This window comes from Arthrobacter sp. Z1-9 (assembly GCF_054792695.1).
In genome coordinates, this window is sequence record NZ_CP096456.1 from 2,849,013 (window position 1) to 2,964,355 (window position 115,343).

At 63.3% G+C, this 115,343-nt stretch carries 105 protein-coding genes, 1 tRNA gene and 2 pseudogenes (2 of these 108 cut by a window edge); 46 read left to right on the forward strand and 62 right to left on the reverse strand.

Features of this window, described 5'->3' with window-relative positions:
* A protein-coding gene (locus M1D93_RS13145; RefSeq protein WP_461171959.1) for an MFS transporter crosses the window boundary here: on the forward strand, positions 1-192 show its end. Its footprint begins 1,056 nt before the window's first position; only the last 192 of its 1,248 coding nucleotides appear in the window; its start codon lies beyond the left edge, outside the window; its stop codon occupies positions 190-192.
* Positions 193-244: 52 nt separating this feature from the next.
* Positions 245-748 (forward strand): Lrp/AsnC family transcriptional regulator, encoded by a 504-nt coding sequence (locus M1D93_RS13150; RefSeq protein ID WP_307094416.1) that lies wholly within the window; start codon positions 245-247, stop codon positions 746-748.
* Positions 749-763: 15 nt separating this feature from the next.
* On the opposite strand, the gene M1D93_RS13155 is transcribed toward M1D93_RS13150, so the two are convergent.
* The gene (locus M1D93_RS13155) at positions 764-2,005 is read right to left on the reverse strand and encodes an MFS transporter (protein WP_461171960.1); all 1,242 of its coding nucleotides are present in this window, start codon (positions 2,003-2,005) and stop codon (positions 764-766) included.
* Positions 2,006-2,173: 168 nt separating this feature from the next.
* On the opposite strand from M1D93_RS13155, the gene M1D93_RS13160 reads away from it, so the two are divergent.
* The 3 genes from M1D93_RS13160 to M1D93_RS13170 all read left to right on the forward strand — a co-directional run bounded on the left by M1D93_RS13160 (position 2,174) and on the right by M1D93_RS13170 (position 4,298).
* Positions 2,174-2,707 (forward strand): Lrp/AsnC family transcriptional regulator, encoded by a 534-nt coding sequence (locus M1D93_RS13160; RefSeq protein WP_461171961.1) that lies wholly within the window; start codon positions 2,174-2,176, stop codon positions 2,705-2,707.
* Positions 2,708-2,782: 75 nt separating this feature from the next.
* A complete protein-coding gene (gene corA, locus M1D93_RS13165) occupies positions 2,783-3,778 on the forward strand; it encodes a magnesium/cobalt transporter CorA (RefSeq protein WP_461171962.1) in 996 nt (331 codons plus the stop codon).
* Positions 3,779-4,067: 289 nt separating this feature from the next.
* Positions 4,068-4,298, forward strand: a complete 231-nt coding sequence (locus M1D93_RS13170) for a helix-turn-helix domain-containing protein (protein WP_461171963.1) — start codon at positions 4,068-4,070, stop codon at positions 4,296-4,298.
* A 165-nt stretch (positions 4,299-4,463) separates the two neighbouring features.
* Here the strand turns inward: M1D93_RS13170 and M1D93_RS13175 are convergent, their stop codons facing one another.
* A complete protein-coding gene (locus tag M1D93_RS13175) occupies positions 4,464-4,730 on the reverse strand; it encodes a hypothetical protein (protein WP_461171964.1) in 267 nt (88 codons plus the stop codon).
* A 399-nt stretch (positions 4,731-5,129) separates the two neighbouring features.
* Here M1D93_RS13175 and M1D93_RS13180 point away from each other — a divergent pair, with 399 nt between their 5' ends.
* Both M1D93_RS13180 and M1D93_RS13185 read left to right on the forward strand, forming a co-directional pair.
* Positions 5,130-5,660 (forward strand): hypothetical protein, encoded by a 531-nt coding sequence (locus M1D93_RS13180; RefSeq protein ID WP_461171965.1) that lies wholly within the window; start codon positions 5,130-5,132, stop codon positions 5,658-5,660.
* A 134-nt stretch (positions 5,661-5,794) separates the two neighbouring features.
* Positions 5,795-6,055 carry a hypothetical protein gene (locus M1D93_RS13185; RefSeq protein WP_461171966.1) on the forward strand — a complete coding sequence of 87 codons (261 nt, stop codon included), beginning with the start codon at positions 5,795-5,797 and terminating at the stop codon, positions 6,053-6,055.
* Between the two features lie 20 nt (positions 6,056-6,075).
* Here M1D93_RS13185 and M1D93_RS13190 read toward each other — a convergent pair whose 3' ends face one another.
* Positions 6,076-6,390: a hypothetical protein gene (locus M1D93_RS13190; RefSeq protein ID WP_461171967.1), complete on the reverse strand. Its 315-nt coding sequence runs from the start codon at positions 6,388-6,390 to the stop codon at positions 6,076-6,078.
* 598 nt (positions 6,391-6,988) lie between these two features.
* On the opposite strand from M1D93_RS13190, the gene M1D93_RS13195 reads away from it, so the two are divergent.
* Together M1D93_RS13195 and M1D93_RS13200 are read left to right on the forward strand one after the other, a co-directional pair.
* Positions 6,989-7,624: a hypothetical protein gene (locus tag M1D93_RS13195; RefSeq protein WP_461171968.1), complete on the forward strand. Its 636-nt coding sequence runs from the start codon at positions 6,989-6,991 to the stop codon at positions 7,622-7,624.
* 668 nt (positions 7,625-8,292) lie between these two features.
* The gene (locus M1D93_RS13200; RefSeq protein ID WP_461171969.1) at positions 8,293-8,721 is read left to right on the forward strand and encodes a hypothetical protein; all 429 of its coding nucleotides are present in this window, start codon (positions 8,293-8,295) and stop codon (positions 8,719-8,721) included.
* A 130-nt stretch (positions 8,722-8,851) separates the two neighbouring features.
* Here M1D93_RS13200 and M1D93_RS13205 read toward each other — a convergent pair whose 3' ends face one another.
* Together M1D93_RS13205 and M1D93_RS13210 are read right to left on the reverse strand one after the other, a co-directional pair.
* Entirely contained in the window at positions 8,852-9,322 is a 471-nt protein-coding gene (locus M1D93_RS13205; RefSeq protein ID WP_461171970.1) for a hypothetical protein, read from the reverse strand.
* 176 nt (positions 9,323-9,498) lie between these two features.
* Positions 9,499-10,593, reverse strand: a complete 1,095-nt coding sequence (locus M1D93_RS13210; protein ID WP_461171971.1) for an HNH endonuclease — start codon at positions 10,591-10,593, stop codon at positions 9,499-9,501.
* A gap of 427 nt (positions 10,594-11,020) precedes the next feature.
* Between M1D93_RS13210 and M1D93_RS13215 the strand changes: the two genes are divergently transcribed.
* Positions 11,021-11,581, forward strand: a complete 561-nt coding sequence (locus M1D93_RS13215; RefSeq protein ID WP_461171972.1) for a hypothetical protein — start codon at positions 11,021-11,023, stop codon at positions 11,579-11,581.
* Between the two features lie 29 nt (positions 11,582-11,610).
* Here M1D93_RS13215 and M1D93_RS13220 read toward each other — a convergent pair whose 3' ends face one another.
* Positions 11,611-13,617 (reverse strand): hypothetical protein, encoded by a 2,007-nt coding sequence (locus M1D93_RS13220; protein ID WP_461171973.1) that lies wholly within the window; start codon positions 13,615-13,617, stop codon positions 11,611-11,613.
* A gap of 657 nt (positions 13,618-14,274) precedes the next feature.
* On the opposite strand from M1D93_RS13220, the gene M1D93_RS13225 reads away from it, so the two are divergent.
* Together M1D93_RS13225 and M1D93_RS13230 are read left to right on the forward strand one after the other, a co-directional pair.
* Positions 14,275-15,675 (forward strand): hypothetical protein, encoded by a 1,401-nt coding sequence (locus M1D93_RS13225; protein ID WP_461171974.1) that lies wholly within the window; start codon positions 14,275-14,277, stop codon positions 15,673-15,675.
* 110 nt (positions 15,676-15,785) lie between these two features.
* Complete coding sequence (locus M1D93_RS13230; protein ID WP_461171975.1) at positions 15,786-16,382, forward strand: DUF7255 family protein; 597 nt, start codon at positions 15,786-15,788, stop codon at positions 16,380-16,382.
* 46 nt (positions 16,383-16,428) lie between these two features.
* Here M1D93_RS13230 and M1D93_RS13235 read toward each other — a convergent pair whose 3' ends face one another.
* The 11 genes from M1D93_RS13235 to M1D93_RS13285 all read right to left on the reverse strand — a co-directional run bounded on the left by M1D93_RS13235 (position 16,429) and on the right by M1D93_RS13285 (position 19,350).
* Complete coding sequence (locus tag M1D93_RS13235; RefSeq protein WP_461171976.1) at positions 16,429-17,508, reverse strand: tetratricopeptide repeat protein; 1,080 nt, start codon at positions 17,506-17,508, stop codon at positions 16,429-16,431.
* A 203-nt stretch (positions 17,509-17,711) separates the two neighbouring features.
* Positions 17,712-17,840, reverse strand: a complete 129-nt coding sequence (locus tag M1D93_RS13240; RefSeq protein ID WP_461171977.1) for a hypothetical protein — start codon at positions 17,838-17,840, stop codon at positions 17,712-17,714.
* Positions 17,841-18,013: 173 nt separating this feature from the next.
* On the reverse strand, positions 18,014-18,136 hold the full coding sequence (locus M1D93_RS13245) for a hypothetical protein (protein WP_461171978.1): 123 nt from the start codon (positions 18,134-18,136) through the stop codon (positions 18,014-18,016).
* Positions 18,137-18,166: 30 nt separating this feature from the next.
* Entirely contained in the window at positions 18,167-18,289 is a 123-nt protein-coding gene (locus tag M1D93_RS13250) for a hypothetical protein (protein WP_461171979.1), read from the reverse strand.
* A 31-nt stretch (positions 18,290-18,320) separates the two neighbouring features.
* Positions 18,321-18,443, reverse strand: a complete 123-nt coding sequence (locus tag M1D93_RS13255; protein ID WP_461171980.1) for a hypothetical protein — start codon at positions 18,441-18,443, stop codon at positions 18,321-18,323.
* A 27-nt stretch (positions 18,444-18,470) separates the two neighbouring features.
* The gene (locus tag M1D93_RS13260; protein ID WP_461171981.1) at positions 18,471-18,593 is read right to left on the reverse strand and encodes a hypothetical protein; all 123 of its coding nucleotides are present in this window, start codon (positions 18,591-18,593) and stop codon (positions 18,471-18,473) included.
* Positions 18,594-18,621: 28 nt separating this feature from the next.
* Positions 18,622-18,744 carry a hypothetical protein gene (locus M1D93_RS13265; protein WP_461171982.1) on the reverse strand — a complete coding sequence of 41 codons (123 nt, stop codon included), beginning with the start codon at positions 18,742-18,744 and terminating at the stop codon, positions 18,622-18,624.
* A 28-nt stretch (positions 18,745-18,772) separates the two neighbouring features.
* Positions 18,773-18,895, reverse strand: coding sequence for a hypothetical protein (locus tag M1D93_RS13270; RefSeq protein ID WP_461171983.1), 123 nt, complete (start codon positions 18,893-18,895; stop codon positions 18,773-18,775).
* Positions 18,896-18,926: 31 nt separating this feature from the next.
* Positions 18,927-19,049: a hypothetical protein gene (locus M1D93_RS13275; protein ID WP_461171984.1), complete on the reverse strand. Its 123-nt coding sequence runs from the start codon at positions 19,047-19,049 to the stop codon at positions 18,927-18,929.
* A gap of 24 nt (positions 19,050-19,073) precedes the next feature.
* Positions 19,074-19,196, reverse strand: coding sequence for a hypothetical protein (locus tag M1D93_RS13280; protein WP_461171985.1), 123 nt, complete (start codon positions 19,194-19,196; stop codon positions 19,074-19,076).
* Positions 19,197-19,227: 31 nt separating this feature from the next.
* Positions 19,228-19,350: a hypothetical protein gene (locus M1D93_RS13285; RefSeq protein WP_461171986.1), complete on the reverse strand. Its 123-nt coding sequence runs from the start codon at positions 19,348-19,350 to the stop codon at positions 19,228-19,230.
* Positions 19,351-19,738: 388 nt separating this feature from the next.
* On the opposite strand from M1D93_RS13285, the gene M1D93_RS13290 reads away from it, so the two are divergent.
* The 3 genes from M1D93_RS13290 (at position 19,739) to M1D93_RS13300 (ending at position 24,780) form a co-directional block, all read left to right on the forward strand.
* The gene (locus tag M1D93_RS13290) at positions 19,739-22,699 is read left to right on the forward strand and encodes a BTAD domain-containing putative transcriptional regulator (protein WP_461171987.1); all 2,961 of its coding nucleotides are present in this window, start codon (positions 19,739-19,741) and stop codon (positions 22,697-22,699) included.
* Positions 22,700-22,810: 111 nt separating this feature from the next.
* Positions 22,811-23,476, forward strand: a complete 666-nt coding sequence (locus M1D93_RS13295) for an 8-oxoguanine DNA glycosylase OGG fold protein (RefSeq protein WP_461171988.1) — start codon at positions 22,811-22,813, stop codon at positions 23,474-23,476.
* A 200-nt stretch (positions 23,477-23,676) separates the two neighbouring features.
* Positions 23,677-24,780 (forward strand): hypothetical protein, encoded by a 1,104-nt coding sequence (locus M1D93_RS13300; RefSeq protein WP_461171989.1) that lies wholly within the window; start codon positions 23,677-23,679, stop codon positions 24,778-24,780.
* A gap of 808 nt (positions 24,781-25,588) precedes the next feature.
* On the opposite strand, the gene M1D93_RS13305 is transcribed toward M1D93_RS13300, so the two are convergent.
* Positions 25,589-26,206 (reverse strand): mobile mystery protein B, encoded by a 618-nt coding sequence (locus M1D93_RS13305; protein ID WP_461175017.1) that lies wholly within the window; start codon positions 26,204-26,206, stop codon positions 25,589-25,591.
* Positions 26,203-26,544, reverse strand: a complete 342-nt coding sequence (locus M1D93_RS13310) for a hypothetical protein (protein WP_461171990.1) — start codon at positions 26,542-26,544, stop codon at positions 26,203-26,205. Before M1D93_RS13310 ends, M1D93_RS13305 begins: the two co-directional genes overlap by 4 nt.
* A gap of 874 nt (positions 26,545-27,418) precedes the next feature.
* On the opposite strand from M1D93_RS13310, the gene M1D93_RS13315 reads away from it, so the two are divergent.
* On the forward strand, positions 27,419-28,345 hold the full coding sequence (locus tag M1D93_RS13315) for a hypothetical protein (RefSeq protein WP_461171991.1): 927 nt from the start codon (positions 27,419-27,421) through the stop codon (positions 28,343-28,345).
* 20 nt (positions 28,346-28,365) lie between these two features.
* Here M1D93_RS13315 and iscB read toward each other — a convergent pair whose 3' ends face one another.
* Positions 28,366-30,102, reverse strand: a complete 1,737-nt coding sequence (gene iscB, locus M1D93_RS13320; RefSeq protein ID WP_461171992.1) for an RNA-guided endonuclease IscB — start codon at positions 30,100-30,102, stop codon at positions 28,366-28,368.
* Between the two features lie 2,104 nt (positions 30,103-32,206).
* On the opposite strand from iscB, the gene M1D93_RS13325 reads away from it, so the two are divergent.
* A complete protein-coding gene (locus M1D93_RS13325; RefSeq protein ID WP_461171993.1) occupies positions 32,207-34,540 on the forward strand; it encodes a hypothetical protein in 2,334 nt (777 codons plus the stop codon).
* A gap of 331 nt (positions 34,541-34,871) precedes the next feature.
* On the opposite strand, the gene M1D93_RS13330 is transcribed toward M1D93_RS13325, so the two are convergent.
* Positions 34,872-35,492: a hypothetical protein gene (locus tag M1D93_RS13330; RefSeq protein ID WP_461171994.1), complete on the reverse strand. Its 621-nt coding sequence runs from the start codon at positions 35,490-35,492 to the stop codon at positions 34,872-34,874.
* 51 nt (positions 35,493-35,543) lie between these two features.
* On the opposite strand from M1D93_RS13330, the gene M1D93_RS13335 reads away from it, so the two are divergent.
* Both M1D93_RS13335 and M1D93_RS13340 read left to right on the forward strand, forming a co-directional pair.
* Positions 35,544-36,008, forward strand: coding sequence for a winged helix-turn-helix domain-containing protein (locus M1D93_RS13335; protein WP_461171995.1), 465 nt, complete (start codon positions 35,544-35,546; stop codon positions 36,006-36,008).
* 376 nt (positions 36,009-36,384) lie between these two features.
* Positions 36,385-37,628: pseudogene (locus M1D93_RS13340) on the forward strand (IS110 family RNA-guided transposase).
* 547 nt (positions 37,629-38,175) lie between these two features.
* Here the strand turns inward: M1D93_RS13340 and M1D93_RS13345 are convergent.
* From M1D93_RS13345 to galU, 8 genes and pseudogenes are all read right to left on the reverse strand, one after another.
* Positions 38,176-38,406, reverse strand: coding sequence for a hypothetical protein (locus M1D93_RS13345; RefSeq protein ID WP_461171996.1), 231 nt, complete (start codon positions 38,404-38,406; stop codon positions 38,176-38,178).
* A gap of 37 nt (positions 38,407-38,443) precedes the next feature.
* Positions 38,444-39,490, reverse strand: a complete 1,047-nt coding sequence (locus M1D93_RS13350) for an AAA family ATPase (protein WP_461171997.1) — start codon at positions 39,488-39,490, stop codon at positions 38,444-38,446.
* Positions 39,491-39,988: 498 nt separating this feature from the next.
* Entirely contained in the window at positions 39,989-40,120 is a 132-nt protein-coding gene (locus M1D93_RS13355) for a hypothetical protein (protein WP_461175106.1), read from the reverse strand.
* Between the two features lie 78 nt (positions 40,121-40,198).
* Positions 40,199-40,759: pseudogene (locus M1D93_RS13360) on the reverse strand (metallophosphoesterase family protein); the annotation flags it as partial.
* Positions 40,760-41,556: 797 nt separating this feature from the next.
* A tRNA-Ala gene (locus tag M1D93_RS13365) sits at positions 41,557-41,629 on the reverse strand.
* Positions 41,630-41,747: 118 nt separating this feature from the next.
* Positions 41,748-42,668: a hypothetical protein gene (locus tag M1D93_RS13370; RefSeq protein ID WP_461171998.1), complete on the reverse strand. Its 921-nt coding sequence runs from the start codon at positions 42,666-42,668 to the stop codon at positions 41,748-41,750.
* Between the two features lie 81 nt (positions 42,669-42,749).
* Complete coding sequence (locus M1D93_RS13375; RefSeq protein ID WP_461171999.1) at positions 42,750-43,370, reverse strand: GNAT family N-acetyltransferase; 621 nt, start codon at positions 43,368-43,370, stop codon at positions 42,750-42,752.
* Positions 43,371-43,374: 4 nt separating this feature from the next.
* Positions 43,375-44,280 (reverse strand): UTP--glucose-1-phosphate uridylyltransferase GalU, encoded by a 906-nt coding sequence (gene galU, locus M1D93_RS13380; RefSeq protein ID WP_461172000.1) that lies wholly within the window; start codon positions 44,278-44,280, stop codon positions 43,375-43,377.
* Between the two features lie 110 nt (positions 44,281-44,390).
* Between galU and M1D93_RS13385 the strand changes: the two genes are divergently transcribed.
* From M1D93_RS13385 to cpaB (M1D93_RS13395), 3 genes are all read left to right on the forward strand, one after another.
* Entirely contained in the window at positions 44,391-45,020 is a 630-nt protein-coding gene (locus M1D93_RS13385) for a 5-formyltetrahydrofolate cyclo-ligase (RefSeq protein ID WP_461172001.1), read from the forward strand.
* A 117-nt stretch (positions 45,021-45,137) separates the two neighbouring features.
* Positions 45,138-45,410 carry an FmdB family zinc ribbon protein gene (locus M1D93_RS13390; RefSeq protein ID WP_461172002.1) on the forward strand — a complete coding sequence of 91 codons (273 nt, stop codon included), beginning with the start codon at positions 45,138-45,140 and terminating at the stop codon, positions 45,408-45,410.
* Between the two features lie 91 nt (positions 45,411-45,501).
* Complete coding sequence (gene cpaB / locus M1D93_RS13395; protein WP_461172003.1) at positions 45,502-46,227, forward strand: Flp pilus assembly protein CpaB; 726 nt, start codon at positions 45,502-45,504, stop codon at positions 46,225-46,227.
* Between the two features lie 76 nt (positions 46,228-46,303).
* Here the strand turns inward: cpaB (M1D93_RS13395) and M1D93_RS13400 are convergent, their stop codons facing one another.
* From M1D93_RS13400 to M1D93_RS13430, 7 genes are all read right to left on the reverse strand, one after another.
* Positions 46,304-50,455 (reverse strand): AAA family ATPase, encoded by a 4,152-nt coding sequence (locus tag M1D93_RS13400; RefSeq protein WP_461172004.1) that lies wholly within the window; start codon positions 50,453-50,455, stop codon positions 46,304-46,306.
* A gap of 131 nt (positions 50,456-50,586) precedes the next feature.
* On the reverse strand, positions 50,587-52,176 hold the full coding sequence (guaA, locus tag M1D93_RS13405) for a glutamine-hydrolyzing GMP synthase (RefSeq protein WP_461172005.1): 1,590 nt from the start codon (positions 52,174-52,176) through the stop codon (positions 50,587-50,589).
* 87 nt (positions 52,177-52,263) lie between these two features.
* The gene (locus tag M1D93_RS13410) at positions 52,264-52,791 is read right to left on the reverse strand and encodes a DUF3817 domain-containing protein (RefSeq protein WP_461172006.1); all 528 of its coding nucleotides are present in this window, start codon (positions 52,789-52,791) and stop codon (positions 52,264-52,266) included.
* Positions 52,788-53,645: an SURF1 family protein gene (locus tag M1D93_RS13415; RefSeq protein WP_461172007.1), complete on the reverse strand. Its 858-nt coding sequence runs from the start codon at positions 53,643-53,645 to the stop codon at positions 52,788-52,790. The genes M1D93_RS13410 and M1D93_RS13415 overlap by 4 nt, the downstream gene beginning before the upstream one ends.
* Before the next feature lie 105 nt (positions 53,646-53,750).
* Positions 53,751-54,239 (reverse strand): PTS sugar transporter subunit IIA, encoded by a 489-nt coding sequence (locus M1D93_RS13420; protein ID WP_461172008.1) that lies wholly within the window; start codon positions 54,237-54,239, stop codon positions 53,751-53,753.
* 41 nt (positions 54,240-54,280) lie between these two features.
* Positions 54,281-56,020, reverse strand: a complete 1,740-nt coding sequence (locus M1D93_RS13425; protein ID WP_461172009.1) for a glycerol-3-phosphate dehydrogenase/oxidase — start codon at positions 56,018-56,020, stop codon at positions 54,281-54,283.
* A gap of 102 nt (positions 56,021-56,122) precedes the next feature.
* A complete protein-coding gene (locus M1D93_RS13430; RefSeq protein ID WP_461172010.1) occupies positions 56,123-57,259 on the reverse strand; it encodes a GuaB3 family IMP dehydrogenase-related protein in 1,137 nt (378 codons plus the stop codon).
* 50 nt (positions 57,260-57,309) lie between these two features.
* Here M1D93_RS13430 and M1D93_RS13435 point away from each other — a divergent pair, with 50 nt between their 5' ends.
* Positions 57,310-57,915, forward strand: a complete 606-nt coding sequence (locus M1D93_RS13435; RefSeq protein WP_461172011.1) for a hypothetical protein — start codon at positions 57,310-57,312, stop codon at positions 57,913-57,915.
* Here the strand turns inward: M1D93_RS13435 and M1D93_RS13440 are convergent.
* The 4 genes from M1D93_RS13440 to M1D93_RS13455 all read right to left on the reverse strand — a co-directional run bounded on the left by M1D93_RS13440 (position 57,912) and on the right by M1D93_RS13455 (position 65,408).
* The gene (locus tag M1D93_RS13440) at positions 57,912-59,636 is read right to left on the reverse strand and encodes an ABC transporter ATP-binding protein (protein ID WP_461172012.1); all 1,725 of its coding nucleotides are present in this window, start codon (positions 59,634-59,636) and stop codon (positions 57,912-57,914) included. The genes M1D93_RS13435 and M1D93_RS13440 overlap by 4 nt on opposite strands.
* A 119-nt stretch (positions 59,637-59,755) precedes the next feature.
* Positions 59,756-61,267: an IMP dehydrogenase gene (gene guaB, locus M1D93_RS13445; protein WP_461172013.1), complete on the reverse strand. Its 1,512-nt coding sequence runs from the start codon at positions 61,265-61,267 to the stop codon at positions 59,756-59,758.
* A 354-nt stretch (positions 61,268-61,621) separates the two neighbouring features.
* Positions 61,622-63,700, reverse strand: coding sequence for an acyltransferase family protein (locus M1D93_RS13450; protein ID WP_461172014.1), 2,079 nt, complete (start codon positions 63,698-63,700; stop codon positions 61,622-61,624).
* 184 nt (positions 63,701-63,884) lie between these two features.
* A complete protein-coding gene (locus tag M1D93_RS13455) occupies positions 63,885-65,408 on the reverse strand; it encodes an ATP-dependent DNA ligase (RefSeq protein WP_461175018.1) in 1,524 nt (507 codons plus the stop codon).
* A 76-nt stretch (positions 65,409-65,484) separates the two neighbouring features.
* On the opposite strand from M1D93_RS13455, the gene M1D93_RS13460 reads away from it, so the two are divergent.
* Positions 65,485-66,081, forward strand: coding sequence for a dihydrofolate reductase family protein (locus M1D93_RS13460; protein ID WP_461172015.1), 597 nt, complete (start codon positions 65,485-65,487; stop codon positions 66,079-66,081).
* Between the two features lie 542 nt (positions 66,082-66,623).
* On the opposite strand, the gene groL is transcribed toward M1D93_RS13460, so the two are convergent.
* Both groL and groES read right to left on the reverse strand, forming a co-directional pair.
* Positions 66,624-68,234, reverse strand: a complete 1,611-nt coding sequence (groL, locus tag M1D93_RS13465) for a chaperonin GroEL (protein ID WP_461172016.1) — start codon at positions 68,232-68,234, stop codon at positions 66,624-66,626.
* Between the two features lie 77 nt (positions 68,235-68,311).
* Positions 68,312-68,608, reverse strand: coding sequence for a co-chaperone GroES (gene groES / locus M1D93_RS13470; RefSeq protein WP_050054380.1), 297 nt, complete (start codon positions 68,606-68,608; stop codon positions 68,312-68,314).
* A 224-nt stretch (positions 68,609-68,832) separates the two neighbouring features.
* On the opposite strand from groES, the gene M1D93_RS13475 reads away from it, so the two are divergent.
* Positions 68,833-69,768, forward strand: a complete 936-nt coding sequence (locus tag M1D93_RS13475) for a DMT family transporter (protein ID WP_461172017.1) — start codon at positions 68,833-68,835, stop codon at positions 69,766-69,768.
* Here the strand turns inward: M1D93_RS13475 and M1D93_RS13480 are convergent.
* Positions 69,693-70,070: a hypothetical protein gene (locus tag M1D93_RS13480; RefSeq protein WP_461172018.1), complete on the reverse strand. Its 378-nt coding sequence runs from the start codon at positions 70,068-70,070 to the stop codon at positions 69,693-69,695. The two genes, M1D93_RS13475 and M1D93_RS13480, sit on opposite strands and share 76 nt — an antisense overlap.
* Positions 70,071-70,123: 53 nt before the next feature.
* On the opposite strand from M1D93_RS13480, the gene M1D93_RS13485 reads away from it, so the two are divergent.
* Positions 70,124-71,356 (forward strand): THUMP-like domain-containing protein, encoded by a 1,233-nt coding sequence (locus tag M1D93_RS13485; RefSeq protein ID WP_461172019.1) that lies wholly within the window; start codon positions 70,124-70,126, stop codon positions 71,354-71,356.
* Between the two features lie 6 nt (positions 71,357-71,362).
* Here the strand turns inward: M1D93_RS13485 and M1D93_RS13490 are convergent, their stop codons facing one another.
* Complete coding sequence (locus M1D93_RS13490) at positions 71,363-72,160, reverse strand: shikimate 5-dehydrogenase (RefSeq protein ID WP_461175019.1); 798 nt, start codon at positions 72,158-72,160, stop codon at positions 71,363-71,365.
* Between the two features lie 110 nt (positions 72,161-72,270).
* Positions 72,271-73,716: a glycoside hydrolase family 3 N-terminal domain-containing protein gene (locus M1D93_RS13495; RefSeq protein ID WP_461175020.1), complete on the reverse strand. Its 1,446-nt coding sequence runs from the start codon at positions 73,714-73,716 to the stop codon at positions 72,271-72,273.
* A 385-nt stretch (positions 73,717-74,101) separates the two neighbouring features.
* Here M1D93_RS13495 and M1D93_RS13500 point away from each other — a divergent pair, with 385 nt between their 5' ends.
* Positions 74,102-75,253, forward strand: a complete 1,152-nt coding sequence (locus M1D93_RS13500) for a glutamate--cysteine ligase (protein WP_461172020.1) — start codon at positions 74,102-74,104, stop codon at positions 75,251-75,253.
* A gap of 77 nt (positions 75,254-75,330) precedes the next feature.
* Here M1D93_RS13500 and tsaD read toward each other — a convergent pair whose 3' ends face one another.
* Genes tsaD through M1D93_RS13530 form a run of 6 tightly spaced genes read right to left on the reverse strand, consistent with a single transcriptional unit; the run spans position 75,331 to position 80,583 of the window.
* A complete protein-coding gene (tsaD, locus tag M1D93_RS13505; protein WP_461172021.1) occupies positions 75,331-76,419 on the reverse strand; it encodes a tRNA (adenosine(37)-N6)-threonylcarbamoyltransferase complex transferase subunit TsaD in 1,089 nt (362 codons plus the stop codon).
* Entirely contained in the window at positions 76,416-76,889 is a 474-nt protein-coding gene (gene rimI / locus M1D93_RS13510) for a ribosomal protein S18-alanine N-acetyltransferase (RefSeq protein ID WP_461175021.1), read from the reverse strand. The genes tsaD and rimI overlap by 4 nt, the downstream gene beginning before the upstream one ends.
* 44 nt (positions 76,890-76,933) lie before the next feature.
* A complete protein-coding gene (gene tsaB / locus M1D93_RS13515) occupies positions 76,934-77,605 on the reverse strand; it encodes a tRNA (adenosine(37)-N6)-threonylcarbamoyltransferase complex dimerization subunit type 1 TsaB (RefSeq protein WP_461172022.1) in 672 nt (223 codons plus the stop codon).
* On the reverse strand, positions 77,605-78,237 hold the full coding sequence (gene tsaE, locus M1D93_RS13520) for a tRNA (adenosine(37)-N6)-threonylcarbamoyltransferase complex ATPase subunit type 1 TsaE (protein WP_461172023.1): 633 nt from the start codon (positions 78,235-78,237) through the stop codon (positions 77,605-77,607). The genes tsaB and tsaE overlap by 1 nt, the downstream gene beginning before the upstream one ends.
* Positions 78,234-79,454 (reverse strand): alanine racemase, encoded by a 1,221-nt coding sequence (gene alr, locus M1D93_RS13525; protein WP_461172024.1) that lies wholly within the window; start codon positions 79,452-79,454, stop codon positions 78,234-78,236. The genes tsaE and alr overlap by 4 nt, the downstream gene beginning before the upstream one ends.
* A 37-nt stretch (positions 79,455-79,491) precedes the next feature.
* The gene (locus M1D93_RS13530) at positions 79,492-80,583 is read right to left on the reverse strand and encodes a carbohydrate kinase family protein (protein WP_461172025.1); all 1,092 of its coding nucleotides are present in this window, start codon (positions 80,581-80,583) and stop codon (positions 79,492-79,494) included.
* A gap of 347 nt (positions 80,584-80,930) precedes the next feature.
* On the opposite strand from M1D93_RS13530, the gene M1D93_RS13535 reads away from it, so the two are divergent.
* The 5 genes from M1D93_RS13535 (at position 80,931) to M1D93_RS13555 (ending at position 86,828) form a co-directional block, all read left to right on the forward strand.
* Positions 80,931-81,176, forward strand: a complete 246-nt coding sequence (locus M1D93_RS13535; protein WP_461172026.1) for a hypothetical protein — start codon at positions 80,931-80,933, stop codon at positions 81,174-81,176.
* Between the two features lie 134 nt (positions 81,177-81,310).
* A complete protein-coding gene (locus M1D93_RS13540; RefSeq protein WP_461172027.1) occupies positions 81,311-82,732 on the forward strand; it encodes a family 4 glycosyl hydrolase in 1,422 nt (473 codons plus the stop codon).
* Between the two features lie 77 nt (positions 82,733-82,809).
* Positions 82,810-84,072: a D-inositol-3-phosphate glycosyltransferase gene (gene mshA / locus M1D93_RS13545; protein ID WP_461172028.1), complete on the forward strand. Its 1,263-nt coding sequence runs from the start codon at positions 82,810-82,812 to the stop codon at positions 84,070-84,072.
* A 27-nt stretch (positions 84,073-84,099) separates the two neighbouring features.
* Complete coding sequence (locus tag M1D93_RS13550) at positions 84,100-85,776, forward strand: formate--tetrahydrofolate ligase (RefSeq protein ID WP_461172029.1); 1,677 nt, start codon at positions 84,100-84,102, stop codon at positions 85,774-85,776.
* Positions 85,777-85,910: 134 nt separating this feature from the next.
* On the forward strand, positions 85,911-86,828 hold the full coding sequence (locus tag M1D93_RS13555; protein ID WP_461172030.1) for a DUF559 domain-containing protein: 918 nt from the start codon (positions 85,911-85,913) through the stop codon (positions 86,826-86,828).
* Between the two features lie 83 nt (positions 86,829-86,911).
* Here the strand turns inward: M1D93_RS13555 and M1D93_RS13560 are convergent, their stop codons facing one another.
* From M1D93_RS13560 to glmS, 8 genes are all read right to left on the reverse strand, one after another.
* Positions 86,912-87,997, reverse strand: coding sequence for an inositol-3-phosphate synthase (locus M1D93_RS13560; protein ID WP_461172031.1), 1,086 nt, complete (start codon positions 87,995-87,997; stop codon positions 86,912-86,914).
* 154 nt (positions 87,998-88,151) lie between these two features.
* Entirely contained in the window at positions 88,152-89,192 is a 1,041-nt protein-coding gene (gene mgrA / locus M1D93_RS13565) for an L-glyceraldehyde 3-phosphate reductase (RefSeq protein ID WP_461172032.1), read from the reverse strand.
* 100 nt (positions 89,193-89,292) lie between these two features.
* Positions 89,293-91,062: a malto-oligosyltrehalose trehalohydrolase gene (gene treZ / locus M1D93_RS13570; protein WP_461172033.1), complete on the reverse strand. Its 1,770-nt coding sequence runs from the start codon at positions 91,060-91,062 to the stop codon at positions 89,293-89,295.
* Positions 91,059-93,386: a malto-oligosyltrehalose synthase gene (treY, locus tag M1D93_RS13575; protein WP_461172034.1), complete on the reverse strand. Its 2,328-nt coding sequence runs from the start codon at positions 93,384-93,386 to the stop codon at positions 91,059-91,061. The genes treZ and treY overlap by 4 nt, the downstream gene beginning before the upstream one ends.
* Complete coding sequence (gene glgX, locus M1D93_RS13580; protein ID WP_461172035.1) at positions 93,383-95,638, reverse strand: glycogen debranching protein GlgX; 2,256 nt, start codon at positions 95,636-95,638, stop codon at positions 93,383-93,385. Before glgX ends, treY begins: the two co-directional genes overlap by 4 nt.
* Positions 95,639-95,704: 66 nt before the next feature.
* Positions 95,705-97,300: an NAD(P)H-hydrate epimerase gene (locus M1D93_RS13585; protein WP_461172036.1), complete on the reverse strand. Its 1,596-nt coding sequence runs from the start codon at positions 97,298-97,300 to the stop codon at positions 95,705-95,707.
* Between the two features lie 34 nt (positions 97,301-97,334).
* Positions 97,335-97,682, reverse strand: coding sequence for a holo-ACP synthase (locus M1D93_RS13590; RefSeq protein WP_461172037.1), 348 nt, complete (start codon positions 97,680-97,682; stop codon positions 97,335-97,337).
* A 207-nt stretch (positions 97,683-97,889) separates the two neighbouring features.
* The gene (glmS, locus tag M1D93_RS13595) at positions 97,890-99,776 is read right to left on the reverse strand and encodes a glutamine--fructose-6-phosphate transaminase (isomerizing) (protein WP_461172038.1); all 1,887 of its coding nucleotides are present in this window, start codon (positions 99,774-99,776) and stop codon (positions 97,890-97,892) included.
* Positions 99,777-99,910: 134 nt separating this feature from the next.
* Here glmS and coaA point away from each other — a divergent pair, with 134 nt between their 5' ends.
* From coaA to mscL, 6 genes are all read left to right on the forward strand, one after another.
* Positions 99,911-100,876 (forward strand): type I pantothenate kinase, encoded by a 966-nt coding sequence (gene coaA, locus M1D93_RS13600; RefSeq protein WP_461172039.1) that lies wholly within the window; start codon positions 99,911-99,913, stop codon positions 100,874-100,876.
* 5 nt (positions 100,877-100,881) lie between these two features.
* Positions 100,882-101,763, forward strand: coding sequence for a M15 family metallopeptidase (locus M1D93_RS13605; RefSeq protein ID WP_461172040.1), 882 nt, complete (start codon positions 100,882-100,884; stop codon positions 101,761-101,763).
* A 115-nt stretch (positions 101,764-101,878) separates the two neighbouring features.
* On the forward strand, positions 101,879-102,958 hold the full coding sequence (locus tag M1D93_RS13610; protein WP_461172041.1) for a hypothetical protein: 1,080 nt from the start codon (positions 101,879-101,881) through the stop codon (positions 102,956-102,958).
* A gap of 85 nt (positions 102,959-103,043) precedes the next feature.
* A complete protein-coding gene (locus M1D93_RS13615; protein WP_461172042.1) occupies positions 103,044-104,558 on the forward strand; it encodes a phenylacetate--CoA ligase family protein in 1,515 nt (504 codons plus the stop codon).
* A gap of 69 nt (positions 104,559-104,627) precedes the next feature.
* Positions 104,628-106,400 carry a hypothetical protein gene (locus tag M1D93_RS13620; protein WP_461172043.1) on the forward strand — a complete coding sequence of 591 codons (1,773 nt, stop codon included), beginning with the start codon at positions 104,628-104,630 and terminating at the stop codon, positions 106,398-106,400.
* Between the two features lie 55 nt (positions 106,401-106,455).
* A complete protein-coding gene (gene mscL / locus M1D93_RS13625; protein WP_461175022.1) occupies positions 106,456-106,860 on the forward strand; it encodes a large conductance mechanosensitive channel protein MscL in 405 nt (134 codons plus the stop codon).
* Positions 106,861-106,924: 64 nt separating this feature from the next.
* On the opposite strand, the gene glmM is transcribed toward mscL, so the two are convergent.
* The gene (gene glmM / locus M1D93_RS13630) at positions 106,925-108,286 is read right to left on the reverse strand and encodes a phosphoglucosamine mutase (RefSeq protein ID WP_461172044.1); all 1,362 of its coding nucleotides are present in this window, start codon (positions 108,284-108,286) and stop codon (positions 106,925-106,927) included.
* Positions 108,287-108,416: 130 nt separating this feature from the next.
* Here glmM and M1D93_RS13635 point away from each other — a divergent pair, with 130 nt between their 5' ends.
* Positions 108,417-108,944 (forward strand): hypothetical protein, encoded by a 528-nt coding sequence (locus tag M1D93_RS13635; protein WP_461172045.1) that lies wholly within the window; start codon positions 108,417-108,419, stop codon positions 108,942-108,944.
* A 684-nt stretch (positions 108,945-109,628) separates the two neighbouring features.
* On the forward strand, positions 109,629-110,066 hold the full coding sequence (locus tag M1D93_RS13640) for a hypothetical protein (protein ID WP_461172046.1): 438 nt from the start codon (positions 109,629-109,631) through the stop codon (positions 110,064-110,066).
* Between the two features lie 106 nt (positions 110,067-110,172).
* Here M1D93_RS13640 and rpsI read toward each other — a convergent pair whose 3' ends face one another.
* Together rpsI and rplM are read right to left on the reverse strand one after the other, a co-directional pair.
* Positions 110,173-110,679 carry a 30S ribosomal protein S9 gene (gene rpsI / locus M1D93_RS13645; protein ID WP_050684362.1) on the reverse strand — a complete coding sequence of 169 codons (507 nt, stop codon included), beginning with the start codon at positions 110,677-110,679 and terminating at the stop codon, positions 110,173-110,175.
* 38 nt (positions 110,680-110,717) lie between these two features.
* A complete protein-coding gene (rplM, locus tag M1D93_RS13650) occupies positions 110,718-111,161 on the reverse strand; it encodes a 50S ribosomal protein L13 (RefSeq protein ID WP_015937805.1) in 444 nt (147 codons plus the stop codon).
* Positions 111,162-111,458: 297 nt separating this feature from the next.
* Between rplM and M1D93_RS13655 the strand changes: the two genes are divergently transcribed.
* The 6 genes from M1D93_RS13655 to M1D93_RS13680 all read left to right on the forward strand — a co-directional run.
* Positions 111,459-112,124 (forward strand): prepilin peptidase, encoded by a 666-nt coding sequence (locus M1D93_RS13655; protein WP_461172047.1) that lies wholly within the window; start codon positions 111,459-111,461, stop codon positions 112,122-112,124.
* A 229-nt stretch (positions 112,125-112,353) separates the two neighbouring features.
* The gene (locus M1D93_RS13660; RefSeq protein WP_461172048.1) at positions 112,354-112,584 is read left to right on the forward strand and encodes a Flp family type IVb pilin; all 231 of its coding nucleotides are present in this window, start codon (positions 112,354-112,356) and stop codon (positions 112,582-112,584) included.
* 117 nt (positions 112,585-112,701) lie between these two features.
* Entirely contained in the window at positions 112,702-113,088 is a 387-nt protein-coding gene (locus M1D93_RS13665; protein ID WP_461172049.1) for a TadE family protein, read from the forward strand.
* Positions 113,076-114,110, forward strand: a complete 1,035-nt coding sequence (locus M1D93_RS13670) for a pilus assembly protein TadG-related protein (RefSeq protein WP_461172050.1) — start codon at positions 113,076-113,078, stop codon at positions 114,108-114,110. Before M1D93_RS13665 ends, M1D93_RS13670 begins: the two co-directional genes overlap by 13 nt.
* Before the next feature lie 39 nt (positions 114,111-114,149).
* A complete protein-coding gene (cpaB, locus tag M1D93_RS13675; RefSeq protein ID WP_461172051.1) occupies positions 114,150-114,926 on the forward strand; it encodes a Flp pilus assembly protein CpaB in 777 nt (258 codons plus the stop codon).
* On the forward strand, positions 114,923-115,343 hold the 5' portion of the coding sequence (locus M1D93_RS13680) for an AAA family ATPase (RefSeq protein ID WP_461172052.1). Its footprint extends 767 nt past the window's final position; the window shows 421 of its 1,188 coding nt (coding positions 1-421); it begins with the start codon at positions 114,923-114,925; the stop codon falls past the right edge of the window. Before cpaB (M1D93_RS13675) ends, M1D93_RS13680 begins: the two co-directional genes overlap by 4 nt.

Below are 115,343 nucleotides of genomic sequence, written 5' to 3' on the forward strand. Positions count from 1 at the left end.
CGCGCCCAGGCAGCCTCGCTCTACAACCTTGCCTACTATCTGGGATCGAGTCTGATCGGCTGGGCCGGCGGCCTGCTCTTCCAGTCCTACGGCTGGAACACCCTGGCCGCCGCCGTCATGATCCTCGCCTGCCTCACTATGGTGACCGTCGCCGTCGTCCATCCAAAGGCAGCCGGCAGGACCGCCACCTGAACACGGCACCCGGGCGTCTAGGATAAACGCAGGAACTTTGTAAGGAGCCGCCGTGAGCACGAATGCCAGGAACGTCAGGCCGGGAGTGCATCTGGAGCCCCTTGATGCCATCGACGAACGGCTTCTTGCCGCCCTGGTGGAGGACGCAAGGATCTCGAACAAGCAGCTTGCCGAACTGGTGGGCATAGCCCCCTCCACGGCCTTGATGCGGACCCGTGCGCTGACGGAGCGGGGGATCGTGCAGGGTTTCGAGGCGAAGCTCAACCTGTCGTCCATCGGAAGGTCGGTGCAGGCCTTGGTCGCTGTGCGGCTACGGGCGCACGACCGGGACCAGATCGACCGCTTTACGGCCCGCGTCCCCCATCTCCCGGCAGTGCTGTCCACCTTCCATACCTCAGGCTCGGTGGATTACCTGCTGCACATCGCTGTTGCCACCACGGAGGACCTGCGGGACTGGGTGCTGGACAACCTGGCCACCGATCCTGTGGTGGGCCACACGGAAACCACGTTGGTGTTTGAGCACATCCAGGGCAACCACGGGCCGCTCCCGGAGTAGCCGCCCCTGTGGTGGCTAGCCCCGTGTACGCACTGCCTGGCGGAGCGTGACGACGGCCAGAACGAGAGCTGCCGAGCCGCACAGCACCACGAATCCGGCCACGGAAGGCGCCAGGCCGAACATCCCCGCGGCCCAGCCGAGCCCCAGGACCGGGACCGCGCTGCCCAGGTAGGTGATGACGTACACCGTGCTGATGGTCTGGGCCTGGCGGTCGGGCTCCACCCGGGCAGCAACATTATTAAAGGCAGTGCGGAAGGCGAAGCCTTGCCCCACCCCGGCGGCAACGCTTGCCACCACCAGCAGCACCGGACTGTTCCATGCCCCTGCCCCGCCGAGCAGGAGCACCGCCGTTCCCAGGACCGCCAGCCCGCCCGGGACAACGAAGCGGCCCCGAAGGGTCACCAGCTGGGTCAGTGCCGATGCCGCGAGGGTCAGGCCGGCCAGCACGCCGATCAGGGGGCGGCTGTCCACGGCCAAGATCCGGGCGAAGTAGCCGGGCGCCAACGAGAGGCAGAAACCGAAGACAGCAAAGCTCAGGAAGCCGACGCCGGATGCCAGCCAGAACGCGCCCCTCGCCTCCTGTGTGACGGAAGGACGGCGGGGTGCGAGCAGGTGCAGCGGCTTGGGTCCTGCCGACGGTTGGATGGCGGGGCGTGCCCGCAGGAGGTACAGCGGAACCAGCAGCGCGGCGAGAACGGCAGCATGGATGTAGTACGGCGCCGACGTGGCCCCGGGAAGCAGTGACAGCAGCCCGCCGATCACGGGGCCGGCGGCTACTCCCCCGGCCGAAGCAAGCAGCGTGAACCGGGAGGCCCACTCGGGACGTGAGGGCAGCAGTTCACGCAGGGCGGCGGCGCTGGCGCCTGTTGCAAGGGCAACCGCGACTCCCTGCAGCGCCCGCCCGGCGCACAAGGCAGGAAGCGTGTGTGCCTCCGCAAAAAGCCAGCCCCCGGCCAGGCCGGCAACAACGGCGAGGATGAGGGCTGCCCTGCGCCCGATATGGTCAGACCAGTGCCCGGCCAGCATCAGCGTGGCCACAAGCGCCAGTACGTAGCTCGTGAACGCGGTCGTGACGTCCAGCGGGGACAGCCCCAGTTCCGCCTGCAGGAGGGGATACAGGGGCGTGGCAAGGTTGGCACCGACCAACAGCGTGAAAATGACGGCGCCCGCCAGCACCAGCCGGGCAGTGACCGACGCATCCCACCCAGCTGTTGTGGATGGAGCCGGACGCATGCGGAGTTCGCTGAAGACCGTCATTGTGCCGCCTCTGCTGCTGCCGCGGCAGGTTTTCCTTGTGGGAGCCCGGCGCGGATGGACTTGTGATAGCTCTAGGGTGCAGCATTTCTGCTCTTTCGAGCGGAAAGTGCTGCCACAATTGAGCATGATCATCAAAAGTTTGATGCCGATGTGACGGAGAGTGATCATTTGAACAACTTGGACCCTACGGACCTGAAGATCCTCCTGGAGCTCATCCGGGAGCCCAGGATCCAGATCGGTGAGCTCAGCGATTCACTGGGGGTGGCCCGCAACACTGCTCAGTCGCGGGTCCGGCGGCTGCTCCGGGCCGGGGTCCTGCGGTCCGGGGGCCGCGAGGTGGACCTGGAGGCAGTGGGCTACGACGTGGTGGCGTTCGTGACCATTGAGGTGTCGCACCGCGAGCTGGACGGGGTGGTGGGCGGACTGAGGTTGATTCCGCAGGTTCTGGAGGTACACGAGATCTCCGGACGCGGCGACGTCTGGTGCCGGGTGGTGGCCACCGACACCCACAACCTCCAGGCAGCCTTGCGGCAGGTCCTAAGGATCAAAGGGGTTATCCGGACCGAAACCGTGCTGGCGCTGCACACCCACATCCCCTACCGGACGGAACCACTCATCGGCGGCCTCGCCAAGGCTGCCGGGGCGGGACAACACAGCCCGGCGAAAACCTCCGGCGCGGCCGGGGCGGAAACGGACAGCTAGGATTTTCAGAATGGATTGGCTCTCTTACGTTTCGCAGATCAACATGCCGACCCCCTCATCGAAGGACAGCCGGCCATGACCATCATTGATAATGCCGTGTACGTCGACGGTGTGCGCCACGCAGAACCCGAAAACCTGGAACAGACGTTCGAGACCCTTGCGCACCACGGTGGAATGGCCTGGATCGGCCTCTACCGGCCCACCGCCGAGGAAATGTCGGCGGTGGCCACCGAGTTCGGACTGCACGCGCTCGCGGTGGAAGACGCCATCTCTGCCCACCAGCGTCCCAAACTCGAACGCTACGAGGACAACCTTTTCACCGTCCTGCGGCCTGCGCGGTACCTGGATGCCACTGAAACGGTGGAGTTCGGCGAGCTCCACATCTTTACGGGCAAAAACTTCGTGGTCACTGTCCGGCACGCCGAGACGGCCGGGGTGGCACGGGTGCGGCAGCGCCTCGAAAGCAGGCCGGACCTGTTGAGGCACGGGCCCGAGGCCGTCCTTTACGCCCTGCTGGACCGGGTGGTGGATGACTACGGACCCGTGGTGGCCGGGCTGGAAAACGACATCGACGAGATTGAAGACCAGCTGTTCAGCGGCGACACAACCGTGTCACGCCGCATTTATGAGCTCGCCCGTGAGGTCATCCAGTTCCAGCGGGCCATCCACCCCCTGCCGGACATGATGCACCAGCTCAAGCGGGGGTTTGAAAAGTACGATGTGGAAAGCGACCTTCGGCACAGCCTGCGCGACGTGGAGGACCACGTGGAGCGGGTGATCTCGCGCGCTGACTCGTTCCGCGATCTGCTGCAGAACGCCCTGACCCTGGACGGCACCCTCACCGCCAACCGGCAGAACGAAGCCAGCGCGGAACAGAACGAGCAGGTGAAGAAGATATCCTCGTGGGCCGCCATCTTCTTCGCACCGTCATTCGTGGCCGGCGTCTATGGCATGAACTTTGACCACATGCCCGAACTCCACTGGCAACTGGGGTATCCCATGGCAATTGGGCTGATGGCGGCTACGGCAGCCGTTATGTACATCATCTTCAAAAAGAAGGGCTGGCTCTAGGCCGGCCGCCGTGGCACGACGGCGGCAGTACTCCGGCAGGAAAAGATCTGTGGAGCTAAGGGGATTCGAACCCCTGACCTCTTCGATGCGAACTCTGAATATCAAAAGTTCACGCGCGCTCACAGTTCTATCTCCGGCCCCGAGAACACAGGGATCTGGTTCTCATAGAATCACGCTGGCTCACTCGGCATTCACTCTGGTTCACGGCCAAAGTGTCATTCAAAGTGTTATTTACCTGGCGCTAACCGGGGAGTCCCGCCGTCGCGGCACTGTCCGCACAGAAGACTGCATGAACACAAACATCGAAACGACAATCGGGACACCAGGAGTCCCGTCGAGGCTCCTGACACGCAGCGAAGCCGCCACCTACCTGCGTCGGTCCACCGGCACTCTCGCCAACTGGGCTGCAAAGCGGAAGGGCCCCGTCTACTACCGCCAAGAGGATGGTGCCGTTGTCTATGCCATCGAAGACTTAGCGGAGTGGTTGGCAGCACAGCGCGTGCTACCGAAGGTGGCGTGATGGCAAACATCGCGACTCCACCCGGATCCTGGGGCAGGATACCGACCGCGAAGAAAGGGCCTGATGGACGGTGGACGGCAAACGGTCGCTACAAGACGCTGGCCGGCGTATCGCTCCAGCGCTTTCGTAGCGGTTCGACTGCAGGCCTTCCCTCAGCCCGGCACTCTATGACCGCCCTACAGTGGCCAGCGTCCCCAGGATGAAGTCACGCATCTCCGGGTCGGCGTCGTAGGCATTCACGCCGATCAGGCCGCCGTCGGTACCTGCAAAGATCGACTCCATGCCCATCGACAGGATCTCCGTGTGCCCGTGCGCGTAGTGCTTCCCAATGTATGTGGCGGCGAAGTAGTCGTGGCGGGCCATCTCGCTTGTCCCGGCATACATCTGGACCAGGTCCTCTCGCCTGGTGGCGCCAGTCTCAGGGTCAACCACTGAAGTCCGCCGTGTGAGGAAATCTTGTTCCAGGGCTGTAACCCCGGGCACGAACGACTCGCAGCGATGGCTGAATTCATGTGCGGCCGTTTCGAAGGTGGAACTGCGGCCCGACATGAGCGGCTTGGCATCCGAGACCAGGATCTGGGAAACAGTCTCCCCGACATCCGGGGCAGTAGATTTTTTCTCTGCCGGCCGCCGCCAGTAGGCCGTCCCATCAGCAGGGTGAACCCCACTTCTCCCAGCCGGTGCCGTGCGGGTCGCCGTTCTTCTTGGCGCAGAATGCATCTCCGGGTTTGATCACCTCGAACTGAGGCCGCTCATATACGGGGCTCGGTCTGCCAACATCAATCGCCCGCTCAAGTCTTCGTGGTTCTATTCCCTTGAGGAGAGCCACGGGTGTACTTTGTTGCCCTGCGCCTACTTCTCAGCGATCAGGCTGCGACAGACCCCGTTAGTGCACTGTACTTGGTGCATATCCTCAAACTGCAGATTCCCCATGACATAGAGGTCATCATGCGTCTAATAATTCGGATCCTAACCCCCTTGGTTCTCCTGCTGTCGATGCTTTCTTTCGCAGGTGGAGCGACCGCTGCCCCCGCCATAGTCACCCCCCACACTGAGACTTTCGCCGCTGTAGTCAACGAATGCAACGGCGGGTTTGATCATGTCGGGCTGTCGGGGACGATGACATTCGTAGAAAATCAGCTACCAAACGGGTCGTCAGTTGTCCACGTCACCATTAAGGCCCAAGGCGTCAGCAGCGACGGCAATGAGTACCAGCTAATTTGGACAGGCAAGGCTAAGCAAGACACCTCGTTCGAGGATCGCGTCATGCTGGTCAGCAAGGGGTCCCTGCCCAATCAAACGGTCATAGTCCGCTACGACCCGGATACGGGATTCTCCTCGGAAGCAGTGTGCACGGGCTGATCAACAGACCTGGTAAGCGACAAGCAGCGCTTACCACAACAGCCGCCGCCTCAAAGAAGACCAGTGCCCCACCCAGGAATAAAGGCGCCTTCAAGCATTCCAGGGCGATAGTGACCGGCTGATAGGTTTCGGGGATGCGCGTCTACCTAGAACACTCGGGCAGTCACTTCCTCGTCGACAACATCGTGGAGATCTTCCTCAGCCGGTATGAGGAGGAGTGGTCCGTCAACCTGAAGGCCTCGAATGACACGAGGGCCTCTTTGGTGCATGGGGTGGATGGAGCTACAGCAAAGCACGCAAGGGACGAGCTGCTGCGCCTCACTAGCGACGAAGGCGTGGGAGTAGCGGTCATTTCCTGGGATGGCACCCAGTTCACACGACGCCCACTCCTCTGAACGGGAACCCAGGTCCGCGACTACCGTGGCCTCGTTATAGGGAAGGTCTGCTCGAACTCCTCACCGTTCCACAAAACAACGGAGGAGGCAGTGGCGGACCCCATGCATTTGAGCAGGCTCGCTTGGGCGTACTCCGCGTCGCTTCGCTGCATCGTGGGCGTGAGCGTGTAGATGTATGTGGCCTCGCGCCTGACCGCCTCGACTTTCACACACCAGCTCTCGCCGCCGCCGTCGTCTGTGTCCAGACTCACCGCGACCACCTGGTTGAGCGGAACGTAGACCGGGGTGCCTGAGAAATTCCTACCGTGGGGCACGAGGAGAAAGGCGATGGACATGCGGCAAACATAGCAGTGCCCAGCCCTGGGGCTAAACCGCGGCGGACCCTCGTAGGCGACACCGGTGCGTCCTTGGCCGCGGCAGGTGCTGGATCCCTGCACGCTGCCATTAGCTACCTGAAGACACCATCTTCGCGTCGATTAGACCCGAGCCGGATGAAGTACTGGAACCATCGGGGATCAGCCTCATCGAGATCATGACAGGTCTTGTAGTAGCTGCGGTCATTGCTTTGGCAGTAGTGCCCTTTCCTGGCATCCGCCGCCCGCAGGATTCCCGCGACCCCGCCTGCTGAACGCAATTCACGCCCTGCTGGACATCGGGGACGCCTACTCCATCGGCCGGGCCGAGCACGTGGAAGCCCCTACGCCCTGCCGGGGAATTCAGCGAGGGAGCGCAGAAGTACGCCGTGAAGTACGACGAGCTGGTCAAAGAAGTTCGCCTGCACACCTCACCCTAGCCGCGTAGATCAAGAAGGAGGGCCGGGAAGACCGAGCCCCCAAGAACCGCCCGCCCGCATCCCGCCGGCGGGCGTTCTGTTTTTCACGGCGCAGCCGAGCCTCCCCATCCAGGCACCGTCTCAGTGGTTTATTGGGAGGCGTGATTGCCGACCTCCTTCTTTCCTTGTCCGTAGCCCCTGCCGATTACCAGGCCGAACGGGCCGCTGACGCCGCGTGGGAAACCGCACGGTGGACCTGGTGGTTGGTGGCTGGCACCTTCCTTCTCTTCGGCGGTGCAGTCGCTGCGGCGATCTACGCATCCCGTAGCTGGAAGGCAGCCAAGGAACAGCTCTCCATCATGAGGGAAGACCGCGAAATTGACGAGGCGACAAAGGTTTCGGGCTGGCTACATCAGGAACGGGAAGGAGGCCTGCTCGAGGTCCGGCTCCGCAACGCCAACCATGCCCCTATCTACGACGTGCAGTACAAGGTTTTCGGGACGACCCCTGGAACCGAGGGTCCGGTGGTAAAGGAATTCCGCAGCCTCCTAATGGCAGTGCTGCCACCATCCCCGGAGGTTGGTTTCCAACCGGCTCACCAAATTGCGAGTGACGGGTTCATGAAAGGTGAGGAAAACAGCTTCTTCGTTTCATCAAAATCCTGGAAGCCATGGAACGGGCAGGAGGCAGAACCAGGGGTCTTCCTGGAGCTGGCCTTCGTTGATTCCAAGGGGATTCAGTGGCAGCGCAATGCCCTTGGCGCGCTTTCGAAGGTTTCCAGCCACCAGAAGCCGTAGAACACCCAGGACTGAAGCCGCCAGCGATTTCATATTTGTAGCGGAATCGCCAGCAATGCGTCATGCCGGGGTGGTGCGGAGCGGCCTAGCGCCGAAGAGTTTGAGTGTCCCCCACCCGAAGCCATCGCAGCAGGTGGTCTCGCCGCGCGTACCAAGGAGCGGGCCGGACTGCGATCGTGAAGGCGGCTTGCAGGACCATGGAAACGGCGGACAATCTTTCGTAGACCGCCGGGCAGCACAGGGCCGCTCAATGGATCCAGGAGGCCACGATGACCAGCAGCACGCCAGCCCCAGACCGGAGTGTTCCAGACCGCCGGCGCGGGCGCAGGAAAGCGCCGCAGCCCGGCGTGTTCGGGTTGCCGCGGCCAAGCTGCGGGTAGTGCTCGATGACCGCCTGGGACGCACCACTCCGCTGACTTGAAGAAGCTCGCCCAGGAAGACTTCTAAGCCCCCCCACGGTTCCAACGTCCCCCTCCGCGGAGTTCGCTGCCCCAGGCCGGCAACGTGCCGCGCAGTTACACACCGACTATGGGGTCAGAGGGCCGCGGCCACCCATGTTCATCCGCCGTGGGGGCTTTGCGGCCTCCCCACAGGTAATCAGTCTTCACAAAAACGACCGGGCTGGTTCCAATGTCCCCCACAGCGCGGCCAATGGAAGGATGTAGCTCATGACGATCGGACACAAACTTCTCGCAGCAGCTGTTGCAGCCTCCTCCCTCACCCTGTTGACCGCTTGCGGAGCGGGCTCGCCTGCAACTTTTGAGGCGAAAGGGAAGATCGAAACCATGACTCTGAGGAACATCCAGTGCAACTCCCAGAACGTCAACGCATTGAAGGCCGGGAAGGAAGTGAAGATCCAGGCAAAGGGGAACACGGTTGCCATTGGCCAGGTCGCGGGGACGCCAAGTTTTGAAGACCGCAGCCCCAATAACGGGTATGTCTGCATCTACGACTTCACCGTGAGCGACGTTCCGGCAGGTGAAAAGTTCTACACCGTCGTCATTGAAGACCAAGGCGATAAGGAAGTAACCGAAGCCCAGCTCCAGGACGGATCACTCGTGCTGGTAACCCATGAATTGGACAACATGCCCAAGTAACTGTTCCGCCACGGGGTGCACGACTTGACGTACTTACAGGACGGTTTGAGTGTCCCTACGCGGCTCGCTGGTACTGCAGCCCCGCAGTGTCAGCGATACCAGCGATTACTTGACGTACGGGGGTAACCGGTCACTTGTCCGCGGCCCCACGCAGAAGTCGAGCGACCTCGGGGGTCATGGAGTAACGCACACCGTCCCAATCCCAGATGTAGTGCCAGGTTTTGCCCCTGGGGGTGATGTACATAGGAAGGCCCGCGCGGCGCACTGCCTTCCCCACGCCGCCGAGGGTGCCTGCGACGCCGGCCGCGCCTTTCGGGTCCGATGTAGCTTCTGCGATTTCGCGTGGAAGGAAGTGCATGGTCTGGTCATCGGTCGCCCGGATCATATGAAGGAGGACTTCCTGCCCCCGCAGTGAGATCTTGTCCCAGAGTGTCGCTGCGATAGCGGGAGCTTCGTCGGTTTCAATCCATGCAGGGACGGTCCCGGAGGGCAGCTGGGTGGGCGCGTCCGGGTCTGGGACGTCGGCTAGGAACTCAACAAAGCGGCTCAGGAACTCCTGGTAGCGGTGTTCGGGGACGTGGACAGTGATGGGGATCAGCATGAGAACTCCAAGAGAGGTTACAAGAGGGGTTGACGAAATCCAGTCTGTCTCGAACAAGCGCAGGTGTCAAGAGAGGTTACAACCTCCCTTGTGAGAGGCGCTGTCTTCAGCCAGGTTCGCAACCAGCAGCAAGCGGAACCTGACCCAGAAACGGAGTTCTAATGTCCCTCTCTAACTTAGAAGAGGGTGAGCTGGCCTTCGGTGACATCCCGCCAATGGGCCGGCCGGTCGCGAGCCACCCAAGCGCATTCGATTGAGCAGAACTTTCGGGCTTTCGATCCTTTCTGCCCTGGCAGGGTGAAGGTCTTTGCGCAGAGCGGGTTCAGGCAGATCTTGTCGACCGTTGAACCGGTGCGCGCTGCATGCGAACATTCACGCGAGCAGTGCTTGCGGTTCCTGGCGTCGCAGGCTCTGATCAGCTCTGCCCGCCGGCACTGCGGGCAAGTCCACTGGACGCGCGGCTGGCGCTCAGTAACCTCGTCACGGGCACTGCCTTCACGAGGAGAGGGGTGCCGGAAGTTGGCACGAAGCGCCTCTGGGGGCAACGGCCAAGCACCTCGCTTCGTCGTGTTGCACCTCTTGCAGATGGGTCGAAGGTTGGACAGGCAGTGGGACCCGCCCTTTGAAATCGGCTTGACGTGGTCCTCTTCGGTCGCATCAGTGATCCCGCACATCCAGCAGTGCCCGCCCCAGAGCGCGAAGCGTGCCGCTTTTTGGGCCGGCGTGAAGCCGACCATGATCCCGCCGGGCGCCGCCTGGTACTGGTATCGGCGCCGCTGGTAGGCGCCTTTGTTTTCCTCGTAGTAGGCCCGGCTGCAGCCTTTGCAGTCGTTGGACAGCCCATTGCGGTTCTTGCGTTCCTTGGTGAATCGGTTCGCCGGAAGGATGTGCTTGCACTTGCGACAGACCGCCAGGAGTTCGCCCGTGTTTCTGGCAAGTTCCTCCAATTGCGTGGTCAGTGCACACCGGTCCGAGCAATGAGTGTCCCCCGCCGCCCTGCGCTCCTCCGGCCGGATCTTTGAGCAGACCGCACAGCCCCACTCTGCGAACATGCACTTGCGGCTGCAGAAGTGGCGGTCCGCTGCTTCGCTAGCTTTCATGCTGAAGACCTTGCTGCAATGTATGCAGGTGACGTCTCGGCGGCCGAACGCAGACCGGCATGCCACGGAGCAGAACCGGGCCCGCTTCTGCCGTTCGACGCTCTGAAGCCCCTTCATGGTGAACTGCTCGTTGCAGTGCTCACATGCCTTGTAAAAGAATACATGCGTCATGCGCTACCCACCCCCTGGATAAAGAAAGTTACCACCTGCTTGGGAATGTGGTGTCCCCTTCGGGCCGCCTGGACCTGGGCGCTTCCGACCAGGAGATCAGCCAAGGTCCGAGCCTTGGGCTTCTCGTAGCAGTTGGTGTCCCCTTTCAGGATCTACTTCCGTCAAGCGGAGCTTCACAAGTGCACGCTGACAATCGTCGTGTTTCATACTTGAGTCAGTGGGTCGCAGGTGATCCTCGGAAAGTGGGGGTAAGAATATGCGACGGGCCACACGAGCCGGATTGGCGGCGCTAACAGCATCAGTTGTCTTGGCGATTACCGGCTGTTCTTCGCCTGAGGATGTCACTGCGGCGTCCGTCCCGCAAAAGGCGAATGTAGCCTCCGTTGCGACCTCTCCCCCGCGTTCCACAATCCCGCCTCCACCGGTTTTGCCTAAGCGGCCGGCCGGGAAGTCCCTCGAAACGGTCGTCGAAGAAATTGTTCTGAAATGGTCCGCTGACAAGGGCGCCGTGCTCGGATCCTTGGAGTGGGAATCGCTCCGAACCCAAATTTGTAGCTCACTGGCAGCAGGCGAGTCCTCCTTCTACCTCTCAGACGCTGCTGCCGCCCTTCCCAGCGAAGAACAGTGGCAATTCGTCGACATCTACCTTGAAGGGGCCACCGAGGCAACCTGCCCTGGCGCAAAGAAGCCGAAGGCGCCTGCAGGACTTTACTACCAGTCAGACATGCACTTCGCGGTGACTGCAGGGCTGATGATCGCCCTCGATGAGAACGACGACGAATACCACGACCTGCTAATGCAGTATATCGACGACGTCTCAGCGTACGGACGCCGCTACCATGTGGATGTTTCATACCTGCTGGCGGCAGTTCCGCTGAGCTCTGGAAGCTCCGGCGGTTCCGGGTACAACGTGACGTGCGCTGACGGCTGGGTCTCGTCCAGTGGCGGCAAGCAGGGTGCCTGCTCGCACCACGGTGGCATCCGGTAGAACCAGGCGTGCCAAATCTTGAAGCCAAACTAGAGGTTGGCTGCCTTTACCCGCCAAAAATCCGCTACAGAAGTCTCGCCGAGCAGTGGGGTAATGTTCGAGCCTAGTTCGTATTCAAGAATCATGGGCACAGGTTCCGCCGTGATGAAGGACTGCAATCCCACCCGCAGAGATTCGCGGCCGAGAAAATTAGCAATCGATGCCACCGAGTCGACGATAGGCAATTCGACAGGGTTGCCATGCACAAGGGCGTTGCGCGTTCTCGATCGTCTCAGCCGAAGAATATCCAACTCCAGTTTATAGTCCTGGATGAGGCCCCTATAGACGTCCGGATCGCTGACGCTCCGAATCATTCGTCCGATCCACATCCTTTCAGACTCTACGCGGCAGCTATCTAATAGGGCTTCCTCGTTGTCTGCTACAACAACCAACCATGGCTTTTCGGGGCCAGTTGAGTAGATTGCCCCCTGGAGATCTTCAATCCGTTGCCAATTAGGGCCGCCACCGAGAAGACACATGGAAACGGCGAGTTCCACGTCAGATTCCCACCGCGCTGCTGGCCAGTGTTTCAGCAAGAGCCCAAACAGGTCATTGGCAGGGATTGCGGCATATGCAGCGACGTACTGCACCACACGATCCTGGAGAGGGACGGCTGCGCGCATGTCCGCTTCCTCAGGTGCCTGCAGCATCCTTTCTCTGCTGTAGGGCGCTTCTGCCGTAGTTTGTGTTTCGACTGCAGCAGCAAGGTACTGTGGCAGTTCTTCTCGGGCCAGAGCGCTTCCTAGCATGGGCGCGAAGTTCCTAATTGATTCCTCCGTCATGTTGCGCCCATAACTATCCTCCGCCGGAGCGCTAAGCATATTCCGCCGCGACCGCAGGATAACAGCGCCGTCGATCAAAATTGCGGTCTGAGAGAGGACCGGTCGTACACCCCCCGACCAATGGATGCTGATGGTAAGGAGCGCGTTGACGATGCTTTCGGCTCTACTCGCAGCGCCGGCCGCTGTCGTCGTCCCAAGATCTACACGGGCCAAAATATCCGCGGCAGATCTTTCCGAAGTTGTCTTGGCAACCCTGAACATGCCGAGTTTGACGATCTTGGACAGTTCTTCCTTGTGCTCGAAGTCCTGGCCGGTGGCATTGGCATTGGGGACAAACCAGTTTGCCTGCATAAAGGTCACAGCCCCTGCTTGGACGGAATGGTCAACGCGCCCCCCGGAATAGCCCAGCCACACCACAACATTTCCTTCGATTGCTGGAGCAAGAAGAATGGCGTGGGCAGCAGCTAACCGCTCCTCCAGCGGTACGAGTTGTTTCTCGGTGTTATGACGCGAGGGCCGCTGACCATAGGACAATACCTGGGCTACCTGCCCGAAAACCTCTTTGGCATCAAGTCGGTGACCCATCAATTGTTCGAAAAGCAGGTTCGAAATTGCCTGGTGTTGCCGGTCTTCTCGACTCACGTTCTGGGCAGCGTCGACCAAGTCCTCCCAGCATGCGCTTAAGGCGGTATCCACTGCCATCTCAGTCAGGAGAGCCTGACCTGTCGTTGTCACGTCTGTCCAAGCGGCATCGGTCCGCCTGCCGGGAGGCTCAGTCAGGACAGAGGGTCTGCTGCCGTCCAGCGCTGTCAGTGCTGCTTGAAAGCTAGCGATATGCGCCCTTAGGTGGCTTTGGATCTTTGGTCCTAATACCTCTAGAGATTGCTCAAGGTCCGCCTTAAGCGACTGGCGATTTTGGCGGTTTTTCCAAGCGTCTTGACCACTTGCCAGTGCCACCCACTTCAAGATTTCCTCAACGATTACCGTCAATGGAAGGCAGGCCGAGGGGCTGTGCGGCCCGGAAAGCGACGAAACCAAGGACTTGATCCACCGAGGTTCGTCAGCAGGCCAGTCGTCTCGAACGTTGAAGTCGATCATCATGCCGTCATAGTAGCTACGACGCGTCAAGCCTTCGATGCTTGCATAAGACCACACAGATGAAACAGTAAGCGCATGGGAATCGCAGACCGCCCAGAAGCTATGGCGCTTGCTCATCAAGGACTTACTGGCGCAACTTGGAGGACGCTGGACGCGTCTCGGAGGAAGCACCTGCTCTCCACTGCCGTTGCCGCCACGGAAGCCCTCCACTGGGCCTGTGCGCTAGATGAGCAGTTGTCGGGCGAGGACACGGAGTACTTGTCCCGCCGAAACAAGGACCAAGAGGGGCGAGTCCTGCAAGGGCTACGCCATGTAAGAGATCGGGCGATGCATCAGGTAATCATCGGTACCTCCCAAGACACCCGTTCCTTTTTCAAGCCCCGGAAGGGGGTAATTCACATCGCGTCCTCATACCCCATCTGGGTCCCCACGGGTGCTCTCCCTCGCCCCGACAAACGTCACCATCATCCCGGCCGAGAGGCGTCCTATGAAGAGTGCGTTGCTGAGCGAGGAGCCTGGAAACCGCTGTTTGAAGCAGTGAGCTTCATCACCCGGGAACTAGAGGGAAAGGTGGAGCTCATCGATACGGGCGAGCCACACTGGTTCGAAGAACTGAGTAGCGAAGAGCATCTAAGGATCGGCAACGGTCCCATGCTTATGAGGTAGCCCCCATCCTCTGGGGGCGCGCTCCACTGAGGTGTTGATCAGGCGCAAGCACCCCATTGACCCCTAAGCATGCCCGTGACGCTAAACATCCATCGGAGAGGCTGCAGTATGCCTGTTTTCTTTGAAACTGGAAGAATCAAAAGGATGTGGCCTGACTACTGGTATCGCTCCGTCTCGCTTCGAGAAAATGCGGCTTTCAAACCTGAAATCGTGTGGCCCGCTCTCCGCGTGGTTATCGATCCGCAACTCGCGGAAGAGGAACCCGCAGTAAATTACCTTGCCTTCCTTCGCACCAGAGAGGCGGGCATAAGCGTCCTGACTCGATGTGATGAAAATCCGCCCTCCCGAGTCGGTGATTACTTTGTAGTCATTCCCGAAGCAACGAGCGGTTCAGATGATGCGGTTCTATTGGAAGAGGAAGAAGGTGGGCGTAGTGTTCGCGTGATGTTCAGCGCCATGAGTAATCCGACTGCAGCATATAACTGGGCATTGGCGTCTGGTTTTGACGCAAAAGAGGCACGCGAGCGGCAGCTCAACGTAGAGGCAGCCATTGCCCTCGAAGCTGACCTGTACGTGACCGACAACCAGTTTGCGCTTGCCCAGCAACTCAATGGCAACGTCTTCGCATGCACGCCTCAAGAAGCGATGTCAATCGTGGGACTACATCAGCGGCTGAATGATCGACTGCATATAAACGTAGATCCGGTTCCACAAACCCTGGACCTGTCTTCTGCGGAGTACGTGGAGTCTTGGGGGCTGCTGCCCAACGCACTGCAACTATTTGCATTCGAAGGCGCCTCGACGGCTCGCTGGAAGGACCTCATCAAAGTCTCCCAAGTGCGACTGGAGCGGTGCCTACGGAATCGTGACCAGATCCTGGCACGAAGCATTCACCCCGGCCGAAGTTTTCCTTTTGATAGGAACGACGCACTGGTTGAACGAGTTGCCCTGAATTTGCTATCCATGTTTGACAGCCTTGCTCGTGCCATCAAAGAGGCGCTAGCACTCGACGTGCAAGATGAAAGATGCGGCTTCACGAATAAGGCCTATAGGCAGCATCTCCCAGAGAACGTCAAGCGTCTGCTGGGGGCGCAGAAGAACGTGGCCCTCATTCGAACAATCGCCGAACTGAGAAACACAATCCACCACGAGGCGTTGTCCCGGGCGGCGGAAAGTGACGGCCGCGGAGCCGTTAAGGAAGAGTACGTCATTCTTCCTACCTCCAAGGCTGAAGACTTCCGTGCAAATGCAAGCACCTTAGGAACCACGCAGCGGTGGATAGTAAAGGATTCTGACGAGTACGGCATCGTCTTGCGAGCCGTACCTCTGATCGAAGACTTGATGGAGCAGTCCACTACTCTTTTCGAGACTATTGTGTTCCAAATACAATGGCCGGGAGCTCAACGCGACGAGCTTAAGGTGAAGATAGATGATCCTGGAGAATGGTGGATGCACTTCCGCCCCACGGTCGATCTTGTGTCAGAACTCTACGGGCTGCGACCTCAATGACTGCGGGCGAAACCGGCTACTCCAACTTCGGTTTTACGGCAGGAATCGCCAAATTAGCCGCGTCACGCGCGTGACTGTCTCGGGCGTACTTCTCGCGGAAGGAGATTTGTATGGGCTGTGAGTGCGAGGTTGGGATCGCGGTAGAAGCTGCCAAGGACGGTCTATACCTCTCACCAGGCAAAAGCTTCTCCTGGATAGGAACTAAAGGACCCTTTGGTCTTACAGTCGAGGTCTCAAGTGTCTATGAGCCAGTGTTCGCCATCGCGGTCAGACTGGACGCAAATCTTGAAGCGATGCGTTCTGCACGGCGGGTGGTTAGGCCCCGAGCTGATCTTATGCACAAAGAGTCCGGGCTGGTGATCGAAGTCGATGAGGTACAGCACTTCACGTCGCACCGCCTGGCGACCTTCGATTACTACCCTGTGGGCACAGCGCTGGGCTTTGACGTGGATGAATACAAGAGGACCTGTCAGCAGTACAGCCCCTACGCGGATACAGCTTGGGCTGGCAAAGACACTGTGACGTTTGGCCCAAGAAGCAGAGGGAGGCAACGCGCCTTCTACGACGCTTTGAAAGACCTATCGATCCCAGCGTCCGGTTTGCCGCCCGTAGTCCGGATCCCAGTACCAGATCGAGATGTAGAGAAAGCTTGGAAGAACGCGAGGGAGCGCGTGTTCGAAGTGATAGAATCTTCCATCGTTTGCTGATGCTGTGCTAGTTGGCCTTTAGCGAGGTTTTGTTCGCCGGCCGTGACTATCCTTCCGACCGCTGTCGATTTGCGGCGCACGTTGTTGTGCTGGGATGCTCTGGCCCGAGTCGACGAGTAAAGATAGCGAGTGCTTCGTCGTAGTGTGCCCGTGCGGCAGCTTTATTCCCTTCGTCCGCTTCCAGTGAGGCCAAGTTGTTGAGCAGAGCGGCAATCTCCGGATGCTCCCGTCCCAGCACTCGTTCTTTGATCTGCAAGGCTGCCTCGAAGTTGGTATGGGCAGCCGCTAGTTCCCCAATCTGCTGTTTCACAGAGCCGAGATTGTTCAGCTGAACGGCCACCTCATAGTGGTCCGGCCCGTACAGCGCCGTCCACGTCTCCAAAGCCTCCATTAGGGCTTCCTCCGCCTCAGAAAGACGGCCCTGCCCAGCTAGAACGGCACCGAGCACAGACATGTCGGCGGCGACACCGATGGGTTCCGGTGGATCCGCACGCTTACGCATCTCAAGCGCAGTTCTAATATCGGGTTCGGCCTCTACGTACAGACCTTGCACGTGAAAAAGGCCGGCGTAGTTGTGGTGCAGCCCGGCCAGCAGGGGGCTGTCCGTGCCCACCGCTGCGCTTATCAGCTCATAGGCGGAGTCGTAGTGGTTCTTGGCCTCGGCATAGAGGCCGGTGTCCTTCGCTAGGATTCCCTGCGCGTTTAGCAGCGCAGCTTTGCGCAGCGGTTCAAGGTCATCCCAGTTGGGAAGTTGCCGAGCTAGCGCAAAGGTTTCGATTGCTTCCCTGTGGTTGGCGGCGAGACGAAACGTGTCTCCGAGCCTGGTGAGGACCTCCGCCAGCCATTTGTCTCTGGTCAGAGAAACCGGTAAGCCACGCAATATGGAAGCGGCTTCCTTTAGGTGATTCTCGGCGTCGGCGTGATTCCGCCCTTCGGCGGAGATGGCCCCAAGTGTAAGAAGAATATCTGCGCGGAGGGTAACAGCGGACAGGCTGCAACCTTGGGGCAGGGCTTTGAGAGCCTGCCGGGCCCTGTCCTCCGCCGTGCCCCGATTGCCTTGAACCAGCGCAGCCAAGGCGAGGCGATTATGCCTTACTGCTTTAGCTCTAGCGACAATATTGAGCATTAGCGCTGCCTGTCACCGGAACAGCTTGAAGCCCCGCAGCTCGTGTGCTGAGGCGATTGAAGGGATCAATCTAGGCTCCCGGTCTTCTGTTGGATGACTCGGCAAGTTCTATTGTCGTGCCTGCCACCGAGCTAACGGCATTTAGCCAAACGCCTCAGCAGGCGCTTGGCTGTATGCATAGTACGTGACTGCCATCCAGGGAACTAGAGCTGGGGTTCGGTGTGATTGAGCCGAGTACCGGCAATGGCAGGCGCCGCCGTGATGGCAGCTGCCACCACGAGGCCGAGGCTGGCTACGGCTGCGAAGTACAAACGTTTAATTGTTGCTTTCATGGCAATGATCTCCTTGGATGGGCTGCGGTTGGCGGGTGATAAGTGCTTCCGTGTGATTGAACATAAGGCCAGCAAAAGAAGGGCCGGCCGTGGCTGCCGTGATACCAAGCGCTGCTGTGATGCTCCAGAACCAACGCTTCGTGGTTTTCATGGTGGTAATCCGTTACGACCGATTAGCGCCCGGCGAGGCGTTCGGTGTGGTTGGTTTGGAGGCCAGCCAGGGCGGGTCCGGCGGTTGCTGCTGCGATGCCGAGAGTCGTGGCGAGGGTCCAGAACAGGCGCTTGGTGGTCTTCATGGTGATGGTCTCCTTGGCCTAGTGGCGGGTTTAGCGGGTGGTGAGCGCTTCGGTGTGGTTAACCATGACGCCGGCAAAAGAGGGGCCGGCTGAAGCTGCTGCGATGCCGAGTGTTGTGGCGAGGGTCCAGAACAGGCGCTTGGTGGTCTTCATGACAATTAACTACTTGGGTTAGTGGACGGGTTTAGCGGGTGGTTAGCGCTTCGGTGTGGTTAATCATCACGCCGGCAAAAGAGGGGCCGGCTGAAGCTGCTGCGATGCCGAGTGTTGTGGCGAGGGCCCAGAACAGGCGCTTGGTGGTCTTCATGGCGATGGTTTCCTTGGGCGGGTTGGGTTAGCGGGTGACAATTGCTTCAGTGTGGTTGAACATCACTCCCGCGAAGGAGGGGCCTGCAGTAGCTGCGGTGATGCCCAGTGTTGCGGCGAAGGTCCAGAAAAGCCGCTTGGTGGTCTTCATGACGATGCTCTCCTCGGTTGCGGCCGTGTTAGCGAGTGGTGAGTAGTTCGGTGTGGTTGAAAGCTGCGCCGGCAAAAGAGGGGCCGGCGGTAGCTGCTGCGATGCCGACCGCTGTGGCGATCGACCAGAACAGGCGCTTGGTGGTCTTCATGGTGACGCTCTCCTCGATTGCGGTCGTGCTAGCGGGTGGTGAGCGGTTCGGTGTGGTTTGCACTAATGCCGGCGAGGGCGGGGCCGGCGGTTGCTGCTGCGATGCCGAGTGTTGTGGCGAGGGTCCAGAACAGGCGCTTGGTGGTCTTCATGGCGATGGTTTCCTTGGGTATCGGCTGGGGTTTAGCGGGTGGTGAGCGCTTCGGTGTGGTTTGTGCCAAGACCGGCGAGGGCGGGGGCGGCGGTTGCTGCTGCGATGCCGACTGCTGTGGCGAGGGTCCAGAACAAGCGCTTGGTGGTTTTCATGACGATGTTCCTAAGTGAGTGGCCTTATGACCGGTTCAAAGGTTCGGTGTGATTAACAGCGACACCGGCGAGGGCTGGGCCGGCGGTAGCTGCTGCGATGCCGAGTGTTGTGGCGAGGGTCCAGAACAGGCGCTTGGTGGTCTTCATGGTGATGGTCTCCTTGGTAATTTACGGGCTTTTAGTGGGCGGTGAGCGGTTCGGTGTGGTTGACCCATACGCCGGCGAATGAGGGGCCGGCGGTAGATGCTGCGATGCCGAGTGTTGTGGCAAGGGTCCAGAACAGGCGCTTGGTGGTCTTCATGGCCATGGTCTCCTTGGTATCGGCTGGGTTTCAGCGGGTGAGCGGTTCGGTGTGATTGGTGCCAAGACCGGCGAGGGCGGGGGCGGCGGTGGCTGCTGCAATGCCGAGTGTTGTGGCGAGGGTCCAGAACAGGCGCTTGGTGGTCTTCATGGCCGATACTTCCTCTTGTTTGATGTCTTCGAGCTGTTGATATAAGGATGTCGCAGAGGCCTTAAAGGATCCTTAAATCCGCTCCCAGGAAGCAGGCACAAATGGGTTATGGACGGCCTCACGTGGGCAGGGCATGATGGGGTCAAGCTGGTAGCAATGCAAGAGGCTCTTGTGACTCGGCCCTGGCGTTTTCGTTGCTCGCGGGGGTAGGTCACCTTCCGGTGAGGAGTTCCGCAAGATGAGTGCGCTGTGGATACGAGCCCTAGGACCACTGGACGTGGTGGCCGGCGGAGAGCACATATCGGTTGGCGGCACCAAACAACGCATCGTGTTGGCATGCTTGGCTTTGCGGGCAAACACCGTCGTGACAACAGATACCCTTATCGAAGCTCTTTGGGCGGACAATCCGCCCACCAAACCCGGCCCCCAACTCCAGGTGTATGTTGCAAACCTTCGGCAGGTTCTAGAACCTGCTCGCCCCAAGGGCGTCGCTTCTCAGCGGTTGGTCGGGAGAGCCGGAGGATACCTGCTCAGTGTCGCGGAGCATGAGCTGGATCTGATTCGGTTTCGGGAGCATGTTCATTCTGGTGAACAGGCTGTGGAGGCTGGGGACTTGGCCGAAGGCGCCGAGTGCCTACGTCAGGCTGTGCAGCTTTTCACCGATCCGATCTTTCCTGACTTGGCAGACGTTCCGCTGCTCCGGGCCGAGCTCGACAAGTTGGAGGAAACCCGGCTGAACACCCATCAGGACATGATTGAGGTCGAACTTGCCCTAGGAAGGCACACGGAACTCGTGGGCGAGGTCCAATCCTTACTTGCCGAGCACCCATACCGGGAAGGTTTGTGGGCTCAGCTTGTGCTCGCCCTCTACCGCAGCGGCCGCCAAGTTGAAGCGTTGGCGGCGTGTCGAAAAGCCCATCGCGTCTTCACCCGTGAGTTGGGTATCGAGCCCGGATCCCAACTCAGGGACCTGGAAAACTTGGTGCTGCAGCAAGACCCGTCGCTGGCACCTCCTGCCCGCGACGGCCACCGCCGGGTGCGACAACGCGTGGACAACCTTCCATCCGAGCAGACAATCCTGCTGGGGCGTGAAGCTGAGCTTGAGGAAATCTTCGCCCTATTTATCACTGAAGGCTGCCGATTGCTCACTGTTACCGGACCCGGAGGAACCGGCAAGACTCGTCTGGCCCTGGCAGTGGCGGGCAAGTTGGGCGAGCAGATGCCCGATGGCGTTTGCTGGATAGATCTGGCACCACTCAGCGACGTCCCACAGGTACCCGCCGCTATAGCCTCGGCGCTTGGTCTCGAGGACTGGGCCGGCTCTGATCCGCTCGGCGTTATCAGGAGCTTCCTGCGCCCCCGCCGGTTACTGCTGGTTCTAGACAACTTTGAACATTTGGACGAGGCATGGCCGGTAGTCGTGGACTTGCTTACCTCGGCATCGGATCTGAGGATTCTGATCACCAGTCGGCAACCACTGAGAATACGGGCCGAATATGAATACGACCTCGCTCCTCTAGCACTCCCCCAACTCGACCCACCGGTGCCCCTGAGTCTCTTGAACAAAGTACCCGCAGTGCAGCTGTTTCTGGCTCGTGGCCGGGCAGTTCGCCCTTCCTTTCGGCTCAGTAGCGAAAATGCTTCAACGGTGACTCGCATCTGCCATCGCCTCGACGGATTGCCCCTTGCGATTGAGTTGGCGGCAGCACAACTGCGGAAGCGCGACGAGCACGCACTGCTTCATGACCTGGAGCTCAGCCTGTCCGCACTGCCCGGCGAGCTCCGTGATCTTCCAGAACGCCAGCGGACGCTTTCGGCCACCATTACTTGGAGCTACCAGTTGCTCTCCGAGGCGGAACGATCCCTCTTCGACCGTCTTGGCGTATTCGCAGCCGATCCGAGCTTTGAAGCAGTCCAATCAATACTCGGCAACTCGTCTGATGCGGACGAAGCCGAGGCGCTCCTGACCGCGTTGTCGCAGCACAGCCTTCTGCGTCGGTATAAGGATGATGCTGGAATACGCAGAGCGTCAATGCTTCAAGCAATTGGGGAGTTCGCCCGTGACCGTTTGGATCTGATAGACGAGGCGGCAACTATGCGTCGGCGACACGCTGCGTTCTACCTGGGCGTCGCTGACGATCTTGGTCCGCAGCTTTGGGAATTCAACCAGGTGGACGCATTCAAACGCCTGCGAGCCGACGGAGCAGATGTTCGCAAGGCACTAGTTTGGGCGTGTGGCCCCGAGGGCTCGAAAGACATGGCGCTGCGCTTGGTCGGCCAGTTGTCGCATTATTGGGAGATGACCGAGGACCTATCCGAGCCATGCGACCTCGCCTTGAAGTTGCTCTCGGACACGTCGGGGGCTAAGCCTGAACTCAGGGCACCAGCTCTTAGCGGAACGGCAACGCTCTGCTGGATCCTCGGCCGCAATGCAGAAGCGACCAAACTACACGAGGAGGCGCTGCAGGCTTTCACTCAAGCTGGAAACGATCAAGGAGTAGCCTGGGCGACAGTGTGCCTGGCTGTGCAGGCCATGGACCGTAATGACAATACGACGGCTGAACGTCTTGCTGCGCGGGCGGTAACCATGCCGGAGGCAAGCGCCCGTACGCGGATTGCTGCCCTGATCTGCATGAGCCGGCTGGCTTTTTACGCAGGACGCTATTCCCGAGCCCTTGACCTTTGCAAGGAAAGTGCCGTTCTTGCCCGTAGTCTGGGCGATCGCTTGGCTATGGGCGTTGCTCTGACCAACTTGGCGGAGAGTACGGAGCAAATTGGAGACTACGACACCGCCGAGGAGCTATTGCTCGAAGCTCTCATCGCTACTCTTGATCTGGGCGCGGAGGCCAACATTGTTGGATACCTTGAGTCCCTCGCTGGCATCTACGTTCATCAAGACCGTAACGAACTGGCTGTTCGAGTGCTTGCAGCAGCGGACGCTTACAGGAACGAGCGAAGCCATCCGCTCACCGCGCCGGAGCTCCGGCTCATCGAATCCTTGCTCGCGACCGCGCGTACCCAAGCCGGCCCAATTCGCTTCGGGCTCGCTTGGGCCGGAGGTCAGTCCCTGACAATTGCTCAGGCTGTCCAAGAGATACTCCAATCCAGCCCTCCCAGCAACCAAGAAGCAGCCGCTCAACTGCGTAGCCAAGCCGTCTTGGCAGGTGAGAGTACTGTTAGTGCTGCGCCATGGACATGAGCCTTAGGAGACTGGAGGGTCGAAGACAAGCTCGCGTCCACTAGAGCACCTGTACCCTGAGGACAATCGTCCGGCTGCAGCTGCCGGTAAGCAGAAGTCAGGGGAAATGAAATGCCGCCAGTACCGCCGGAGCTTCGCAGACTGTTTGACGCGTGGATCATTGAAGGCCGACCGGCCCAGCGGGCGTTTCCCTGGAAGACCGCAGGCTGGCATCGGTGGGTGCCCGGACACTCCGACGTTCTTGCGGAGCTTCCTAACCCGATAGGTCGAGCAGATGTCGCAGCGCTCTGCAGTGAGATCCAGGATGAAGAGTCCGCTGCGCGGGCCTTTTTGGCGGCCTCTGTGTGGGGGTTCGGCGACGCTGGCTACGGGCCCTACAGGACCCGAGCCATCTTCGATAACAACCCTGGTTTCCCAGCCGATCTTGTTAGCTTTGCGAAAATCTCACAGACTCAAGGAGGACTGGCCGCGTTCGAGCATGTCGTGCAGGAGCGACGGGCAAACCGCAGCTACTTCAAGGGGTACGGCCCGGCATTTGCAACAAAATTCATCTACTTCACCACGAAAGCGGTCTCAGACGTGGAAACTTCTCCTGTGATGGACAAGGTGGTTGCAACGTGGTTCAGGAAGCATTATCCGGAAGTGCGGCTCCGCCTTGGCTGGCACAGTGCTGGTAGTTATCGCCAGTACCTAGAGGCTCTGAATGGCTGGGCGGATGAGCTCGGCATAGAAGTCGAGGATGTCGAGCAGTTGATCTTCACGCCTGGCAGGAGCTAAGACCGTCGGGGCATCCACTTACGCTGGTGCAGCCTATCCGGGTTCATACCCTTAAGTTCCAGCGAACTCTCAACCTAACGGGGGGCGGTGGCAAAGTCGATTGCAACGAGGTCCAAAGTATCGCGCCTCTGATTACCGACATCGCCATGCAATTTGGAGGCAGACTATACCGGGGGCGCGGCTTCACTCTGCTCATGCTCATGAGGAATAAATTCTCACTTATTGAAGCTAGTCAGGTGTCCATCTCGGCCGGCATAAAGCGGACCGTGAAGGTAAGGCATCCCGCAAGATCACGGGGCGGAAATCCCAGAATAGGAGACGGCATGGACAGTTCTGCTGAAGCCGACCACGCGGCGCACTCCCCAAGGACTGTCGGCGAAGGCGAGTTATCCGCCGACGAAAGAGCTGAACGGATTTTGCGGAGACGCAGAAAAATTCCTCGATGGTGCACGATTCCGCGCCTAGCAGCCATAACTGCTGTCGGAGGCGCGGTCCTATATGGAATTGGCTACGCGTTCAGCGCAACCTTTGCTGGTCGTTTTGGCGCGACACCGGAGGACCTCGGGCTAGGTCAACCTACTCTCGTTATTCGCGCCGCACTCTTACTCGTCGGGGCCGTGGGGTCAGCAGTGGTGGTGATTATCATTCTTACTTTCACCATCCGACTGGCCCTGCTGATCTTCAAATTGGGCATCTGGCTCCCGGAAAAGATAACCAGAATGCCAATTAGGCGGTATGGGGCGGTCACCATCAGCACAAGTGCGGCCTGGTTGCGAGCACTTCTAGGACAAGGTGAGCACTTTTGGTCGATTTCGACGACAGGAAGAATGCGACGAGAAGTACTAGGTGTTGCCCTTGCTTGCGCCATTCCAGCAGCGGTAACTATGGAGTATTCAGCGGGCGGCCAAACCTCAACGTTACTTGAACTCGCTTTCTTGACCGTCCTTGTCCTCGGCGGCCTCCGTCTATTTGTGCATAGAACCTACGCATTTGGCGCTTCGATGGCCATCGTCTCGCTAGTCTTCTTGGGTTTCCTCGCCGCGTCGAAATTGGGAGATCATGCCGCCTCACAGGTCATTTCAACGGGGCGGACGGACGTACCCATAACGTACCTAGGGCTGATGGCAGACAGTAGCGAAGCTTACTTGCCTCTGACGGGCCCCCAGGACGTCCTGCCACCGGGCTTAATTCTGCTGGGCAGATCTGGGGATGTGACCGTGCTGACCGACCGACAGCGGTTGTTTCGTGTATCCAGCAACGGGCTGGTCATAGCTACGAGTTTGCCCCCGCTGACAAGCAAGTAGGAGCAATCTGCAAGTCGCAACGTGTAGGTCCACCGCGGCGTTCCAAACGTGGAGGACATCAAAGCGGGGCAAGGGCTAGAATCCATCAGAAATAGCCATCTGAACACACTGCCGTTGTGGTCCTATTTGCACTGCGAATGTTGCCCCGATATGAACACTGCCCCTACGGGTGCCGGGCTGTCCTGCGAATTTATGAACAAGGAGACCAATACGCATGCCCTACCGGCTATGGTCAACGGAACTCAGCCGTGCCCCCACACTGGCCTATGCAGACTGAACCCCTACTTGCTCCCCCAAATAAGGCAGGAAAGTCAGTTAACGTTCCTTCTCGAACCCCCGGCGCTTCAACTTTGCGCTCAACTCTTTAGCAGCAGCGGGCAGCACTTCGTCAGCCAAGACACGGCCATCCATCTCTCCCACCATCGCCTAAGCCACGCCCAATGATGGCCTAGGCCAGTGAGGCAGCCAGAATGGACTCGTCAGGACCGATCAGGAAGCCTACGCCTGCGGCGGGCTTGGTTACAGTCTTCCTTCTTAGCCACGGGCCTTAACCGCGGCTCAAGCTCCCAGCTCATCACGGCCATTACCTGGACGTCCGCTAGGATCTTGCGGGCTATCACCGCAGTGGCACCCTGGAGCCATGCATTCCTCCACCACGTGGACCGTCAGCGGCCCGGAAGGTTTTGGACCACATGAGCGGGTAACCCGGGCGTAGCACGCTGAACCTACCGATCAGAGGCTATGTGTGTGGCGTCGCGGATCGGCGTGCACCGCGTCAACCGATGCCGGCGCGGGCCAAAAGCTTGCTTTAGCTGAAGATAAACGCCAGCAGCTGCTGCTGGTCCCCTTGGTCCGCCAATCGGAGTGCGGTCAGGTAAGCGACACGTCGCTCTTCGGCATCCGTAAGGCCGGAACCCCAGGTGAGGGTGTCGGGATCAAGACCCCGAGCGCCGGCGAGGAGCTCTGCGACCAAGCGCGCGTGTCGGCCGTTGCCGTTGTGGAAGGCGTGCACCTGAGTCAGGCCGTGGTGTAAATCGGCGCACAACGCGGCGGCGTCCCTGCCGGCATCAGCCTGGTAGGCGGCGTTTCCCAGAATCTGCTCCATGCGCTCAGGTACCTGTTCGGCCAAGCAATTTCCGATATTGATGTCACGGCTGCGGTACTTGCCAGCCCAGGTCCAAACCTGCTCGAACATATGCCGGTGGATGAGCCGGATGGCAGCGGAGTTCAGAAGGGACTCCGCCGTCCACTCCTGGTCGAAAGCCCAAGACAAAGCGTCCACGATGTTGAAGGATTCGGCCTCATCCAAGTCGGCGTTGGTTTCCAGATGGGCGTACGCGGGCTGCAGGTGCTCACGTGCGTCCGAATCAACGGGTGTCTGTCCGTAGCTCGACGTGAACGGCTCCAGGACGGGCTTGTCGCTCAGAGCTTGGCTCTCTCATTGCGAAGAGCCCGCTCGTACACTCTCCGCGCGACGGTAGGCGGTACGCCCTGACCTTCCAGGGACATCGTCGTTTCTACGGATCGGGCGATTCTTTTCGCCTTCTTCTCGGCGCGGGCCAGGGGCTCGGTCGCGACTGCGATGGACTCGGATGTCATCCCTGCCGCCGCGAGGGCACGCCGGACGGCTTCGGTTTCTGCAATTCCGGCCACTTCCTGCTGCTCGAGACCGGCGACCGATGACGGTGATGTCTTCATGCGGGCCCCGAGCTGGTGCACGCTCAGGCCCAGCTTGAGGCGTGCTTCTCGGACCAAGCTTTTCATATCACCATGCTACTTCCCGTACTGTGCCAATGGCAGGCGGAACTGGACCCGCATGGCCAGGACCCCGAAAAGCGGTAGCTGCCCGGGTCCTGGTGATGGGGGTTCTGCTACTGCATCACAGCTGGCAGGAGAGCGCATCTATATTGGTGCCATGTACCCCGCTGATGGTTCGGGCCGCATTGACATAATCGTCCCCGCCGAGTGGTTGCAAATCGCCGCAGCCTTTGCGCCGCTCGCCCTAGTCCTAGCGCTGGCCCCCTTTGCCATTTGGTACTTCTTCCCCCGGCGGAAGCCCGAACCCTGGAGCCGAACCCAGTGGGCCTTGAATATGGCACTGGACGACCGCCCGGAAAAGCGGCACTCCGGACTCGCCGCGCTCGATCAGCCTCCAGCGGCAATACCTTGCTCAAGGAGGATGCTTTGATCATCGCGAAAGCCAAAGAAATGAAAAGAAGGAACGAGCTCTAAAGCGGACCGAACGCGCCTCGGCCCTTTTTTCTGTGTAACGAAGGAGCTCGTAGCTTTATGGATGTCTGATTAGGCCCGGAATACGGGCGGTGGCGTGATGCCTCGTGTACGGTGCAGGACATGGCGCGGCATGCCTGCTAGTAATGTCCGAATTATTGTCATCATCGTGACTGTGCAGTCAATACTAAAGCTGCTAATTTGTCGGACGAGGCCATCGAGCGCTTCGATGAAGACGTACGACTGGCTAGAGTGCATCTCCTCAAAGCTGTAGGCCAGGCTGATTGCCTCGGAGGTCCGCTCCGCCACCGATGGTAGTGCGCGTTTGCCGCTTCATGCTCAATAGGTGTCTATCCAATTCCTGCAATGCCCTCTTCCTTCTGCAAGTGCCTATTCGTACACTGGTGCCGTGCCCAACGAGAATTATCGTCTCGTGGAGAGAGATCTTGAGCAGGGCGGATGGGTTGTCAGAAAGGGACAAGGGCAGCCGCCTTTGTGGGTCGCGGCCACTCGCGAGGAAGCAGAAAACATCGCCATCCTGGGTCTTCAGGGGCAGGGCGGTGGCACTCTTGAAGTTCATGCCTATGACCAGGCAACTGAATCGTTTTCCTTGAAGACAACCATCGGCGGAACACCGGATGCCTCCTCAAGGAGTAAGGTCGGTTCTTCAACCGATGAAACGGCTGCACCTAGACGCCAGTCCCCAAACTTAAAGCCTGAGCGGATACGACCGCTCCCTGTCCAGGCAGAGCCGGCCCAGCCAGCGCCCCCTAAATCACGGAGGGTAGAGTCTCCCGCGGCGGCCGCCTCGGATCAAAGACAGCCAGCACCCGTCCCGCCTGTAGCTGAACAGAATGCCGATGAGCGTTACCCGTCGAAAACGATCTTTGCCATCGCTGCCTTCGCAACGCTCTGGGCTTGGCTTGGTCGTCCCGAAGACGCCATCATCACCTTGCTGGAGGACTGGGGTATCAGCGAAGACACCAAGGCGCAGATGCTCCTTCTTGCCATATACGCGGCCCCAGCCACCATTGCTTCCTGCATTGCCTTCGTATATTGCACGAGAGACAAGAAGACCGATGCACGGAATAAGGTCGCGGTTGTCTTGGCACTCTTCACTGGCGCTTCCTTCGCTTGCGCCGCGATCGGTCTTGGCTATCCCGTCGATATGACAACGGGGACGGACGCAGGAGGGCATCCAGCGGTCAGATGGTTCATCTACGTCCTCACTGCGTATATGGGCGCCTACGGAATCATGACGACGATTGCGGCGTGCTTACTGGGAGTGTGGGCTGCAATGGCAGCTGAAAACAGATGGGGTAGGCATTTCGTCTAGGACGTGTCTCCTAAAAAGTGTCAGCCAGATGCTAAGGGCCCGGAGGACAGCTCCGCCGCGGCGGGTGAGGGCGAGGTTGCCGTAGCGTGTTGCCAGGGCACGCCACTGCTTGAAGGTGTTGAAGTTGTCTTTGACTTGGCCATCCCCAGACGGTCAGTTCCCCGCCGCGGTCTTCCAGCCGGTGAAGGTGCCCTCGGCGGGGCAAATTCCGCGTCCCCCGCGTGCACGGTTGTGAAATACCAGCCCGCACCACGCTGCAGGATCCTGCAATGCTTGTGCCGGACCGAGAGAATGAGTCCTTTGGTGGTCCGGATTGCGAAGGTCCCAGTGCTGCGCACCGCTACCCGGCCGGTGTAACTCCCGGCGTATTTGCCACGAGGAACGACGGCACGGACTGTGTCGCCGGTGATGAAGCCGTAGTGTTCTTTTCGCCTGGGGAGAATCAACCGGGGGAATCCGAACCGGTCCGATCGGGTCCGCGCATAGGAGCCCCGGCCCGTATGGTCTGCCAGCAACACCGAAGCGATACCCGACGTGATAGTTTCTATGTCCCCTACCGCCAGGGCGTCGTTCCAGTGGTTCTTCTTCAACCCGTTGCGGGTCCTGTTGAATTTCGTCTGTCCGCCCGAGCCCACGCTCACGGGCAAACCGGTTTTTTGGAGCCGACGCCAGATAGCCCATCGGGTCGAATTCACCGCCGCCGCGTCGCGAAGAGGCACCTTGAGCTGTGCCAGGATCCGTGCCAAGCGGACCGGGTCCCTTACAAACTCCTCTACAGGATGGTTCCCCTTGGCGTCATTGCAGGGAATGCAGGCAAGGACCAGGTTGGCAACACGGTCAGATCCGCCTCGCGACTTGGGGATGACGTGGTCGAAATTCAGCGGTAAGTCGTGCGCATCGCAGTAGACACACTGCCGGCGAAACTTCTCCAGGAGATACTCGCGGAGCTCATACCCTGCCAAAGTCCCCTGCTGATACTCGACTCCGCTGATTTGAGCGTCCCCAAACCTCTGGGTATCGAAGCGGACCAACTCTTGGTGGACAGCCCTTATCGGGAACCACTGCCGCAGCTTGCTGACCATCGCGGCAACACCGTCGACCCTGTGCCGGAGTGACGGGGCAAGCCAGCCGTAAGGCCTTCTCCGATGTCGGAACCGCATCTCCCGATAACGCAGCCGCCGGCGGCGGCCGCGATGTCGTTGGGCACGGGCCAGCATGTGCCGGGTAATGACACCCGAGCGGTGATCGATCTGGACTGCGAAAAGGCCTTGACGGTTACGGCCTGCAGTTCTGAAGACGGCCAAGCCGGTGTGCCTCGAGCCGGGGTCGACTCCCAGCCCCATACCCTGGATACCGGCAGTTCCGTCCGTTGTCATGATGTGCTTCATCCTGATGACGAAGGGGATGACGGATACAACCACCGCCCGACCTTCCTTCAGGAGCTTCCTCGCCCTGGCCGGGTTAGTCGGCATAAGCGGGGCTTTGTCCCTCCCGAGAACGGGAACGACGGATGGAGCTTTACGGCTCCGAGCTGGCCGACTGGGTTTCCCTGCAGCGGCCGTGACGCCTCCGGCAGCAGGTGAACCACCGGAAGTCTCCCCTCGATCATGTTGCACGCCAGTTTTTCGGGGCAGCTGCCCGTCAACCGCATCCCGTTTCGTGCCTGCCCGTGGCTTGACTACTGATGCGGCTTCGATTGGACGGAGCTGAGGAAGCACCCCGCCGTCGGTCTCTTTTCTTGCGTACGACGTGGACATCCAGTCCACCTCTGAATGATGCCTGGATCTGGACAACCAAACCTGGGTTCGAGCGGCTGCCGCCCTGTTGTGTGCGTCGACGAGGCCACGCGGCTTCGCCGTAGTCGAGTGTGCGCCAACAAACGGGATTCCGGCAAGGTTCAATTACAGTCGGCTACTGATCGCTTGCCGGAGTTGTCTTAATAGGCCCACCTAAAACACAAACCATGGGGTCCCCTTTTGGGGCTAGCGGCTTCTGGGGTCGGGCGGCCGGCAGGCCGGACTCCCCGAGGATGGAGCCCGTCCGCCAGGCTTCGGGAGGACTGAGTCGTAGGTGCCGTCGTGGACCGCGGCACGCAACAGCCGGACCTTTATGTCATCCGTTGATGACCCGCCACCCCTCTCCTGCCAAGTGTGGGTTCTTGACCAAGGTGGATCTCCCGGCGCCTCGTGGGCCTGCAGTTATCACGGCTGCAAGCCCGTCAGTTTCAACGTCCCCCTTGCCTTCGTCATTGAGTTCGTCGAGGAGGCGTTGCTGGAAGCGCAATAGCTCTGTGCCAATCGCTTTTTCAAGAAGGTGTGTGGCGAGAGCGGAGTTTTTGTGGAGCTCGCTGCTGACGTAGTCCGGCTGAACGCGAACCGACCTAGTCCGCTGTCGCGAACCATCCCGCCAGGATCGGAAGCAGCAGACCCATAGAAACGTCAGCAAGGTTCTGACAAGTTCAGATTTGTTTCCGGCGTTTGAGACCCAAGCCACCACGGCGGCGGCGCTGCAAGGGTGTGCAAGAACCATACAGTGCCCATTCATAGCCGCATGGCCGGACCCGCCCACCCGTCGGTGCTGCACTATGGGGCGGCGGGGATCCCGAAGTGCTCGCGCGCGCGGCGTCGTTTGTCAGGTGTTAGATCGGATCTGAACGCCGACATGGGATTCTCACCGTGGCCCGAGTATCCGACGAATGGGTCCTCTCCGGTTTGCCCACGGGTCAGTTGACCTGCTTTAACAAGGTGGTCCATGGCTTCGTCCCAAAGCCCCGGCCAGCTGCTTGATTCGAGGGGAGGCCGTCGTTCGGATACGTACCCGCATTTGCATTCGAACCACTCGAGACTAGTCGAACCGTGCGGCCCCGGCTGAGACTCGATCCGCAACATGTGCGGCCATTCCTCTTCCCCCGGACCATTGCTAGCAGAATCCGACATTGCAACCTCCAGTAGAAAGGGTGTGCGCGTTGCCGCAACAAAGCATACTCATGTCGGGCCGTAGGCATAAGAGTCCATTCGTACTGCTGAGCCTTTGAAAAACACTGTCCCATGGACAGTGGCGGGAGTTGGACCAAGGGCCTGTCAGCCTCACTGCCGAAAGCCTGCACATACATTCCAACGGCGGCTGACCGGGGTCAAGTTCTCATTCGGGTGAACGCGGCGCTCATAGCCAGCAATGTGAACGTCTAGACTACGACTCTTGCGGCAGCGGTGATTGTAATTATTCGATTTCCTGGCAACAGGGTCGAGTTTGCCTACTTCCATCACCAAGGCTCCGGGTCAGGCTCGTCCTCCTCCTTCTGCACCTCAGCGGGAGGTCCAAGAGACGTTCCGTCCAAAGTTCGCCTTTGCGCACCTGTCAGCTCGCGCGCACCGCGTCGAGCAGCTTTGCCACGGTCAAACGCTGAGGCACTGCACGGTAGCCTCGCCTTGGTGTCGATAGCCGTTGGGCGGTTACCGGAAGTTTTATCTAGATAGTGACGACTGCAGCGGTACAACCCTTGCGCCACACGACTTGGCCAAGCGCCACTTACCAATCCGGCAGATAGCTTTTGACATATCAGTTCCTGAGGAACACCGCAATAGGTTGCTTTTATGAGAATGTCAAGTTTGACTGCGACATGGCATACAGCAGGGAACTCCTGCCAATAAGGGGAAAGGTCACTTACGCGACCTGGCATACGACCGCCGTCTGGGGCGAGTCAACACTTAGGAAACAGGCGTCAGAATTTCCGTCGATAAGGTGCATACTTTACTTTTCGCCACGGCATCGAACTCAGAACCCCCTTTACGACTCAAGGGTTGCCAATTGCATTTGCCGAGAGCAGAATGGCTCCACCTGGTACCAAGGACGGAAAATCTCATGGGTACAAATCCTTCCGAACCTTCTTCCATCACCATTCGCCGTGGGCGCCGGCCGTTGATGGTTGCGGTTAGAACGCTGATTCTCCTCATCCTCCTCGGCGGCTGTTCTACGCAGCCCGCTTCTCCATCATCAGATGCTGCGGCAGGTGAATCGAGCAGCAGCGCATCAGCGAAACCCACGCCGCAACTCCTTGCCGAAGCCTGCGAGTCGGCGGCCATTCTACTGAAGGAACACCCGGACCAGGCGTTAGAACTAATCGATAAAATTCGCAATGACTATGCGCCAGGAGAGTCCTCGCCGAGGGTCGAGTGCGAGGACATCCGACTACAAGCGCTGACGGCAATTGGAAACAAGCAAGACCAAGACAACCAAAGTGACCCTACTGCCGCGGAAAGAGCCAAGACACTTTGGGACAAACATGTTGAATCTTGGATAAGTCCTTGGGCAAGTCTCGCAATATGGTGGGTAGGGACCGTAGCCGGGCTCTTGGTGCTCTCCCGGCTCCTGGTGTTCCTACCGACTTCCGTAATGCCACCCGGTAAATTGCCTTGGAAGTTGAAGTCAAGGCTTCTGAGGCGAACAGCGCTGGTAGCGGGGCTTTCCCTGATGCTCGCAGCGTCGCTAGGAGTCTTAGCCTATATTGCAGTAGCGGGGGGCAACAGTGCGGGTATTCAGTGGATTTTGATTCTGCTCGCCGTTGGAGGCTCAGCACTTTTTGCAATCGGCCTAGCGACCCGGCAACGGATTTCTATTGACGCCCGCAAGACAGACGGAGATGCGAACGAAGCGACGACCACCCGCGTCGTGGCCTTGATGGGAGAGTTGGGTTCGACAAGCCCGCACGGGCTCGAGGTCCCAAGGGGATCTGATGCTACTGGATTGGGGGAGGCTGCCGTCACAGTAGGGCTAACAAACACCGCTTGGGCTGCACTGCAAAAAATTGCTCAAGCAGTGTTCGCTGTCACTCCATGGCACGTAGCCGTTGACTCACAGTCGGACAACATCGTCTCGGTTGTAATTACTCGCAACGGTTGGCACGTTGCGGCGGCTTCCATAGATCGGGCAGATGTGCGTCTTTTCCCTGTTCGGCTGGCGGCACCAGCCGTCGTCGGAGGTAGTAAAAACGACCAGGGCGAGATGCCGCAGTCAGCCCAACAGGGTCCGTTGTCATCCCGCCCAGCCCCTCCAGTAGACCTACACAAGATGGCTGCCGCCTTCATTTTGGCTACTCTGGCTGAGCATTACGAGGGGTACGAGGGCTTTTGCGGCGCCACGGACTGGCGAAGCATCGGTTTGCACTACCTAGCGACTACGGACTACAACGGGCACAGGGCTGAACAGCGTGCTCTTCTGTACCGGGCGTTGAATTTCGATTACAAGAACAATCTGGCTGAAGTTACTCTCCAGAACCTTCTACATCGAGATTCCAAGGACGACAAAGAGCTGGAAAAGTACGCCGAATCCCTACTGGAGAAGATAAAGCTAGCTAACGAAGAGACTCTTCCGATGGCATCATCTGATGATGATAAAGTCTCCCCCAATGCGGGGCCTCTCGCAGCGAGTGCGCGTCCTTTGCCGGGATACCGAAGCCTGCTATACCGCCTGCAGCTTACGTACGTGTCCGTCGCACTGAACCTTGCAGCTCTGCGGCGAATTGGGACTGCGGAGACTACTCTTGCCGCCAAAGAACAGGAGAAATTTCTTAATGCGCCTTGGCGGATCGCACAGTCCCTAATGACCGAGCTCCGAACATCCCACAAGGAGACACGTCAACTAGAACAGCGCTTACGGCCTCAGGTTGCTTTGGCGTACTACAGCCTATGCCGGCTCCACTTGCCCTCCTCGGCGTCCCAAAAACCTACCAATGCTCTTCCGCCAGGACAATCGCAGGAGAACGACCAATTGAGGGAATGGAATTGGCCAGAGGATTGGGTGCGTTGGTACACGGACGCTATGGCGTCGATGGCGCCAGCTATTGCCTTCAATGCCGCTTGCAGCATTGCGAGCCAGTTCGCGGAGGACAGTGATGATCTAAAGAAAATGGCGTGGGGCAGGATACAAAAGCGCCTTACAGCCGCTGCTGGTGATCCACAACTGGCAGAGAGCGCCACGACGGATCCCGAAATCGGGAGATTTGTCAGAGGCGATCCGCTGCGCCAGGCTTGGCTAAGAACCCTTTTCGCCGCCGATACGCAAACCCCCAAATGTGCAGCAAACAATTCGGGTAAGAAATCAATTTTCCGGGGAAAGGCCGAATGCGCTAGGAATATCGCCTTCCTGCTTAACTGGCGACAGGTCCCAGTGAAGCACTTCAGCAATCTCACAGGCTGACGCAGGGCGTGGCTCTGTGGGTTCTGTCCTGGACTGCGGCGCATGAGAAACCTTCGGAAACCCGGAAAGGCAGCGATGCCCAACCTGAGATCGTGCCGCTTCCAACGTTCTCCATCCAGTTTCCGACTTGCTACCTACACCGAGTCCAGCGCGGGAGGAACCCAACGTTGACAAACAGTAAGGGGCGTGCGGCGTAGTCCAAGCGCTTGGTGAGCGCAGTCTTGCCTATGCCGCTCAGTCCGAGTAAGTCAGTAGATTGCAGCGAAGGTCGCGAAGCGAGCACCATGTCGGCGAATACACAACGCCCTCCAGCAACTGCTTATAACAGCAGTTAGTGGTGTCCCCTTTCCCGAATGCTCATGCAGCCGGTCTCTCCCAGGATGAGCCCCGCCAGCTTCGCGGCCTTGTCCTTGTCGAATCCGCGGCGCTTGAACTTGGCGGTCAGCTCCTTGCCGGCGGCGGTCCGCACATCCTCCGCCAGGGGCCGGCCGTCCATCTTCTCCACCATGCCCTGGAGCCAGGCCTGCTTCTCGCCGGCCTCCGCGGTCGCGGCGGGGATGGAGTCATCGGGGCCGATCAAGGAACCGGCATCACGGAGTACGATCCGGGCCAGCTCAGTTATAGTGTCCCCCTCGTAGCCACGGGCCCTGAACCGGCGAACGAGCTCCTTCTCCAGGGCTTTGACCTGGGCGTCGGAGAGGACCTTCCGGCCCATGACACCGGTGGCATCTTGAAGCCAGGCGTTCATGCGATCACGCGACGGCCCAGCCTTCGGGATGGACGTGACCGGTCCGAAGAAGCTCTCGGCATCGACCTTGGCCTGGGCCCTGATGGCGCGGGCCACTGCCAACTCATCGGTGCGCTCGGCGGCCTGCGCACTGTACATCTCCTTGGTCTGGGCTGCAGCCTCGAATGAACCGCTCCCCCGGGCCCATTCGGTGAGACGGTCCATTACTCCTCCTGGTCAGCCGGCACCTACGCTGGTGCCACCTTCTCGGCCCTTATGCCGTTGGCAGCACTTGGCGCCAGCCTCGTTGTTGAGAACGTCCTGATCGCCCGCCCCGAAGGCGTGCAGGCGGCGGCAAAGGAAGAGGTCACTGCGCAGGCCGCTGCCACTAAGAGCCCACTCGCTCCGGCGCCTGCGAGGGTGCAACTGAAGAGCGTGCCGCATGCAGCCCCGGAACCCCAGACTGCTAGGCCGATTACCGAGGTAGGGCAGGCTACGAGCGTCCCTGCAGTCTCAGCCCCTCGCCCCTCCGTACAGGCCGTCACTCCCCGCCCTGCCGCTGTCCCGCCGGTTCCGCAGACTTCCACGGGCAAGACCGACCGCGCACTCAGCATTCGGGGGCTGAAGGACGAAGAGGGGCTTACCTGGGCGGAGATCTCCTCCCAAACCGGCCTCTCGGTCTCAACCGCCAAGCGGCGCTACAAAGAGGAACAGGAAGAGCCTCAGCTCCAGTCCGCCTAAAAAAACCGAAGCCCCGGACTGCCGCTCCCAGTCCGGCGCTTCATTCGCTATCGAGCGCATATCAATTTGGGCTAGTTCCCGAGGGGCTTCGCTCCGCCGTGGGGATGGAAAATATACGTCGCGGGCACCTGAGCCGGTGATATCTGGTGTTGTTCCATGGTGCGGGGCAGACTTGATGAGTGTGTTTCGGTCGTCCCCGATGCTTCTATGGTGCCGGTGAGCCTGTGGGCTAGTTTGGTGGTGGAGGGCACAGCTTTTTGTCCGCGGGACCGTGGAATGTTGCCTTCGAGCACGTATGTCAGATTTGTTGTTTATCCGCCCTCCCCGGAACACAGACGCCTTGTCCGCACGAAACGGTTTCGGAAGGTGATCCACCATGGAGGTCATTCACTCGCGCTGCGCGGGTGTCGATGTTTCGAAGAAGGACGCTAAGGTCTGCGTCCGTATCCAGGGCCGCGGCAACCGGCCCACCACGTCCACCGTCACGACCTGGGCCGCGATGACCGCGCGGATCCTGGACCTGAGGGACCACCTGCTGAACGAACACGTGACCCTGGTCGTGATGGAAGCCACCAGCGACTACTGGCGCCCTTTCTACTACCTGCTCGAAGACGAAGGCCTGGACGTGATCCTGGTCAACGCCCGCGACGCCAGAAACGTCCCCGGCCGCAAAACCGATGTCTCGGACGCGGCCTGGCTCGCCGATCTCGGCGCTCACGGGCTGGTCCGAGCCTCCTTCGTGCCCCCGCCACCGGTACGCGAGCTGCGGGACCTGACCCGCGCCCGGACACTAATCACCCGTGAACGCACCAGGGAAATGCAGCGCCTGGAGAAACTGCTCGAGGACGCGTGCATCAAACTGTCCTCGGTAGCCTCGGACATCACCGGGCTCTCGGGACGGCTGATGCTGCAGGCACTCATCGAAGGGGAGGACGACCCCGCCGTACTGGCGGAACTGGCCCACGGGAGGATGCGTGCAAAGATCCCCGAGCTCACCGACGCACTCACCGGCCGGTTCAGCGACCATCACCGCTACATGGCGGCCCTCTATCTGCACCGCATCGATGCCCACACCGCCGACATCAAAGACCTCAGCGCCAGAATCGAGGAGGCGATGGAGCCCTTTCGCCTCGCCCGGGAGCTCCTGACCAGCATCCCGGGATTCAGCACCACCATCGCCGAGGTCTTCATCGCCGAAACCGGACCGACATGAGGGTCTTCCCGACACCGCAACAGCTGGCATCATGGGCAGGCACGTCCCCCGGAGCCAACGAATCCGCCGGCCGGATCAAATCCACCAAGACCCGCCCGGGCAACAGATACCTCAAAGGCGCCCTGGGCATCGCGGCCCTCTCGGCGGTACGGTCCAACGGCACATACTTCTCAGCGAAGTACCGGCGCATCGCTTTCCGGCGCGGACCCGTTAAGGCTCTCGTTGCGGTCGAACATGCCATGCTCACCGCGGCCTGGCACATGCTCGCCACCGGCGAACTCTACCGCGACCCCGGAGCCGACTACTTCACGCAACGCACACCCGCCAAGGCAAAAGCCCGCGCAATCGGACAACTCGAATCCCTGGGTTACCAGGTCACCCTCGAGCCCCTGCACCAAACTGGATAAATCGCCCCCTGCCGGCAACCATTCGCCCAACCCTCATTTTCATGTCAGACCGAAAGAAGGCATCATGGCCACCTCCCTTGCAATCCCGATCGCGACAGTACTGGTCCTCGCCTCTGCTGCAGTGTTTACGGCAATGTACCCTGGGGTCGTTGACGGCGCAGTCAGCGGTGCGGTCTCCATCTTCCAGCTCAATACGGAGCCGGCCCCCTCGACTGAAGCCGCGAGTTTAACCGACGAGCAGATCGCCAAGGCCATCCGCGACAGGGGGCAGATCCTCAGTGAGGACCCCTCGGTTCACGTTATCGACCTCACGGACACAGCCAACAGCCCCGATCACGGCGCGAGCAAGGTCGAGGAGATCCTGGCCCTGCAGCGACAGTCTGCCGACGCGGGAAGATCTCATATACAGCTTCGATCTGACAGGCGCAGCCAGCAGCGAAGACCACGGCGCATCATCAATCCAGCACATGGCCACCTTGCAGGCTGCCGGCGTCAATGTGGTTGCCCGCTGACCACCGCCAGCCTGAGGAAGAGAGCGGTGGGCCTGTCACACGTCCGTGATGATGGCCAGGACGTCTGTGGTCGTTCTGCTAGTCGCTACCCCGTCCGCTCCTAAGCGGAGCAGGAACCTGGCGGGCTTACCTACCTCCAGCGGCGCCAGGAAGGAGAACGGGATGTCCTCCCCGTCTTTGCGCAGGGAGGCCACCGCGGCAGGCAGGTCGTGCCGGCTGTCCGGGACGTCAACTGCGGCGTCCCTGGGCACACGCTTGAGCGTCATGACGGCTAGGTCCAGCAGATAATACGCGGTCTCCGTTTCAACGATCATCGTGGAGCGGCCCAGTCATCGCCGCCAGGTGACGGTACAATCCATATCGGCATGGACTGTACCGGTTCGGTTTGTACCGGTTCGGCCCGGCCGGGACCAATACGGCCCGTACATGCTTGGTCTGTCTTGTCCTGTACCGGCACGGTTCGTTCGAGCGGGACATGAAGAGCTCAGTCATTGCCACGATCTTCTGTTGGCTCATGTCCTCGATCTCAGCCGCGCGGCGCAGCATCTCCTGCTGGCTGGCTGACGTGCGGAGGCTCACGCCGGCCACCTTCGGCTCCTTGTTGCGGCGCTTCCAGGAAGGGACCTCGGGTGCCCTCTCCTGAGGCTTCTCTGCCTCGGCGGCGAATGTTTTGACATCCGTGTCAGCCGGGGTCCTGCGGGGGCGTGCGGTCACCATGGGAATACCTCTTTTGCCAGTAGCTGGATTTCTGCTCGTGCCTTGCTGTCTTTCATTTCGCTCACGCCCCGGCCGCCGTCCAAGCACCCGGAAGGCGTTGCGTTCATGGATCTTCACCCCGGCCAGGGACATCTCCGGGAACTGGTCCAGGACCTTCCTGGCCTCAGAGGCTGAACGGTCGAAAACATGCGTGCGTACCCGGTTTAGAACGGCCAGAGCGCGGAGGTCGGGCTTGAGCTTGCGAGCCTTGATGATGGTGTTGACCAGTGCCTCGGTCTGGTCCAGAACGGCTTGGCTCGGCTCAATGGGGATGAGTACCAGGTCAGCTACGACCAGGCCAAGACGCAGCTCCTCTGAGTCCTTGCCCGCAATATCCACCACGACCAGGTCATGAACGTCGTCCAGGCGCTGCAGTTCGTGGTGCAGGATGTCCCCGCGGCGGCGCACGGCATGTACGTCCGGGGTCAGCCCTCCCTCTTGCCGATCCTGGGCCCAAATTGTCGTCGTGTCTATAGACGGGTCGGTATCCACGAGAACCACGCTCCGGCCGGATACCGCGGCTTCTGCGGCCAAATTCACGGCCAGGGTACTCTCGCCGACGCCGCCCTTCTTGGCGGCTAGTAAGAGGATCATGAGCACAAAGCGTACTAGCTCAATATCGCCTGCCCGGTACATGCTGGTTGAGCGCTGATTGGGCAAGAGCTTGTATTGAAGGCAGCATGGCCCGAATGCCTAATCAAGGGGACATACAAAAGGAGGCCCGCACTAGGCGGGCCTCCGAAGCATGAGACTTACATCCTGAACATGCTTGGCGGCGGGACAGTTTGTAAGTCGAAAGGTAGATCTACTAGAGCTACCGGATTTTGTTACGTGAACCGGTCTGGCCGGACTGGTCCTTTGTTATCCCCTGGAGAGGATTGCTCCCAACATACATGACCACTCGAGTGATGCCAGTATTTCCCGATTCTGGCGTGTCGCCAGGTCGCCCTCATCCGGAAGAAGCACTCCTGCAGCCTGGGACCGACGATCGAGGCGGCAAATTACGGGCTGGAAGTTGGCCCTAAGCCAAGGCTTGTGACCGGGAGTGAATGGGACGAGCGAGTCATCTCAACTCCGCTGAACGGTAGTGAATCAGTTGCCGCTGAGGTCCAGGGGCTCAACTACTAGGCCGTGCTCACCCCGAGTGACCAGCACTGCGTTGGTGCGCCGGTTGTACTCATTCGCCAGGATTTCCACCGTGGTGACACTGCCGTCTGGGTGCATGAGGTCATGTGTCTTTCGCTGATGCCAATGGCCGCAGAACAGGTGACGGGGGCGCAGCTGATCGACAATTTCCTGGAGAAGTTGCCTGGTCACGTTAGCCTGATCAACAAGAGCCGGCGGCAGGTCGAAGTCCCCAACCATCGGCACCGCCAGGGGGACGTCATGCGTAACAAGGACATCCACGGGGCCGCCAGCCAGCAGTCGCTGAGCATCCTCGCGAGTCGGCTGCTCCGTGTCCCACCAATCTTTCTCGCGGGTTCTGTGGCTGGCGTCGACGCTAAAGGCACCACCGATTGGTCCGATCGTCAACCCCTCCACAACCGCACGGCCGCCACGGGGAAAGACACGGATGTTCGGACGCCAGGTGGCCAGCCCGTCACGTTCTGTTTTGAGCTTCAAGAGTGTGGACCAGTTGTCATGGTTGCCGCCCGTAAAATAGAGGGTCTGGCCATGCTCTTCCAGGATGTGATTCACGCGATTGGCGTGCTTTGGCCTGTTGCGGCCTGGGAAGTCGAAAGCGTCATCCCCGACGTGGATCAATGAGCGGACCCCCGCCCTGGCCGCGGAGACCAGTACGGTCCGCATCCAGCCCGTGTCCCCGTGAGTGTCTCCTATAAAAACCCACTTGGGCTCATCCATACCCGCCTACCCCCTTACCGGTTTATCCACTAGAAATCGTCCGCGAGCCGGGGAGACTCACAAGACTCACTTCGGGTCACAAGACCGACTTAAGGCCAGCTACCAGCCCACTAATCTGCCGCCTTGTTCGTCGGTCACTGCAGAACGATGAACCGGCCCCTACTGTATCGCCACCCCCTCCTAGATTCCTTGGCCTTCCCGACCACTTTCACCAAATTCACCTTGTTCACCAGTTTCACCCCGAAGTACAAATTCACTCGGGCCTCCACTGGACCAGGTCTGTGGTGGCCGAGTGCGGTCTGGGTAGATCCAGTAGGTGCTAGGCCAAATCTGACTAGGTTGTACTGGTCATCGATTGTGCAAGCGCCAAGCCGGTAGCGCAACCACCCCTCATTGCCAGGGGTTGGCATCCCCTGGCCAACGCGTCCAGAGATGTTCGGCTTCCGCCGGGCCATCATTGTGGGCCGCTTCGCCGGCTCCGGACGGTGGGGAAAACGCCAGCATTAGATCCCCCCGGACGTCAACGGTCTGCGACGTATGCGATAGAAGGCACAGCCGGGGCAGCTGAGCGCTCCTCGACAGTTGCTGTTGGAGCCTTCTTCCTAGGGAGCCCGTGTCCTAAATCCCGTCCCGACTTCGATGTCGTAACAACCCAATGGATGGCCGCTGACACTACCGCGTCTAGGATGGCGCCATGACACATTGCTCAAGCTCTGAAACCCATCACACATTTGCCACAAAGTGTTACCAAAGTGTTTATTCAGGCATAGCCCTGGGCTTCAAAACCCTGCATTCTGTGGAGCTAAGGGGATTCGAACCCCTGACCTCTTCGATGCGAACGAAGCGCTCTACCAACTGAGCTATAACCCCGGAACCAGCCGCCTGAACAACAGGTGCGACACCGGTGAACCTAGGCTACAAATTTTCCCGGCCCAATGCCAACCGGCACCCGGACGACTGTCACGGGAACCTGCCCGGGACCAGCTGGTCAGGCGCGGCGGCGCTGCAGGACGTCGTCGAGGTTGCTGAGCGCGCTCTGGGCCTTGGTGAGCTGCTGGGCTTCCGGAGCCGGGGTGGCGGGGACTGCGGCTGCGCCCTGCTTCAGGGACGGCTTGCCGGTGGCCTTGGGCGCCTCCGGCAGCTCCAGCGGCTCGGGTGCCGGGCGCTCGGCCTTCGCGGCCTCGACATAGACCGGCTTGGGCACCTCCACGGGCTCCCAGGTGGTTGCGGGTGCGGGCTGTGCTGCGCTGGTGTCACCGGCGGCCACCGCAACGGCAAGGGCGGCTTCGCGGAGTTCCAGGGCTGTCAGGGGTTTGATCTTGGGCTTGTCGGCCTCCGCGTCAAAGAGCGGGCTTTCCGGGCGCACCGGGGCTGCTTCCGGCTTGGGCGGGACATGCTCCGCTGCGGGCCGCGGCGCAGGCGCGGTCATGGCAGAGCGGAAAGCAGCGTTGACTTTGGAACTGCGGTCACGGAGGGCGAGCCAGCGAAGAAGGGCTACGGAAGCCACTGTCAGGGCTGTGCAGACCAGCGGGAGAACCGGAGTTCCCAGGCCAAACGCCAGCAATACGGCGGAAAGGAATGCGGTCAGCAGGGAAACCAGTCCCACGAGGGCGAGTGCCGTCCGGCCGTACCGGATCCGGAACTGGCCTGTCGGGGCAGCGCTGGCCGCTGTGGCCACACTGGATCCGGTGCTCTTCCTGGTGTCCATGGCTTTCTCCTGCTGGGCGGCGACCTTCAGAACCAGCCCTGCTCGAGGGTCCGGTAGTTCATCGGCGGGGGTGTCTGCCAGGAAGTCACCGGCGGGTTGGAACTGGTGCCGGCGGTTCCGGAGGACGTAGGGGGCAACCCATACAATCCAGAGCACAACGGCAACCACAAGGATCACTGAGCTGCTAAGGGGGAAGTCCACACTCAAAACCGTATGAGCATCATGTCGGCTCCAGCCGCATTAGCCGCGGTGTGTCGTGTTGCGGCTGACAAATCAATGGATTTATGACGGCCGGGAGGCAAGCCACCGCTGCAGCAACCCCTCCGGAACTTCCTCCGACGTCAAGGCAAACGACCGGTGGTCGGCCCACTCGCCGTTGATGTGCAAATAGCGCGGCCGGTATCCCTCATCCCGGAAACCCAGCTTCTCCACCACCCGCAGGCTGGGTCCGTTCTCGGGCCGGATGTTGATTTCCATCCTGTGCAGCCCCAAGGTCCGGAAGCAGTGGTCCGTCACCAGGGCCACAGAAGTGGGTGCTATCCCCCGCCCCGCACGCGCCTGGTCAACCCAGTACCCTAGGGTCGCCATCATGGCCGAACCCCACACAATGGACGAGACAGTCAGCTGGCCAACAATCGCCGGGTTCCTGCTCCCGGGACTGCGTTCAGTGATGACAAAGGGAAGGGCCGTGGCCTGGGCCGCCTGCGCGTTCAGGGAGCGGACCATTTGCCGGTAATCAGGCAAGCCTCCGGCGGGATCCGGGTTGGAAGCTTCCCACGGGGCCAGCCATTCGCTGTTGCGGGCACGCACTTCTGTCCACTCTTTTTTGTCCCGGTACCTGATGGGCCTGAGGACCAGGTCTCCGCACTCAAGGGTTACGGGCCAGATGGGGCCGGCGCGCACGGTGCTACTTGGACAGGCTGGCGGTAAAGCCCGGCAGCCACTCGCGCAGGCCAGGACCCAGGTCTTCGCTGTCAATGGCCAGCTGGACGCAGGCCTTGAGGTAGCTCAATTTGTCGCCGGTATCGTAGCGGCGCCCCCGGAACACAACGCCGTAAACGCCTTGCCCCTCGCCCTCTCCGGACGCAAGCTCCTGCAACGCATCGGTGAGCTGGATCTCGCCACCCCTTCCGGGACCGGTGTGCTCCAGGACATCGAAGACGGCGGGGTGCAGTACGTAGCGGCCTATGACGGCAAGGTTGGACGGGGCTTCGTCTGCGGCGGGCTTCTCTACCAGGCGGTTGACGCGCACGTAGTCCTCGCCGTCAATTTCCTCGATATCGGCGCAGCCGTAAGCGCTGATCTCCGACGGCTCCACCTCGATGAGGGCAATGACGGAGCCTCCTGTTTTCGCCTGCACATCGATCATGGTGCTGAGGAGTTCATCGCGGGCATCGATCAGGTCATCGCCCAAAAGGACGGCGAAGGCTTCATTGCCCACGTGCTGCTTTGCCCGGAGGACAGCGTGGCCGAGACCGTTGGCGTCGCCCTGGCGGACATAGTGGATGTCGCCAAGATTGCTGGCAGCCTGGATGGACTCGAGTTTTGCTGTGTCCCCTTTGCCCTCAAGGGTGGACTCCAGCGCCGGCACCCGGTCAAAGTGGTCTTCCAGGGCCCGCTTGTTCCGCCCGGTGATCATCAGCAGGTCATTGAGGCCCACGTTGACGGCTTCCTCAACCACATACTGGATGGCAGGCTTGTCTACGACCGGAAGCATTTCCTTGGGCATGGCCTTGGTGGCGGGCAGGAACCTGGTGCCGAGTCCGGCAGCGGGAATAACGGCTTTGCGAACCCTCGGGTTACTGGTAGTCACCCGACTAATCTAACGTCAGCGTCAAGCAATCAGTAATCATTGAACGGTTGCTGCCCGCCCTGCGGCCGCACCGCCAACCGCCACAACGGCAACCGATGGAGGAATACACAGTGCTTGAGGACGCCCAGGAGGCCAAGGCCACCAAGACCAGGATCCGTACGGCCCATCGGCAGCGGCGTGCCGCTTTGAGCCCGCAGCAACTGGAGGCCGCCGGGGCTGCCATCGCCCGCCACGGCGCCGGTTGGGCTGCATCCCTGGCCGGCGGTGCTCCTGCCACGTTCTGCGTTTACTTCGGCGTGGGCGTTGAACCGCCCACACTTCCGCTGATCAACGCGCTCCACACCGCCGGCCACCACGTCCTGTTGCCCGTCTGCGAACCCGGCCGGGAGCTTGCCTGGGTCTTCTGGAACCCCGACGCCGGCTTTGAGCAGAGCCGGTTCGCCCCGATCCTGGAACCCAAGGGTGACAGGCACGGACCGGAGGTGGCAGGAACTGCGGCCGCCCTCTTCATCCCGGCCACCGCCGTCGACCTTTCCGGCAACCGCATTGGGCAAGGGGGAGGGTACTACGACAAGTTTTTGGGCCATCTCGCAACCGCAGGGAAGAACATTCCGCTGGCTGCCGTTGTCTATGACGAAGAACTGCTCCCCGCCGGCGGAATCCCCGAGGAGGAGTTCGACCGCCCCGTCCCCGCCGTCCTGGCGCCGTCCGGGTTCCTGCCGCTCGACGGCCACCGCTGAATCCCGCAGCGCAATGCTGCGGGGATGATAGAATTAGCACTCAGGCCCTGCGACTGCTAACCGGACATCCGTCTAGGCAGCACGGGACCTCCCGTTTGCCCAAGAGGAGGAGCACCAGTGCCAACGTACGCGTACGCCTGCAAGGATTGCGGCCATGCCTTCGACATCGTCCAGTCGTTCTCGGACAGTACTTTGACCTCGTGCCCGGAGTGCCAGGGGACGCTGCGCAAGAAGTTCAACAGCGTAGGTGTCGTCTTCAAGGGTTCCGGCTTCTACCGCACGGATTCCCGGGACTCCAAGGGAAGCACCGTTTCGCCGGCCCCGGCGGCTGCAGCCTCCGCCCCCGCAGCGGCACCCGCGGCCTCCGCCCCGGCGGCTGCAGCCAGCTAAGCGGGACCGTCCGACGCCGGCCTGCCCGGCTTGTCCACATAGCGCACTGCGCTCCTGTTGCCGCTCATTCCTACGGCCATAGCGTAGGTGCATGCCTGCAAACCTTCTCCGCTCCGGCCGGGTTGCCTCCCGCTACACTCGCACGCGCCGCCGTCCCGGCAGTTCCGGCCGCCGGCCTGCGCATCTCCGCTTTGGCGGCTGGCTGAGCCGGAACCGCCGGCTCGCTGTGGCGCTGCTGCTTTGCGCGGCGGCTGCCATCACCGTCCATCAGCTCACTCCCGCGCCGGTCCACACGGTCACGGCCCTGGCCGCCGCGAGGGATCTGCCTGTCGGCGCTGCGATGGCGGCGTCAGACCTTGCCCACGTGCAGGTACCGCCGGACTTGATGTCCGCGGGGTTTTTGGATGAAGAAAGTGAGTTGGCCGGCAAGCAACTTGCGGCTCCGCTGCGGAAGGGCCAGCTGCTGACGGATGCCCAACTGCTCGGTCCCGGGCTCCTGGCCGGTACACCTCCGGGCTCGGCCGCGGTGCCCCTGCGGATGGCCGATCCGTCATCCATCCAGCTCGTCTCCCCCGGGCAGCTGGTCAATGTCGTGCTGACCGCGGCGAACGGCTTCGACCAGCAGGCACCGTCCGAGGTCCTGGCATCATCGGTTCCCGTCCTGTGGACCTCCGGCAAGGGCGGCCAGAGCGGGCAGTGGCTGGGCACCGCGGAGACGGACGGGCTGATCGTGGTGGCGGCAAGCGCGGAGCAGGCTGCCCGGCTGGCCGGGGCCTCCACCCAGGGCAAACTCTTCTTCGTCCTCGTTGGACCCTAGGCCGACGTCAACCTGTTGTCGGCCCGGGTCCCCCAAGCCCCCAGTCCCCCAGACTAAGTCCCCCAGACCAGGCCCATCAGCCCCAGTGCGGCGGCTTTTGTTCCTTCAGCCAGGCGTCGTGGTCTTCATCAGCATCGCCCCAGCCCCGTGGGTCATCCTCCGAGGCCTTGGTGGGCAGAATGCCCTGCGGCACGCTGTGCCCTTGCCCCTTGGCTTCCCTTTGGCCCTGTTCGTCTTGGCTCTGGTGGTCTTGGCTCTGGTCGCTTTCGAGGGCAGGTCCGGCGGAAACTGACTGCCCGTCCGCCGTGCCGTTGGTGTTCTGTTCAGGGGCCACGGAGGCCGCCTCCTTGCTGTCCACGTTTTTCTCCTGGGGCCGGCGGCGTGCCTGTTCCCCGGCGTCGATACCATTGAGCGCCTGGTCCACGTCGTCGTCAAGGAACCCTGTTGAGGTTGACGTCCGGTCCCGCAACACCGCCCGCTCCAGGCCCAGGTAAGCGGCAATCCGGTCGGCGCAGGCTGACGGATCGGTGAACACCTCGATGGTCCACAGCGGCATGTACCGCCAGCCCAGGCGCTCCAGGAGTTGCGGCCGCAGCCGGCTCCGTTCACGCACGCTCATGGTGCGGTACTGCTCGGTTCCGTCGGACTCGATGGCCACGGGCCAGGGCAGGTCGGTCTCGTCCTGTCCCATGGTGCTCAGCGGATCCGCGGCCGCCACGACGTCGATGGCGCCGTCATACTGGTGCCATACCCGCGCGCCGCGGGCCCGGAGCCTGTCCCCCAAGTCAGCGACCAGGGGATCGGCGCCAAGTGCCTGTTCGCTGGCGGCGGCCCGGGAAGCGGGAGTCCCCAGATCGGTGTTTCCGGAAATTTCGCGGTCCAGCAGCGAGTACAGGTCCACTGCTCCGTGCGTCAGCCGGGTGTGGTCCAGGTCCTCGGGCCGGAAGCAGGTCAGCACGTGGATCGACCGGCGTGCCCGGGTCATGGCCAGGGCGAATTTCTCCCGGCCCCCTTCAGCGGAAAGCGGACCAAAGTTGTGCAGGGCGCGGCCGTGCGGGGTGCGGCCGAAACCGGGCGAGAAAATGACGTGGTCGCGCACCAGGCCCTGGGCCCGTTCCAGGTCAACAACCCGGAAGGACTCGGGCCCGGCACCAAAGAAGCCGGCAAGGCCCGGGTGGTTGGGCAGCTGGAGCCGGATGGACTCCCCGATCCGGGCAGCATGGCGGAGGCTGGCCGTGACCACTGCCAGGGAGGTGCGGGGACGGGTGCGTGCATGTTCGAAAACCAGCTGGACCACGCGGTTGACCTCAGCCACCACCGATTCCACGCCTTCGTGGTCCGCGCTTGGCAGTCCGGTGCCGTCCGGCAGGTACTCCACCAGCAGGGACCGGTCCAGGCCCGTGGCGGACTGGCCCTCGGGAAGGCGCCGCAGGGCGCCGTCGTAGAAGTTCTTGCTGAGCTGGAGGACCAGGTCCTCGTCCACGGCACGGTAAACGAAGTTCAGCCGCCACACGGGTAGCACGGCCGAGAGCGCATTAAAAGCACTCTCCACCCGCTGGTGTGCCGTCTCGCCCGCGGCCAGCCGCTCCACGCCGACGGTGAACGTCCGGGGGCTGGCGATCATGGCGTCGCCGAAGGCGATGACCTGGCGGGCACGGGCGATGGATGGCAGCACAGCCTGGAGCGAGGTGGCTTCGGAGTCCAGGATGACCACCGCGTCAAAGTGTTGCTCCGCGGGCAGCAGGCCCGTCATCAGGTACGGGCTGACGGACCACACCGGAACGAGGGTGCCGATCAGGTCGGGAGCCTGTGCCGTCAGCGACGGCAGGGACACCCTGCCGTCCTTCAGGAGGCTGCGCAGGAGGTCGGCCTGGCGGGGATGGGCGGCGATGCCGGCCCGCCACCGTTCGGCCAGGTCCCACCGAAGGCGGGCCGCCCCGCTGGCGATGTGCGCGTTGTCCGCCAGCCGGTACTCGGCCTCCAGCTGCCGAAGGGCGTCACCGTCGGACATGGCGAGGTAGTCGTCCCCGCTGATCATCGCTTCGAGCGCCGACTGCCACCAGGCCAGTTCGAGTTCCGCGGCGACTGAACCTGCCGGAACCTCCCGCTCGGCCAGGTCTGCCAGGAGTTCCCCCAGCCCGTGCTCGCGCATGTTCTCCACCAGGAGGGTACGCTCCGGCAGTGTTTTGAGGGTGTCGGTGTCCGCCACGAGCCGCTCGAGCCGTTCCATCAGGTCTTCATACCGGACGGTGGACAGCGAGCCGCCCCCCTCTGTGTGCCGGAGCGCCTCGCCCAGCTGGGCCAGTTCGCGCTCCAGGGCGCGGTACATCATGCTGATTTCGGCGAGTCCGGACGGCACGGCCGGGTGGCGCTGCGTGGTGGCGTAGCCTGCCCACAACGCGCGCTGTTCCTGGACCAGGACCAGCGAACTGTGGAGATCGGCAATATGGACGCCGGGCCGGACATATTCCTTGGCAACCCTGCGCAGCCGTGACCGCTGCATGGCGGTCATCTCGATGCCCCGCTCCCGACGCCAACCGGAAGGTGCTGTAGCCGAGATGAGGTCGGTGACCGGCCGGTCGAAAATGTCGGGGGTGAACTTGTCCAGGCTTCCGCGGACGGCCACCAGGAGATCGAGCTGCTCGCCCCATTCGGCGAAGGAAGCGCCCAGCCGGATCTCGGCATGCTCCGCCACGGCGTTCATGCGTTCCCGCAGGACCGGCAGGCTCTTCTCCACCGAGCGGACCAGGTCCTGGGCTTCCTCAGTCTCCTTGCGCGTAAGCAGGCGCGCGCCATGCCAGGGACTGGTGGTGGACGCCTTGCTGAAGCTGCCCAGCTCAGCGGCGCGCCGGAGCCTGCCGGCAAGCTCATCCCGGTCCCGGATGCTGTCCAGGACACTGCGTTTCAGCCGCACGGTGGTGGCGGGCGCCGGGTGGATCGACGTCAGCTGAGCGAGCGACTGCATGGCTTGGTAGGGCGAGCAGCCCCAGCGCTGGCGGACGTTGTGCAGCGACGCCACATGGTCCATCAAGGCGTGGCGGTGCTCAGTCAGGGTGTTGTGCAGGTTCCCCAGCTGGGGTTCCAGGGATTTTTCGTTACGGACGATCGCCCGGACCAGCTGGCCCTTGAGCTGCTGCGGAGTGACGTTCCCGGACAGCTGGAACATGATGGATTCGAGGCCCAGGCTTTCAAGCTGCCCGGACACTTCGTTGAGGCTGGCACGGCGGTCGCCAACTACCAGGACCGTTTTTCCGGCGTCCACCAGGGCACCGATGGTATTGATGGCCGTTTGGGTCTGGCCGGTGCCCGGAGGGCTGCTCACAACGAGGGAATCGCCCGCGCGGGCAGCATCGATCACGTACTGCTGGTCAATGTCCGCGTCCAGCAGGAGCATCTCGTCCCTGGGGTGCCTGCTGTCCAGCGGCGGGAAACGGGACGGGTCCGGCTCGTCGACGTCCACCACTTCTCCACCTGCAGCGGTGGCAAGGTTGGAAACGATGGGGTTGGAGTCGTTGATCCACGGGTCGTCCAGGTTCCCGGAGAGGTCCGCGAAGGTGGAAACCAGCAGGTTGTGCTGGGCCTCGGCACCGTGGATGGGCCGGATGAGAGCAGCCAGTTTGTCCAGGACCGGCTGGGGATCGAAGCGTGCTGTGCTGTAGGCGAGCCGGGTGACGGCGTTGACGTCAAAGACGATGCCGTGGATGTTCTTCAGGTGCCGCACCAGGGCCGGGTTGATGTGGGCCTGCTCGGTCAACTGCAGTTCGTAGTCGTCCTCCCCCGGCCGGACGGTGAGGGAAATCGCCGTGAGCATAACGGGAGCCGAGATGCGCTGGGGCTTGCCGCCCACCGCAGAAGTCCATACCACCGTGCCTGCGGAGAAATAGCCGGCATCGATGCCGCGGTCGTTGGCAAGCTCGAAAATCTTGGATCGGATGTTGCGCGAAGCCCTGGCCGCGACGACGTACTGCTGGCGGTCCCGGATCAGCGTGGAGAGCCGCGTCTTGCGCCCGGCCATGAGCTGGGCGAGGCCGGACGGGTGGGCGTGCGTCAGGTCGATGGAGCCTTCGGGGGTTTTGGTGAAGCGCAGCATCGTATCCGCCCCGGTGACGGGTTTGAGCCCGGACAACCATTTACGGAGCTCTTCGGAGCCTTCCGGGTGGTCTTGACCAACTGACACTACTGCCTTCTTTTCTGCGTTTGCACGTGACGCCCTGGACCATACCGGCATAGATTCGAGCGTAGCCGCTTCGATGCCCGGACTGAGAGACCGCAACACTGGAGGAGGCTAAATTGCGGAGTTTTAGGTGGAGGAAATAGCAGTGGCCGGCCTCCTTCACGGGAGGCCGGCCACTCATGATGCTATTCCCACTCGATGGTTCCCGGCGGCTTGCTGGTGACATCGAGCACTACGCGGTTGACGCCCTCCACCTCGTTGGTGATGCGGTTCGAGATCCTGGCGAGGAGCTCATACGGCAGGCGTGACCAGTCCGCCGTCATGGCGTCCTCCGAGGAGACGGGGCGGAGCACGATCGGGTGGCCGTAGGTGCGGCCGTCACCCATAACGCCCACGCTGCGGACGTCGGCCAGCAGCACCACCGGCATCTGCCAGACTTCGTTGTCCAGACCGGCTGCGGTGAGCTCGGCCCGGGCGATTGCGTCGGCTTTGCGGAGCAGGTCCAGGCGGTCCTTGGTGACCTCGCCGACGATGCGGATTCCGAGTCCCGGTCCGGGGAAGGGCTGGCGGCCCACGATCTCCTGCGGCAGTCCGAGCTGGGCACCGACGGCGCGGACCTCATCCTTGAAGAGGGCGCGCAGCGGTTCCACGAGCTCGAACTGCAGGTCCTCGGGCAGGCCGCCCACGTTGTGGTGGCTCTTGATGTTCGCGGCACCTTCGCCGCCGCCGGATTCGACGACGTCCGGGTACAGCGTGCCCTGGACCAGGAACTTGATCTTCTCGCCGTGGGCGGCGGCCTCGGCGATGATGGCAAGTTCTGCCTCTTCGAAGGCCCGGATGAACTCGCGGCCGATGATCTTGCGTTTGGTTTCCGGATCGCTGACCCCGGAAAGGGCTGAGAGGAAGCGTTCCTGTTCGTTGGCCACGTAGAGCTTCACGCCGGTGGCGGCGACGAAGTCGCGTTCCACCTGCTCTGCTTCGCCTTCGCGCAGCAGGCCGTGGTCCACGAAGACACAGGTGAGCTGGTCGCCTACGGCGCGCTGGACAAGGGCAGCGGCGACGGCGGAGTCAACGCCGCCGGACAGGCCGCAGATGACCCTGGCATCGCCGATCTGCTTGCGGATGCGCTCCACCTGCTCCTCGAGGATGTTGCCCGTGGTCCAGTTCGGTTCCAGCCGGGCACCTTTGAAGAGGAAGTTTTCCAGGACCTGCTGGCCGTAGGCGGAGTGCTTGACCTCGGGGTGCCACTGGACACCGAACAGGCCCTTTTCCTCGTTGGCGAAGGCAGCTACTTCAGCACCCGCCGTCGTCGCCAGGACTTCAAAGCCGTCCGGCGCCTCGTGGACGGAGTCGCCGTGGCTCATCCAGGTGTTCTGGTGCTGGGGCATGCCCTCCAGGACCGAGCGGCCCTCGCCGAGGAGGGTGGTTTCCGTGGAGCCGTACTCCCGCAGCCCGGTCTTGTCCACCTTGCCGCCCAGGGCATTGGCCATCGCCTGGAAGCCGTAGCAGATGCCGAAGACGGGGACACCGGCCTCGAAAAGGTCGGCACCAACGCTCGGGGCACCGTCAGCGTAGACGCTGGACGGGCCACCGGAAAGGATGATGGCGGCGGGGTTCTTGGCCAGGAGCTGCTCGGTTGTGTAGGTATGCGGAACCACTTCCGAATACACGTTCGCTTCCCGGACGCGGCGGGCAATCAGCTGCGCGTACTGGGCACCGTAGTCAACAACCAGCACCGGCTTCTGGGAAGTCTGGGATGCAGTGGGAGTAGTCACCGTACTAGCCTACTGGGCGCTGTTGCACCGGCGCACCTTGAGAGCTTGGGCTGTGACGGAGCGAACTTCAGACTTTTCAGCGGCTGCTTAGTACCTTTGCGGCGCCTGGGGGTTGGCCGCGAGTTCAGCCTCCACCTCGGCGTGGAACTTCTTCTCCACGATGAAGGACAGGAACGGAATGACTCCGCCCAGAGCCAGCAGGATCAGCTTCAGGAACGGCCAGCGCATAAGCGACCAGAGCCGGAAGTTGGAAATGAGGTACACCACGTACATCCAGCCGTGGACGATGAGGACCGCGACGGACAGGTTCACTCCACCCAGGACGCCCTGCGGTTCCGCGCCGGCGAAACCAAAGCCGAACGGCTGGCCGGTGACGGCGTTGGTGCCGCCGGCAAAGAGGTACTGTCCGAATCCGTACCGGGCGATCAGTTCGGCACACAGCAGCAGCAGCATGGCGCCCGTGAGGTAGGCCAGCACCTTGTAGAACTTCAGGGCCGAACGGATCTGTGCCTCGGTGCCGCCAAAACGGCGCTTCTTTCCGGATCCCTTGCCGGCAGTGTTGCTGCCTGCTTTGGTGCCTGCGGCGGCGGGGGTGGCCGGTTTCGGATCAATCATGGCTCTACCTTTTGCTGGTTCTGTTCAGGTTGCTGGGTTTGCCCGGGGCTTACCGGGACGTCGCCGTCGTCATCATCGAGGTCTTCCTCAAGATCCCGGTGGTAGTCGTCCTTGACCAGCCGCCACCAGATGAAGAGGGCAAAACCGGCGAAGACAACCCACTCCAGGGAGTAGAAGAGGTTGAGCCAGTTGATTTGCTGGGCAGGCGGCTGGGGGCCGATCTGCAGGGGAAGGAGATCCCCCGGCACCGCTGCGGGGCTGACGTCCGTACCGCCGGCGATTTCGGCCGTGGCGGCGACGAAGCCCGGATAGCTGCTGACGTCCCAGTAGTTAATCAGCTCTGCCACCGAGACCGCCGTGGCCTCGCCGGGGGCGGCGGCCGTCCCTGCCACAGGCGCCTCGGACGGGAGCAGCCGTCCAATGAGTTCAATAGTGCCCGACGGCGGCGCTGGCGCGTCTGCGGGGTCGGCCACCCATCCCCTGGCCACCGGGATCCACGTCTGGGGTGAAGCGGCAACGCCGCTGAGGGTGGGTGCGCCGCTGACGGCGAAGGCGGACACCACCCAGTAGCCGGTCTTGCCGCCGTGCAGGCGCCCCGGAACCAGGACCTGCTTGGCCGGGTCATAGGTTCCCTGGGCGCTGACCATCTGGTCGGCGTCGGTACCGTGGAAGAAGTCCCCGGGCTGAAGCGTTTGGGTCAGTGGCTGCACCTGCTCGGTGGCCGGGTTGACCGGCACCTCGGGCTGGGTGGAGCGTCCGAACTGCCATTGGCTGAGCAGCACGAAGACCCCGGAAATAGCGATCGCGAAGATGAAACCTGCGATCCATCGGGGTTTAAGGGCTGTTTTCCACACGTCTTAACCGTACTTCGTCCCGCTGTAGAACAACTAAACGTCCGGGGCCGGAAAGGTCCTGTCCGGCGGCAGGACCTGGCGGGCAGGGGCGCACTGATCCATGCGTCAGTGGTCGAAAAACACCAGGCTGGAATTGATGAGCTCCGCGATCACTTCGGCGTCGTAAGCACGGCGGAGGGATTCGCGGAAAGACTCCTTGGACAGAGAGCGGGCCAGGGTGGCCAAGACCTCGAGGTGGTCGGAGAAGGAACTCGCGGGAGTGGCGATCAGCAGGATTACCGTGGCGGGCCCGTCCGTGGCACCGAAGTCCAGTGCGTGGCCGTACTTGGCGATGCCGACGGCGATTGAGGTGCGGGACACGAATTCGCTGCGGGCATGGGGCAATCCGATTCCGCCGGGGAGCCCGGTGGCCAGCTGGTGCTCACGGGCGTTGACATGCTGAAGGAAACCGGGCAGATCCGATACCCGTCCGGCGGCGAAGAGCCGTTCCGCGAGCTGGGTTGCGGCGTCCGCCTTGTCCGATGCCTCCAGTTCCAGGATCACCATCTCAGGGGTGGTGAGTTCGGCGTCATACCGGTCAAGTGGTTCCGCCAAGGCGTATCCCTTCAGTCAGCAGTGCTGGTGCCGTGAATCCCTCAGCGCAAGGGCACGATGTCTTCCACACCCAGGCGGGCGGCGTCTGCGGATTCGTCGTCCGGCTGTTGCTGGCTGAGGCGCTCCGCCTCCACCCGTGCAATGTAGTGCCTGACCTCATTCTCACGTTGGGCATCGCTCCAGCCAAGGACGTCACCCATCAGTTTAGCGACTACGGGCACGGCAGACACACCACGGTCCCAGGCCTCGATGGAAATCCTGGTCCGCCGCGTGAGGACGTCATTGACGTGGCGGGCGCCTTCGTGGCTTGCCGCGTACACCGCCTCAGCCTGCAGGTAGTCGTCGGCGCCGGGAATCGGTTCGGCAAGGGCGGGGTTCCCGGCGATGATGGCCAGCACCTCGGGCGTTAGGGAACCGTAACGGTTGAGCAGGTGCTCGATCCGGGCCACATGGACCCCTGATTCCTCTGCCGTGCGGTTTCGGCGGTTCCATGCGGCCTTGAAACCGCTGGCTCCGAGCAGCGGGATGGTTTCCGTGCAGCTCGGCGGTACGCGCTCGTCCATTGTCCGTGTTGCCTCATCCACCGCGTCCTTGGCCATGACCCGGTACGTGGTCCATTTTCCGCCGGCCACCACCACCAGGCCGGGGACGGGGTGTGCCACCACGTGCTCGCGTGACAGCTTGGCGGTGGAGTCGTTCTCCCCGGCCAGCAGCGGACGCAGGCCGGCGTACACGCCTTCCACGTCTTCCCGGGTGAGCGGGCGCTTGAGGACCTTGTTGACGTGTTCCAGGATGTAGTCGATGTCCTTGCTGGACGCGGCGGGATGGGCCTTGTCCAGATGCCAGTCGGTGTCGGTGGTGCCGATGATCCAGTGCCGTCCCCAGGGAATGACGAACAGCACCGACTTTTCGGTGCGCAGGATCAGGCCCACGGTGGACTGGAAACGGTCCCGCGGAACCACCAGGTGGATTCCCTTGGAGGCACGGACTTTAAGCTGTCCGCGCTCGGTGACCATGGCCTGGGTTTCGTCGGTCCAGACGCCGGTGGCGTTGATGACCTGCTTGGCCTTGATGTTGAACTGTGTCCCGTCCTCGTGGTTGACCACTTTGGCCCCCACCACGCGTTCACCTTCACGCAGGAAGTCCACCACGGCCATCTGGTTTACCGCATGGGCGCCGTAGTAGGCAGCTGTCCGGATGAGGTTGGCGCAGTATTTCGCGTCGTCCACCTGGCCGTCGTAGTACCGGATGGAGCCCACAAAGGCGTCGTCTTTCAGGCTCGGCGCCGCGCGCAGCGTGCCCCGTCTGCTGAGGTGTTTGTGGAACGGCACTCCCCTGCTGTGGCCGCTGGAGATGGACATGGCGTCGTAGAGTGCGATGCCGGCGCCTACGTAGGGACGCTCGAGGAAGGGCCTGGTCAGCGGGTACAGGAACGGCACCGGCCGGGCCAGGTGCGGCGCCAGTTCGGAGAGCAGCAGGCCGCGCTCCTGCAAAGCCTCCTTGACGAGGGCAAAGTCAAGCATTTCGAGGTAGCGCAGTCCGCCGTGGATGAGCTTTGAGGACCTGGAGGACGTACCGGCAGCCCAGTCGTTGGCCTCGACGATCCCCACGTCCAGTCCGCGGGTGACCGCGTCCAGGGCCGCACCGGTACCCACGATGCCGCCGCCGACAATCAGGATGTCCAGTTCCCGTCCCGGCTCGGCGGTGGCCCGCAGCCGCTGGATGGCTGCTTCCCTGGCTGCGGGGCCCAGGGCCCCGCCGTTAGCAGGAACACTCTTCATTGAACGCCTCCAGTGCCACTAGTCCCGGTCGTGAAACCACACTACTTCGTTGCGGGACGCTTGGGCAGGGCGGCAGGGAGCGATTGGCCCTGCCGCCGCACGTCAGTTCCCGGAGTAGGGGGAAACCACGACGTCGACCCGCTGGAATTCCTTCAGGTCCGAATAGCCGGTGGTGGCCATGGAGCGGCGGAGCGCGCCGATGAGGTTCGAGGTTCCGTTGGTGTGGTGGCCCGGTCCGAAAAGGACTTCTTCGAGCGGACCGACGGTACCAACGTTGGCGCGGTCACCGCGGGGAAGTTCCAGGTGGTGGGCTTCCTGGCCCCAGTGCCAGCCCTTGCCCGGTGCCTCTTCGGCGCGGGCGAGGGCGCTGCCCAGCATCACGGCGTCGGCGCCCATGGCGATTGCCTTGACGATGTCGCCGGAGGTGCCCATGCCGCCGTCGGCAATGACGTGGACGTAGCGGCCGCCGGACTCGTCCATGTAGTCGCGGCGGGCGGCAGCGACGTCGGATATTGCCGAGGCCATGGGCGAGTGGATGCCCAGGGCGCGGCGGGTGGTGGTGGTGGCGCCGCCGCCGAAGCCCACCAGCACGCCGGCGGCACCGGTGCGCATCAGGTGCAGCGCCGGCGTGTAGCCTGCCGCGCCGCCCACGATCACGGGGACGTCCAGTTCGTAGATGAACTGCTTGAGGTTCAGCGGCTCGTGGTCCTTGGAGACGTGCTCGGCGGACACGGTGGTTCCGCGGATGACGAAGATGTCGACACCGGCGGCCACCACGGTCTTGTAGTGCTCCTGCGTGCGCTGCGGGGTGAGGGATCCGGCCACGGTCACGCCGGCGGCGCGCATCTCGGCGAGGCGGGAGGTGATCAGTTCGGGCTGGATGGGGGCCTTGTACAGCTCCTGCATCCGCCCCGTCACGGCGGGGCTGTTGGTCTCGTCCTGCAGGGCACCGATTTCGTCGAGGATGGGCTGCGGGTCCTCGTACCGGGTCCAGAGGCCCTCGAGGTCGAGGACGCCGAGGCCGCCGAGCTTGCCCAGTGCGATGGCTGTGGCCGGGGACATGGCTGAATCCATGGGGGCTGCGATGACGGGCATGCTGAACTGGTAGGCGTCGATCTGCCAGGAGACGGAGACGTCCTTGGGGTCGCGGGTACGACGGTTGGGGACAATCGCAATGTCATCCAGGGAGTAGGCACGACGCCCACGCTTGCCACGGCCGATCTCGATCTCGTAAGTCACTGCTCTAGGTTATCCCAGCAGCAGTGCTGTCCTTGGCTACAGTGGGCCTTATGGGCAGGCGCTGGGTGTTTGACGGTCACATAGCGGGGCTTGGGACGGCTTCGGGACTGCGGGCCGTCGTGGGGGTCTGGCAGGTGTCCCCCTTCGGCGCGTTCTCTGACGTGATGGTTCAGCAGCCGTCAGGGCACCGTTTGCTGCTCGCGCCCACTGCGGAGGTGGCCCGTTTCATCTCCGACACCTACCGCTTCGACGAGGTCCGCGTGCTGCAGGTGCACACCACGTTGGCCCGGGACCTGCTGGCGGTCGACGCCGGCGCCCTGGCTGTCCGTGCCCGGCCCGGCCCGAGGACCCTCCTGGGCAGCACGCTGCGGGCAATCCCCCGGCCCCTCGCCGTCCACCCGCGCTGGCTGCGGGTGATCAGCCCGGTTGCCGCCGTTCTCAGCGGCGGTTCACATACCTCGGGGACCGCCGGGAGCGGCCGGCACGAGTATTACGGGGTGAGTGACCTGCGGACCATCAGTTCCGCCGTCGTCAGCTGGGACGGAGTGGACGCCGGGGCGCTGGCTCCCATCGTGCCGGCGGTGACCTTCGGCTTCAGCAGCGTCCCGCCGCAGCCGGGCCTTGCGCGGGTGCGCACCACCGTGGTGGAGTCCTAGACCCCTTCGGCTTCCTCTACGGGGATTTGGGATTCGAACATCCGGAAGTAGCGGCCGCGCAGCGCGACAAGCTCCTTGTGCGTGCCCTGTTCCACGATCCGGCCGTCCTCCAGCATGTACACGATGTCCGCCTTTTCGATGGTGGCGAGCCGGTGGCTGATGGCGATGATGGTGCTGCTGCGGTCCGCGAAGAGGCGGGTGAAGATGCGGTGCTCGGCGAGGGCATCGATGGCCGACGTCGGTTCGTCCATCACCATGAACGAGGCGTCCCGGTAGAAGTTGCGGGCCATTGCCAGCCGCTGCCATTGGCCGCCGGAGAGCCCGCTGCCTTTGCGGCCCCGGGGATCCTCCATCCAGTTGCTGACGTGGTTGTCCAGTCCGTTAGGCAGTTTGTTGATGAAGTCCAACGCTTCGGCATCCGCGGCGGCGCGTCGGATCCGCGCCTCGTCCCTGGGTGAGTCGACGTCGCCGAAGTAGATATTCTCGGCGGCCGTGGCGAACTCGTACTTGAGGAACTCCTGGCTCAGCACCGCGAGGTGCCTGTGCCAGGAGGTGACGTCGACGGCGGCGAGGTCAACGCCGTCGAGCATCACCTGGCCGGAATCCGGGCGGTAGAGTCCGGCCAGGATCCGGATCAGCGTGGACTTTCCCGCCCCGTTCTCCCCCACGATGGCGATGTGCTGGCCTTCGCTGATGGTCAGGCTGATCCCGCGGATCACCTCGATGTCGCTGCCCGTGTACGTGAAGCGGATGTCCTTCAGTTCCACGGTTTTCGGCGGCTCAAGCAGCGGGGGCGCGTGCTCGGAATGCACCGGCAGGGCCATAAACAGTTCATAGTCCTTGAGGTTCGCCAGGTCCTCGTCGATGGAGCTGAGCGAGGACACCAGGTTGTTGGCCGTGGACAGTGCCCGGCTGACGATCTGCTGCACATAGAGGAACTGGCCGACGGGCTGCGCGCGGGCGATGATCTGCCCCACCACCCAGATCAGCGAGACCACCTCCGCGCCGTACTGCAGGGCATCGGCGGCGAGCTGCTTGGGGATGTACCGCCGCTGGAAATCAAGACGGCGGCGCTCATCCGCGTCACGGAGACGGGAGCGGAGGTCCATCAGGAAACCCACGATGCCGTAGAGCCGCATCTCGGCGATGTGTTGCGGACGCAGCAGATTGGTTTCGATCATCCGGCGCTGCCGCCGGGAATCCACCTGCGTGTTCCAGTGCGCAATCTGTTCCCGGGACAGCTTGAACTGCAGGTAGACGCTGGGGACGATGGCGACCAGGACAATCACCGCAATCCACCAGCTGACCAGGAGCAAGGCGCCCACGGCAAGGATGACCGAGACGAGCTGGGTGAAGATCGCCGCGATCCGGTCCAGCACCCGGGCATAGGAGTCGGAAAACCGCTTGGCGCGGTCGTACAGGTCCACCGTTTCTTTGTCGTCGTAGCGCCAGAACTCGAGGGCAAGGAACCGCTCGTACATCTGGTCCCCGACGATGGCGCCCACCTTGAAGCTCATGAGCTGCTGGATGTAGCGGTCCACGCTGTTGAAGGCACCCCAGAAAAGACCCAGGGCGGCGGTGATGATGACGTAGACAATCGCGAGTTGGCCGGCTGCGGCGTCACCGGAGTATGCGGCAGCCAGCGCGGTGGTGGTGAGCGCAGCGAAGTAGGTGGTCACCAGCGGCAGCACAGCCGAAATCAGCGAGCCGAGCACTTTCATGACCACCGCGCCCGGGGAGGCCCGGAAACTGACCCGCAGGACCTGGGCTACCGCGCGGGCGTACGGACGAAGGGCCAGCCGTCGTTGCGGCTGGCCCTTCGTCCGGTCAGGAACCGTTGTCAGCGGGAACCGTAGTTCGGCGCCTCGACGGTCATCTGGATGTCGTGCGGGTGCGATTCCTTCAGCCCGGCGGAGGTGATCCGGACAAACTTGCCGCGGGCCTTCAGCTCAGGGATGGTGGGGGCGCCGGTGTAGAACATGGTCTGGCGCAGGCCGCCCACGAGCTGGTAGGCCACCGAAGCCAACGGCCCCCGGTACGCAACGCGGCCTTCGATGCCTTCGGGGATGAGCTTGTCATCGCCCGACACGTCGGCCTGGAAGTAGCGGTCCTTGGAGTAGGACGTGTTCTTGCCCCGGGACTGCATGGCACCCAGGGACCCCATGCCGCGGTAGGACTTGAACTGCTTGCCGTTGACGAAGATCAGCTCGCCCGGTGATTCGTCGCAGCCGGCCAGGAGGGAGCCGAGCATTACGGTGTCGGCGCCGGCCACCAGGGCCTTGCCGATGTCGCCGGAGTACTGCAGGCCGCCGTCGGCGATCAGCGGAACGCCGGCCGGAATGGCTGCCTTGGCGGATTCGTAGATGGCGGTGATCTGCGGAACGCCCACACCGGCCACTACGCGGGTGGTGCAGATGGAGCCCGGGCCGACGCCTACTTTGATGCCGTCAGCGCCGGAGTCGATCAGGGCCTGGGCGCCCTCGCGGGTGGCCGCCTGGCCGCCGATGACGTCAACGTGCGCCGCCACGGGATCGGACTTCAGGCGGCGGATCATGTCCAGCACGCCCTGGGAGTGGCCGTTGGCGGTGTCCACGAAGAGGGCATCGACGCCGGCATCAACCAGTGCCATGGCGCGCTCCCAGCCGTCCCCGAAGAATCCGATGGCGGCACCAACACGGAGCCGGCCCTCGTCGTCCTTGGTGGCCAGCGGGTACTGCTCCGCCTTGGTGAAGTCCTTGGTGGTGATCAGGCCCTTCAGCCGGCCCTGTTCATCCACCAGCGGCAGCTTTTCGATCTTGTTGGTGGCCAGCTTGTGCGAGGCTTCCTCACGGCTGATGCCGACGTGCCCGGTGACCAGGGGCATCTTGGTCATCACGTCGCTGACCAGCCGCAGCGGGAAGTCGGATTCGGGCACAAAGCGGGTGTCGCGGTTGGTAACAATGCCCAGCAGGCGGTTGTCCTGGTCCACCACCGGCAGGCCGGACACGCGGTACTGGGCGCAGAGATCATCCAGTTCGCGCAGCGTTGCCTCGGGCCGGATGGTCAGCGGGTTGGTGATCATCCCGGACTCGCTGCGCTTGACGCGGTCCACCTGGTCCGCCTGGTCAGCGATGGACAGGTTGCGGTGCACCACGCCCAGGCCGCCCTGGCGGGCCATGGCGATGGCCATCCGGGACTCCGTCACGGTGTCCATGGCAGCGGACAGCAAAGGGGTCTGCACGGTGATGCGCTTGGAGATCCGCGAGGAGGTGTCAGCTTCGGAGGGAATGACCTCGGTGTGACCCGGCAGGAGCAGGACGTCGTCGTAGGTCAGGCCGATGAAGCCAAAGGGGTTGTGTTCGGGCTCGGTCATGAATGCGCCTCTTACCTTGGTTGCTGTGTGGGTAGGGGTTGCAGCCGATGACCAGCCCGTCATTACGGGACTGGCCTGTGCAGGAGATCGGGACCACCACGACGTGCGGCGCTCCGGATTCAGAAAGTGTTGAGTAAATATTAGAACCTCCGCGCCGATCCCCCTATTCCATGCCGGCAGTGTGAGCAACCACACGCCCCACCCGCTCCCTAGCCTCGCAAGCTCGGCCAGGGCACCCTGCGGGCGTGGGCCCAGCCACCCGCTCCCTAGCCTCCCGAGGCCGTCCCGGCTCCCTGCCCTCGCAAGCTCGGGCGGGGCCCTACGCCGGAACGGCCAAGACCAGAAAGCGTGCGGTCAGTTCCAGCCTGTCGCGGCCAGGAGCCGCTGTTCGAACATGGGGATCATGGTTTCCACATAGGTCCGGGTGAGGTGGTTGTCGTCCTTGTAGACGTAGACATTTCCCACCACGCCCGGGCAGATGCCGCGCGCGCAGATGAAGTCGCTCAGATCCATCAGGTACAGCCCCTCGATGTGGCCGGAGTAGCTTTCGAGCGGAGAGGGGTTCACCAGGGATTCTTCCAGGGACACGCTGCATTCGGGGGCGTCCGGGCCGTTGCGCTGAATGCACTCGGGCATGTTGAAGGTAAAGCGGGGGTTGTCCCGGATGCCGATGATCCCGATCCCGGCGTCCGCAAACGGCCGGACGCCCGCCAGGTAACCCGGGACTTCGGTTTCGAACGGGGCCTCCTCATGGGTCAGTGACGCCACCGTAAACACTGCGTCGGGCTTGTGTTCCAGGACGTAGGCCGCGCTGGACCGGTTGTAGGCGTTGCACTCCGCGTTCCGTTCCACTGACTCGGCCCCGAAGCGGCACGCCGGCATCAGCAGCGTTACCAGTTCCCAGTCCCGTGCAGCCGCTATCGGCGCCAGCGCAGCCAGGTACTGCTGGGAGTGGGAGTCGCCAAGCACCACAATGCGTTTGGTGACCTCCCCTTCCGGAACCTCCTGCCGGCAGCCTTCGAGGACGGGGTCGCTGGTGGCGTTGGCACCGGTGCAGGGGGCATGGATTCCAGCCCAGTCGCTGTCCAGCGCGGCCGGCCCCGGAATGATCCTGGCGTCAGGAGCAGGCACCGGGGCGTTCTCCGGGTTCAGTGCCGCCGCCCCTGGCGTCAGCTCGCGCGGCTGGGCCGCCGTCGCGCTTTCCTCCGCGGTGAGCGTAGTCTGCCAGACGGCCACGGGGCCGGCGAGGACGGCACCACAGGCAGCAATGACGACGGCGGTGCGCCAGGCCCGGCGTTTCGGCCAGTGCCAGTCGCGGAGCGGCTTCTCAACGAAGCGGGTGGTGAGGACAGCGAGGACAACCGACGCGCCGACGATTCCCAGTCCCTGGGTAAGGTTGGGTGCCTCCACGCCGGTGGCTGCGAGCGCAAGCACCAGGACGGGCCAGTGCCACAAGTACAGTGCGTAGGAATTGTCCCCCAGCGCCACCAGCGGCTTGCTGCTGAGGATCCTGTCCACGCCGAAGCGGCTGCCGGTTTGTCCCGCAACGATGATCGCAGCCGCGGCGAGGGTTGGCCACAGTGCGACGTACCCGGGGAAGGACCGGTCCACGGTCAGCAGCAGGCCGCAGGAGACCATGGCTGCCAGCCCGGCCCAGCCCAGGATGACCCTCAGGGCCCGGGCAGGCTTGAGGTGGGGCAGCGCCAGGGCAAGAAGTGAGCCCAGTGCGAACTCCCAAAGGCGGGCCCTGGTGTCGAAGTAGGCATACGCCTGGTTCGTTGCGGTCTGCTCCACGGAGTAGGCCAGCGAAAAAGCGAAGACCGCACCGAAGACCAGGGCCAGCAGTCCCCGGTAATTCACCCCGCCGAACGCCGGGAGGCGGCGCAGCAGCGCCCACAGCGCTGCAGTGCCCGCGAAGATCAGCGGCCACAGGATGAACACCTGGCCCTGGATGGACAACGACCAGAAGTGCTGGAGCGGGCTGGCTCCGGCGCGATCCTGGGCGTAGTAGTCAACAGCGGTATCAGCGAGCAGCCAGTTCTGGCTGTACAGCAGCGACGCCCAGGCCTGGTCCAGCACCTGCGGCCAGCGGCTCTGTGGAAGGATCAGCCAGGTCCCGGCAAGGACGCCGAGGATAACCACAACCGCGGCCGGCAGCAGCCGCTTGAACAGGTGCAGCCAGTGTCCCAGGAGCCCGAAGGGCCGCCCTGATTCGGCTTTCCGGACAAACGAAAGCGTCAGCAGGAAAGCCGAAATCAGCAGGAAAATGTCCACCCCGCCGGACACCCGGCCCAGCCACACGTGGTAGGCAACCACCATGAGCACAGCGAGCGCCCGGAGCCCCTGAACCTCGGGCCGGAATGTTGGTTTCCTGCCCTTGGCATCGGCCCCGGAAAGCGGTTTGGCTGCAACCGCTGTTCTCGCTACTGACACAAAAGACCTCACAGGCGCATCGACAAAACGTCAATTTTACCCGGTTGGGGTATTTTCCCGGCCAGGTTCGCGACCCCGGCGCGCCCGGCGCACCTCAGGCACAGGCGGCGTGGCAGGTACCTCGCGGACCCTTGCCGTATCTCCGGTCGCAGTTGAGCGCGGGGCCAGGGGGCTCCATTTCCGGCTACGAACGCAACAGCGCCCGCAGTGTCTGGATCGTGTCGGCTTCGGCAGGCGTCTTGTCGTCGCGGTAGCGCTTCACGCGGGCGAACCGCAGTGCAATTCCGCCGGGATAGCGCGAAGAAGACTGGACGCCGTCGATTGCGATCTCCACCACGGTGATGGGCTCCACCCAGACGGTGCCCGCGGTGCGCCGGACTTCGAGCTCCTGGAAGCGCTCCGTCTGCCACCGCAGCAGCGCGTCGGTGAGGCCCTTGAAAGTCTTACCGACCATCACGTAGCCGCCGGGTTCGCCGAACTCGCCTGCAGAGTCGAGGGCTCCGAGGTGCAGGTTCGACAGCAGCCCGGTGCGCCGTCCTGACCCCCACTCGCACGCGAGCACCACCAGGTCGTAGGTGAGCACCGGCTTCACCTTGATCCAGTTGGAACCCCGCCGGCCGGCCGCGTAGGCCGATCCAATCGCCTTCACCACCACGCCCTCATGGCCCGCGGCGAGAGCATCCCGCGCCACTTTTTCGGCGACGGCCGCCTCCGCCGTGATCTCCCCGGGGATCCGGTATCCGGGGGCGATGCCTTCGAGCACCTTGATGCGGGTCGAAAGCGGCTCGTCGAGCAGGTCGCGCCCGTCGAGGTGCAGCACGTCGAAGAACCACGGATGCAGCAAGGTGGCGCGCGCGCCGTCCGCCCCGAACCGGGACATGGTCTCCTGGAACGGCCGCGGGCCGCCGTCCTCGTTGAGGGCGAGGGTCTCGCCGTCCAGGATCACATCCCGCACGGGCAGGCGGCGCACCACGTCGGCCACCTCGGGCAGGCGATGGGTCACCTCGGCAAGGGTGCGGGTAAAGATGCGCACACCGTCGCCGAGGCGATGCACCTGGATCCGCGCGCCGTCGAGCTTGAATTCCACCGATGCCTCCCCTGTGACTTCCAGCGCCGCGCCGGCGCTGGCCGCGGTTGAGGCGAGCATGGGCTGCACCGGGCGGCCCACCGCCAGGCCGACGGCGTCGAGTTGCTCCATGGTGCCGGTCAGCGCCAGAAGGGCGGTCTCGCCAAGATCGCCGGAGAGCATGGCCGCACGGCGAACGGCGTCCAGGGGCCGGTCGGCGGCACGGGCAATGGCATCGGCGAGAATACCCTCAAGCGCACCGGTCCGCAGTTCGCCGAGCAGCACACCGGAGATGAAGGCCTGCTCGCGCTCCGTGGCTGCCGCCGTCAGCGTCCGGAGGGTGGCCGCGCGCTCCGCTGCAGATCCTGCGCCTGAGGTCACGAGCAGCCGGTTCAGCGCCGCGTCGAGATCGGCGATGGTAAGGCCCGGTTCAGCGGCGGGCTCCCCCATGGCCGCTGACATCCCGCGCCAACCGACTCCCACCCGGCCCTGCCGCGGCCTGGCACTCAGCAGGCCCACCGCCGTCGTGATCTCCCCGGGGTCCAGCCGGCGCAGCAGGTCCGCCAAAGCCTCCACCTTCGCGAGCCTGGAACGGGTGGACGCGACGGCTTCCGTGGTTTTTACAAGCTCATCGAGCAGCATGGCAACAGTGTGCCACGGCTCTTGTGCCGGGTGGCTGATGCTGGACAGTGCGGGGAGGCAGTTCCAGACTGGACGGATGGGAATCATCGTCGCAAACCTGTTCCTCACCCTTGACGGCGTCTACCAGGGGCCCGGCGGCCGCGAGGAGGACAGTGAGGGCGGCTTCGCGTTCGGCGGCTGGCAGGCGCCGGTGAACGACGACGAGGCCGACGCTGCCATCGAAGCCGAGATCGACCGGATCGACGCGCTGCTTCTCGGCCGGAAGACCTACGACATCTTCGCGGGCTACTGGCCGCACCAGTCCGACAAGGTTGGCGGCACGCTCAACCGGGTGCCCAAGTTCGTTGTCTCCAACACCCTGACGGCTCCGGCTTGGGCGGGCACAACCGTCCTGCCGGACGCCACGGCCGCGGGCCGGCTCAGAGAGGAGTACAACCAGGTGCACATGTTCGGCAGCGGCGTCCTCATCCGTTCACTGCTCGCCGCGGACGTTCTGGACCGCCTGCACCTCTGGCTCTATCCGGTGACCCTCGGACAGGGCAAACGCCTCTTCGACGCCGGCACCATCCCTTCCTCCTTCCGCCTCCTCGAGCCGGCCCGCAGCTTCCCGAAAGGGGCGGTGTCGCTGGTTTACGAGCGGGCGGGCGATGTTGAGACGCGCGACATGGGGTAAATGTGATGGGAAAGGTTTGGGGCGGGTGGACGAACTGGTCTTGTCCACGGCACCGGTGATCCTTGGCGCCGGCAATCGCCGTTCGACGGGTTCGATCACGACGTCGACCTTGAAATCATTAAAACTGTTAGTTCAGGTTTGCAGTCCAACGCCCCATCAGCTCCTGAAGCTTTCCATCCAACGCCCCATCAGCTCCTGCGGCTTTCCGTCCAACGCCCCATCAGCTCCTGCGGCTTTCGGTCCAACGCCCCATCAGCCCCTGCGGCTTTCGGCTCATCGCTCCATCACTAACTAATGAAGCCCGACGGCGTTGCTCCCGCAGGCATATGCTTTCGGCGCCTTCGGTTCACCCAACGGTGATGGAGGCTTGCCCGATTGCTGCAGGACGTGATGGAGGGTTGCCGGATTTGCTTCAGGACCTGATGGCGGGTTGCCCGATTTGCTGCAGGACGTGATGGAGCGTCCGACGGCACCAAAAAACCGGCCCAGCTGCACGCTGGACCGGTTCTTTGTGTATGCAGACGTGCTGCGGAGGCTGCAGCCTAGTGGCTGTGGCCTGCGTGCTCGTCTTCCTCGGCAGGCTTCTCGACAACAAGGGTCTCGGTGGTGAGAACCAGTGCTGCGATGGAGGCTGCGTTGCGGAGGGCTGCGCGGGTGACCTTGACGGGGTCGATGACGCCGGCGCCGATCAGGTCCTCGTACTCGCCCGTCTTGGCGTTGAAGCCGTTATTGGTTTCGAGTTCGGCAACCTTGGCGGTGATGACGTAGCCGTCGAAGCCGGCGTTCTGGGCGATCCAGCGCAGCGGCTGGACCAGGGCGCGGCGGACAATGCCCACAGCAGCGGCGGCGTCGCCTTCGAGTGCCTTGACGGCCGGGTCCTCATCCAGTGCCTTGAGGGCGTGGATCAGGGCGGAGCCGCCACCGGCGACGATGCCTTCTTCGAGGGCAGCGCGGGTGGAGGAAACAGCGTCCTCGATGCGGTGCTTCTTTTCCTTCAGCTCAACCTCGGTGGCTGCGCCGACCTTGATCACGCCGATGCCGCCGGCCAGCTTGGCCAGGCGCTCCTGGAGCTTTTCGCGGTCCCAGTCGGAGTCGGTGCGGGTCAGCTCGGCACGGAGCTGGGCAACGCGTGCTGCCACGTCTTCTGCCGAACCGGCGCCGTCCACGATGGTGGTGTTGTCCTTGGTGACCGTGATCCGGCGGGCGGTACCCAGCACCTCAAGGCCAACGGTGTCCAGGCTCAGGCCCAGTTCCGGCGAGACAACCTGCGCACCGGTGAGGGTGGCGATGTCCTGCAGCATGGCCTTGCGGCGGTCGCCGAAGCCCGGAGCCTTGACGGCAACAACATTCAGGGTGCCGCGGATGCGGTTGACGATCAGCGTGGACAGGGCCTCGCCCTCGACGTCCTCAGCGATGATGAACAGCGGCTTGGAGCTCTGCAGCGCCTTTTCCAGCAGCGGCAGGAATTCCTGCACTGAGGAGATCTTGCCCTGGTTGATCAGGATAAGGGCGTCCTCGAGGACGGCTTCCTGGCGCTCTGCGTCGGTGACGAAGTACGGGGACAGGTAGCCCTTGTCGAACTGCATGCCCTCGGTGAGGACCAGTTCGGTCTGCGTCGTGGAGGACTCTTCGATGGTGATCACACCATCCTTGCCAACCTTGCCAAATGCCTCGGCGAGGAGCTCGCCGATTTCTTCGCTCTGGGCGGAGATTGCCGCAACGCTGGCCACCTGGGTGCCTTCGACGGGGCGGGCGTTCTCCAGCAGGCGGGCAGCAACGGCTTCGACGGAAACCTCGATGCCGCGCTTGATCTGGCCGGGAGCGGCACCTGCCGCTACGTTGCGCAGGCCTTCCTTGACCAGGGCCTGGGCCAGAACCGTTGCGGTGGTGGTGCCGTCGCCGGCAACATCGTTGGTCTTGGTGGCGACTTCCTTGGCCAGCTGGGCGCCAAGGTTCTCGTACGGGTCGTCCAGCTCAACTTCGCGGGCGATGGTGACGCCGTCGTTCGTGATGGTGGGAGCGCCCCACTTCTTGTCCAGGACGACGTTGCGGCCGCGCGGGCCGAGCGTCACCTTGACGGTGTTGGCGAGCTTATCAATGCCGGCTTCAAGAGACCGGCGGGCAGCGTCGTTAAACGCAAGCTGCTTTGCCATGGTTTTGTCCTTTCAAGACAGAACCCCGCGCAGCTGACCAGCAGAACGCATGACCAGCGGCACGGGGATCCGGGGAGTTACTTTACGACGATCGCCAGGACGTCGCGGGCGGACAGTACGAGGTACTCGGTGCCGCTGTGCTTGACTTCGGTTCCGCCGTACTTGGAGTAGATAACAACGTCGCCCTCAGCAACGTCGAGCGGGACGCGGTTGCCGTTGTCGTCAAAGCGGCCGGGGCCTACTGCAACAACTTCGCCTTCCTGGGGCTTCTCCTGCGCGGAGTCCGGGATAACCAGGCCGGAAGCCGTGGTCTGCTCGGCTTCGAGCGGGCGGACAACAATACGATCCTCAAGAGGCTTAATAGAGACCGACACTCGGACCTCTCCTTTTCGTCAGCAAATTCGTGGACTGGAAAGCTTTCCGCCGTGGCTGGCAAACCGTCGTCGCGGTGCCGGCAGCAGCCTGGCTGGCAGCTCTTCATGTGTTAGCACCCTCCTAGGGAGAGTGCTAATGAAGACTCTATGTAAGGGTTAGCACTCGGTCAAGGCGAGTGCCAGCGTTTCGTCATTCGCGAACTTCCCGCATGTACATTTGAGCGGTGCGAGCTGCCGTTTACCTGATCCTTGCCAACCTTTTCTGGGCCGGAAATTTTGTGGTCGGCCAGGCCGCCATGAAGACCATGGAGCCGCTCCAGCTGACGTTCTGGCGGTGGGTGCTGGCCGCCGTGCCGTTGCTGGTACTGGCCCATGCGGTGGAGCGGCCGGACTGGCGGGCTGTCCTGCGCCGCTGGCCGGTCCTGCTGCTCCTGAGTTCCCTGGGCATGAGCGGCTACACCCTGTTGCTCTACAGCGCCCTGCAGAACACCTCTGCCCTGAACGCGTCCCTGGTGACGGCCGCGAACCCGGCGCTGATCATGGTGCTGGCCGTGGTCCTCCTCCGGGACAGGCCGCGCCCGCTGAGCTGGGTGGGGATCGGCCTGGGCCTCCTCGGAGTCCTGCTGGTGCTCACCGGCGGCGAGCTGCAGCGCCTGCTGACGTTTTCCATCAATAGGGGCGAGCTGCTGATCCTTGGGGCCATCACCGTCTGGGGGCTGTACACGATCATCGCCCGCAGGCTGAGCATCCCCGCCATCACCTCCACGGCAGTTCAGGTGGCGATGGCGGCCGTGGTCCTGACCCCGCTCGCCCTCGTGACGGGCGCCGGCCTGCCGGGGACCCCTTCGGAGGGCTGGTCCCTGGCGTTCATCGCACTGTTTCCTTCACTGGGTTCCTACCTGCTCTGGAACCTTGCCCTGAAGCGGACCACCGCGGCCAACGCCGGCAACTACCTGAACCTCATCGCGGTGTTCACCGCTATCATCACCGTGGCCCTGGGTCAGTCCGTCACTGTGCCGCAGATGATCGGCGGCGTCCTAGTCATTTCCGGGGTGTTGCTCACCAGTGCCGGCGGAAAGGCGCCTCAGCGTCCCAGGTCATCGAAGTCGACGTCCTCCCCGCCCTCACCTTCGCCGGCGGCCGAACCCCGCCCGCGGTAAAGCACCACCGCCGCCCCTGCCGCCGTCAGCAGGGAAGCAACCAGAACGGCGATGCTGCCGGCACGGGCACCGGCGTAAAGCCCGCGGATGTCCCGCGCTTCCTGGGTGTCACCGGCGATGTCGTCACCGCCCACAGAGTAGACAGTGGCGTTGAACGTATCGAGGAAAAAGATCACCACCAGGAGCCCGATGCACACCACCGCCACCAGGGATCCGGCGATCAGTGCCGGCCGGGCAAATCTGGCGGGGCCCCTGTCCCTGGCTCGTTCTCCGGACTGCTCGGGACCTGCGCTCTCTTCCATGCTTTCAACACTATCCGCATCCCGCCGGACCCTCCTCCACTAGGCTGGAACGCATGTCTCACGCTCCCCAGGACCAGATCGCGCCGCTGCTCACCCCCGAGGGATGGGACCTTTTGGCGTCTTTGGGGCCCTACCAGGAGGACACGTCGTTCGAACTGAACTCCGCCCTGCGCAAGGCCGGGCACTCCCCCGCCATGGTCTCGGCCGTCCTGACCCAGTCCAGGCTCCGCACCAGGGCCGAAGCCAAGTTCGGTGAATTCGCCCGGAGCATGCTGTTCACCCAGGCCGGCCTGGAGCAGGCAACCAGGCTGAACGTGGCCGCCCGGCACGCCCAGCGGTTTGCCGAGGCCGGGATCAAGCACGTGGCGGACCTGGGCTGCGGCCTGGCCGCGGACTCACTGGCGCTGGCGTCGATGGACATCACCGTGACGGCGGTGGAAATGGACGAGACCACCGCCGCCTGCGCCACGGTGAACCTCATCCCCTTCCCCAACGCCACCGTGGTCCATGCAGATGCCACCGCCGTTCCGCTGGACGGGATCGACGGCGTCTGGCTGGATCCTGCGCGGCGGGTCACCTCCACCTCCGGAACCAAGCGCATCTGGGACCCCGAAGCCTTTTCGCCGCCGCTGTCCTTTGTCCAGTCCCTGGCGGCCTCCGGCCGGGCGGTCGGCGTCAAAATGGGACCGGGGATGCCGCATGATTCGGTACCCGCGGACTGCGAAGCCCAGTGGGTTTCAGTGTCCGGGGATGTCACCGAAGTGGCCCTGTGGTTCAATGCCGTCCGGCGGCCCGGAGTCCGCAGGGCAGCTCTGGTCCTGGGTAGCGAAGGTGCGGCGGAACTGACCAGCGGCGAGGATTTCGGCGCAGGACCCGCAGCCCAGGTGGGTCCGGTGAAGGGCTACCTGTACGAGCCGGACGGTGCAGTGATCCGCGCGGGGCTGGTGGCAGACGTCGCGCTGCAGCTGGGCGGGCACCTGGTGGATGAACACATTGCCTACATCTGCGCACCGCAGCTGGTGGACACCCCCTTCGCACGGGCCTACAAAGTGCTGGACGTGATGCCGTACAACGTCAAGGCGCTCAAGGCGTGGGTGAAGGCGGAGGGAATCGGAGTGCTGGACATCAAGAAACGCGGCACCGCCGTCACTCCTGAGGAACTCCGCAAACAGTTGCTGCCCGGCGGCAAGAACGCAGGCAGCAAGAAGGGCGGCAACAAAACAGCCACCCTGGTCCTGACCCGCATCGGGGAGGACAGGGTGGCCATCGTGGTGGAGCCGGCCTAAAAAGCGCTACTGGGCGCGCATGAACTCCTCGGCGGCTCGGACCTGCCCAGCCGTGGGCCGGACCCCGGTGTACAGCACGAACTGCTCCAGCGCCTGGATCGTGGCCACCTCTGCTCCGGTGATGACCGGTTTCCCGGAAGCCCGCGCCGCCTTGATCAGCGGGGTTTCGGCCGGCAGGGCAACCACGTCGAAAACAACCTGCGCGGCGTCGATGGTTTGCTGCGGGAACGCCAGGCTGTCCGCTTCGGCACCCCCTGCCATACCAATAGGGGTCACGTTGATGATCAGGTCTGCCGTCCCGCCGTCGAGCGCCGGACGCCACTGGAAGCCGTACTGCTCGGCGAGCGCCCGCCCGGTGGTCTCGTTCCGGGCAAGGACCGTGACATCAGAGAACCCGGCATCACGCAGCGCGGCGACGGTGGCCTTGGCCATGCCGCCCGCACCCTGCACCAGGACCGAGGAGCTGGTGGGCACGGAGTTGGAGGCCAGCAGCTGTTCGATCGCTGTGTAGTCGGTGTTGTAGGCCACCAGGCGTCCGTCGGTATTCACGATGGTGTTCACAGAGTCGATGGCCTTGGCCGAGGGATCCATGTCGTCCACGAGGGCAATGACGTCCTCCTTGTATGGCATGGAGATGGCGCACCCGCGGATGCCCAGCCCCCTGACTCCGGCGATGGCCTGCTCCAGGTTGGTGGGGGCGAACGCCTTGTAGATCCAGTTCAGGTCCAGCTGCTCGTACAGGTGGTTGTGGAAGCGGGTCCCGTTGTTGCTGGGCCGGGCCGAGAGCGAGATGCAGAGGGTCATGTCTTTATTCAGAATGGGCACCTGACCATTAAACCCACACTCCCCCAACTGGGTAGCGCCAACTGTCGTTGTGAGCCGCCGAAACGACAGTTGACGCTACCTACTCGGGATCAGGGGCAGCCGGTTCCCGCGGGATAGCTTCCGACGGCGGCGGGCAGCTTCCCGGGTGCCGGCGCCGTCCCGGCCAGGACGGCGGCGAGGGCGTCGAAGGCGCCCTGGCTGCGGCCGTAGAGCGCCACCTTGACCGGGGCCGCGGAGTGCTGCAGCGGCCAGGGTGCGTCGAGGGCGACCGCGATGTCTCCGCCTGCGGGCCGTCCGCCGTACGGGATGAGGCTGACCAGGGGTCCGGAGCCGAGGGCGAGGCCGGCACGCGCCGCAGCATCCGCAAAGCGCGCCCTGTCCGCCGGGCTGCCGCCTGTGACCCTGACGGCACCGGGCGCCAGGGCACCGCCGCAGTGGCCGGACAGGACAGTGACGGCGGCGGCGGACACCTTGGCCGCGAGCGCGGCCCCGCTGCCGGCCGGAGCGCCGGTTGGGGCGCCGGTCCCCGCAGCTGTCCGGGCGTGCCAGGTCATCATGGTTGCCACCCGCAGGGCCGCTTCATCCAGCCGGGCCGCAGGCAGCCTGCCGGTGGCCACAGCGTGGACAATCGCGGCATGGGCTTGGCCGACGTCGGCAGGCATCAGCAGCAGGTCGGCCCCCGCGGCAAGGGCCATCACGGCCGCGGACCCGGCCGGGTACTGCTTGTGCACTGCCCCCATGTTCAGGGCATCAGTCACGGCCACCCCCTTGAAGCCCAGTCCCCGCAGCGCCGCATACGTGGGTTGGGAGAGCGACGCCGGCACTCCGGGTTCCCAGGCGGGCACTGCTATGTGGCCGGTCATTACCATCGGCGCTCCGGCCGCGATGGCGGCCTGGAAGGGCTTCCAGTCGCGGGCGGCCAGTTCCGGCAGGGTGGCCGGCTGCGTGGGAAGGTTCAGGTGGGAATCAGTGGTCACGGACCCGTGCCCGGGGAAGTGCTTGACGGTGGGAAGGACGCCCGCGGCCAGCATTCCCTGGGCGAAGGCCACTCCGAGGGTGGCAGCCGCGTCAGGGTCCGCCGACATGGACCGGGCACCGATGGTGGGATCCGCCGGCCCGATGGTCACATCGGTATCCGGGGCAAAGTCGGTGTTGAAACCGAGAGGCACCAGTTCTCCGGCGAGCCCCTGCCCGGCCTCCTTGGTCAAGGCTGGGCTGCCTGCGGCGCCGTAGCTCATGGGGGCCGGCCACTCCGTCAGCGGCGCATTCAGGCGCGCCACTATCCCGCCCTCCTGGTCCACACCGATCATTCCCGGCCAAGGCCTGCCGTCAGCTGTTGCCGCCGTTGCCAGCCGCTGATTGACCGCGGCCATGGCGGCGAGGTCCACTCTCCCCTGCGGATCCAACGGCACGTTGTCGCCCATGATGATGGACCCGGCAAGGTGCAGGCGTTCGACGACGGCCGCATGGGCCTGTGCGTCAGTCCCGGTGAAGAACGGAAGGAGGACCTGTCCGGCCTTCTGTTCCGGCGACATCGCCGCCACGGCAGCGGCTGCGGCGTCCTGGTCCCGCTGCTGGGGGCCCCACCCCAGCGGCCGGGAACCGGGGTCGGGAGTCACGGCAGGTGAGGGGGAAGCGGTGGCGGGTGACGGCGTCGTGCTCGGTGATGCGGAAGGTGCGGCCGGCGTCGAGGGTGACGCCTGCCGGGCAGGAGCAGGAGCGGCGGTACAGGAGGCAAGTGCCACGGCCGCGGATGCTGCGGCCAGGACGGGGAAGGATTTGTGAAAACTGTCACGCAGGTGTTGGAACGGGGCCATCAATACGATGCTACCCCTGCACTAGACTTGAAACACCCGTGCGCCTGCCAGCAGCAGCCTGTCAGCGACGTGCTCAGCGGCAAACCGGACAGTGAGGATACGTGTGAAGATTGACTTCGCTTCTTCGAGGCAGTCAACCCTCGGTGTTGAATGGGAACTCGCGCTGGTGGACGGCCGGACCGGCGAGCTCGCCTCCGTAGCCAACGAGGTACTCCGTGGCGTGGCGTCCCGCCACCCGGAACTCAACGAAGATGACGAGCACCCGCACATCAAGCAGGAACTGCTGCTGAACACCGTGGAGCTGGTCACCGGCATCTGCGAAACCGCGGGTCAGGCGAAGGAGGACCTCACCCGGTCCCTCGCCGCCGTCCGGGAAATCACCGATCCGATGGGCGTGGAGCTGTTCTGCGCCGGAAGCCACCCGTTCAGCCCGCCGCAGCTGCAGCCCGTGACGGACAAGGCCCGCTACGCAAAACTTATTGACCGCACCCAGTGGTGGGGCCGCCAGATGGTCATCTACGGCGTGCACGTCCACGTGGGGCTGGACCGCCGCGAGAAGGCGCTTCCGGTGCTGGACGGGCTGGTCAACTACTTCCCGCACTTCCAGGCGCTCTCGGCGTCGAGCCCTTTCTGGGGCGGCGAGGACACTGGCTACGCATCACAGCGGGCCCTGATGTTCCAGCAGCTGCCCACGGCCGGCCTGCCCTTCCAGTTCAACTCGTGGGGGGAATACGAGTCCTATGTGCAGGACATGTTCACCACCGGCGTGATCGACACCCTCTCGGAAATCCGGTGGGACATCCGGCCGGTACCGAACCTTGGCACCATCGAGATGCGCATCTGCGACGGCCTGGCCACGCTGGAGGAAGTGGGCGCCATTGCCGCGCTCACCCAGTGCCTGGTGGACGAGTTTTCCACCACCCTGGACAACGGCGGAACCATTCCCACCATGCCGCCGTGGCACGTCCAGGAGAACAAGTGGCGGGCAGCCCGCTACGGCATGGACGCCATCATCATCCTGGATGCCGCCGGCAAGGAGCAACTGGTCACCGAGCACCTGCTGGAGACCCTGAACCGGCTGGAGCCCGTGGCAGCCAAGCTGGGCTGCCAGGACGAGCTCGCCGACGTCGAAAAGATCATCCGCCGCGGCGCCGGCTACCAGCGCCAGCGCCGGGTAGCCGAGGAGCACGGCGGGGACCTCCAGGCCGTGGTCCTGGATCTGGTCAAGCAGATGCGCAACGGCCCCACCGCCTGATTTATATTGCGTTGACCTATCAGTTTTGGTCCCCAAACGCGTGTTTTGGGAACCAAAACTGATAGGTCAAGTGGAGTTCAGGCGGGGAGCGACACGCTTGTGACCGGCAGCGAGGAATCAGGGGCGAAGCGGATTCCGCTCGGCTTTACCCCCGCCATCACCAATTGCGCGCCCAGCGCCGCCACCATGGCGCCGTTGTCGGTGCACAGCTCCAGCGGCGGCACATGCAGCCTGATTCCGGCGGAGGCGCAGCGCTGGCCCGTCAGCTCGCGCAGGCGCGAGTTTGCCGCCACCCCGCCGCCGAGCAGCACGTCCTTGATGCCGTGCTCCCGGCAGGCCAGTACGGCCTTGGAGGAGATGATGTCCACCACGGCTTCCTGGAACGCGGCCGCGATGTCGGCCACCGGGACTTCCTGATCGCGGGCCTCGAACTGTTCAACGCACCGGGCCACCGCGGTCTTGAGCCCGCTGAAGGACCAGTCGTAGCGGTGCGGGCCCGGCTCTTCGGCTGTTCCCATGTACTTGGGCTGGCTGAGGCCGCGGGGGAAGCGAATGGACTTGGGGTTGCCGGTGCGGGCCACCTTGTCGATGGCGGGCCCGCCGGGGTAGCCCAGCCCCAGGATGCGGGCCACCTTGTCGTAGGCTTCGCCGGCGGCGTCGTCGATGGTGGAGCCGAGCAGGACCACGTCGTCGGTGATGCTGTTGATTTTCAGGATCTCGGTGTGCCCGCCGGACACCAGCAGGGCGCCAAGGTTTTCGGGCAGCCGCGGCGCCTGCCCTTCCTTACCGTCCAGCAGCCCCACGCCCACGTGCGCCACGAGGTGGTTGATGGCATACAACGGCTTGCCGGTAGCCACGGCCAGCGCCTTCGCGGCGCAGACCCCCACCATCAGGGCGCCGGCCAGGCCGGGGCCGGAAGTGACGGCGATCGCATCCACGTCGTCCAGGCCCACCCCGGCGTCGGACAGCGACTGCTCGAGGGTGGGCACGAAGGCGTCGAGGTGCGCGCGTGAAGCAATTTCCGGGATGACCCCGCCGAACCGGACATGCTCATCCATCGACGAGGACACCGTGTTGGTCAGGAGGGTGGTCCCCCGGACAAGGCCCACCCCCGTCTCGTCGCAGGACGATTCGATGCCCAGCACCAATGGCTGCGAGCGGTTCATGGCTGGTCTGCTTCCGTTGAGGTGTCGTCTCCTTCGCAAGCCTTGCCGGCAAGCTGGAGCCGCATGATGAGGGCGTCCACGCCGTCGCGATAGTAGCGAGGCCGGATGTGGATCTGTTCGAAGCCGAAGCGCCGGTAGAGCTGCTGGGCGCGGGGATTGTCGGCACGGACCTCCAGCAGGAGGTCCGCCGCGTGCCTGCTGCGCGCCTCCTCGATGAGGCGGGTCAGCAGCGTGGTGCCGATGCCGCGGCCTTCGTATTCCGGGACGACGGCGATGGTCTGCACGTCGGCGATGGGTTCGATGCACATCAGCCCGGCGTAGCCCACAATGCCGGTGCTGCTCTCCGCCACCAGATATTGGCGGGTCTCCGGCTGGGACAGCTCGTCGTAGAACATCTGCAGGGGCCAGGCATCCACGGGGAAAAGCCGCTGTTCCAGGACGCTGACGGCAATCACGTCCTCGGGGGTCATCCCGCGCACGGAGACGCCATGGCTGCTGATGTCCGGGGCGGTAATCACAGCGCCCTCTTCCTGGGTCCGGGGACCTGCGCGTCTGATTCGCGGAGGTACAAGGGGGTGGAATCCAGGAGCTTACCGCCGCCTGCGAGCCTGGCCAGGGCGAACTGGCCCAGGTAGAGGGCATCCGGCTGTTCGGCTGCAAACTCCGGGTCCGCCTTCAGGGTCTCTGCATACAGCCCGGCGCCTGCACCATAGGCCGGCAGGTCCGGCAGGTCCGCGGCGAAGCCAACATGCGGGCCGTCCTCCAGCACGGGAAGCTGGCCTTCGGCGAGGCGGTAGCGCGCCCAGTAGACCTCTTTGCGCCGCGCGTCCGTCACCACCAGGAACTCGGGGGCGGCGGCGGTGGACTCGGCGACTTCCAAAGCAACGGCGTCCAGGCTCATCAGCCCATGGAGGGGTTTGCCCCAGACGAAGGACAGGGTGCGCGCTGTGGCGATTCCCGACCGCAGCCCGGTGAACGGGCCGGGGCCCACGCCCACCACCAGGGCATCAATATCGCTGCCGCTGACTCCGGCGTCGGCCAGGAGCTGTTCGATTCCGGGCGCGAGCACCTCGGCGTGGCTGCGGGTGTCCTCGGTGGAAAAGCTGGCCACCACGCCTTCGAGGGCGTCGTCTGAAACCAGTGCCGCGCTGGCCACGGCACTGGTGTCGATGGCGAGGATGAGCATCAGGCTTTCCCTTCAAAGGTTCTGACGGGCTCGGGAACAACAGGCCAGCGGGGACCATACCCGCGCATCACAATGGTCCGGGGCTCGTCCGTGTCCTCGTCCTCGAAATCCAGAGTGCCGCCGTCGGTGGTGCCGGAATCATGATCCGTAGCACCAAATCCAGTAACGTCCAGCCCCATGGCACGGTGCAGGTCGATTTCCAACCGGCTCTCGCTCAGGTGCTCCACCCGGTCATGGCCCCACTCCACCACCGTTACGGAGGAGTCGAGGGTGTTCTCGAGATCGATGTCGTCTATTTCGGCGGCCGACCCCAGGCGGTACGCATCAACATGGACCAGGTCCGGTCCGCCGGGACGGGGTCCCTCCGACAGGTTGGGATGGATGCGGACCAGGACGAATGTGGGGGAAATGATGCCCGCGCGGACGCCCAGTCCCTCCCCCAGACCTTGCGTGAACGTGGTTTTCCCGGCACCCAGCTCGCCGGACAGCACCAGCAGGTCCCCGGCGTCTAGGACCGACGCAAGACGTGCGGCGAGCGCATGGGTCTGGTCCGCCGTCGTCGCCGTCAACGTTATTTCCCAGTTGGGGCGAACCCCGCCAGCGTCCCCGGATTCAGGGGCGGGCGCGCTCACGCGTCACCCTCCGCGGCCTGCTCGACGGCGGGCGGCTCCTGTTCGTTGATGAAGCGGCGGGGTACGCGGGGGCTGATCCTGGTGACGATCTCGTAATTGATGGTTCCGGCCGCGCGGGCCCAGTCATCGGCAGTGGGGCCGCCCTCGGCGCCGTCCCCGAACAGTTCGGCTTCGGCGCCCAGGAGGTCCACGCCGGCAGGGCCCATGCGGCCGAGGTCGATGACCATCTGGTCCATGGCGATCCGTCCCACCACGGGGTAGGTGGTACCGGCCACCCGGACGGGGCCGCCGGTGGCGATGCGCGGCACTCCGTCGGCGTAACCCATCGGGATCAGGCCCAGCGTGCTGCGGCCGCTGGTGCGGTAGCGGAGGCCGTAGGAGACGCCTTGCCCGGCCGGCACTTCCTTGCATTGGGACACAAGCGTCCGCAGGGTCATGGCCGGGCGGAGGCCCAGCTCGGCCGAGGTCTGCCCGGCGAAGGGCGACAGCCCGTAAATTCCCAGGCCCACGCGGACCAGGTCGAAGTGGGTGTCGGGCCGGGACAGAGTTGCCGGCGTATTGGCGAGATGCCGGACCTCGGGGTCCACGCCGGCGTCCTCGGCAACAGCAAGTACCTCGCGGAACGCGGCAAGCTGCTGGTCGGTCTCCGGCCGCTCCGGCTCATCTGCGACCGCCAGGTGGGAGAAGATCCCCACGACGCGCAGCAGTCCCTGATCCTGGTATTCCACGGCTTCGCCCACGAGTTGGTCCCAGGTATCAAGCGTGGCACCGTTGCGTCCCAGGCCGGTGTCCACCTTCAAGTGGACGCGGGCCGGGCGCTCCTGCTCCCGGGCCGCCGCAACAATGTGCTCAAGTTCCCAGCCGGAGCATCCGATGTCGACGCCGGCAGCCACCGCCGCGCCAAAGTTACTTTCCGTGGTGTGCAGCCAGGCGAGCAGCGGAGCATCGATCCCGGCCGCGCGCAGGGCCAGCGCCTCGGAGACGTGCGCAACCCCCAGCCAAGAGGCGCCTGCTTCCAGGGCCGCCCGCGCCACCGGAACCGCGCCGTGCCCGTAGGCGTCGGCTTTGACCACCGCCATGACTTCGGCCGGAGAGGCCGCAGCGGCAAGCCGGCGGACATTGTGCCGGATTGCGTCAAGGTCGATCACGGCGGACCGTTCGTGGCGGGGGTCTGCCGGGGCATCGTCGAAATCACCGGTTGTAGCGGGGTAAGTCACCTTAGTGATTCTAGTGCTGGCGCTTCGGGCCGAATAATTACGCGTCCGAGAGGTGCGCGATGGTGGCTGATGCCCTGCGCTGGGCGGCCAGCGGCACGTCCTGGACGATGTCCGCCAGGAACGAGAAGCGACGCAGCCATTGGCTGGTCTGCCGTTCCGGCCTGGCGTTGGCGCGTTTCCACCAGTCGGCGATGTCGCCCCAGCCCGGGGCTGCAAGGGAACCTCCCACTTCCTGCACCGCGAGCGAAGCACAAAGGTTGGCGAAACGCAGCCTGTTTCCCAGCGGCCAGCCGGCTAGGCTCCCAACGATGAAGGCGGCGTCGAAGCAGTCACCGGCGCCGGTAGGATCGAAAGCCTTGACGGGCAGTGAAGGCACCCACTCCTCCTCGCCCGTTTCGGAGTCGACCGCCATGGCGCCCTGAGGCCCGAGGGTCACCACGGCAACCGGCACGCGGTCGGCCAGCGCGTAAAGGGCGGTCCATGGATCATCCTTGCCCGTGAACGCCATCGCCTCCCGCTGGTTGGGCAGGAACGCATGGAAGTACTGCAGGTTGTCCAGCCTGACCGGCGCCCAGACGCCGCTGGGATCCCACCCGACGTCCCCGAACAGCTTCACCCCCGCCTGGTGCGCCGCCCTGGCCCACGGCTCAACTTCCAGCCCCACTTCGGCGATGCCCGCCAGCGCGGGTGGCGGGTCCCCGATGAGTTCCGACGCCGTCACCGGTGCGGCATGGCCGTGGGTCACCAGGGACCGGTCCTTGTCCACGCACAGGGAGACCGTCACCGGCGAATGCCAGCCCGGAATCTTCCGTGACAGGCTCAGGTCCACATGCTCCTGGCCGGACAGGATCTTCCAGTTGAAATCGCCGTAGCCGTCATCGCCGAACGCCGCCGCCAAGCCAGTGCGCAGGCCCAGCCGGGCCGCAGCGATGGCCTGGTTAGCAACCCCGCCCGGGCAGCTGCCCATGCCGTCGCTCCAGATTTCCGTGCCCGGTTCCGGACCGTGCGGCAGGCCGGTGAAGATGATGTCCTGGAACACCGTTCCGGCCAGCAGCACGTCGAATCCTGGCTCCGAGGGCGAGCGGACGGTAGCCAGGGGGTCGAACGGGTGTGCTGGTATCGCCTCCATGTGCCGCACACTACGCCCTGCCACAGACATACGGTAGGGGCCGCCGCACGTGCTGTGGACACCCGCGCCTAGGAGACGGGGGGGCTGCGGTCATCCTCACGGGGCTGACACGGCAACCCGTGAGATCGCCCACCTTATTATGAGTTGGTCAGATTAGTTCCGTAGCATTAAGGGCAGGCCGGCCGAATCCCTTTGGTGGTGCCGCAGGGTAGAACCCCGAGCGCCTCGGCAGACGGCCGCCATGTCTGGCTAGCCACGCCTGCGCCTGCCCCACCTCCCCAATGGCGCCCAGGCCGTACCCCACCAGCATCGGCAACGCCAGCACCCCCCAACAAGCAGGAGACACCATGACTTTGCAATCCGAACTGACCGCAGCCCGAGAAACCCAAGAGACCCTCCGGAACAGCACACCGCGTGGAGGCAGCTACGTCACCCTCCCGGCCGGCCGCGACGTTTCAGTCCGCGCCGAGGGAAACTACGTTTCGCTGCCCGGCGTCCTACCCGGCGGTGCCAACAAAGCCCAGGGCACGTACGTGACGCTTCACTCGGCTCCCCTGGGTGAAACAGTAATCAGTTACACCCGCGTCGGCTGAACCCCATAAGCATTTAGCACCCTGGCGCCTGCCGCCCTTTCCACAGGAAGGGGCGGCAGGCGTTTGTCTTCCGGCCAACACCGCGGGCCATCCAGGCATCGGCCATCCAGGAGACTCAGCCTAGACTGCTGGGTATGCGGCTGTTGATTGTCGGCGGTGGGGGTTTTCGGGTTCCGTTGATTTACCGTGCGCTGGTCTCCGGGCCCTTCACCGGGGTAGTCACCGAACTGGTGCTGTTCGACGTCGACCTTTCCCGCCTAGCCGCCGTGACAGCAGTACTGCGCAGCATGCCTTCGGGACCAGGTCCCCGCCTGCCCGTCCATCCCACCACCAACCTGCCGGAGGCATTGGCGGGAACGCAGATGGTTTTTGCCGCCATCCGCCCCGGCGGCACCGCCGGACGCGTAGCCGATGAAAAAGTGGCGCAGCACCTGGGCCTGCTGGGGCAGGAGACAACCGGGGCCGGCGGCATCTCCTACGCGCTCCGGACCATCCCGCACATGCTCCACCTGGCCCGGCTGATGAAGGAACACAGCCCGGACGCGTGGCTGATCAACTTCACCAACCCCGCCGGCATGGTCACCGAGGCGCTGCTGCCAATCCTTGGCCCGCGCGTTATCGGGATCTGCGACTCCGCGGGCGGCCTGGTGCACCGCGCCGCTCGTGCCGCCGGCGTCACCCTGCAGGAAGGAACGCTCGACGGCGTGGGCTACTACGGCCTGAACCATCTGGGCTGGCTGTACCGGCTCGAGTCCGGCGGACGGGACGTCCTGCCCGCGCTGCTGTCGGATCCCCAGGCCCTTCAGTCCTTCGAGGAGGGCCGGCTGTTTCCCCAGCCCTTCCTGGCCCGCCTCCGTGCCCTTCCCAACGAGTACCTGTATTACTACTACCAGCAGGACGCCGCCCGGGACGCGATGCGTGCCATGCCTGAAACCCGGGGAGAGTCGATCCACAGCCAGCAGCAGGAGCTGTATCCGCGGCTGGCCGCGGCGGGCGGTGAGGCCTTCACGCTGTGGGAGGCTGCGCGCCGGTCCCGTGAGGAGGGCTACCTGGCCGAGGCCCGCGGGAAGGATGAACGCCGCAACGAGGAAGACCTTGCCGGCGGCGGGTACGAGCGGGTCGCGCTGGCGGCCATGCGTGCCCTGTCGGGTTCCGGGGACGCGCAGCTGATCCTGAACACCCGCAACACTTTGCCAACAGAAGCGGTACCAACTTCTGCCGAGCCGGCCGACGCTCAGCCAGCCGCCCCCAAAGCTGCCATCCCGGGACTGCCGGCCGACGCCGTCGTCGAACTTCCCTGCACGGTGTCCGCCGACGGCGCGCTGCCGCTGGCGCAGCAGCCTCCCCCGCCGGAACAGCTCAGTCTCCTTCGCCGGGTGAAGGACGTGGAGCGGCTGACGGTCCGGGCTGCTGTGGAAGGTGACCGGGACGCCGCGCTGCAGGCGTTCGCGCGGCATCCGCTGGTGGGGTCCGAAGAACCCGCCGCGGCCCTGCTGGCCGGCTACGAGCAGGCGTTTCCGGCACTGGGAAAGATGTGGCGCGGCGGTACACGTTGACACAGGAGTAGTGTTTTATCGAATGCCCAGCACTGACCCGGCGCGTTAACCTGCGCCGGGAGCCGGAAGGAGGTCCCGTGGCACCGGTCCGCAGGGTGGCTTTACTGTCCCTCCACACCTCCCCCATGGAGCAGCCGGGCTCCGGCGATGCCGGCGGAATGAACGTCTACATCCGCGAACTGGCCTCCGCCCTGGCCGAGGCCGGCGTGGAAGTGGAGATCTTCACCCGTTCCACCTCCGCCGGCCAGCCCGCCGTCGAGCACCCCGACCCGGGGGTCTGCGTCCACAACGTCATGGCCGGGCCCGCCAAGAAGATCCCCAAGGAAGAGCTTCCCGGCCTTCTCCATCACATGGTGGAAGAAATCGAGCAGATCCGGCAGCGGCAGCCGCACGGCCGCTACGACGTCATCCATTCGCATTACTGGGTATCCGGAATCGCCGGCCTGGAGCTTTCCAGGCTTTGGGGCGTGCCGCTGGTCCACACCATGCACACCATGGCCAAGGTCAAGAACCTGCTGCTCGAATCCGGCGAACAACCTGAACCGCGCCGCCGCGAACTGGGTGAGCACCGCATCGTGGACGCGGCCGCGCGGCTGATTGCCAACACCAGCGCGGAGGCGGCCGAGCTGGTGTCGCACTACGGCGCGTCGTATGACCGGATAGACATCGCCCCGCCCGGGGTTGACCTCAGCACTTTCACTCCAGCCTTCCGGGCCAGGTCGCGGAAGGAGCGGGACATCAGCCCCGAGACTTTCCACCTGGTATTCGCGGGCCGGATCCAGCGGCTGAAAGGGCCCCAGATCCTGGTGAAGGCGGCTGCCCTGCTTCGGCACCGGCGGCCGGACATCAACCTGCGGCTCACCATCCTGGGCTCCTTGAGCGGGAACAAGGAATTCAACCTCCGGCGGCTGGTGGCTGAGGCGGGGATGGACGACGTCGTCACGCAGCTTCCGCCGGTGAAGGCACCGGAGCTGGCGGCCTGGTTTCGTGCGGCCGACGTGGTGGTGATGCCCTCCTACAGCGAGTCCTTCGGGCTGGTGGCGCTTGAGGCCCAGGCCTGCGGCACTCCGGTGGTGGCAACGCGCGTCGGCGGACTGTCGAGGGCCGTTTTCGACGGCAGGACGGGCCTCCTGGTGGATGGCCACCACGCTTCGGACTGGGCGGATGCGCTGGAGGCGCTGTACGACGACCCCGCTACCCGCGAAGACATGGGGCGGGCAGCCGCCATCCGTGCCCAGAACTCGGGGTGGCAGCGCACTGCCGCCATCACGCTCGAAAGCTACCACGCCGCCGTCGAGAACCATGCAAGCAAGCCCCTGACCGCGGTTCCCGCCTCCTGATCCCATCCGCTCCAGCAAAGGACAAAGATGTCTACTACCCCGAGTGACCTCGAGATCGCCCGCGCGGCACGGATCCGGCCGGTCGAGGAAATCGCTGCGGCGGCGGGAATCAACCTGGAGGCGGTGGAACTGTACGGGCGGTACAAGGCGAAGATCGACCCCGCGCGGCTGGATGCACCGCCGCCGCAGGGGAAGGTTGTCCTGGTTTCGGCGATGTCCCCCACGCCGGCCGGTGAGGGGAAGTCCACTACCACGGTAGGACTTGCCGATTCCCTGGCACGTGCCGGGCACCGGGTGATGATCGCCCTGCGGGAGCCGTCCCTGGGGCCGGTCCTGGGCATGAAGGGTGGGGCCACCGGCGGCGGGTACTCGCAGGTGTTGCCGATGGACGAGATCAACCTGCACTTCACCGGCGACTTCCACGCCGTGACGTCCGCGAACAATGCCCTAATGGCGCTCGTGGACAACCACATCTACCGGGGCAATGAACTCAACATCGACCCCCGGCGCATGACCTTCAAACGGGTACTGGACATGAACGACCGGGCACTGCGGGAGGTGGTCATCGGACTGGGCGGGCCGACGCAGGGAGTCCCCCGCCAGGACGGGTTCGATATTACGGTGGCATCGGAGATCATGGCGGTCTTCTGCCTGGCCACGGATTTGGCGGACCTCCGCGAGCGCTTGGGCCGGATCACGTTCGGCTACACCTTCGACCGTTCGCCCGTCACCGTGGCCGATCTCGGGGTGCAAGGTGCGCTGACCCTCCTTCTGAAGGAAGCCATCAAGCCGAACCTGGTGCAGACCATCGCCGGCACCCCGGCCCTGATCCACGGCGGCCCATTCGCCAACATCGCCCACGGCTGCAACTCCCTGATAGCCACCCAGACGGCCCGGCGACTTGCTGACATCGTGGTCACGGAGGCGGGCTTTGGCGCCGATCTGGGGGCCGAGAAGTTCATGAACATCAAGGCGCGGACGGGCGGCCTGGCGCCCTCCGCCGTCGTGGTGGTGGCAACAGTGCGGGCTGTAAAAATGCAGGGAGGGGTGGCCAAAGGCCAGCTCACCGAGCCGAACATACCCGCGCTTGAGGCCGGGGTGGCAAACCTGCGCAGGCATGTCCGGAACGTGGAGAAGTTCGGGGTGCAACCCGTGGTGGCCATCAACAGGTTTGCTTCCGACTCCGCCGAGGAACTCGACTGGCTGCTGGCGTGGTGTGCGGCGGAGGGAGTACCTGCCGCCGTCGCTGATGTCTGGGGGCGCGGCGGCGGTGGTGATGGCGGGGATGAGCTTGCGGCCCTTGTGGCGAAGGCGGTGGCGGGGCCGAACAACTTCCGGCACCTGTACGCGTTGGGGCTGCCGGTGGAGGACAAGATCCGGACCATCGCCCAGGAGATCTACGGTGCCGACGGGGTGGACTTTTCCGTCCCCGCCCTGAAAAGGCTGGCCGACATCGAGCGGAACGGCTGGGGCGGCCTCCCGGTCTGCATGGCCAAGACCCAGTATTCGTTCACCGACGACGCCTCCCGCCTGGGCGCCCCCAAAGGGTTCACCATCCACGTTCGCGACCTCCTGCCCAAGACGGGCGCAGGCTTCATCGTGGCGCTCACCGGAGCGGTGATGACCATGCCCGGACTGCCTGCCGCTCCGGCCGCCATGCGCATGGACGTAGACGACGCCGGCAACCCCGTGGGCCTCGCCTGACCCAACGCCCCACCACCCTTGACCTATCAGTTTTGGCGGTCATACGGGGGTTTTGAGAACCAAAGCTGATAGAGCAAACGAGGCCTGTGGATATCTTCCGCGGCCGCGCTTGGGTCCGGGTAACAATGGTCCACATGCAGCCTCCCGCGCCTTTGCCCGCCCACCTTTCTTCGGTCCCGTTCACGGTCCATGAGGCGAAGGCAGCGAGCCTGAGCACCGGTCGGCTGCGTTCGTCTGATCTGGCATCCGCCGGCCGCCTGCTCTATATGCCCGCTGGTTGGGAATTCGAACGTGCCGGGCTGGCCCGCGCACTTTCCGCCGCAACTCCTGGGGCATGGATCTCACACACAACGGCAGCAGCGTTGTGGGGACTCTGGCTTCCGGGCTGGCTGCAGGGCTCCAGAGTTATGCACCTCAGCAAACCAAAAGTACTGCCACAAGTGCGGCGGGAAGGTGTTGTCGGCCACACCGTCTTAGCTTTCGACGACGAAATCACCGTCTTTGAAGGCATCCGCATATCCACCCCGGCACGGACATGGCTGGATTTGGCAACCTCCTTACCTCTGCGGGATGTGGTTGCTGTGGGTGACCAATTGGTCCGACAACCACGAAACGGCATAGAAGAACGAACAGAGCCCTGGAACACAGTGGAGCAGTTGCGCTGCATGCTAAACCGGCACCCCAAGATGAAGGGGATTGTCAAAGCCCGCGAGGCGACGTTATTGATCCGTGCCGGCGCTGACTCCGCCCCTGAAACTCTCCTGCGTCTTGCCCTAATTGAGGCCGGTCTTCCCGAGCCTGAACTGCAATTGCGGGTCAAGCCCGGTGATAACTATTCCCCTGCCGCTGACATGGGATACCGGCGGCACCGCATCGCTATCCAGTACGACGGGGGCCACCACCTGACGCGGGAACAGCAGTCCAGGGACAATCGGCGGGACGAAGCCTTCAACTCGGCGGGCTGGCGGTACTTCAAGTTCAACGCGGATGACCTGGCCCAGGACTTCCGGCGTGCCACGAACCAGGTAAGGCTGGCACTCCGGGTCGCTTAAAAGCCAATTGCCCTATCACTTGTAGTTCCCAAACCAGGGGTTTGCGGACCAAAAGTGATAGGGCAACTGCAGTAATTCGGGGTTTAGCGCTCGAGGTCTCCGCGGATGAAGGCTTCCACCTTTTCGCGGGCGAGGTCATCGTTGAACTGCTCCGGCGGGGACTTCATGAAGTAGCTCGATGCCGAGAGCAGCGGGCCGCCGATGCCGCGGTCCAGGCCGATCTTGGCGGCGCGGATGGCGTCGATGATGACACCGGCGGAGTTGGGTGAATCCCAGACTTCCAGCTTGTACTCAAGCGAAACGGGAGCGTCACCAAAGTTGCGGCCTTCAAGGCGGACGAAGGCCCACTTGCGGTCATCAAGCCACTGGACGTAGTCGGACGGGCCGATGTGGACGTCCTTGGCGGCCAGCTCAGCCTCGACGTTTGACGTAACAGCCTGGGTCTTGGAAATCTTCTTGGATTCCAGGCGGTCGCGCTCGAGCATGTTCTTGAAGTCCATGTTGCCGCCGACGTTCAGCTGGTACGTGCGGTCCAGGGTCACGCCACGGTCTTCGAAGAGTTTGGCCATCACACGGTGCGTGATGGTGGCACCGATCTGGCTCTTGATGTCGTCGCCCACGATCGGCACACCGGCTGCGGTGAACTTGTCTGCCCACGCCTTGGTACCGGCGATAAACACCGGCAGGGCGTTCACGAAGGCGACGCCGGCGTCGATGGCGCACTGGGCGTAGAACTCGGCAGCTTCCTGGGAGCCGACCGGCAGGTAGCACACCATAACGTCGACCTTGGCGTCCTTGAGCGCCTGGACAACGTCCACCGGCTCTTCGTGGGACTGCTCGATGGTCTCGAGGTAGTACTTGCCGAGCCCGTCGAGGGTGTGGCCGCGCTGCACCGTGACGCCGGTGGGCGGCACTTCAGCGATCTTGATGGTGTTGTTTTCGCTTGCCAGGATCGCATCGGCGAGGTCAACGCCGACCTTCTTGCCGTCAACGTCGAACGCGGCGACGAACTCGACGTCACCCACGTGATACTGGCCGAACTCAACGTGCATCAGGCCCGGAATCGTGGCCTTGGGGTCAGCGTCCTTGTAGTAGTGGACGCCCTGGACCAGCGAAGCGGCGCAGTTTCCTACGCCGACAATTGCAACACGAATCGGATGTGAAGACACGGAACTCCTTTGAGGACAAACGTCGGCCGGCGCTTCGGGGAAGTACGACGGCGGCCGGCAGGTACGGCGCCACGCGGCGCCTTTTCATAATACCCAACAGAGTGGGGCAAGGACTTGTTCCCCTGTCCCACTCTGCGGGATGACGGCAAAGTAACTAGACGGGCTGCTTCCAGAGGTTGATGTCCGATTCGACTGCGAACTCGTCGATGGCATTCAACTCGTCCTCGCTGAACCCGAGGTTGTTGATGGCGGACAGGGTGTCTTCCAGCTGGCTGACGCTCGAGGCACCGATCAGTGCGGACGACACGGGTGAACCCTTCGGCTGGTCCCGCAGGATCCAGGCGACCGCCATTTGTGCCAGCGACTGCCCGCGGCCCTCGGCGATGTCGTGCAGTCCACGGATCCGGTGCAGCTTTTCGTCCGTAATGGCGTCCTCGGACAGGAAGCGCGCCTTGGCCGCACGCGAATCAGCAGGAACACCGTTGAGGTAGCGGTTGGTGAGCATGCCCTGCGCCAGCGGCGAGAAGGCGATGGAGCCGGCGCCCACCTCGTCGAGTGCCTCGTACAGGTTGGGGCTGCCGTTTTCGGTCCACCGGTTCAGCATGGAGTAGCTGGGCTGATGGATCAGCAGCGGCGTGCCGAGGTCCTTCAGGATCCGGGCCGCTTCCAGGGTCTGCTCCGGAGTGTAGGAGGAGATGCCGGCATACAGCGCCTTGCCCGACCGCACTGCGTAATCCAGGGCGCCCATGGTTTCTTCCAGCGGGGTCTCGGGGTCCGGCCGGTGGCTGTAGAAGATGTCCACGTAGTCCAGGCCCATCCGCTGCAGCGACTGGTCCAGGCTGGAGATCAGGTATTTGCGGGAGCCCCATTCACCGTAGGGGCCCGGCCACATGTAGTAGCCGGCCTTGGTGGAGATGACGAGTTCGTCCCGGTAGGGCTTGAAGTCGTCCTTGAGGTGGCGGCCGAAGTTCGTTTCAGCCGAGCCGTCCGGCGGGCCGTAATTGTTGGCGAGGTCAAAGTGGTTGACGCCCAGGTCGAAGGCACGGCGAAGAATCGCGCGCTGTTCGTCAAAGCGCTTGTCGTCGCCGAAGTTGTGCCACAGGCCGAGCGAGATCGCCGGGAGTTTCAGTCCGCTGCGGCCGACGCGGCGGTAGGGCATGGAGTCGTAGCGGTTGTCCGCCGCGGAATAAGTCATACGTTCCATCCTGCCAGTTGTGACCGGCGCTACAGCTCAAGGCAGAAAAGTTACGCCGCGGGCTGACAACAGCCCGCGACGTAACGTTCGCCCTAAATAGTCAGGACTTCAGGATTGCGGCGCTCCAGGGAGCCAGAGCGAGGGCTTCGCCGTCAAGGCCGGTTCCCTCGTCCGTTGTCAGCAGGACCGACCCGGAAACGCCCTCCAGCCGGGCCTTGCCGTCCGACAGGTTCAGCAGTACCTCAACGCTGCCGCGGCGGAAACGCAGCCAGCCGGCGTCGTCGTCGAACGTCACGTTCGTCTCCCCAAAGCCAAGCCCGGCGAGCTCGGAGTGCTCCCGGCGCAGGGCAGTCAGGGAGCGGTAGAGCTCCAGGAGCCGCGCGTGGTCGCCGCCGTCGGCTTCGTTCCAGTTCAGCTTGGAGCGGCGGAAGGTTTCCGGATCCTGGGGGTCAGGCACGACGGCGGGGTCCCACCCCATGCGCTCAAACTCCTTGATGCGGCCCTCGGCGGTCGCCTTGCCCAGCTCCGGTTCCGGATGCGAGGTGAAGAACTGCCAGGGCGTGCTCGCCGCAAACTCCTCGCCCATAAACAGCATGGGCGTAAACGGCGACGTCAGGGTCAGGACGGCGGCCACTGCCAGCTGCCCGTAGGACAACGACTGCGAAAGCCTGTCCCCCGTGGCCCGGTTGCCGATTTGGTCGTGGTTCTGGTTGCACACCACCAGGGCGGCAGGGTGAGCCAGGGCGGCATTGATGGGCCTGCCATGGTGCCGGCCGCGGAAGCTGGAGTAGCTGCCGTCGTGCAGGAAGCCGTCCTTCAGGACCTTCGCCAACACAGCCAGGGACTGAAAGTCCTCGTAGTACCCGGTGGTCTCGCCGCTGACGCTCACGTGGACCGCATGGTGGAAGTCATCGCTCCACTGCCCGGCGAGCCCGTAGCCATTGGCGTCCCGCGGGTAGAGCAGGCGCGGGTTGTTCAGGTCCGACTCGGCAATAAGCGTTTTGGGCAGCCCAGTCTCAGCCGAGACGGCATCGCCCAAGGCACCGAACTCCTCCAGGATGTGCACGGCACGCTCATCGCGCAGCGCGTGCACAGCATCCAGGCGGAGCCCGTCCACGTGATAATCCCGGAGCCAGAGCGCAGCGTTGTCCAGGATGTACTCGCGCACCACATCTGAGCCGGGGCCGTCCAGGTTGACAGAGTCGCCCCAGGTGTTGGCGTCCCCCTGCTTCAGGTAGGGGCCGAACTTGGGCAGGTAGTTACCGCTGGGTCCGAGGTGGTTGTACACCACGTCCTGAATGACGCCGAGGCCCGCGGCATGCGCCGCGTCCACAAAGCGCTGGTAGGCGGCAGGCCCGCCGTAGCCTTCGTGGACTGCGTACCACTGCACGCCGTCATAGCCCCAGTTGTGGGTGCCGTTAAAGCCGTTGACGGGCAGCAGCTCCACGAAGTCGATGCCGAGGTCCGCCAGGTAACCCAGCTTCCCGGCTGCGGCGTCCAAAGTGCCTTCCGGGGTGAAGGTGCCCACGTGGAGTTCGTAGATCACCGAACCCTGCAGGTCCTTCCCCTTCCAGCCGCCGTCCTGCCAGGCATGCGCGGCGGGGTCGAAGGTCCTGGAAAGCTGATGAACACCATCGGGCAGCCGCCGCGACCGCGGATCGGGGACGGGCTGGCCGTCCCCGTCCAGCAGGTAGCCGTAGTCCACGTCACCGTCGCCAGGAGCGTCGGGTGCAGTCCACCAACCCTCCGATCCGGGCGCCGTCTCCTTCTTCAGCATCGGATACTGCCGGCCGTTGGCCACCAGGATCACGGAACTGGCGTCGGGAGCCCAGACGTCGAAACGCTCGGGCCCAACATTGACGAGGGTCATGCCTTTTCTCCATCCACCGGTACGAGCAAAGCCACCGGGTAGGTACCCAGCACGTCAGCCACCGAAACGGCGCCCGGCCCGTACCCGGCACCGGTGAGCTCGTCCCGTACAGCGACGGGGAGTTCGACGGCGGTGTCCCGCCATCCGCCGTCGGCCGCCAGGCCGGCGGGAAGCCGGGTGGCCAGTGTCAGGGCTCCGGGAGCCCCGTCCGCGCCACGGTGGAACGCGAGCAGGTGTTCTGCGGCGGCGCCCGAGGCGGCAACCGGGGTGTAGCCCTGAAACAGTGCGGGCCGGTCGCGGCGGAGCCGGAGCGCCCGGGAGGTGACCAGGAGCTTGCTGGTTTCGGTGCCCGCGTCAGGCAACTGACCGGCGTCGAGCTTTGCCAGCTCCTGCTGCCGGAGCCCAAAGTCCACCGGCCGCCGGTTGTCGGGGTCGGTCAGGGACCTTTCCCAGAACTCGCTGCCTTGGTAGACGTCCGGGACGCCGGGCATTGTCAGCTGGACCAGTTTGGCGGAAACCGAGTTGGACGCGGCGTAGGAATCAATCCGTGCCACGAAGTCCTCCACCACCGTGGTGACCCGCTGGTCGTCGAACGCTGCATCCACCGCCGCCTTGACGTGGGACTCGAATTCTTCGTCCGGGTCTGTCCACTTGGTGGAATTGCCGGCCTCGCGGGCTGCCTTTTCCGCGTAGCCCTGGAGCCGTTCCCTGCTCGCCGGCCAGGCGCCGACGATGGCCTGCCAGAGCAGGTTCTCGTAGGGCCCGTCCGGAATCGGGGCAAGCTCGCGAAGAGTGTTCAGCGTGGCCATCCACTCCTGCGGCAGTTCGGCGATGACCGAAATTCGGGCCCGGGCATCCTCGCTGCGCTTGGTGTCGTGCGTGGACATGGTGGTCATCGAAAGCGGCAGTTCCTCCTGGCGCCGAAGCATCCGGCGGTGGAACTCCTCGGGCGGCACAGCGAACTCCGTCGGCTCGGCTCCCACTTCCGTCAACGTGCCCAGCCGGGTGTAGCGGTAGAACGCCGTGTCCTCGACGCCCTTGGCCATCACCATGCCCGAGGTCTGCTGGAAGCGGACCGCGATGGGGTTGGCCGGGTCGAGGAGCAGCGGCAGCAGGGTGCCGACGGCAACCTCCAGCTCGGGCCGGTGGGCCGCCGCGGACTCGCAGGCTTCCTTGAGGATGTCGGCACCGGTGGGCAGGTACGACCGGTATACCGGGAAGGCCGCGATGATTTCCGCGATGGCATCGGCAGCCTGTTCCACGGGGATCCCGTGGGACTCCGGAACTAGGCGGGCCAGGCGCAGCACCTCGGACCTCAGGATGCCGTCCGCGATCATCCGCTTGGTGCCCCGGATCATCTCGGCGTAGTCAGCGGGAACCGCAGAGCCCCGCAGCTTGGCGTCCAGGTCATCAAGGGCCTGCTGGCCCGCCGGATCAATGAAGACCCGGTCCACATCAGCAAGCGCGTCGTAGCCGGTGGTGCCCTCGGTGGCGAAGTCCTGGGGCAGGGCTTCGCCCGGCTCCAGGATCTTTTCCACCAGAATGTACGCTCCACCGCTGAGGTCCTTCAGCCAGCGAAGGTAGCCTGCGGGATCGGCGAGTCCATCGGGGTGGTCCACCCGGAGCCCGTCCACTAGTCCTTCGCGGAACCAGCGGCCTACTTCGGCGTGGGCTTCCTCGAAGACGCGGGGGGTTTCCACCCGGATCCCGGCCAGCGTGGTGACGGCGAAGAAGCGCCGGTAGTTCAGTTCTGCGTCGGCGCGGCGCCAGTCGATCAGCTCGTAGTGCTGGCGGCTGTGGACCTCCTGCGGGGTGTCGCCGTCGGAATACGTCCCTTCGGCGATCGGGAACCGGTGGTCGTAGTAGCGGAGTTCGCCGTCCTTGACCTCCAGCTTGTCCAGGTCGTCACCGGAGCCGAGCATGGGCAGCCGGATTTTTCCGCCGGCCAGTTCCCATTCGACGTCGAAGGCTTCGGCGTACGGCGACGCCTGCCCTTCCTTCAACAGCGACCACCACCACGGGTTCTGCGCCGGGGTGGCCACGCCCACGTGGTTGGGCACGATGTCCACCAGGACGCCCATGCCGTGCTCGCGGGCTGCCTTGGACAGGGCCAGCAGGCCTTCCGGGCCGCCCCGGTCCGGATCCACGGCGGAGGGGTCGGTCACGTCATAGCCGTGGTCCGAGCCCTGCTCCGCCGTCAGGATGGGGGAAAGGTAGATCCAGTCGACGCCCAGATCCTTGAGATACGGGACCCTTTCGGCAGCGTCAAACAGCGTGAAGCTGCGCCGGATCTGCAGACGGTAGGTGGATGCCGGGACCCTCACTTCCCGGTCGCCTTCCGCTCCCCGATCTTCGTGGTTTTCCCCGGTTCGGCCACAGCAGGCGTACTGAGGGATTCAGTCTCGCTGCTGGAGGTCTGGGTAAGTGCAGCCAGCGATGCGGCGACAGAGTGGTCCGGCTCCACCTCGGGAACAGTGTGGGCCCGCAGGACCACCAAGGACTTGGCCTCCACCGGCAGCGGCTCTCCGGCTGCCACCGGCTCCGTGTCGGCGTTCTGCCCGGCGGTATCAATGATGACGTCCCAGGCCGGCGCGTATTCGTCCGAAGGAAGCGTGAACTTAACGGTGTCGTCATGCGCGTTGAAGTACATCAGGAAGTTGACGTCGGTGATCCTGCGGCCGCGGGTGTCCTTGCCCTGGATGCCGTCGCCGTTCAGGAAAACACCCACGGACCGGCCAAACCCGCTGTCCCAGGCCTCCGGCTTCATGTTTTCGCCGTCCGGGTCCAGCCATACGATGTCCGGCAGCCGCTCGCCCTCGCCACGGAGGACGGGCCGGCCGTCGAAGAACCGGCTGCGGCGGAAGGTCGGGTGTTTCGCGCGCAGGGCGTTCACCGCGGCCGTGAACTCCACCAGCGGCTGGTCAATGGTCTCCCAGTTGATCCAGGTGAGCTCGGAGTCCTGGCAGTACCCGTTGTTGTTGCCCTGCTGGGTGCGTCCCATCTCGTCGCCGTGCAGGAGCATGGGGACGCCCTGGGACAGGAGGAGCGAGGCGATGAAGTTTCGCTGCTGGCGTGCCCGCAGGGACAGGACCTCGGGATCATCCGTGGGGCCTTCGACGCCGCAGTTCCAGGAGCGGTTGTGGGACTCGCCGTCGTTGTTGCCCTCGCCGTTGGCGTCGTTGTGCTTCTCGTTGTAGGACACCAGGTCCGCCAGGGTGAAGCCGTCATGGGCGGTCACGAAGTTGATGGACGCCACGGGGCGGCGGCCGGAGTGCTCGTACAGGTCTGCCGAACCCGTGATGCGGGAGGCGAATTCGCCCAGTGTGGCGGGCTCGCCGCGCCAGAAGTCGCGGACGGTGTCGCGGTACTTGCCGTTCCATTCGGTCCACTGCGGCGGGAAGTTGCCCACCTGGTAGCCGCCGGGGCCAACGTCCCAGGGCTCGGCGATGAGCTTGACCTGGGAAACCACCGGGTCCTGCTGGATGAGTTCGAAGAAGGTGGAGAGCTTGTCCACGTCGTAGAACTCGCGGGCGAGGGTGGAGGCGAGGTCGAACCGGAAGCCGTCCACGTGCATTTCGGACACCCAGTAGCGCAGTGAGTCCATGAGCAGCTGCAGGGAGTGCGGCTGGCGGACGTTCAGGGAGTTGCCGGTGCCGGTGTAGTCCATGTAGTGCTTCTCGTCGCCCTCCATCAACCGGTAGTAGGCGGCGTTGTCGATGCCCTTGAAGGACAGCGTGGGGCCCAGGTGGTTGCCTTCGGCGGTGTGGTTGTACACCACGTCCAGGATGACCTCGATGCCGGCTTTGTGCAGTGAACGGACCATGGCCTTGAAGTCCTGGACCTGCTGGCCGGTATCGCCGGTGGAGCTGTAGGTGTTCTGCGGCGCGAAGAAGCCGATGGTGTTGTAGCCCCAGTAGTTGTTCAGGCCCTTGTCCTGCAGGGTGCCGTCATTGACGAACTGGTGCACGGGCATGAGTTCGATGGCGGTGATGCCCAGCTTCTGCAGGTGCGAGATGACCGCGGGGTGCGCCACGCCGGCGTAGGTGCCGCGCTGTTCTTCGGGGATCTCGGGGTGCAGTTCGGTGAGGCCCTTGACGTGGGCCTCGTAGATGACCGACTGGTGGTAGGGAATCCGGAGGTTCTGGTCGCCGTCCCAGTCGAAGAACGGGTTGATGACAACGCCCAGCATCATGTGGCTGGCGGAGTCCTCGTTGTTGATGGAGTCCGGCTCGCCCAGGTTGTACGTGAACAGCGACGGATCCCAGTCCACCTGCCCATGGACGGCCTTGGCGTAGGGGTCCAGCAGGAGCTTGTTGGGGTTGAAGCGGTTTCCTGAAGCAGGATCGTAGGGGCCGTGGACGCGGTACCCGTACTTCTGGCCGGGCTGGACCTGCGGGATGTAGCAGTGCCAGACGTACCCGTCCACTTCATCCAGCGTGATGCGGGTTTCCTTGCCGTCATCGTCAAAGAGGCAGAGTTCAACTTTTTCGGCGCGTTCGCTGAACAGGGCAAAGTTGGTGCCGGTTCCGTTGAACGTGGCGCCAAGGGGATAAGCCGATCCAGGCCAGACTTCCATAATGCTCCTCTTTGTGATTCGGCAGCAGAAGGGCATGAGCCCCCTGCTGCCGGTGCGAACTAATGCCTACCGTAGCGGCTGGGTGTGACTATTACGTTTCCGGACCACAGCGTTACTAAGCGTGCTTACTTTACCCCAAACATGAGGTAGGGAGTCGGCGATTCCGCCCGCAGCGATCGGCCCGCCCAGGCACGCGTCCGACGCCGCCCTGCCGGCACGGCCATGCAGCGCCGCTCCCAGCGCGGCCATCACAGCCCACCGCCCCTCCTCTTCGATGCCCCACTGGCGGAAGCGTCCGACGTCGGGACCTGCCTGCGCGAGCAGCGCGCCGATGACGCCGGCCAGCACGTCACCGCTGCCGGCGGTGGCAAGCCAAGGCGTGCCGTCCGCCTGGCTGTACACCTCCCCGGAGGGGGCGGCCACCAGGGTGCTGGCGCCCTTGAGCAGGACAGTGGCACCGGTCAGCCTGGCCGCCTGACAGGCGGCGCCGAGCGTTCCGGCCTCCACTGCCGCGCGGTCCGCTTCGACCCCCAGCCGCTGCAAGAGCGCGGCAAGCTCGCCGGCGTGCGGGGTGAGTACTACGTTCGGGGCAAGGGCAGTGGGAAGAGCGGGCAACGCACCGGCGTCGGCCACCACGGGCAACCCGGACTCGACGGCGTCACGTGCGCGCTGCAGCTGTTCGTGGTCAACGGGTCCCATGCCGGAGCCCACCAGCCACGCCTGGACCCGGTTGTCGGCCACGGCGCCGGTACTGCAGACCACTTCGGGGCAGGATTGGCGGATCAGATCCCCGACCTCGGGCGGCCCGAGATAGCGCACCATGCCGACTCCGGCAGCAAGTGCGCCGCGGCATGCCAGGACGGCCGCGCCGGGATAATCAGCGGATCCTGCCACCACTCCCAGGACTCCCCGTGAGTACTTGTGGGCACGCCGGGCAGGGTTGGGAAGGAAGCCCGCGATGTCTGCATCAACAAGCCGGCGCAGTGGGGTGCCTTCAAAATTGTCCTCGATGCCGATCGGCACCACTTCCACCCTGCCGGCGTGATCGGCGCCGGGATCCACCAGCAGGCCGGCCTTGGCTGCTCCAAAGGTCACTGTGAGATCCGCGGACAGCACCGGTTCGGACACCACTCCGGTATCAGCATCAACGCCGCTGGGCAGGTCGCACGCCACCACAAAACCGGGGGCAAGGTGTCCGGTCCGGGCATCGGCGACGGCCTTGACCAGGGCCGCCGCACTCCCCCGCAGGCCGCCCTTTGCCCCGGTCCCCAGCACAGCATCGATGACGACGTCGGCACGCGCCGCTTCTGCGGCAAGATCAACAAGTGCCGCGTCCGTAAGATGGCGCAGGCGACCGCCGGCGCGCTCAAAAGCAGCAAGCGCGTGCGGATGTGCCGAATCGGCGGTGAGCACCGCCGTCGTCCGGATGCCCCGGGCGGCGAGGAAAGCGGCGGCGTAGAGCCCGTCCCCGCCGTTGTTGCCTTTGCCGGTGAGCACCACAACGCTGGAGCCGTAGATCCGGCGGCCGCGGGACCGGAGCTCCCTGATGATGGTGTTTGCCAGTCCGTGGGCTGCGCGCTGCATCAGGACGTCGCCCAGGCCGGCAGCCAGGAGGGGTTCCTCGGCCTGGCGGACCTGGGTTCCGGTGTAGGCGCTGATCACGTCGTCAGATGGGTGGGCGGGACGCTTGGCCGGTTCAGCCTTCGGCCAGGACCGTGGCCGTGGCAATGCCGCCGTCGTGGCTGATGGAGAGGTGCCAGCGCTTGACGCCCTTGGACTGGGCGACGGCAAGCACGGTGCCCTTGACCTGGACCGTGGGGCCGTTGTGGTCCAGGCCGATCCAGCAGTCCTGCCAGTTCATGCCGGCCGGCGCGCCGAGGACCTTGGCAACGGCTTCCTTCGCAGCAAACCGCGCAGCCAGCGAGCGGGTGTTCAGCTCCCGCTCAGCGGGGACGAACAGCCGGTCCCGGAGGCCGGGGGTGCGTTCAAGCTGGCGGCCGAACCGCTCGATGTCTACAACGTCTACGCCAATGCCAACAATCATGCGGCTTATTCTACGGTGACACTTCGGGGCTCCCGGCACGCAGCGCGCTCGACAGGAATGCGTGGTTTTTGGGCCGACAGCTTAATGGCTGCCCTGTATTTCCGGGGGCTCCTGCTGCTGAGGCCAGCAAAAGTCGCGCGAACAGGTTCCAAAAAAGCTGAAGCCCCGGGCTCTCTGCCCGGGGCTTCAGCTGTAGATCAGAACCAGTTACTCGACGGTGACGCTCTTGGCGAGGTTGCGGGGCTGGTCCACGTCGTAGCCCTTGGCAGCGGCCAGTTCCGCGGCGAAGATCTGCAGCGGGACGGTGGTCAGCAGCGGCATCAGCAGGGTGGGGGTTTCGGGGACGTAGAAGACAAACTCGGCATAGGCCTTTACAGCTTCGTCGCCTTCCTCGGCAATGACCAGGGTGCGGGCGCCGCGGGCGCGGACTTCCTGGATGTTGGAGACCACCTTGGCGTGCAGCGAATCGCGGCCGCGCGGGGACGGGACCACCACGAACACCGGCTGGCCGTCATCGATCAGGGCGATCGGGCCGTGCTTGAGTTCACCGGCGGCGAAGCCCTCGGCGTGGATGTACGCGATTTCCTTCAGCTTCAGCGCACCCTCGAGGGCCACCGGGTAGCCGACGTGCCGGCCCAGGAACAGCACCGAGCTTTCGTTGGCCATGCTCCGGGCGAGCTCGCGCAGCGGTCCTGCGCTGTCCAGGATTTTCTGGATCTTGGCCGGGATCTTGTTTAGGTCGGCGAGGACGTCCTTGATCTGGCCTGAGAAGATGTTCCCGCGCAGCTGCGCCAGGTACATCCCCAGCAGGTACGCCGCCGTGATCTGGGCCAGGAACGCCTTGGTGGAGGCCACCGCGATCTCCGGGCCGGCATGCGTGTACAGCACAGCGTCGGACTCGCGCGGGATGGTGGAGCCGTTGGTGTTGCAGATCGAGATGGTCTTCGCGCCCTGTTCCCGGGCGTACCGGACGGCCATCAGGGTGTCCATGGTTTCGCCGGACTGGCTGATGGACACCACCAGGGTGTTGGCGTCCAGGATCGGGTCGCGGTAGCGGAACTCGTGCGCCAGCTCAACCTCGGTGGGGATCCGGCACCAGTTCTCGATCGCGTACTTCGCCACGGTGCCGGCGTAGGCGGCGGTGCCGCAGGCCAGGACGATGATCTTGTTGACCTGCTTCAGCAGCTCCGGGTCGATCCGGAGCTCGTCCAGGGTCAGCTTGCCGTTGATGTCCGACCGGCCCAGCAGGGTCTGCGCCACGGCGTCGGGCTGGTCATGGATTTCCTTTTCCATGAATGAGCTGAAACCGCCCTTTTCCGCCGAGGCGGGGTCCCAGTCAACGTGGTATTCCTTGCCTTCGGCCGGGTTGCCGTAGAAGTCGGTGATTTCCACCGTGTCCGCGGTGATGGTGACGATCTGGTCCTGGCCCAGCTCCACGGCACGGCGGGTGTAGTCGATGAAGCCGGACACGTCCGAGCCCAGGAAGTTCTCGCCCTCACCCAGGCCCACCACCAGGGGTGAGTTGCGGCGTGCGGCGACGACGACGTCGGGCTGGTCCGCGTGGACCGCGAGCAGGGTGAAGGCGCCCTCGAGCCGCTGGCAGGCGAGCTCCATGGCGCGGGTCAGGCCGCCGTCGGAGGTATCCCCGCCCAGCTTGTTCCGGAAGATATCCCCCAGCAGCGCCGCGGCCACCTCGGTGTCCGTCTCGGACAGGAACGTCACGCCCTTGTCCAGCAGCTCAAGCTTCAGCTCGGCGAAGTTTTCAATGATGCCGTTGTGGATCACGGCGAGTTTGCCGTCATCGGCCAGGTGCGGGTGCGCGTTGCGGTCGGTCGGGCCGCCGTGGGTGGCCCAGCGGGTGTGGCCGATACCTGTGACGGTTTCCGGCAGCGGACGGGCCTCCAGCTCGGCAACCAGGTTGCTCAGCTTCCCGGACTTCTTCCGCGACTCGATCAAACCCTGGGACACCACGGCGACCCCTGCGGAGTCATAGCCCCGGTACTCCAGGCGGCGCAGTCCCTCAAGGACAACATCCAGCGCACTGTGACTTCCGCCGTTATCAGAACGGCCCACGTATCCTACGATTCCACACATAGGCTCAAGACTATCGGCAGGGGTGCCCTAGCTTTAAACCAAGGGCCGCCGGGAGCGGCTTCTGTTGCATGGTTCCCCGTGTAAGTGCGCGCCCGCATTTCGCTCTCAGCCGGGCTGGGGGCAGAATCTCTAAAGTGACTGTGCAACGCAATGACGCGAACGGCGAAGGTGTCTCCCCGTTCGTTGAGCTGGACCGGCAAACCTGGTCCCGGCTCGCAGATGAGATGGAACAGCCCCTTAACCAGGAGGATATTGTCCGTCTCCGCGGCCTTGGCGACCCGCTCGATATCAAGGAAGTGCGGGAAGTCTACCTTCCGCTCTCCAGGCTCCTCCACCTGTATGTTGAGGCCGCGGGCCAGCTTCACGCGGCCACCACCACCTTCCTGGGCGAGCAGACCCAGCGCACTCCGTTTGTGATCGGTGTGGCAGGCTCGGTGGCCGTCGGCAAGTCCACCATTGCCCGCGTGCTCCGCGAAATGCTGCGCCGCTGGCCGGGCACTCCCAACGTTGAACTCATCACCACCGACGGTTTCCTGTACCCGCTGGCAGAGCTGAAGCGGCGGCAGCTGCTGGAGCGCAAGGGCTTCCCGGAGTCCTACGACCGCCGCGCGCTGCTGCGGTTTGTGAGCGAAATCAAGAGCGGCGCCGAGGAAGTACGGGCGCCCTGGTACTCACATGTCACGTACGACATCGTTCCCGGCAAGGAAGTAGTGGTCCGCAGGCCCGACGTGCTGATCGTGGAAGGGCTTAACGTCCTGGCCCCGGCGCGGCCTAGGCATGACGGCCGGCAGGGCCTGGCGCTGAGTGATTTCTTTGACTTCTCCATCTATGTGGATGCCAAGACGTCCTACATCGAGGAGTGGTACGTGGACAGGTTCCGCAAGCTCCGCAGCACAGCGTTCGCGCAGCCGGAGTCCTACTTCCACCGGTACGCAGCACTGTCCGATGACGAGGCTGAGAGCACTGCCCGGGACATCTGGAAGCGCATCAATGAGCCGAACCTGGAGGAGAACGTCCTCCCCACACGCGGACGTGCGCAGCTGGTGCTCACCAAGGACGCCGACCATTCGATCCGCCGCATGCTCCTCCGGAAGGTTTAGCACAGGTGTGCTACGACTGCGCTCCTTCCGAAGCCTCCGGGCGGGCGGCGACCAGCCGGCGCAGCTTCGCCCGCTTCCTGGCAGCGGGGGCAGGACTTACTGTGTTGGCTGCCTGTACGCCTGAGGCACCCGGGGCGGCGGCGCCGTCGTCGGGTTCCCCTTCTGCTTTCCCCTCCCCCAGTCCGGTTACAGCGTCGGCAACCCCGACGGCGGAGGCCACGACGGCGGCTGCTCGACCTCCGGAGCCGTCCCCGACGCCGTCACCCTCCTCGGCCCTGCCGCGGCAGTTCTCCCTCAACGACCCCGCGAGCCCCTGGCTGGTGGTGAACAAGCACCGGCCGCTGGTTCCGGCGGACTATGTGCCGGCTGACCTTGTGACGCCCGCCGTCGCTATTTCCGCTTCCGGTGAGGCCTCGCTGCTCAATAGCACGACGGCGGCCGCGGCCGAAGCGATGTTTGCGGCGGCCGCGGGGGACGGTGTGGCGATGGTGCTGGCCAGCGGCTACCGCTCCTACGGCACCCAGATGACCACCTACAACGGCTACGTTGCCTCGCGCGGCCAAGCCGACGCCGACACGGCAAGTGCCCGGCCCGGATACTCGGAGCACCAGACGGGCTGGGCGTTCGACATCACCGACGGCGGGGGCGTGTGCGGCTTCCAGCCGTGCTTCGCGGACCAGCCGGCGGCCGTGTGGGCGAAGGCGAACGGACACCGGTTCGGGTTTGTAGTGCGCTACCCGTGGATGTTCCACCCGATCACGGGCTACTACTACGAGCCGTGGCACCTGAGGTATATCGGCGTGGACGCCGCGACCGACATGGCGAACCGCGGCATCAACACGTTGGAGGAGTACTTCGGCGTCGAGGCGGCGCCGGGGTATCTGTGACAGGGAATAGTCACTGTCCCGCCAGGTCAGTAAGCGCGCTGTTGTTTTCTCAAGTCTTGCGAAGGATTGGCGCACCTAGACGGTTATTGTTATCTGCGTCTCATAGATTGACCACATGGTTATGGATGCTGAAGCCCTTTGGCTCGATCTCGTTGAGGACGTTCGATGGTATCCCTCGCCCCATAACTCCCAGCCGATCAAGCTGAGGGCCATCAGCGAGACGGCGGCAGTTGTTTTTTACGACCTTGACCTTGGGTTGCCTGCCGAATCGTTCGGTATCCCTTTCGGCCATGTCTGCGCGGGCGTATTTTTAGAGTCATTGTCGGTTGTCGCCGCAGCCCGGGGCTACAGGACAATAGAATCCCTTGAACTTTCCGAAATGGATTTCGCTGCCGAAGACCGCTTGCATCTTATTGGCACAGTGCGGTTAGAACCCGCCCCCGGGAACGACGAGTTGCAGGCTACGGCTCAACGACGGCTGGCCGCGTTCCGGTCCAGACGGACTTCCCGCCGGCCCTACGACAGCAGGATCGTAGGCGATGAGCTACTGGATTCAGCCACTTCAATCGCGGCAGCGCAAGGTTTCGAATTCCGCTCAACAACTGATGCCCGCCTTGTTTCCTTACTCGTGCAAATTAATCAGAAGACCCTATTCTCGGACCTGCGCAATGATGCCGTCTACGCCGAGATCATGCACTGGTTGCGGTTCTCGAAGGATGAAGCGGCCGCACTGGCCGACGGTCTTAGTGCAGAAACTATGATCATGCCGGGTCGGGTGCTTCGTTTCGCAATGAGGCACCGTGGCTTGTGGTCATTCCCCTTGATCGGGGGCTTAATTAGAGCCATCTACTTACGGACGATGCGCGGGGTACGCCAACTCGGATGGTTGGAGGGCCAATTCGCCGAGCCAGTCGATTATCTGGAAGCCGGGCGCACGTTCATGCAAGTGTGGCTTTTCTTTTCCGAAAAGGGCGTGTGCCTTCATCCCTTCGGCACTGTCATTACCAACCCGGACTCTCACTCTGAATTCGTTCGGGCGGCAGGAATCCACGAAACCGAGGGCAGAATGGCCTGGATGCTCTTCCGGTTCGGCTACAGCGCCACTCCTCCAGCCGCGCACCGCCGTCCCGCCACCTCTACCCTGCTTAGTCCATCGCCCGGGTACACGTCACTACAGGAGCCACTCCGTGAATAAAAGGTTCATATTCGTATTCGTGTTTCTGATGGACAGGTTTGTTGGACTGTTCACCCCAAGAATTTCCACGCACCGGATACTGCTGATGCCGGGCATCGAACCCTTCCGGTGGACCGCCGGACGCTGGAGGGCATGGCGGACGTTTGAAATGGCAGCCAAACGCGTACCTGCCTATCGCGAGTTTCTCTCCGAACATGGGGTACCTGGAAAGCTCTCCCTCAGGGGCAAAACCCTTAAGCATGCCTTCGCCGCGCTTCCGGAGATGGACAAAGACAGCTATATCAAACGCTGGACCATTCCCGCCCGCAGCGTGGACGGCGTTCTTCCCCGCCACGGTGTCGTCGTCGACGAATCTTCCGGAAGCTCAGGCGTTCCCACCAGCTGGGTGCGTGGCCTCGACGAACGCCTTGCCACCCGGCAGCTGCTCCAGGTTGGCTTCTCGCGCACTGCGGAAACGCTCAAGAAGCAACCGTTCGTCCTCAATTGCTTCTCGCTCGGAGCGTGGGCGACCGGGATGAACGTCAGCACTTCGCTCACGGATGTCACAATGATCAAATCCATCGGGCCGGACCGCAACAAGGTAATCGCCACGATGCTCGAATTTGGAACGGACTACACATACATCATTCTGAGTTACCCGCCGTTCCTGAAGGCTTTGTTTGAGGATGACCGGATCGATTGGGAAGCTTTCGACGTCGTCGCGGCGTTCGGTGGTGAAGGCATCAGCGAGAATATGCGCGGGCACATCACGAAGTACGCCCACAGCGCCTTTGGCTCCTACGGCGCCTCCGACCTCGAAATCAACATAGCTATAGAAACTGACTACACAGTGGCGCTCCGTCAGGCCATCGCTTCCAACGCTGAGCTGTCCGCAAGGCTCACCAAGCAGGCAGAGTACGGTATGCTCCCGATGATTTTCCAGTTCAACCCGTACGACTACCTCATGGAAACGAACGGGGACGGAGAACTCGTCGTCACGATCGTACGGAAAGAGAACGTCAATCCGAGGATCCGTTACAACATCCATGACCGTGGGCACGTGCTGCGCGTCCGCGACCTTAACGCCGTGCTCAAAGAATTCGGGCTCGAACACATCATTCGTCAGCAGTTCCTCGATTTGCCCCTGCTTTTCCACTACGGCAGGAGCGACCTGTCCGTTGACTTCAACGGCGCGGTGGTAGCACCTGATGCCCTGCGGGACGTCCTCAGCAGCGACCGGAGCCTTCTCGCAGCTGTCGAGAACCACCGCCTCGTCAGTTTCGAAGACGAGCAAGGAAACCGGCAACTGCACATTGCGCTGCAGCTAACAGCAAAAGCGACCCACGAGCGCACCCTGGACCAGGCCGCGTACAGGAAGTACATCCTTGAGCAATTGAGATCAATGAATGGCGATTTCAACAACGCAATCCTCACATCGCCGGACAACAGCCTGCCCACGATTGCGTTCTACCCACTCCACACCGGCCCGTTCAAATCTGACGGCGCAAAGCTCAAAAATGAGTACGTTTGGCAGCTCGGTAGCTCAGCTCCTGAAGACTGGGCCTTGGACCTAAGCTTCCGAGCCCCTAAGAATCCCGCAGCCGGTGAAATGTGGGGTTGAGGTTAGGTCCTGCTAAATGGAAACTCCTAGCTCGCTGGAAATTCGCTTTACATTGGTCAGGTAGGGGACATGGAAGAAACTGATGCACAGGGCGACACCGACAGCATCATTGCGCGCATCAGCGATTTAGCGCGCAAAGACCAGACGCAGCGTCAGGACTTTGACGAAAAGCGGGTTCTCGCGCTGAACAAGGCGTTGGCCTTTTTGCGGGAGCTCAACCCGCGTACGCTTCAGGCGCTGGACAGGGAATTTGCCAGGTCCGACGGCATCGCAACGTCCGCTGTCTTCGGGATGGGTTTCAATGGCGGGCCCGGGGTAGCGCAGTTCATCAGAAGTTATTGTTCTCCTCCCAGCGGTCTTCCACTGGCTCCCCATTCAGCCGCGGCAGTGGACGCGAGGCTCATCGATGTGTTGCTGTTCCGTGACATTCTGCTGGCACACGGTGAAACCATGTTTTTCCAATGCCTCACCCGGGTGAAGGGCATCCTGGGTTTCGGCCCGGACGACAGCCTGGCACGGGAAGGCGCTGGCAAGTACGGTGCGCGTGGAGTCGTTCTGCTGCTGAACACTGCTCATTCGCTGGCAAAGCTTCAACTCCAGAAAACGTCGGCCCACGTTACGGCCAGCATGGGTTACTCGGGCATTGATGCCTGGGCAGACGCCAAAGACGACTGCCATTTTATGACTGCGGAGTTTGCAAAGTGGATCCTTCAGCGGGGGCCCAGTCCGAGGGACATTGCCGGGCTGATTACCAAGGGCCGCTTGGACAGATTCGGCATCTCTCCATCGGACGTGGAACCGGAGCTGCTGCTGGCGGAACTATCCAAGGTTGACACGGATGCCGGGGCATCCGCCCTGGCCAGTTGGATCGGCCTCCCGCAGAGTTCGGTGCGGGCCGACCGCCGGAGCAGCCTTGCAGATCTAAGCGACCGCGGAGAGCGGAGCTTCGATGTTCAAGGCGTAGCCGGTGTGAAGACGGCGGGCGACGCCTTTGAGGCACACATCTGGCGGCGTCAGTCCAAGCTACGGGCGCGGCAGTTGAAGAGTTTGTGCTGGCTTATGGGCTCGTTCGGTGTCCCGGCCTTCGCCCTGTGGCTCTCTTGGCCTATGGTTCAGCAGCTGCTGGCGAAATCTTCCCTTGATGCCTCGACAGGCGCATTCACATTCCTCTTGGTAGAACTCCTCGGCGGTACCCTTCTCGCCATGGGGGCGGTGTCCTTGATCGACATGCGTACCAGCGGGTTCTTCGCGCTGGCGCGCGCGATGAGCAGAATGACGGTGTTGCAGGGCAAACGTACGCCGGAGTTTCTTGCCGCTCTTCGTAAACTTCGTCCGGGCCTGTTTGAAGCCGGACGCTCCGGTGGTGTGCCCAGGTATTTCTCTATGTGTTTCACCAAGGAGGGGGCTCTCCTGGTTTCTGGCGGCCGGGTGCCGGATATTGCCGCTGCCTTCCCTTGGGATTCGATTCGTGCCATAGATCCAGAAGGTGCACCTAAGGCGGGAATGAAGAACAGTGACACCAGCCAAGGGGTCGTGCTGCGGGTTGACCATCAAGGCGATGAGGTAAGACTTGCGTTCCCGCTCGAACGGGCAAAGGTGGCCTGGACAACGCGAAGGTATCTTGAAAAAAAGCCGATTGAGGGCGCCGTGGGGATAATTCAAGGATTGCGGTCGCTTAGCCTAGCGGGGGTTGGCTTGTCTTTCAGTGACTGGTCGTGGCAGCCGGCGCAGCATGCGGCCGAGCAGCTAGGTATTCGTCGCGGGCAGGTTTATCGGGGTCTGGCAGCCGCGGCACTTATCTGTCTTGCGGGGCCGTTGGTCCTGGTCTTGTTCCTGCGGTAGGTCATAGCGCACGCGTGTCATGGGCACTTGTCGCCTTTACGTTAGCGTGGTTGTCATGCTGACTGGATTCAAGAATTTCATCATGAAGGGCAATGTCGTTGACCTTGCCGTGGCCGTCGTTATTGGTACCGCCTTTGGTGCTGTGGTGACGTCACTTGTGAACAAGGTGCTTATGCCTTTCATTGCCGGGCTGACGGGTTCGCCGAACTTCGACAGCTTCGCAAGGGTGAACTTCAACGGCAATTTCATCGAGTTCGGCGTGCTGCTGACTGCAATCGTGAATTTCCTGCTGATCTCCGCGGCCATCTATTTCGTTGTTGTGATGCCGATGAACCTGATGATTGAGCGCCGCAACCGCCGGCTCGGAATCGGCCAGGACGTGAAGAAGGAGTCCGCCGAGGATCCGCAGATCGCGCTGCTCACAGAGATCCGTGACGCGCTGAAAAGCCGCACGCCCTGACATTTTGAGAAAACGCCAGTGGCCCGCCTCCTGTTGGAGGCGGGCCACTTCGGTGTTGAGGGACCTATTCGGAGATGAGTTCCAAAGCGAGTTCTGCCCTGACCACCTGCGCAAGGTGTTCGGCGGTGAACTGGGCGGTCTCTTCGTCGGCAGCTTCTACCATCACGCGCACCACGGGCTCAGTGCCGGAGGGACGGAGCAGGACGCGGCCGGTGTCCCCGAGTGCGGCTTCAGCTGCCGCCACGGCCTGGGCCAGCACCTCGTTATTGCCGACGCGGTTGCGGTCCACGCCCTTGACGTTGATGAGTACCTGAGGAAGCTTGGTCATCACCGTGGCGAGTTCTTTGAGCGGCTTTCCGGTCAGGGCAATTTGGGCTGCAAGCTGCAGTCCGGTGAGCACGCCGTCGCCCGTGGTGGCGTGGTCGGCGAAAATTACGTGGCCCGACTGTTCGCCACCCAGGTTGTAACCGCCGTCGCGCATTTCCTCCAGGACGTAGCGGTCGCCCACCGAGGTTTCGCGGATGCTGATGCCCGCTTTGCGGAGGGCGATCTTCAGGCCAAGGTTGCTCATGACGGTGGCCACCAGAACGTCGTCCTTGAGCTTGCCTGATGCCTTCAGCGCAACGGCAAGGATTGCCATGATCTGATCGCCATCCACTTCGTTGCCCTCGTGGTCCACGGCGAGGCAGCGGTCTGCATCACCGTCGTGGGCAATTCCCAGGTTGGCGCCGTACTTGACGACGGCCTCCTTGAGGGGATCCAGGTGAGTCGAACCGACGCCGTCATTGATGTTGTGGCCGTCCGGGTCGGCGCCGATAACAATAACGTTGGCGCCGGCGTCCTTGAATACCTGGGGTGAGCAGCCGCTGGCGGCCCCGTGGGCGCAGTCCAAGACAACGGTGAGGCCCTCCAGCCGGTGGGGCAGGGTCTGGAGGAGGTGGACGATGTAGCGGTCCTCGGCGTCCGAGAAGCGCTGAATGCGTCCGACATCCGCGCCGACCGGGCGTACTGCTTCCTTGGTCATCTGCGCCTCGATGGCGTCCTCCACCTCGTCGGGGAGCTTCTGGCCGCCGCGGGCGAAGAACTTGATGCCGTTGTCGGGCGCAGGGTTGTGGGAGGCCGAGATCATGACGCCGAAGTCAGCGTCCAGGTCCGCCACGAGATAGGCCGCCGCGGGAGTGGGGAGGACGCCGGCGTCGTAAACGTCAACCCCGGAGCTGGAGAGCCCAGCCTCCACCGCGGCGGCAATGAATTCACCGCTTGCCCGCGGGTCGCGGGCTACAACGGCGCGCGGCCGGGACCCGTTGGATTTGCGGTCATGGCCGAGTACGACGGCGGCCGCCTGGGCCAGCTGCATAGCGAGCTCCGCAGTCAACAGACCGTTCGCCAGTCCACGGACACCATCAGTTCCAAATAATCTAGACACCGGTCAAGTCTAGAGGATGGGGATGGTTGGGCTTGAAATGGCTGGCCAGGCGTCCTTACTTAGGCGTTCGAACCGCCCGTATTCTGGACCACTGGATGATCACGGCACCAGCTTATGTTAGGCATAGGCCGTGAAGTCTTACGAGAAGATGAGGAAGCAGGAAGCTGCCGCGGCGCTGCAGGAGTTTCTCGATGAGCGGCCGCACGCGCTGGAGCATCTGACCCGATATCTAACCGAATATGCCGACGGTACTGTCCACCTCGACGAGACAGTAGAAAGCCTTACCCCCCTCTGGCGCTGGGTGAAATCCGTGCTCACGGAACTGACGGTGGAATCTCCCGAACCAGAGGCCTCCACCAGCCCCACATGGCTTCGGTACGGTATCGGCACAGAACCGATCCTGTCGCCCAAGTCAATTGAAATCATCGACGGGGTCATTTCCTACCTGTGCCGGGTGGTGGAGCAAGGCGCCCCAAAGCCCGGTGGCGGGTTGGATACAACCGCATCAAGTCGTACATGTGGCAGAACCACCCGGTGCTGGCACTCGATAACGTGGAAGTACCACTCGCTGCCCTTGTTCCAGGCATTGCCCGAGGACAAGCCAGCGGGGAGCGCCCATCAGATGACGACAAGCTCACTCGCACAGCTGCGGCGGTAGTCCAGCGGTTAAATGGTACTTACGAGGAGACAGTCGCTGAGGATGAGCCGCTTATCGAGGTTGAGGACCTGGGCGAAGACGCACTTCGCGGGCGAGAGCTTGAGGTGTCTTTGCGGGAGGACATTGCCCACGAGTACTCCCGTGTAGTGGACCGTATGGTCAAGGACCTGGCAAAACAGAACGGCATCACGCGCGCCTTTCGCGAAGACCGTGAAGTGCTCCTCGTTGCTACATCAAGCTGGGACACGGGCCAATTACACGGATGGGTCACCGGATACCTTAAGGACAAAGTCAGTGACTAATTATTGGAGCCTGAGTGACCCGATGCCGCAGCGGCCCTGCAGGAATTTCTTGATGAACGTGGCCCAGCCTTGGAGCAGCTTCACGAGGCGATTCGGGCTGACGGCCAGGATCCCCTTGCCACTCTGGATTACACAGTGAAGAGTCTTCGTCCATTGTGCGCTTGGGTGAAGGAGATGGTGACTGAGTCCGAGACGGCAGAGATTGAAGTGGTGACGGACCAACCGCCGTCATGGTTTCGCTACTGCGTGGGTAACAAAACCAACCCTGTCCAGGGAGGCGGTCGTAATCGTCGACGGCCTCATTTCCTACGTCTGCCGTGTTGTTGAACGCGGCGCCCCGAATGCTCAGTGGCGCGTTGGGCACAAGCCCATCAAGTCTTGGGTGTGGGAGAACCACCCCGTGCTCACCGTGGGTGACGACGGGTGGGCGCTAGGTGAGCTGGTGCAACGTTCCGCCCAACCCATCGGCGGACGTATCCGGTTAGAGGACCATATGCTGGCGCTCCAGGTCCAGGCGTACATCGACTATCTAACCCGGGCCGACCGTGCCGCCGGCGAAGACGAACCGCTGGTTGAAGTCGAGGACCTCGGCGACGACCCGCTTCGGGGCCGCGAGCTCGAAGTGGCTTTAAGGGAGGACATCGCCCATAAGCACTCCAGAGTGGTGGACCGTATGGCCAGGAACCTGGCGAAGGAAAACGGCATCATCCGTGTAATCCGCGAAGACCGCGAAGTTCTCCTCGTTGCGACATCCAGCTGGGACAGTGAGCAGCTAGAGGAATGGGTCATCCGCCATCTGACGATGAAAATTCGTGACTAGAACGCCTGCCGCTAGAGGTCGATAACTTCATTGAGCCAGCTCAAACCGAGTTAACGGCAGAAGCCCGCCCCGCCAAATGGCGGGACGGGCTTCCGTGCAAGCGGATTTAGCGCTTGGAGTACTGCTGAGCCTTACGGGCCTTCTTGAGACCGGCCTTCTTACGCTCGATGACGCGGGCGTCGCGAGACAGGTAGCCGGCCTTCTTCAGCGTGGCGCGGTTGTTCTCGACGTCGATCTCGTTCAGTGAACGGGCGATGCCGAGGCGCAGCGCGCCGGCCTGGCCGGAGATGCCGCCGCCGTGGATGCGGGCGATGACGTCGTAGGCACCTTCGAGATCAAGGATCTTGAAGGGCTCGTTGACGTCCTGCTGGTGCAGCTTGTTCGGGAAGTAGTTGTCCAACGCGCGACCGTTGATGGTCCACTTGCCAGAGCCGGGAACAACGCGGACGCGTGCAACAGCCTCCTTGCGACGGCCAACAGCTGCGCCGGCAACGGTCAGGGCCGGGCGCTCCTTCTTCGGCGCAGCGGCGTCAGCAGCTGAGCTTTCAGAGGTGTAGCTGGTCAGGGTTTCCTCAGCCTCAACGGCTTCGGTGGTCTCTTCGTTCTGAGCCACGATTCTCCTTGTATAGATAAGTTGTTTGGTGGCCAGGACTACTGGGCGACCTGGGTGATTTCGAAAGTCTTGGGCTGCTGGGCGGCGTGGGGGTGCTCAGCACCGCGGTACACCTTCAGCTTGCCCAGCTGCTGGGCAGCGAGGGAGTTCTTGGGGAGCATGCCCTTGATGGCCTTCTCAACGGCGCGGACCGGGTTGGATTCCAGCAGTTCCGCGTAGTTGACGGAGGTCAGGCCGCCCGGGTAGCCGGAGTGGCGGTAAGCGCGCTTCTGCTCCAGCTTGGCGCCGGTGAGGGCAACCTTTTCAGCGTTGATGATGATGACGAAGTCGCCCATGTCCATGTGGGATGCAAAGGTGGCCTTGTGCTTGCCGCGCAGCAGGATTGCGGTCTGGCTCGCGAGACGACCAAGGACAACGTCTGTGGCGTCAATGACGTGCCACTGGCGGTTGATATCGCCGGGCTTCGGGGTGTACGTACGCACGGTGTTTGCCTCGTTCTTATTCTGGCGTTCTTGTTTAGGAGCCACTCAGGGGTGGGCACCTACTATCTGCGCGCTACCGGAACAGAGGTGAGGGCTCTATGTAACCAGTCATCCTGTGGTTCCGAATGTGCACGTTGAGGAGTCATCCTGCAACCGGATTCTCAGCGGGCACGCACCATCGGAATAGGACACGCACAACGACTACCAAGATTAGCGCGTTAAGGGGTTCAGGGTCAAAATGGGGTAGCCGGACGATGCCTCAGTTCCAGCCGGCCTGACGCGAGTGGGGGGGTTGCAGTGGCTTTTTGGGGCAGCGATGGCTTTGCCGGCTGGTTCTTCGTCCTTGGCGCGGGCCTGGTTGGGTATGTCCTCTCCCCCATCACCGAATTGCTGATCGCCTGGCGGCTTCCTCGCCTGGGCGGGCTTCCCTCAACCAGGACCAGAATTACGACGGCGGTTGTCACCGGCGCGCTCTGCGCCGCCTTGGCTTTGCGGATCGGGATGGACTGGTCCCTCCCGGCTTTCTTAGCCCTTGCGGTGCTTGCTGTGCAGCTGGCACGCGTCGACCTCGCCGACCACCTGTTGCCCAATCCACTCGTACTGGCCCTGCTCATCGCGGGCCTGGCGCTGTTTGTGGTCGGAAGTTCGGCCGCTGCGGCCTGGTCCGATCTACTGCGGGGGGCCGCCGGAGCCGTCCTCCTCTTCCTTGTCTATCTGGTCTTGGCTGTCATTTCGCCGAGCGGAATCGGAATGGGTGATGTCAAGCTCGCGGCGCCCACTGGCCTTTACCTTGGCTATCTGGGCTGGGGTGAGTTGTTTTACGGTGGTGCGCTTGGGTTCGTGCTTGGCGGCCTTGCCTCCCTCATTCTGGTGGCAGCAAAGGGAGCCCGAAAGAATGCCGAGGTCGCTTTTGGTCCCTCGATGCTGGCTGCCCTCTTGGGCACCATCTTCGTAGCATCCTAGTGGTCGCTGACGGCGGCATCTTGCTCCATTCGGTAAAAGTCCTCATGCATTCGGAACCTTGGGATTTATGAGTAACAAGATTTGCGCAAGGCAAGCGCAGGAATTCCACAGCTTACGAAAGCTTCACGCAGGAAGTGGTCAACTCCCTACCGCGAGCGTAAATCGCCCTGCATCCTATTTACAGAGCTGGTGATGGGCCAGCTTTCACTCACTCGCTCAGGAGTTTCCAATGCTTACGTTTTTCTCTAACACCGCTGCCCGCCTCCGCCGCGAAGAAAAAGGCGCCACCGCCGTAGAATACGGCATCATGGTCGCCTTGATCGCGGTCATCATCATCGCGGCAGTCACCTTCCTTGGCAATGGTATGAAAGATGTCTTTACCCAGGTCCAGTGCTCCGTCAACGGCGGCGTCTTCACAGCGGCTACCTCGACCCCGGGCACGGCTACCTGCGTTAACTAGGCGGACAGTCGACCGGGCTGAAATCCAGTCTAGCTCGAACGCTGACCTTGAAGTGGTGGCGGCTAACTGGCCGCCACCACTTCGTTTGATAGTCAACTTATTCGGAAAGGTGCTCACGTGAACAAATTTTCCGAGCGCGGTGCAGCCGCCGTGGAATTTGCGCTTCTGGTACCAATCCTAATCATGTTGGTCTTCGGCATCATGGAGTTTGGCCGCGCTTACAACGTCCAGATCTCACTGACAAATGCTGCCCGTGAAGCTGCCCGCAGCATGGCAATCACCAAAAACGAAGACGCTGCCCGCACCGCTGCAAAGAATGCAGCTCTACACCTCATCCCGGCCCTTCAAAACGGCAACATCACCTTCAGTCTTACAGCGGGAACCTCGGGCTGTCCCACGAATGCGCAAACGACGGTGACTATCAGTTACAGCCTTAGCACAATAACGGGGATAGCCGGACCGTTTGCTATGACGGGCAAAGGGACCATGTTGTGCGGCGGTTGACAACACATACTGACGGGGAACGCGGCGGAATCGCCGTCATCGTCGCCGTACTCATGGTGGTTCTGCTCGGCTTCGCCGCCATCTCTATTGACGTTGCAAAGCTGCACTCTGAACGTGCGCAGCTCCAGAACGGAGCAGATGCAGCCGCTTTGATGGTGGCCCAGAAATGCGCCAAAAACGAAGCAGACACAAACTGCTCGGCGACGTCATCCATGGCGCCAGAACTGGCCAACAAGAACGCCCTAGACAGCCTCAGCAATATAAAGGCCATTGCCCTCGACAAGCCAGGCCGTACCGTCCAAGTGACAGCAGGGGCAAAAGAAGCTGGCACCACCACAAACAGCGTGTCCACGTTCTTCGCCGGAATCTTTGGGATTCCCAGCTCCGAGGTATCAGCATTTTCCAGCGCGCGTTGGGGTAGCCCAATTGAAGGACCTACTCCATTTCCGCTAGCGTTCTCGATTTGTCAGGTGTCCACAGCCGCAGATAAGAATCCGCAGCTGCTGGAGGGCCATGACCCTAGCGCTAATGGCGATAAGGGCACGCCCGACTGCATATATGCAGGCCAACCTGTTCCTGGTGGATTCAACTGGACACAGCAGGTAGTTGGCGAATGCGGCAGCAGCATCGATCTCAGCGTGAGCACGAGCCGGAGCGAGACAGGTAACGATGCGCCCGAAAATTGCGGACCAACACTCGACACATGGGCACAATCGATCGTCGCGAATAAGGACGTTGTGGTGCTTTTACCTGTATTTGATAAAGCTACTGGCACCGGTTCCACAGCTACTTATCATTTGACTGCTTTCGCTTCCTTCAAGGTACTGGGCTGGAAGTTCGGCGGTGCCGATAAGTTGCCTCTCGTCTTCCGCAATCAGCCGGCTTCTGGAAGCGGGCCCAGCTGCACAGGCAGTTGCCGAGGCATTATCGGCAGCTTCGTTGAATATGTTTCCCTTGCTGACGGCTACAAGCTGGGCCCCGTCAGCGCAACCGGCGCCACTGTAGTCGAACTCACAAAGTAGTTTATTGCAATTTTTGTAGCACAACCCTAGGAGCAGTTCGTGAAGTCTCGATTGTTGGCAGGAGCGGCCGCGGCAGTCCTCGCTATCGTCGGCGCGTTCTTGATTGTTTCCTATGCCCAAGGCGCCGACCAGCGGGCTGTTAGAAATCTCGAACCCGTGGCTGTTCTCGTGGTAAAGACGGCTATCCCCGCAGGCACTCCTGTTGAATCGATGGCAGCTTCGCTGACGACAGAACAGTTGCCGGCTTCAGCAGTCACCGATTCCGCTCTCGCAACACTTGATGGTTCCACGGGCAAGGTATCCGCTGTCGACCTCGTTCCCGGGGAACAACTTGTAGCCGAGCGTCTGGTCGCTCCCGCTGCGCTCAAGTCGTCTGGCTCCGTCGAAGTTCCGGCCGGCCTTCAAGAGGTATCTTTCCAGCTGGAACCGGACCGCGTGGTTGGGGGCCGGCTCACGCCTGGCGACCATGTCGGCGTTTTCGTGTCGATGGACACAGGTGGCCTTGAGGCCAAGGCTGACAAGGAAACCACCAAGCTGACTGTCCGCAAAGTTCTCGTCACCGCCGTTCAGCGGGCGCCTGAGGCGGCGCCGAAGGCTGCCCCCACGCCAACCGCGAGCGCCGACCCGAACGCCGCCGACCCGAAAGACACCACCCTTCCAACGGGTTCCCTCATGCTGACCGTTGCAGTCAATGACGTTGACGCAGCAAAAATTGTCTTCGCCGCCGAATACGCCAAAATGTGGCTGAGCAAGGAGCCCACCGACGCGGCCGACAGCGGCCCCCGCATCATCGAGCGTGCCGAGGTCTACAAATGAGCCGCTTCGTCCTCATCACACCTAACACGGACTTTGACGCCCGCTTACGGCAGGCTATTGCAGGCGGCCTTCAGGGCGGCGTCCAGACGTTTTTTACGAACGTCCTGCCGGCGGGTCCTTACGATTTGTTCGCACAGCTCAACCAGGAACAGCCGGAGGTCCTAATCTTGGGACCGGACGTCCCCGTAGACGAGGCTCTCCGCCTGGCCACCGTGCTCGACGTCCAGGTGCCTGACCTCACCGTCCTCCTGGTCAGCGAACCTGAGCCGGAACTCGTCCTGCAGGCCATGCGTGCGGGAGTCCGCGACATCCTCAGCCCGTCTGCCGACCCAGCCCAACTGCGGGTGCTGCTGGAGCGCGCCTGCCAGTCCTTCGCCAGCCGTCATCGGGCGGGCCAGCCGCAGCAAGCCCAAAACG

Coding starts and splice junctions, on each gene's coding strand:
- rimI (WP_461175021.1), bottom strand. CDS start 76,889: ATGACCCCCGAGGACGTGATTGCCGTCAGCGTCCTGGAACAGCGGCTT.
- M1D93_RS13410 (WP_461172006.1), bottom strand. CDS start 52,791: ATGATTGATCCGAAACCGGCCACCCCCGCCGCCGCAGGCACCAAAGCA.
- M1D93_RS13250 (WP_461171979.1), bottom strand. CDS start 18,289: ATGAAGACCACCAAGCGCCTGTTCTGGACCCTCGCCACAACACTCGGC.
- M1D93_RS13235 (WP_461171976.1), bottom strand. CDS start 17,508: ATGCTCAATATTGTCGCTAGAGCTAAAGCAGTAAGGCATAATCGCCTC.
- M1D93_RS13550 (WP_461172029.1), top strand. CDS start 84,100: ATGTCTACTACCCCGAGTGACCTCGAGATCGCCCGCGCGGCACGGATC.
- M1D93_RS13530 (WP_461172025.1), bottom strand. CDS start 80,583: ATGGAGGCGATACCAGCACACCCGTTCGACCCCCTGGCTACCGTCCGC.
- groL (WP_461172016.1), bottom strand. CDS start 68,234: ATGGCAAAGCAGCTTGCGTTTAACGACGCTGCCCGCCGGTCTCTTGAA.
- mgrA (WP_461172032.1), bottom strand. CDS start 89,192: ATGACTTATTCCGCGGCGGACAACCGCTACGACTCCATGCCCTACCGC.
- M1D93_RS13260 (WP_461171981.1), bottom strand. CDS start 18,593: ATGAAGACCACCAAGCGGCTTTTCTGGACCTTCGCCGCAACACTGGGC.
- M1D93_RS13325 (WP_461171993.1), top strand. CDS start 32,207: ATGGGTACAAATCCTTCCGAACCTTCTTCCATCACCATTCGCCGTGGG.
- mscL (WP_461175022.1), top strand. CDS start 106,456: ATGCTGACTGGATTCAAGAATTTCATCATGAAGGGCAATGTCGTTGAC.
- M1D93_RS13190 (WP_461171967.1), bottom strand. CDS start 6,390: ATGTCCATCGCCTTTCTCCTCGTGCCCCACGGTAGGAATTTCTCAGGC.
- M1D93_RS13270 (WP_461171983.1), bottom strand. CDS start 18,895: ATGAAGACCACCAAGCGCCTGTTCTGGACCCTCGCCACAACACTCGGC.
- M1D93_RS13255 (WP_461171980.1), bottom strand. CDS start 18,443: ATGAAGACCACCAAGCGCCTGTTCTGGGCCCTCGCCACAACACTCGGC.
- M1D93_RS13275 (WP_461171984.1), bottom strand. CDS start 19,049: ATGAAAACCACCAAGCGCTTGTTCTGGACCCTCGCCACAGCAGTCGGC.
- M1D93_RS13610 (WP_461172041.1), top strand. CDS start 101,879: ATGGTTATGGATGCTGAAGCCCTTTGGCTCGATCTCGTTGAGGACGTT.
- M1D93_RS13225 (WP_461171974.1), top strand. CDS start 14,275: ATGCCTGTTTTCTTTGAAACTGGAAGAATCAAAAGGATGTGGCCTGAC.
- M1D93_RS13290 (WP_461171987.1), top strand. CDS start 19,739: ATGAGTGCGCTGTGGATACGAGCCCTAGGACCACTGGACGTGGTGGCC.
- M1D93_RS13400 (WP_461172004.1), bottom strand. CDS start 50,455: ATGCCGGTATGGTCCAGGGCGTCACGTGCAAACGCAGAAAAGAAGGCA.
- M1D93_RS13220 (WP_461171973.1), bottom strand. CDS start 13,617: ATGAGCAAGCGCCATAGCTTCTGGGCGGTCTGCGATTCCCATGCGCTT.
- M1D93_RS13660 (WP_461172048.1), top strand. CDS start 112,354: ATGCTTACGTTTTTCTCTAACACCGCTGCCCGCCTCCGCCGCGAAGAA.
- M1D93_RS13335 (WP_461171995.1), top strand. CDS start 35,544: ATGCCGTTGGCAGCACTTGGCGCCAGCCTCGTTGTTGAGAACGTCCTG.
- M1D93_RS13435 (WP_461172011.1), top strand. CDS start 57,310: ATGGGCAGGCGCTGGGTGTTTGACGGTCACATAGCGGGGCTTGGGACG.
- M1D93_RS13455 (WP_461175018.1), bottom strand. CDS start 65,408: ATGCTGCTCGATGAGCTTGTAAAAACCACGGAAGCCGTCGCGTCCACC.
- tsaB (WP_461172022.1), bottom strand. CDS start 77,605: ATGCTCATCCTCGCCATCGACACCAGTGCCGTGGCCAGCGCGGCACTG.
- M1D93_RS13480 (WP_461172018.1), bottom strand. CDS start 70,070: ATGGAAGAGAGCGCAGGTCCCGAGCAGTCCGGAGAACGAGCCAGGGAC.
- M1D93_RS13310 (WP_461171990.1), bottom strand. CDS start 26,544: ATGAAAAGCTTGGTCCGAGAAGCACGCCTCAAGCTGGGCCTGAGCGTG.
- iscB (WP_461171992.1), bottom strand. CDS start 30,102: ATGTCCACGTCGTACGCAAGAAAAGAGACCGACGGCGGGGTGCTTCCT.
- M1D93_RS13240 (WP_461171977.1), bottom strand. CDS start 17,840: ATGAAAGCAACAATTAAACGTTTGTACTTCGCAGCCGTAGCCAGCCTC.
- M1D93_RS13200 (WP_461171969.1), top strand. CDS start 8,293: ATGACGATCGGACACAAACTTCTCGCAGCAGCTGTTGCAGCCTCCTCC.
- M1D93_RS13460 (WP_461172015.1), top strand. CDS start 65,485: ATGGGAATCATCGTCGCAAACCTGTTCCTCACCCTTGACGGCGTCTAC.
- M1D93_RS13540 (WP_461172027.1), top strand. CDS start 81,311: ATGCGGCTGTTGATTGTCGGCGGTGGGGGTTTTCGGGTTCCGTTGATT.
- M1D93_RS13535 (WP_461172026.1), top strand. CDS start 80,931: ATGACTTTGCAATCCGAACTGACCGCAGCCCGAGAAACCCAAGAGACC.
- M1D93_RS13490 (WP_461175019.1), bottom strand. CDS start 72,160: ATGACCCTCTGCATCTCGCTCTCGGCCCGGCCCAGCAACAACGGGACC.
- treZ (WP_461172033.1), bottom strand. CDS start 91,062: ATGACCCTCGTCAATGTTGGGCCCGAGCGTTTCGACGTCTGGGCTCCC.
- M1D93_RS13615 (WP_461172042.1), top strand. CDS start 103,044: ATGCCGGGCATCGAACCCTTCCGGTGGACCGCCGGACGCTGGAGGGCA.
- M1D93_RS13245 (WP_461171978.1), bottom strand. CDS start 18,136: ATGAAGACCACCAAGCGCCTGTTCTGGACCCTCGCCACGACTCTCGGC.
- M1D93_RS13485 (WP_461172019.1), top strand. CDS start 70,124: ATGTCTCACGCTCCCCAGGACCAGATCGCGCCGCTGCTCACCCCCGAG.
- M1D93_RS13425 (WP_461172009.1), bottom strand. CDS start 56,020: ATGAAGAGTGTTCCTGCTAACGGCGGGGCCCTGGGCCCCGCAGCCAGG.
- M1D93_RS13495 (WP_461175020.1), bottom strand. CDS start 73,716: ATGTCGCCGGAACAGAAGGCCGGACAGGTCCTCCTTCCGTTCTTCACC.
- M1D93_RS13355 (WP_461175106.1), bottom strand. CDS start 40,120: ATGCACCCAGACGGCAGTGTCACCACGGTGGAAATCCTGGCGAATGAG.
- cpaB (WP_461172003.1), top strand. CDS start 45,502: ATGCCTGCAAACCTTCTCCGCTCCGGCCGGGTTGCCTCCCGCTACACT.
- M1D93_RS13620 (WP_461172043.1), top strand. CDS start 104,628: ATGGAAGAAACTGATGCACAGGGCGACACCGACAGCATCATTGCGCGC.
- M1D93_RS13285 (WP_461171986.1), bottom strand. CDS start 19,350: ATGAAGACCACCAAGCGCCTGTTCTGGACCCTTGCCACAACACTCGGC.
- M1D93_RS13590 (WP_461172037.1), bottom strand. CDS start 97,682: ATGATTGTTGGCATTGGCGTAGACGTTGTAGACATCGAGCGGTTCGGC.
- M1D93_RS13280 (WP_461171985.1), bottom strand. CDS start 19,196: ATGAAGACCACCAAGCGCCTGTTCTGGACCCTCGCCACAACACTCGGC.
- M1D93_RS13295 (WP_461171988.1), top strand. CDS start 22,811: ATGCCGCCAGTACCGCCGGAGCTTCGCAGACTGTTTGACGCGTGGATC.
- tsaD (WP_461172021.1), bottom strand. CDS start 76,419: ATGAACCGCTCGCAGCCATTGGTGCTGGGCATCGAATCGTCCTGCGAC.
- glgX (WP_461172035.1), bottom strand. CDS start 95,638: ATGGAAGTCTGGCCTGGATCGGCTTATCCCCTTGGCGCCACGTTCAAC.
- M1D93_RS13345 (WP_461171996.1), bottom strand. CDS start 38,406: ATGACGCTCAAGCGTGTGCCCAGGGACGCCGCAGTTGACGTCCCGGAC.
- M1D93_RS13300 (WP_461171989.1), top strand. CDS start 23,677: ATGAGGAATAAATTCTCACTTATTGAAGCTAGTCAGGTGTCCATCTCG.
- M1D93_RS13350 (WP_461171997.1), bottom strand. CDS start 39,490: ATGATCCTCTTACTAGCCGCCAAGAAGGGCGGCGTCGGCGAGAGTACC.
- M1D93_RS13155 (WP_461171960.1), bottom strand. CDS start 2,005: ATGACGGTCTTCAGCGAACTCCGCATGCGTCCGGCTCCATCCACAACA.
- guaB (WP_461172013.1), bottom strand. CDS start 61,267: ATGACCGAGCCCGAACACAACCCCTTTGGCTTCATCGGCCTGACCTAC.
- glmS (WP_461172038.1), bottom strand. CDS start 99,776: ATGTGTGGAATCGTAGGATACGTGGGCCGTTCTGATAACGGCGGAAGT.
- M1D93_RS13230 (WP_461171975.1), top strand. CDS start 15,786: ATGGGCTGTGAGTGCGAGGTTGGGATCGCGGTAGAAGCTGCCAAGGAC.
- M1D93_RS13170 (WP_461171963.1), top strand. CDS start 4,068: ATGAACACAAACATCGAAACGACAATCGGGACACCAGGAGTCCCGTCG.
- corA (WP_461171962.1), top strand. CDS start 2,783: ATGACCATCATTGATAATGCCGTGTACGTCGACGGTGTGCGCCACGCA.
- M1D93_RS13205 (WP_461171970.1), bottom strand. CDS start 9,322: ATGCTGATCCCCATCACTGTCCACGTCCCCGAACACCGCTACCAGGAG.
- M1D93_RS13185 (WP_461171966.1), top strand. CDS start 5,795: ATGCGCGTCTACCTAGAACACTCGGGCAGTCACTTCCTCGTCGACAAC.
- M1D93_RS13440 (WP_461172012.1), bottom strand. CDS start 59,636: ATGAAAGTGCTCGGCTCGCTGATTTCGGCTGTGCTGCCGCTGGTGACC.
- M1D93_RS13555 (WP_461172030.1), top strand. CDS start 85,911: ATGCAGCCTCCCGCGCCTTTGCCCGCCCACCTTTCTTCGGTCCCGTTC.
- M1D93_RS13265 (WP_461171982.1), bottom strand. CDS start 18,744: ATGAAGACCACCAAGCGCCTGTTCTGGTCGATCGCCACAGCGGTCGGC.
- M1D93_RS13330 (WP_461171994.1), bottom strand. CDS start 35,492: ATGGACCGTCTCACCGAATGGGCCCGGGGGAGCGGTTCATTCGAGGCT.
- M1D93_RS13210 (WP_461171971.1), bottom strand. CDS start 10,593: ATGACGCATGTATTCTTTTACAAGGCATGTGAGCACTGCAACGAGCAG.